Origin of the sequence: Caloramator sp. E03 (assembly GCF_006016075.1) — a bacterium.
Lineage (GTDB): Bacteria > Bacillota > Clostridia > Clostridiales > Caloramatoraceae > Caloramator_B.
Window position 1 is genome coordinate 1,657,843 of record NZ_CP040093.1, and the last position, 114,658, is coordinate 1,772,500.

A 114,658-nucleotide genomic window follows, 5' to 3' on the forward strand; every position below is an offset into this window, starting at 1 on the left:
TTAATGGAGCAGTAGGTGTTTCTACTTCTTCTAAAAATTTGTGGTAATTATTAATATGAAAATAAACATTTAGGGTATGTATTTAAATTAAATACATGCCTTTTATTTTATAAAAGAATTAATTGAATATATTTATCCAATGCAGACTGTTGAAAAAGTTTTTTGTTAAGCCCTGAGAAGGATTTTCACGGGCTCTTGTAAAGTTCCTAACAAAAAAGGTATAATAATTGTTGACTAGTCAATTAAAATAGAGGTGGTAGTAATAATGGAAAAAGAAAACTTCCATTTTATAATGTTAAATAGTAAGATTTTTAGAAATATACAGATTTATTTAGACAGGGTTTTAAAGAAATATGAATTAAGCAGTGGCTCTTGTCCATATTTATTTGTTTTAGAAAAAAATGAAGGTATTAGCCAAAATAATTTGAGCAAAGAAATAGGCAATGATAAGGCTATGTCAGCAAGAACTATTACAAAATTAATAGAACAAGGTTATGTATATAAAAAGCAACATGAAAGAAATAGTAGAGCTTATAAATTATATTTGACAGAAAAGGCTAAAGAAGTTATGCCTAAAATTCATGAAGAAATTCAGGAACTATTAAATTTGATAACAGAAGATTTATCAGAGGAAGAGAAGCTAATTACTATGAAAGCTTTAAAAAAGATTTTTGATGTTACTCAAAGATTAAAAGAATTAGGAGGAGTTTAAATGGAAAATTGGGGTGATAAAAGTAGATGGTTTGTTTTGATTATTGTTGTAATGTCTACATTTATGTCGGCATTAGATAGTAGCATTGTTAATGTAGCATTACCGAAAATGGCTAAGGCTTTAGAGGTAACAACAGCTAATATTCAATTAGTAGCAACAAGCTATTTAATTGTTATTGCTGGGACTGTATTGATTTTTGGAAGATTAGGAGATATGTTTGGAAAAACAAAAATATTTAAGTATGGAATAGGTTTATTTACTATTGGATCATTTCTTTGTGGTATAACAAGTTCCTTTCCTATATTGATTATTGCAAGAGTAGTACAAGCTATAGGTGCAGCTGGAACCATGGCAAATAATCAAGGTATTATAACAGAAGTATTTCCTTCAAATGAAAGGGGAAAGGCTCTTGGATTTTCAGGAACTGCTGTGGCTTTAGGTTCTTTGGTAGGGCCTGGATTAGGCGGTCTTATAGTAGGTGTAGCTAGCTGGGAATATATTTTTTTAATAAATGTTCCTATCGGTTTAGTTGCATTATTTTTTTCATATAAGTTGTTACCTAAGGGCAATGAAAAGGCAAAAGAAAAGATGGATATTATTGGATCTGTATTGTTTATGCTTACTATAGTTCCATTGTTTATAACTTTAAATCAAGGATTAAATCGAGGTTTTAAAAATCCTATTATTTTATTTGGCTTTATAACATCAGTTATTTCTCTTGTTTCTTTTGTTTTAGTAGAAAGAAAAAGGAAAAATCCTTTAATTGAGTTACAAATATTTCAAAACAAATTATTTTCATTAAGTATTTTTTGTGGATTTATTAGCTTTGTGGCTATATTTTGTAATAATATTATTCTGCCATTTTACCTTCAAGATGTAATGGTATATACACCCCAACATACAGGTTTAATACTTATGATTTATCCTGCAATTTTAACAGTTGTAGCGCCTGTAAGTGGACACCTATCAGATAAGATAGGTTCAGAGATATTAACTTTTATAGGACTAATGTTAATAAGTATAGGATTACTATTAATGTCCACTTTAAATGAAAATTCAAATTTGATAAATCTGATAATGTTTATTGTAATAATATCAATTGGAATGGGTTTATTTCAATCACCTAATAATTCTTTAGTAATGTCTACAGTACCAAAAAACAAGCTTGGAATTGCAGGAAGTATAAATGCACTTGTAAGAAATTTTGGGATGGTATGCGGAATAGCATTAGCCACAACACTTTTATATAGTGGAATGAGCTTTAAAATTGGATATCGTGTTACAGATTATATGGCTGGAAGAAGTGATGCATTCATATATGGGATGAAAATTGTGTATATAACTGCAGCAATAATTTGTTTTATTGGAACTATATTAACTTTTTTAAGGTTAAAAAGTAAAAAAATAATGGGAGTTAATAATGTATGAGGCTGAGCTATTAATAGCGAAGCCTTTTATAATTTAATTTGTGTCAAATAAGATACCAATTCTACAAATTTTTACAATATTCGATTTTTTTCTTTTAATTTTAATATTTTTATGATAATATTATTGTATACAAATCCTTTCTTGCATTATTAATTATATAACTTTATTTTAAAATTTACTATATTTGGAGGGGAAAGATTTGAACAACCTAATTAAAAAGTGGAATGATTTAAGCCTTGTAAAAAGAATAATCGTAGGACTCATTATTGGAATTATTTTAGCTTTAACTATTCCCGAAAAAGCAAAGCCGATTGTAATTTTAGGTTCTTTATTTGTTGGCGCATTAAAGGCAATTGCTCCAATGCTAGTATTCTTTTTAGTAATGTCTGCAATATCCCAGCATAAAAGTGGTCATAAAACTAACATGAAATCTATTTTGGTTCTTTATTTAATAGGAACATTTTTAGCAGGTCTTATAGCTGTTATAGCAAGTTTTATTTTCCCAATAAGAATAACTCTTCCAGGAGGTCCTGGTACAGAAAATTTAACACCTCCAGGTGGGGTTGTAGAGGTATTAAAATCATTGTTATTGAACATTGTTGAAAATCCAGTAAAAGCTTTATATAATGCTAATTACATTGGTATATTATCTTGGGCTGTAATTTTAGGTATTGCATTAAGGAATGCGGCAAGTTCAACAAAAACTATTATTTCTAATGTTTCAGATGCACTATCTGAAGTAGTAAGATTGATAATAAACTTTGCACCATTAGGAATAATGGGACTTGTCTTTGAATCCATAGCTACAAATGGAATTGAATCCCTTTTTAGCTATGGACAATTATTAATACTTTTGGTTGGCACTATGCTATTTGTGGCACTTGTTCTTAATCCAATTATTGTGTTTTTATACATTCATCAAAATCCATATCCTCTTGTATTTAAGTGTTTAAAGGATAGTGGTATAACAGCATTCTTCACACGTAGTTCGGCAGCAAATATTCCTGTTAATATGAATTTATGTGAAAGATTAGGATTAGATAAGGATACTTACTCAGTATCTATTCCATTAGGTGCAACAATTAATATGGCAGGAGCAGCAGTAACAATTTCTGTATTAACGCTTGCAGCTGTTAATACACTTGGTATTAAAGTAGATATACCTACAGCGTTTATCCTTAGTATATTATCTGCGATAAGTGCTTGCGGTGCTTCAGGAGTAGCCGGAGGTTCGTTATTACTTATTCCTCTTGCATGCAGTTTGTTTGGTATTCCTAATGATATTGCAATGAAAGTAGTTGGAGTGGGTTTTATAGTAGGCGTTATTCAGGATTCATGTGAAACAGCACTTAATTCATCCACAGATGTACTTTTTACAGCAACAGCTGAATTTGCTAAATGGCGTAAAAATGGAAAGAAAATCCCATTTTAAATCATTGATACTTGGGACAGTTACTTATTTTCTATATATCTACATCAATTAAATCTAGGTTTCTCCTTTTGCTTTCTTGGGGTTACTTGAGGTGTTTTGTGGTTTCCCGGTCTTTTCCTGTCTTTCCGGGACGGTTACTCATTTAAGGTACATTCACACCAATTCTATGAATAAACAAACCTCCAACTTGGAAAAATAATACTAAAAATACATTCCAAGTTGGAGGTGTTTTTTTATGCCAAGAATGGCAAGGCAAAAAAGCTATGATTCTATTTATCATGTTATGGTAAAAAGCATATCCGAAGTTCTCCTCTACAAAGACGATAAGGATAAAATAAAATACCTTGACTACATGAAAAAAGCCCAAGAACAGTTCGAATTTAGAGTTTATTCCTACTGCCTTATGGATAATCATGCTCATTTTATTATAGATGCAAACGGTGCAGATATCTCAAAAATAATGCACTTTATAAACTATAAATATGCCATGTATTTTAATAAAAGGTATGAAAGAAGTGGCCATCTCTTTCAAGACAGGTTCAAAAGCTTAATCGTAAAGGATGATAGATACCTCTTTGCCTTAACAGCTTATGTTCACTTTAACGCAACAGACCTAAAAGGCTACGATAAAAATCCACAGGATTACCGCTTTTCATCTTTAGGCATATTCTTAGGGCAAAAGACAGATGAATTTGAACTTATAGATGACAAATTTATATTATCCATGTTTAGCCTAAAGGAAGCTACAGCAAGGGCTATGTACAAAGACTTTGTATTTAAAGTAAAAAGTATTGTTGATGCGCAAAGGGAAGAGTTTAAGAAAGAAGGAACAGAGTATAGGAGCATGAGAACAATCCTTGTAAGGGATCTATCCCCTGATAAAATAATAGAATTAATATCACAAAAATTCAACGTAGATAAGCTAATGCTAAGGATAAAGCGGGCAAAGGAGGCAAAGGAAGCAAAGGCAATACTATGCTTTGTGTTAAGAAAGTTTTGTGATTTAAGATGTGCCGATATATGCAGGATACTTGGGAATATGGGGCAATCTAACGTTTCAAAGCTATGTTCCCTTGGGAGGGAGCTTGTAAAGGAAGAGAAATATAAAGATATAGTAAATGATATATTAGTGTCGCTGGTGTAGAATAATATTATTTTTATTAGAAGTCAATTGAATGAAAAGAAAAATAAATGGTATTGAAGTAAGAATATGTTATATAAGTGGACAAGCTATGATAAAAAGTCTTTAAAAATATGTAATTGAAATTAATTAGATCTAAATAAATATAAAGAATAAAAATAATAAGTAAACGTCCTATAACCACTGTAGCCAAAATCACATAACATTTAAGCTTAAAATAAATATAAGATAATACTAATAATAAGTAACTGTCCCAAATGACCGAATGACCACAATCTTGCCACATTTTTGAGGAGAATTGGCCATTTTTTTTATTATAAAATAAAAATGTAGAATTTAGAAAAGAAAAATTAATGATTAGAGAATAGATGCTTTATAAATAATGATATAAGACTATAAAAAGCTAATTTAATAGAAATAACTTTTTAAATGATTATTAAAATTAATTAAAATAGATCCCCCTTATAATTTTATATAGATTTTTTAATAATTATTGCTAAACATAATATTACTTTTTTCAAAACGTACCCTTTACATTGAGATAAAAAATTATTTAGTTATTTTTCCGGGCTTGTATATGGCCGATTAATTAAACTTGCCACCTATCCTCAATGCTAAGGGTATGTTTTTACAATATTATTTTGGGTTATTATAATCAATTGATTATGAAAATAATTAATATTTATTTTTTTAAGCCTATTTGCTTTTTTTATATTTTTTATTATGTTACTATTTTACATAAAGATGTTTATAATTTTATTTTGAATTTATAAGTTTAAGAGAGTAAATAGCATTAACAAGATAAAAGAAAGGAGAATACAAATGAAAAAGTTCAAACAATTATTTTTATTTGTTATCATTGCTATTTTGCTAGTTCTTATAGGTTGTGACAATTCTTCAAAGGCTCAACTATATTTTATAAATACAACTTTAGTTGGGCAGGTTACTGCTGTTAAAGATAATCAAATTACTTTAAAGATAATTTCAAATGGCGGAATGGGTATGGGTAATATGAATATGAAGATGGCGAACATCCCACCAAGTATGCCTAATAATGAAACAGCCAATAGCAGTAGCCAATCTTCGAATATGGCAAGTGATAATAATATGGCTTCTAATTCTCAGCCGCAAGATATGCCCAATAATATTTCAGATAATAATGTAGAAAATCAAGAAAATAATAAATCTAAATCTCAATCTCAAACTGAAACAAGTAGTAATGAAGTAACTCTTGTTATAAATAATCAAGATTTAATTTCAGTTGAGTCAAACGGACAGAGTATAAAAGGTAACATATCAAGTATAACAAAAAACAGTATTTTAGAGATTAAATTTGATGAAAATAATACAATTGTTTCTATTACAGTAAAATCTAATAATAATAATTTTGCATCAGGTATGCCTGGTGGTGGTTCATCTACAGAAAGTAGTGGTACTGGTGCAAATACTTTTAACAAAGATACAACCCTTAGCGATAAGAGTTATACTTCAAGCAATAAGGATGAAAATGTAATTCGAGTTGAAAATAGTGCAAAAGTTAACTTGAATAATGTTAGTATAACTAAAACAGGTGATTCTTCAAGTAGTGAAAATAGTGATTTTTATGGATTGAATGCAGGTATTCTTGCACGTGATAAATCTACTCTAACTATTAAAGGTAGTACAGTTTCTACTAATGCATCAGGAAGTAATGGCGTTTTTGCTTATGGCTCTGGTACGAGTGTAAATATTACTGATACTAAAATTAGAACTCAAAAAGGAAATTCTGGTGGAATTGAAGTTGCAGGAGGAGCTACTCTTCAAGCTTCAAACTTAGACATTGAAACCCAAGGTGCTTCAAGTGCGGCAATTCGTAGTGACCGTGGAGGAGGTACACTAACTGTTAAAGGTGGTAGCTATGTAACAAATGGTACAGGATCCCCAGCTATATATTGTACGGCTAATATTTCTGTTGACAGTGCAACTCTTACTGCTAATGGTTCTGAAGCAGTTGTAATAGAGGGTAAAAATTCTGTTAAATTAAATAATTGTATTGTTACAGGTAATATGAAGGGGACTTATGGGGAAAATAGCAGCGAAAATATACAGAATGTAATGATTTATCAAAGTATGTCTGGTGATGCAAGCATAGGTAAAGGATCTTTTACAATGACAAATGGCTCACTAATTGCAAAAAATGGAGATATGTTTTATGTTACAAACACATCAGCTGAAATAAATCTTACAAATGTTTCTTTAACTTATGCTAATGGCAACCTGCTTACAGTATCAGGGAATGATGGTTCACGTGGATGGGGAAAATCTGGAAGCAACGGTGGAACATGTGAGTTTATAGTAAACAATCAATTGTTAGAAGGATATATTAAAGTTGATAAAATTTCATCTTTAAATTTCTCAATGAAGAACGGAAGCAAATTTAAAGGTACTATAAACTCAAAGGGACAGGAAGGCTCTGCTTCAGTTACTTTAGATAATACAAGTACCTGGACATTAACTGGGAATGCATATATAACAGAATTTAATGGCAGTATAAATAATATTATAACGAATGGCTATCATGTTTATGTTAATGGCAAGATTTTAAAATAAATTTAAAATGAATAAAAAGTCTTGCATACTATAAATATTTATGTTAATATTTAATAGATAAGTGAGTTCTTTAAATCAGTCCTGTGAGGCTGGTAAGATGCATGGATAATATATCATGATGTGCTTATAACTTCTTACCAGTTGGTAAGAAGTTTTTTTATGTAAAAAACTTTTAAATCAGTCCTGTGAGGCTGAGAAAGAAGGAGGAGTTAAAAAATGACAGAAAAAGCGATAACAAATGAAATTATGGTTCAAGAAATTTCAACTTTTGATAAGTTAAAAAAAGTAATACTTGCCATTCAGCATCTTATTGCAATGTTTGGAGCAACAGTTTTAGTTCCTATTTTAACAGGTCTTGACCCATCAGTTGCAATATTCTCAGCAGGACTTGGAACGTATATTTTTCACCTCTGTACTAAAAAGAGGGTTCCTGTTTTCCTTGGTTCATCCTTTGCTTTTATTCCTGGTATTATAGCAGTAAAACAGGCTTATGGAGATTTAAGATATGCACAGGGCGGGATAGTAGTAGCTGGTTTAATATATGTTATTGTATCCTTTGCGGTTGAAAAAATAGGTGTTGAAAGGATAAGAAAGGTACTTCCAGCACAGGTTGTTGGGCCTATGATTATGGTAATAGGTTTAAATTTAGTTCCAGTTGCTTATGGAAGTGCAAAAACAAACTTCATAGTATCAATAGTAACCCTATTAACTGCTGTATGTGTTACTTTCTTTGGAAAGGGGCTTTTAAAGCAGCTATCAATAATAATAGGGGTTACTACCGGGTATATATTATCAGCAGTAATGGGGATAGTTGATACAACAGCTGTTAAAACAGCAGCCCTTATTGCAGTGCCAAACTTTACTTTGCCAAAGTTTGATATAGCAGCAATAGCAGTAATAGCACCTGTGGTTCTTGCGGTATTCATGGAACACATAGGTGATATAACTACTAACGGTCAAGTAGTAGGACAGGATTTTATAAAGGATCCAGGCCTTAATAGAACTCTTTTAGGTGATGGACTTGCAACTATGGTTGCGGGTTTAATAGGAGGGCCGGCAAACACAACTTACGGAGAAAATACAGGAGTTTTAGCGATAACTAAAAATTACGATCCATCAATACTTAGAATGACTGCAGTTTTTGCAATGATACTCGGGTTCGTAGGAAAGGTTGGGGGATTTCTAAAGACTATACCAGTCCCTGTAATGGGTGGAATAAGCTTTATGCTTTACTCAATGATAGCTCTTATTGGAGTTCAAACTATAAAAAATAGTAAGGTTGAGTTTAATATAAAGAATATAATAATAATGGCAACGGTATTAATCCTTGGGCTCCTACCAACTTATGCAAAGATAAATATAGGAATACCTGTAACAAAAACAGTAAGCATAAGCGGTCTTAGTTTTGCAGCAATAGTTGGAGTTATAGTAAACATGATTTTAAACAGAGAATAAACAACAGCAAGCAGCTATTAAGGTAGCTGCTTGCTTATATTTTATATAGGACTTTTTTAATACTAAAACTTCTATTATGTGTTAAAGATCCTATTTATGAATTTCTTTAAAGTGAAATCTAAAATAGAGGTATATGATATGAAATCATTTGATTAATAAATAGATAAAATAAGTAACTGTCCCTCATTTTAGCAATATATTTGAATATTTTTGTTTTAAATATTATAATTATTTTAAAAACTTGAGGATTTACGGAGGTAAAAAATGGATAGAGAAAGAGCAGTTGAACTTTTAGGGAAATATTTAACTTCACCACATTTAATAAAACACTCTTATGCTGTTGAAAGTGTTATGAGAGCCCTTGCAAAAAAGCTTGATCCTGAGAGAGTAGATTTTTGGGGTATAGTGGGCCTTTTACATGACTTAGATTGTGATGTTGTTGATTGGAAAAATGATCCTTCGCTCCATGGTCCTAAAACAATTGAAATATTAAAAGATGTTTCCTTTGGAAATGACGAGATGTATCATGCGATTTTAGCACACAATGAAGCTACTAACACACCAATAACTAATTCTTTAGACAGAGCCCTTTATGCTTCTGACCCGATAACAGGATTTATAACAGCCATTGCTCTTGTTTATCCTGATAAGAAGGTAAAAAGTGTAAAGGTAAAATCAATAGTAAAAAGGATGGATGAGGTAAGGTTTGCAGCGGGGGCAAATAGAGAAGCTATGAGGTCAATTGAAAATCTTGGGATAAGCTTTCAGGACTTTGCACAGATTTCATTAGATGCAATGTGTGAAATATCAGATGTGTTAGGGTTATAAAAAGTAACGGTTTTAAAAATATTAAGCAAAAGATAATTAAAATGGAACTTTTAGTGAATATGGATAATCAAAAAAAGTGCAGGTTTTCTGCACTTTTTTTGATTATTAATATATATTAATCACTTTGTGTTTTGAATTAATTTATTTTGCATTTTGAAAAATTATTCGCTAAAATTAAATTTAATAAATCATCTAATACCTGCGGTTTGGAGGTATAAAAGTGAAAAGATGGTATAAGATAAATTGTATCTTAATTATAATGATTATAATTTTTATGCTTGTTATTGAGTATAAAGTTGATATGAAAAATATAAATAAAAAGCCTTTGTCAAATGTTAACAAGCCTAAAAAGCTTATTATAGGTCGTGCAAATGATGCTTTAAGCCTTGACCCTGCTAACATAACTGATATTGACTCTTTAAGAGTTACAGTTAATATATTTGAAACCCTTGTGAAATATGAAAAAGATGGAAAAGATATAGTACCTGCTCTTGCAACAAGCTGGAAATCAAGTGAAGATGGACTTTCATGGACTTTTAGGCTAAGGCAGGGAGTAAAATTTCATGATGGTACGGTTTTTGATGCCAATGCAGTTGTTTTTAATTTTAAAAGATGGATGGATGATAAAAACCCATATCACAATGGTAAATTTGAATACTGGAATTATGTATTTAATGGATCTCCTGGTCTTATAAAAGATGTTAATGCTTTAAATAAATATAGTGTTGAAATAAAATTAAATAAACCTTATGCTCCTTTTTTAAGCTGCCTTGCTATGCCAGTTTTTGCAATTTCAAGCCCTGAGGCAATAAAAAAATATGGGGATGATGTGTACAAACATCCTGTTGGTACAGGCCCCTTTATATTTAAAAGATGGGATATAAATAAAAGCATAATACTTACAAAAAATGAGCAATACTGGGGGCAATCTTCAAAGGTTGATGAAGTTGAATTTAAAGTTATACCATCAGATAAAGAAAGAATTGATGAATTAAAAGAAGGTAAAATACATATCGCTGATGACATAAACCCCGATGAAGCTGTATTAATTGAAGATAATTCAAATTTTAGGCTTATTTTAAGGCCGTGTTTTAATGTGGCATATATTGCATTAAATAATAAAAAGGCTCCATTTAATAATAAAAACGTAAGATTAGCTATAAACTATGCAATTGATAAAAAAGATATGATAAAAAAAGTATACGCAGATTTTGCAAAGCCTGCAAAGACATTTATCCCCCCCTTGCTTATTGGGTATGATGAAGACATAGATAAAAGGGAATATGATATAAAAATGGCAAGGGAGCTATTAAAAAAAGCTGGCTATTATAAAGGATTTAGTGCAACTTTATGGGTAATGAACAGTCCTCGAAGCTATCTTCCTAAACCTATTGAAACAGCAAATTATATTAAAGATAATCTAAAAAAAATAAAAATTAATGTAACAATAAAAACGTTAAATTGGAATGAGTATTTGAATAGAATTAAAAATGGAGAGCATGAGATGGCTTTGATAGGATGGATGGGAGATAATATTGATCCGGATAATTTTTTAAATACACTTTTTTCATCTGATAATGCAAAACGTGGCTGTGCAAGTAATTATTCTTTTTATTGCAATAGTACAGTGGACATGCTTTTGGTCCAAGCAAGGCAAACTGATGATTTAAATTTTAGAAAATTGCTGTATAAAAATTTGCTTCAGATTATAAATGATGATATGCCTTCAATACCTCTTACACATAATATGCCAATAATGGTTTTAAATGTATCGGTTAAAGGATATGTACCTTCTATTACAGGAAATGAATCTTTAGAATGTGTAGATATAGAATAAAATGATGGGTGAATACATGATGAAAAGAAAATATATTTTTATAATAGCTTTTTTACTATTTTTAATTATTGCTTTAAATGAATATAACTCAAATAAAAGTCAAAAGGATATAAATGTATTGCTACTTCCAAGTATTCCCCAGCCCATTGCAAAAGAATATGTGCTTATCACATCAGCAGGACAGAGTCCAGATATTTATATAATATATGATGTAGCAAATAAACTTACTATACACAATTATTTTATGCCAAAGGCAACATTACAGGATTTAGATGGTGTAAATACGGTTGTATTTGTTGTAGGGTATAGTTTAATAGGAGAAAAATTTCATGATATCACATATAATGAAGAAAAAAACAGGGTAAAAAATCTTTTAAAAAGAGCAAAGGAAGACAATAAAGTAGTCATAACTATTTTTTTGGGTGGATTTGAGAGGAGAAACAAAAGAACAGATGAACTTTTAAAAATACTAAGTCAAAATACAGATTATTTAATAGCTACAAAAGATTCTGATAAGGATAAGTATATATCAGAGCTTGCAAAAGAAAATAAAATACCATTAACACTTATAAATAAAGTTAACGATGTACTTGAGCCTTTTTCATCAGCCTTTAGATAAAAAAGAGAGGTTTTTTATGGGAACACATAAAAATAATTTAAGAGGTTTATATTTATATTCTGGTATTATCCTTTTGATATTTAGTATTTATTATCCTTTAACTATGAGAAATATCTGGTTTAGTATAATATATAAAATAAAAGATGCGATATTGTTGGGAGATAGTGGATATCTCATATTAGGTTCAGCTCTGATGAGCTTTTTATATGCAGTAAAAAACAGCATGATGTTTTTAGGTATTATAATTATTATATACTATTTAAAGACAGAAAAGTCTTTCAAAAATAAGAAGTTAATTAGTGCTTTTATAGTTCTTATATACTATATAATAAGTATGATATTAGTAGACTTTCCACAGGAGATTATAACTACATCAGCATCATTAATTATTTGCCTTTTTATGTATGATAAGCTATTCAATGAAACAAGCAGTTTTTTTATTATTTTTATAATGTCTTTTCAGGTTTTTTTTGCTTTTGAATGGCTTAATATAATGCCAGCTTTATCAATATATAATTTAGGTCAAAGTGATATACCATATAGCATAAAAACTGCTTCAATATATTTAAATTCTCAAGCTGTATTAAATTTTAGTGGTTTTGCATTTTTCTTATCACTTTTTCTATTAGCTTTTTCAACAGCTATGCTATATAATAGCTATTCAAAAAACATGAAAATAATGAAAGATAACTATGAAAAGCAAAAAGAATTACAGGAGATGAAGTCTAAGGTACTACAAAATAGGATCAACAATGAAATGAAGACACTGGTACATGATTTAAAAACTCCACTTGTAACTATAAGAGGGTTAAGCTCATTACTTTCCATATCAAAGGATGAAAGAAAGATAAAGGAATACTGTGAGCGTATAGAAGGCTCTGTTGATAAGATGAATGAGATGATATCGTGCTTTTTATATGAGAACTCAAGGCAAAGTATAAAAGTCGAAGAACTTATAGACTATGTTAGGGCACAGATACCTCTTGAGGATAATTCAATAAAAATAGATATAATAGTTTCTGATTCATTACCTAATCTGTATGTAAACAAAATAAGAATGGCAAGAGCAATAATGAACATACTTGAAAATGCAATTATTGTTCCTTGTAAACAAGATCATAAACATATAATCCTTGAGGTAAAAAACTGTGATTTTGGAATAAGTATAATGGTTAAGGATAATGGTGTAGGAATTAATAATGAAGAAATTTCAAAGATATTTGAAATTGGATATTCAACAAATAAAACCTCTGGCCTTGGTCTTTGGTTCGTAAAAAAGGTAATTGAAGAAAATGAAGGTAAAATAGATATTATAAGCAAAAAGGATGAAGGCACGACTGTTATTATATATTTACCTTCTGCATAAGATTTAAAAAGTTTAATACAAGAGGTGGGTATTTTGAATAAATCTATAAATAAAAAAAAGATAGTTATAATAGATGATGAGCCAGATATTCAATATACAATTAAAGAGATATGTGAATATGGAGGGTGGGAAGGTATTATAGCCAAAAATAGTAAGGATGGTTATGAGCTATGTAAGAAAACAAATCCAAACCTTGTAATTGTAGATTATCACATGCCGGATTGGGATGGACTTACTACAGTAAAAAAGATTCGTGAGTTTAATAAAGTCGTATCAATACTTGTTCTAACTGTTGATGAGAGGCAGGAAATTGCTGAAAAATTTATAGCAGCAGGGGCAAGCGATTTTGCTTTAAAACCAATAAGAACCCCTGATCTTATATCACGTATAAAAATAAATATTATGATAAATGAGATGCAGGAGAATTATGAAAGAGAAAGAAAGCAAATATTCATTGAAAAAGGAATAAGTAAAGCCACCCTCGATGTTATTTGTAACTATTTAAGTCAGCATGAGGCATTAACAATAGATGAGATAACAAAGGGAGTAAACCTTGCTTACCAGACTGTGCATAGATATATTCAATATTTAATTGAAGAGGGAGTAGTAGAGATAATACCTGTTTATGGACAAGTTGGAAGACCAAAAAATAAATACAAAATATCTACAATGTAATAAAAAATGAATGATAATATATTTTTTGTGCGATTTAAAAAATTTTCAGAGAAAAATGTTAAAAAAATAGGAATATTTAAATGCATAAAGAAATATATATTTACATATTTATAATTTTTAAATATAAAATTATAGGAGGGATATTATTGAAAAGAGTAATAGCATTTTTACTTGCAGCTGTTATGACTTTAAGTTTTGCTGCTTGTGGTCAAAAGGAGAATAATCAAAGTTCTCAGAATTCTGGGCAGCAAAACCAAACAAAGGAGCAAAAGTTCCACATTGGAATTGTAACAGGAACTGTTGCACAATCAGAAGATGAACTTAGAGGCGCTGAAGCTTTTATAAAGGAATATGGTGACGTTGATAACGGAGGAATAGTAAAGCACGTTACATATCCTGACAACTTCATGCAGGAGCAGGAGACAACCATTGCTCAAATTGTAGGCCTTGCAGATGACCCGCTTATGAAGGTTATCGTTGTAAACCAGTCAGTTCCTGGAACTGTTGCAGCATTTAAAAAGATAAAGGAAACAAGACCAGATATATTACTTCTTGCAGGATCACCCCAGGAAGATCCTAACATGATAGAGGAAGCATCAGATCTTGTTGTTGATGTTGATAACGTAAAACGTGGATACCTTATGATTCTTGCTGCAAAGAAGATGGGAGCAAAGACATTTGTTCACATTTCTTTCCCAAGACACATGAGTATTGAACTTCTTTCAAGAAGAAGAAAGATAATGGAAGAAGCTTGTAAAGATTTAGGATTAAAGTTTGCTTTTGAAACTGCTCCAGACCCAATGAGTGACGTTGGAATTCCAGGTGCTCAGCAGTTCATACTTGAAAAAATGCCAGAATGGGTAAAGAAATATGGTAAAGATACAGCTTTCTTCTGTACTAACGATGCTCAGACAGAGCCTCTTTTAAAGAAGGTTGCTGAACTTGGTGCAATATTCGTTGAGCCAGATCTTCCATCACCAATTATGGGATATCCAGGAGCTTTTGGAATAGATCTTAAGGCAGAAGCAGGAAATTGGCCAGCAATACTTAAGAAGGTTGAAGATACTGTAGTTGCTAAAGGCGGCGGAAAGAGAATGGGAACTTGGGCATATTCCTTTAACTATACAACAACAGAAGCTCTTGCAGAATTTGGTAAGAGAGTAGTTGAAGGAACTGCAAAGAAGGATTCCTTTGATGACTTAATGAAGTGCTTTGAAAAGTATACTCCAGGAGCACAGTGGAATGGATCATATTATGTTGATGTTGCAACTGGACAGGAAAAGAAAAACCACGTTTTAGTTTACCAGGATACTTATGTTTTAGGTCAAGGATACCTTGGACAGACTAAGGAAACAATTCCAGAAAAATACAATAACATTAAGTAAAAAATATTAAGTAGACAAGTAACCACTCGCTTTGCGAGTGGGTACTTGTTTGTTTTAAAGCTATTCTGACTTCATAATTAAGAGGTGAAAAAATGTCGGAGGGAAACATTTTATTAAAAGTAGAAAATGTTGGAAAACAATTTGAAGGTAATAGAGTACTGAAGGATGTAAATTTTACCCTCAAAAAAGGGGAAATATTAGGACTTGTTGGAGAAAATGGTGCAGGTAAATCAACTCTTATGAAAATACTTTTTGGAATGAATGTAATTCATGAAACAGGAGGATATGAAGGAAATATATACCTTGATGGACAGAAGGTTAACTTCAAAAACCCTCTTGATGCATTAAATGCAGGAATAGGAATGGTACATCAAGAGTTTTCGTTAATACCTGGATTTACAGCTGCAGAAAATATACTTCTTAATGTTGAGAAAACAAAACCTAATGTTATATCAAAAATATTCGGTAAGAAACTTGAAACTATTGATGAAAAGGAAATGCAAAAATCAGCACAAAAAGCAATCGAAACTTTAGGGGTTGACATAGATCCAGATACATTAGTATCTGAAATGCCAGTAGGGCATAAGCAATTTATAGAAATTGCTAGAGAAATTGATAGGGAGAAAGTTAAGCTTCTTGTTCTTGATGAGCCAACTGCAGTTTTGACTGAAACAGAAGCTGATATACTATTAAAGGCTATGAGAAGACTTGCTGATTTAGGAGTCTCAATTATTTTTATTTCTCATAGGCTAAATGAAATAATATCATCCTGCGATAAACTTGTTGTTTTAAGAGATGGTGTAGTTATAGTTGAAAGGCCGGTTGAAGGTGTTAACATAAGGCAAATAGCAGAGTGGATGGTTGGTCGCTCTGTTGAGAGTGAAAGAAATATAAAACCACGTGAAAGTAGCGATAAAGACATAATTCTTGAAGTTAAAAACCTCTGGGTAGATATGCCTGGAGAAACTGTAAAAGATGTTACTTTTAGTGTAAGAAGAGGAGAGATATTTGGAATTGGAGGACTTGCGGGGCAAGGGAAGCTTGGTATTCCAAATGGTATAATGGGACTTTTTGCATCAGGAGGAGAAGTTAAATTAAATGGTAAAAATCTTCCGCTGAACAATACCTATAATGCACTAAAAAGTGGACTTGCCTTTGTTTCGGAGGACAGAAGAGGGGTAGGACTTTTGCTTGATGAACCAATTGATATGAATATAGCTTTTAATGCTATGCAGGTTCAAGATAAGTTTATAAAAAAATACCTTGGTGGACTTATTAAGTGGTGTGATGATAAAGCAATTAAAGAATGTGCCAATAAATATATAAAAGAGCTTGATATTAAATGTACAAGTGAAAAACAAAAGGTAAGGCAGCTCTCAGGTGGAAATCAGCAGAAGGTTTGCCTTGCAAAGGCCTTTGCTCTTGAGCCAACGCTTTTATTTGTTTCTGAACCTACAAGAGGTATAGATGTTGGGGCTAAGAAATTAGTTCTTGATGCTCTAAGACGCTACAATGAGGAGAATAATACCACAATAGTTATGATATCTTCAGAGCTTGAGGAATTACGTTCAATCTGTGATAGGATTGCGATTGTAAGTGAAGGTAAAATAGCTGGAATACTTCCAGCAAAGGTTTCCGTTACTGATTTTGGCCTTTTAATGTCTGGGATAGATAAACTTGAGGAAGAAGGTGAAAGCAATGAACAGAATTAATCAATTTATAAAGAGCTTTGGCTGGCCACGTATAATTATAGCATTATTCTTAATATCATTGTTCATTGCGGGGCCATTTTTCGGTGTATCAACTGATATGTCTTTAAATGATGTTTTTGTCAGATTCGGAATGAATGCTATTCTTGTTTTGTCAATGGTACCTATGATACAATCTGGCTGCGGCCTTAACTTTGGTATACCAGTAGGACTTGTTGCAGGGCTTATAGGAGCAGTTATGAGCCTTGAATTAAGGCTAACAGGTATTGTGGGTATATTAGCAGCCTTTGCAATTGCTATCATTGCAGCAACTATATTTGGATATTTTTATGGAAAACTTCTTAACAGAGTAAAGGGCGATGAAATGATTATCGCAACTTATGTTGGTTACTCCTTTATATTCTTTATGAATATGATGTGGATAGTACTTCCTTTTAAAAATCCTTCAAGTGTTCAAGGATTTAAGGGCACAGGACTTCGTGTAACAATAAGTGTTCAGGAATATTGGTATCATGTTATAAGTGATTTCTTAAAAATAAACATTACTGATCACTTTACTTTCCCAACAGGCATGTTTCTATTTTTTGCTTTAATGAGTTTTATTGTATGGGCATTTTTTAGAACCAAAATCGGTGTTGCCATAACAGCAGTTGGATCTAATCCTGAATATGCAAGGGCTGCCGGGATTGATGTTGATAAGATGAGAGTTATATCAGTTATCTTTTCAACGATATTGGCTGCCATTGGAATTATCGTTTACCAGCAAAGCTTTGGTTTCATCCAGATGTTCAACGCCCCTCTATCCTTTGTTTTTCCATCGGTTGCTGCAATACTTTTAGGTGGGGCATCGGTGAACAAAGCATCAATTGGTAATGTAATAATAGGTACTATACTATTCCAGGGCATACTTACTATGACGCCATCTGTTATAAACAGCGCTATAAGCATAGATGTCTCAGAAGTTATAAGAATTATAGTATCAAATGGTATGATAGTATATGCCTTAACAAGGAAAGCGAGGTAGAAACATGGAGCTTAATATGAAATCAGTTAGAAGATTTTTTATAGATAGTGCAGTACCGATACTATTTATAATAATAAGTGCAATTGCAATACCCCTTTCAAAATTTACAGGGATATATCTTGTAAGAGAGATTGTAACAAGATTAACAAGGGATACGTTCCTTGTGCTATCGCTTTTGCTTCCTGTTATGGCTGGTATGGGTATAAACTTTGGTATGGTATTAGGAGCAATGGCAGGACAAATAGGATTAATTTTTGTTACAGATTGGGGTATTAAAGGGGCTTTAGGATTAGTTGTGGCAATGATTATATCAACACCAATATCCATAATTCTTGGGTACTTTGGTGGAGCTGTTTTAAATAGAGCAAAGGGACGCGAAATGATAACATCAATGATGCTGGGACTTTTTATATCTGGTATATATCAATTTTTCCTTCTTTATCTTTGCGGAAGCATAATACCAATTAAAAATCCAAAGCTTTTGCTATCAAGGGGATATGGAATAAGAAATGCAATAAATCTTGATACTGCAGGAGCCTTTGATAAATTATTAAGGGTTAAAATAGGAGGAGTTCCTGTTTCCTTTGGAACAATTCTTATTATTGTTGCGATTTGCATATTTACAGCTTGGTTTAGAAAGACAAAACTTGGACAGGACATGAGAGCTGTAGGGCAGGATATGGCTGTTGCTGATGCAGCAGGAATTAAAGTAGAAAAGACTCGTATACAATCAATTATTATATCAACTGTTCTTGCATGCTATGGACAGATTATATATCTTCAAAACATAGGGACTATAAACACATACAATGGAGCTGATCAGGCAGCACTGTTTGCAGCAGCAGCACTACTGGTTGGAGGTGCTACTGTTAGTAAAGCAACAATTTTAAATGCAATAGTAGGTACGGGGCTTTTCCATCTTATGTTTGTAGTTATGCCTATGGCAGGCAAAAACCTTACAGGTTCTGCTATGCTTGGTGAATACTTTAGAATGTTCGTATCCTATGGAGTTGTAACAATAGCACTAGTTCTTCATGCGTGGAAGAGACAAAAGGATAAGGAGATGGACAGGGCTCAGTTTAGAGTCGATGTAAAACCTTCAAAATAATATAAAACAGAACCGATATAGCCTAAATCAGGTTATATCGGTTCTGTTTTGCTTAAAATATCTTTTTAAATATATCTCTTAACCATTCAAGGAATCCTTTGCTTTCCTTTGTTTTGGTTTGAACACATGTTTTAGAAACTACGGGAGCTTTGATCTCCTCAGTTCTCATTATAAATTTGACGCTTCCTTCCATGTCTTCTCCTATTCCACAGAAGGCTTTATAATCCTTAGATAATTTTACTATTTCATCCTTTGATTTTATTATATCATCAATATTTCCTAATTTACCATTAACCTTTGAGTCTATTTTATCTATTCCCTCATTTTTAAATTTCTTCATATTCTTGTCAAGTTCCTTTGTACCATTAGAAAGCTTCTCACTTCCCTCATTAAGTTTAACAGAGCCTTCATAAGCACTTTCCATTCCTTTTGAGAATTCATCTGTTCCCTGTGATAGAGCCATAGAGCCTTGATGGAGAGAATTTAATCCTTCATAGAGATTTTTATTTCCCTGTGCAATGTTTGAAATTGAAGGTCCAACCTGTTTTAATCCTTCGCTTAAAACTTTGCTCGACTCTGTAAGCTTATTTGCACCTTCAGATAGTGAATTTCCTGCATTTTGAAGTTCCTGTGCATGGGATTTTAAAGTTTCTCCTCCCTTTGAAATCAAATATGCGCCATCAGCAGCTTTTTTTTGACCATCCTGAAGGGATGAGAGAGCTGAATTTAGATTATCTGTACCGTTTTTAATGCTTACAATCCCTGCTTCAAGCTGAGATAGAGCCTCAACATATTGATTTCCTGAATCAAGAAGCTGTTTTAGGTAAGCTTTTTGAGTTTCAAGGCCTGATGTAAGCTTCTCTTGAATTTCCTTTGCCTGTGGGATTGGAGATAAAAGTGAAACTATTGTTTCAAGACCGTCAACACCCTTAATCAAAAGTTCTATTGCACTGTTTTCTTTTGTTTTTGCTTCTTTTAATTTTGATATAACTTCAAGGCTTTTTGAAGCACCATCGGATATCTGCTTTTCACCGTTTTTAATCTGCTCAGTGGCTGAAAGGAGCTTATTTAGTCCATCATAAAGTTCACCAGTTTTTTGAGATAACTCCATTGTACCATCTGCAATTTTAACTGCTCCATCTGCAAACTTTTTTGAGCCTGTAGCAAAGTTTTCAGCTCCATTTGCATAATCTACTGTTCCCTTTGAAAGCTTTTCTGTGCCTGAAGATAATGCAGCTGCCCCCTCGTAAAGCTTTTTTGCCCCATTTAATGCATCTTCAGTGCCTTTTGTAAGCTTTTTTGCACCATCGTTTATCTTCTTTGAAAATGAATTAAGAGTATCAAGACCTAATGTTAGTTTATTCATGTTGTCAGAAAGTTCCTTAGCACCCTGTGCTATTTTTCCTGTACCATCGGATAGTTTGTAGGTTGCATCCTTAATTTTTGAAATACCATCGATTAAGTCTTTTATGTTGTTAGCTCCTTCAATCTTACCTATATCAATTATTTTTGGAGTTGCGGTTATAATAATTGGTTTTAATTCAAAGTTTGTGCACTCTGCTTCAATTGTTAAGTTTTCAGGTATATCGATTAAACTCTCATCAATTCCAAGGCTGTCTTTAAGTCCCAATACTGTTGCAAAGGTTATAACCTGATTGTTTCCATCGGATAGCATTTCTCCAGAGTTTATCTTTACGTTTTTAAAATTATCAAGGGGCAGATTAACAGCTGCAACAACTGTAAAAGGAGTATATATAACTTTATTTTTACCATTTATCTTTGCTGTGTGGGCATCTTTATTCTTTAATTCTATATTTATTTTAATTTTACCACTTTTTCCCGCAATTTCTTCAGGGCTTACTTTGCTTCCATCTAAATAGTAACTAATATTAATATTTATTGGAAGAGATTTATCGGTTTTCCCCTGATAGAATATATCGTTTTTGTTTGTTTTCCAAATTAAAGTATCCCCAGATATAATTGGCTTTTCATCGCCTTTTACATTAGTAATAGAGCTTAATGTGGATTTGTCCTTTATTTCTATATCAGCCTTGTCGCTATGAAGATAGTCGCTTACAATGACTTCCTTTTTTTGCCCCTCTGCAGATAATATTGCATATACAGATTCATCCTTTTTAACTAAATCCTTTGCAAAGGCTATATTTGTCAGCATAAAGCATGCTATTGAAAATATGGCTACTGTTTTTACAAAATAATTTTTAATTGTCATTTTTATTCCTCCTCCTTGGCCAGTCTAAGTTTTAATGCAGGCTTTTTATTCCAGTTCCTGCTTGTTGCAGCTATTATTTTTTCGCTAACAAGAAGAATAGAGGGCAGAATTAAAATTATAACTATCATACTTATAAGTGCTCCTCTTCCTAGCATCTTACAAAGAGTTTGAATCATATCCATCTTTGCAATAAGTCCAACCCCAATAGTTGCGGCAAAAAAACACATAGCACTGGTTACGATAGATACGGCACTTCCTTGAACAGCTATTTTCATAGCTTCAAATTTATCAGCACCATTTCTTATTTCTTCCCTGAATCTTGATGTTAAAAGTATTGCATAGTCAACGGTAGCACCAAGCTGTATGCAGCCGATAACTATTGAAGCTATAAAGGGAAGAGTTTGATTCATATAAAATGGTATTGCCATGTTTATAAATATTGCAAGTTCTATGCAAAGAACAAGTATTATTGGTATAGATAAAGAAGTAAAAACAATCAGTATTATTGCAAATATCGATGCTATTGAAACAAGGCTTGATTTATTAAAATCTTTATTTGCAAGGTCGATTAAATCCTTTGTCAAAGGCCCTTCTCCAGCTACAATTCCGTGTATATCATAGGATTTTACTATAAAGTTTAAATCCTTAACCTGGTTATTTTCTTCTTTAGTTGCTGCTTTATATTTTGAAGTAGCGATTATTAATTTATAACCTCCCTTTGTAGAGATTTCTCGAATATCTTCAGGGATAAAGCTTTCTGGTATTCTTGTTCCTACGAATTTGTCATAGGCTATAACATGTTCAATCCCATCAACCTTTTCTATTTTTTTGACCATTTCATTTACCTTATAGGCAGGTATTTTGCTGTTTATTAGTATCATATGAATAGTTGTCATTTCATACTCATTTTTAAGCTTGTTTGTAGCAACAACTGATTTTAAATCCTTTGGAAGGGATTCATCGAGGTTATAGTATACTTTAACATTTGACTGTCCAAAAATTGCTGGTATGAATAATATCAAAAAGGCTATTGCAAATACTTTATAATATTTAGTTACTATATTAGCTATTTTTTCAAAGGACGGAAGATACACCCTGTGATGATATTTGTCTATCTGGCTGTCAAAGGTTAATATAAGGGATGGAAGTATTGTAACAGCAGTTAAAACTCCAATTAAAACTCCCTTTGCCATAACGATTCCCATATCTTTCCCTATTCCAAGGCTCATTACGCAAAGGGCTAAAAATCCTGCAACTGTTGTAAGAGAGCTCCCAGTTATTGCAACAAAGGTCGCTTCAATGGCATTTGCCATCGCCAGAGCCTTATCCTCAATATTTTGCTTTTCTTCTTCATATCTATGAAGAAGAAATATTGAGTAGTCCATCGTAACTCCAAGCTGAAGAACAGCAGCAAGAGCCTTTGTGATATAGGATATCTGTCCTAAAAATTTATTCGTTCCAAGGTTGTAAATAACCGCAAAACCTATTGAGATTATAAATAAAAAGGGTATAAAATAGGATTCCATTGAGAAACTTAAAACTAAAAGGCAGAGCACAACTGCAAGAAGTACATATATAGGAGTTTCTTTGTCTGCAAGGTCTTTTGTATCCTTTACAATTGCAGCAAGCCCTCCAAGGAAACACTGCTCATTTGTAACTTTTCTGATACTGCTTATTGCATCCATAGTTACCTTTGATGAAGCGGATTCGTTAAATTTTATAAAAAGCAGCGTTGAATTTTTTCTGTAAAAAAAATCTTTGATTTCATCAGGAAGTATTTCCTTAGGTATGCTCGTATCTAAGGCATCGCTTATCCATATAACCTTTTCAACACCATTTACTTTTTCGATTTTCTCTTTAAGTTTTAATACATCCTTTGACTCCATGTTTTCAATAATTAGCATAGATGTTGCTGCATTATGAAAGGACTTATCAAGTATTTCCTGACCTTTCATGGTGTCAAGATTCTTAGGAAGATAGGTTAGAATGTCGTAATTGATTTTAGTTGATACCATGCCAAATATGGCAGGAATTAAAAGTACAGCAGCTATTATTAATGTTGTTGTTTTGTGTTTAGTTACTAATAGACCAAACTTTTTCAAGACTGTCATCTCCTTTAAAGATTTTATATAGTTAACATTTTTTTAATCATCATAAATAGAACAGGCTTCATATTGTCGATTGTATCAGGCTCCTCAAGAATAATTGAACTGTATATTACTGAGCCTGTAAGTTCTATTACCATAAACAAAATCTTTTCAATATTGTCATCGCTAAAGCCTTCCTTTTTAAGGCTGCTTAAAAGAAGATCAGCAACTTCCTTCATTTCCTTGTATTCTTCAGGTTTTTGAAGGGCTTTTCTAAAAAGCCCAAAGGAAAGATTTTTGTGAATTATTTTTAAAAGCATTTTATTGTTTTTAAAATATTCAACTATGTAGTCTATAAAACTGATTACTCTGTCGATGTAGTTGTCGTAATTCTCATCCTTTATTTTTTGGAGTGCTTCCTTTATTACAAGGGAGCTCTTTGATAGTATTAGATGATCCATTATGTCATATTTATCTTTGAAGTAAAGATAAAAGGTACCCTTTGCAACTCCAGCTTTTTTAACGATATCGTCTATGGCTGTGCTGCTAAAGCCTTTTGTCAAAAACAAATCATAGGCAGCATCAAAGAGTTTGTTTCTCTTTATTATTTTGTTTTTATGTATTTTATTGATTTTTTCTTTAACCATTCAGCACCCACCTTTAAAATTGACTAATAGTCATTAATCATAATATTATTATATGCATAAATGACTATTAGTCAATTATTTATATATTAAATATTTGTTAATACAAAAAATGTCAGGAAAAAAACTTCCTGACATTTATTTTTTTATATCATTTCTTTTTTTATACCTCTTAAAAGAGCTTTGTCATAATCGATGTATTCATAAACCGAAAAGTCAAAATAATCACCGAATTGGTTAAGTTCCTCAAGGGATAGTTCTTCTATAGATTTGTCCTTATCTTCACAGTATAAAACTATTCTTCCAACTATTCCATGGGCATCCCTAAAGGGAATCCCCTTTAAAACAAGATAATCCGCAAGCTCTGTTGCATTAAGAAATCCCTTTTTAACTGCATTTTTCATGTTTTCCTTTTTAACTTTTATAGTAGGAAGCATTTCAGCCATAACTTTTATGCATGAAAGAGTAGTATCGACGGAGTCAAAAAAGGCTTCTTTATCCTCCTGCATATCCTTGTTATAGGCAAGGGGAAGAGCTTTCATTGTAGTTAATAGTGAAATTAAATTTCCATAAACTCTTCCTGTTTTTCCACGTATAAGCTCGGCTGCATCAGGGTTTTTCTTTTGAGGCATTATGCTGCTTCCCGTTGAAAATTCATCTCCTATTTCAATGAAGCTGAATTCTTTACTGCTCCATAAAATAATCTCTTCACAAAGCCTGCTTAAGTGCATCATTATTATTGAAAAATCAGACATAAGCTCTAAGAGATAATCCCTGTCGCTTACACCATCTAAAAAGTTGTCAACAGGCTTTTTAAATCCCAGCTCCTTTGCAGTAAACTCTCTGTCAATATAATAAGTTGTTCCTGCTAAGGCGCAGCAGCCAAGAGGGCTCTCGTTAAGTATATCTTTGGCATTCTCAATTCTTTTCATGTCTCGCTTAAACATATTAATATAACTTGAAAGATGATATTTAAAAGTTATAACCTGTGCTCTTTGAAGGTGAGTATAACCTGGCATTATAACATCTTTATGTTTTTCACCTAAGTCTTTAAGGGAAATGTTTAGTTTATTTAAACTTGATATTACTTCTTCAGCCTTTTCCCTTGCATAAAGTTTCATATCAAGAGCAACTTGGTCATTTCTACTTCTTGCTGTATGAAGTTTCTTGCCAACATCACCTATTTTTTTAATGAGATTTGTTTCAATAAAGCTATGAATATCTTCATAATCTCCATCTATTTTTAAAATGCCTGTTTCTATATCGTGTAATATATTTTCTAATCCTTTTACTATGAGCTCTCCTTCTTTATTATTTAAAATGCCACATTTTGTAAGCATTTTAGCATGGACTATGCTGCCTAATATGTCTTGTTTGTATAAATTTTTATCAAAGGATAGAGAGCTGTTAAAGCTCTCCATTAGTTTACTTTCAGCTTCTTTAAATCTTCCTCCCCAAAGTTTCATAAATAAAACCTTCCTTATTCTTTAGCATTCATCATTGCTTTAATTTTTGATGGAAGTGAATAAAGATTAATAAAACCTTCCGCATCATAATGATTATATAATGAACCAGTAGAAAAAGACGAGATTTCCTCATTATAGAGTGCATAAGGTGTATCTATTGAAGCAGTTTTTATGTTACCTTTGTATAATTTTAATTTTACTGTTCCTGTAACATTTTGCTGTGTAGTTTCAACAAAGGAATCAAGGGCATCTTTAAGTTGGGTAAACCAAAGCCCATCATAAACAAGCTCACCATATTTTTGTGATACAATTTGCTTGAAATGATATGTTGTTTTATCTAAAGTCAAGCGTTCAAGTTCATCATGGGCATAATATAACAAAGTTCCACCAGGAGTCTCATAAACTCCCCTTGATTTCATCCCAACAAGCCTGTTTTCAATAAGGTCTATAACGCCTATTCCATTTTCACCTGCTACTTTATTCAATAGGCTTAACATATCTACTGGATTTAATTCATTTCCGTTTATTTTTTTAGGTACGCCTTTTTCAAAATATATTTCAACATAGGTTGGATTATCAGGTGCTTTTTCTGGTGGTGTTACTAATAAATACATGTCATCTTTATGTTCATTTGTAGGGTTTTCAAGTTCTCCTCCTTCATGGCTTACATGCCAAAGGTTCATGTCTCTTGAATATATTTTTTCTTTTGTAACAGGAATTTCTATTCCTTTTGATGCTGCATAATCAATTGCATCTTCCCTTGATTTTATATTCCATATCCTCCAAGGAGCTATAATTTTAATGTTTGGATCAAAGGAGGCTATACCAACTTCAAAACGAACTTGATCGTTTCCTTTTCCTGTACATCCATGGCATATATACTTTGCACCTTCGATGTGAGCAATTTCAACAAGTCTTTTTGCCATTAAAGGACGAGCAAAGGCAGTACCGAGTAAGTATTTGCCTTCATATATAGCACCGCTTTTTATACCTTTAAATAAGTAATCAGTTATAAATTCTTCTTTTAAATCTTCTATATATACTTTTGAGGCTCCTGTTTTAATAGCCTTTTCTCTAACGTGGTTCATGTCATCATTTTGACCTACATCTATACAAACTGCAATAACTTCAAAATCATAATTTTCTTTAAGCCAAGGTATAATTATTGAAGTATCAAGACCTCCAGAATAAGCAAGTACAACTTTTTCTTTCATTTTATCACTCCCAATTTATGTTTATTATCAAAACTATTACAAGCATAATTATACATTATTATTTATACATATTCAATAACTTTTTGAATTTTTATACCTAAATATTTTAATATTATGCATACAAATTCTTCTGATTCTAAATAAAATTTTTTTATGGTATTATATTAATATAAGGGGGTAGTATTTTATGAATAACTATCTTACTGAAGAAGCAATAAACAAATTAAAAGAAGAAATTGAATATAGAAAAGTTGTAGTAAGGCATAAGATAATTGAGGATATTAAGGAGGCAAGGGCCTTTGGAGATTTAAGTGAAAACTTTGAGTATAAGGCTGCAAAGAGGGAGAGGGCAAGGAATGAGAGCAGGATAAGGTACCTTGAAAGAATGATAAAAACAGCTAAAATTATAAAAGATGATACTGAAGATAATCAGGTTGGTATAGGCAAAACAGTTACTTTAAGGTTTCTAAAAGAAAATGAGGTTGAAGAATTTAAGATAGTAACAACGGTAGAAGCAGATCCTATGAACAATCTAATAAGTATTGAATCGCCAATAGGTAAGGCAATATTTAAACATAGGGTTGGAGAAATTGTAAAGGTGTATTCTCCTAATGGAGAATATGAAGTAAAAATTGATAAGGTTGTAAAAGAATAATGTAAGAGATAAGAAGGTGAATATATGATTTTAGTTAGTTCTTGCCTTTTAGGGCTTGATACAAGGTACAATGGAAAGAATAATTCAAATGATCTTTTAATTGAATACAGTTGCTACGGTAAGTTTATACCTATATGCCCTGAACAGCTTGGAGGGCTTTCAACTCCAAGGGAACCTTCAGAAATAATAGGTGGAACTGGTAAGGATGTTATGATGGGTTATTGTAAAATTTTAAATTGTAAAGGAGAAGATGTTACAGAGCAGTATGTAAAAGGAGCTAAAGAAGTTATAAAGATAATTAAAATGTTTCCTGTTAAAGCTGCAATTTTAAAACAAAAAAGCCCATCATGTGGTAGTAAGAGGATTTATGATGGATGTTTTAAAGGGAAAATTAGAGATGGAGAGGGAGTTGCTGCTTATATTTTAAGGGAAAATAATATACCTATATATTCAGAAGAAGATATAAATAGAGAATTATTAGAAGAGCTAATATTTAACAAAATATGAGTATAAAAGCACATACTTATCAATATTTCATAGAATGTATTAAAGCATTATTGAGGTATTTAATATGGGTACTTTAGGCATACCTCTATATATGGATAGAAACATAATACTTGATTTGTACTCAACAATTATAAATGGATATATAGAATCAAAGGAAGAATTGTTTTTAAATACTAAAGATAACTATATTAAAACTCAGCTTGGGAATAAAATTTCAAATGGAAATGATAGTAAAAAAACTGATCCAAATGATAAGAACCTTGTAATAAGTAATAGCTTAAGTAATGTAAAAGATAGTTCTTTAAGTTTAGAAAATAGGAGAGGTAAAAGAGTTCAAACAAGAGTTAAAAAAAGTTTTACAACTTTTAGTATATTTAATTCTTTAATAAAGATTATGTATTCCAAGAATATGATTAAATCTGATTTAGGATATGTTGAGGATTTTAATTCTATAAATATAGGCGATTTCTTGGAATTATATACAAAACTTTCTAATAAATCTTTACAAGCCCAAATATCGACTGTTATTTCAATAATAGATTCTTATGATCCAAAGGTGCTTAACAAACTATTGCCTTATGATGATCCTAAATTTAATATAACTAACTTTGAATTTATATGTAAAATGCTAAAGAATCTATTGGATATTCTTAACAAAAACAACACAAATAAAATTATTTTAAAGAGCAAAACCTTTTTTATGGTTCTTGATGTTAATCTTAATTATTTTATGGATAAGAACTCTTATATATATGACAATGTAAATAATAATTTTAAGGTTATGTGTAAAGTAACAAGAAAAATAAGAGAAAATGAACATATAAACCTTCTTGATAAAACTTGTATGTCAAGCTATTATATTGATTTACTAAACCTAACAAAATGCTATCTTGATGTATTAAGAAAATACGATATTATACTTCCGGAGGAATTTTCATATTTAATAAATTATCCTGCGATTGAGGCTAAAGCAATTGCCATGTTTATATAATGTTTCTATTGACAAATTTCGAATTTTATTTTAAGATTTTTATAAATCCTACAGACTATGAAAAGGAATAGTAGAAGCATAGTTCTTTCTTAGAGAGGGGATGGCTGGTGAAAATCCCTAAAGGCGTGCTTTGAACCCACCTTGGAGTTCTGCACTGAAATTTTTTAGTAAGTTGCAGCGGGTTGTCCCGTTATAGATCAAAGAGAGTATACCTATATTGGTATACTAATTAGGGTGGTACCGCCGAATATTAGCCTCGGTCCCTTTGTGGGATGCGAGGCTTTTTTATATTTAAAAATTTTTAGGAGGATTAGGTATGGCAAGTGAAAAAGAAAAGAAATTTGTTGAAGAGATAACTCCAATGGACGAGGATTTTGCCCAGTGGTATACTGATATTGTTAAAAAAGCAGAGCTTGCAGATTATTCAAGTGTAAAAGGCTTTATGATTATCCGCCCTTATGGTTACGCTATATGGGAAAACATTCAAAAGGATCTTGATAGAAGGTTTAAAGAAACAGGTCATGAAAATGTTTATATGCCTCTTTTAATTCCTGAAAGTCTTCTGCAAAAGGAGCAAGAACACGTTGAAGGTTTTGCTCCAGAGGTTGCGTGGGTTACTCATGGAGGAAGTGAAAAGTTAACAGAAAGGCTTTGTGTAAGACCTACTTCTGAAACCATATTCTGTGAACACTTTTCAAAGATAGTTCAATCTTACAAGGATCTTCCAAAGCTTTATAACCAGTGGTGTTCGGTTGTAAGATGGGAAAAGACTACAAGACCTTTCTTGAGAACGGCAGAATTTTTATGGCAAGAAGGACATACTATACATGCAACAGCAGAAGAAGCTGAAGAAGAAACTATAAGAATGCTTAATATATATGCTGCTCATTGTGAAGAAGTACTTGCAATACCTGTTATAAAAGGACGCAAAACTGATAAAGAAAAATTTGCAGGTGCTCAGGCTACCTATACTATAGAAAGTTTGATGCATGATGGTAAAGCACTTCAGTCTGGAACGTCTCATAATTTTGGAGATAATTTTGCAAGGGCTTTTGATATTAAATATCTTGATAAAGAAGGAAAGCTTCAGTACGTTCATGAAACCTCCTGGGGATTTACAACAAGAATGATAGGTGCACTTATAATGGTTCATGGTGATGATAGTGGACTTGTACTACCACCGAGGGTTGCACCTATACAAGTTGTTGTAATTCCAATTGCACCTCATAAAGAAGGAGTTCTTGAAAAAGCTTATGAAGTTAAGGACAGAATATCAAAAGTTGCAAGGGTCAAGATAGATGATAGTGATAAAATGCCAGGATGGAAGTTTAACGAATATGAAATGAAAGGAATACCTGTTAGAGTTGAGATTGGACCAAAGGATATAGAAAACAATCAGGTTGTATTTGTTAGAAGAGATAATAGGGAAAAGATTGTTGTTAAAATGGATGAGATTGAAGGAAGAATAGTTGAGCTTCTTGAAGATATTCAGATATCACTTTATAATAAAGCAAAGGCTCATAGAGATGCAAGAACTTCCATAGCTACAAATATGGAGGAATTTAAAGATATTGTTGAAAATAGACCAGGATTTATAAAGGCTATGTGGTGTGGAGATAGGGAATGCGAAGATAAAGTAAAAGAATTAACTGGGGCAACTGCAAGATGTATGCCTTTTGAACAGGAACATGTATCAGATAGATGCGTATGCTGTGGAAAAGAAGCTAAAAAACTTGTATATTGGGGAAAAGCATATTAATAAAAAGCGGCCATTTGGCCGTTTTTTATTTTTATACTTTACTAATATATTCAAATATTATAATATAGTATTAGTACCACATAATAAATAAGGAGGAGTACTATGAAAACGAAGGAATTGATTCTTGTAGCATTATTTGCAGCCCTTACGGCAATTGGTGCTTTTTTAAAGATTAATATAGGATATATACCTTTTACGCTTCAGTTTTTCTTTTGTGCGTTGTCTGGTGTTTTGCTTGGAGCAAAACTTGGGGCATTGTCACAGATTATATATGTTACTATAGGGCTTTTTGGACTCCCTGTATTTTCAAATGGAGGAGGGATAGGGTATGTTTTTAAACCTTCATTTGGATTTATTATTGGTTTTATATTTTCTGCATATATTATTGGTATTTTATCTAACAAAAATAACAAATTTTTCACACTATTTATAGCCCAGCTTTTAGGCCTTATAGTTTTATATATTTTTGGTAGCATTTATATGTATGCCATTATGAATTTTTATATTGGTAAAGCTTTTTCAATCATAAATATTATAAAAGTAGCAGTTATGCCTTTTATAGGAGTGGATATAATAAAAATATTTTTAGTGTCTTTAATAGGAACTAAAATAAGACCTATAATACAAAAGACTGTATAAGTATTTTTAAGATATTGAATAATAATAAAAAGGAGGGGTACCTCCTTTTTATTTTGTATCTAAACTGTTTAGATAGTTTACAATTATGGTAGCAGCATCTCCTCTTGTTATAGTATTTAATGGATTGAAAAAGTCATTGTCTAAAGGCATTATCTTAAGTTCAGAAATTATTGCAATATATCCCTTATAATCTTGTGATATCATGTTTGCATCTTTTATTTTTGATATATCATACATATCGGGTTTATTTGCAACAAGACCAAGACCTAAGGAGTTTACAATAATTTTTGCTGCCTGCTGCCTTGTAACTTCACTATCAGGGCTTTTTTCATTTTCAGATATTATATTTTTGCTTATCGCCTGCTTATAATATACGTCGTAGGAATTGTCATCACTTATATATGGATCAGTAGATAAAACAAGAAGTTTTATAAAATCTTTTTGAAGTATTTTATCATCTGGTCTAAATTTATCTGAACTATCTTTTAATATGCCCAATTCAGCTAAAAGTTTTATACTGTTTTCATTTGGATTTCCTTTAATATCTGTATATTCAGCAGTAGCAGAATTCTTTTCATTAATTGGATCCCCATTGTAATCTAATACATAACCACTCTTTGCATCAAGCATTCCACTGAAGGAATCGAGTACATAAGCAAGCTTTATTTGAGGCTTACTATTTGGGTTAATATAATTATAACATTTTACATATTTAAGAGAAAAATTTAGTTTTTCAAATAATATATTATAAGCATCTTCAATATTTATTGTATCGTTTTTAGACGGAAGATTTAATTTGGTTGACCAACTTATATTAAATCCACAAACCTTTCCAGTATAGCAATTTACATTTATATTTATTGTATCAAAGTTATATACAATATCATCTGTTTTTCTTATATATCTAAAGTAATAGATTGGAGATATATAGTTTAAGTCGTTAGAAATATAATATTCATTATCTCTGGATTCAATTTGATTAAACTTATCAGGATATACGCTTTTTATAAATTCTTCTGCTATTTTTTTTGATTGCTCTTTATCATATAAAGGCTTTTTATCCTTTGATGGCTGGTCAAAGTCAGAACCACCAAAATAGAAGGATTTTATCTCAGAAGTTAATGCATCAACCTTTGCGCTCATATAGTTATAGGTGTTTGTTGAAGGATTGCTGTTCTCCCAATACAAATACCATGCTGCATCATCATCAAGGCTATATGAATAAAGATTTGCATTAGTTAGATTATATTTATCATCCAGTGGTAGATATTGCTTTGCAATTTCTATAGCCTTTTCCTTTGTGATGTATTTACTTGTTAAGTCAATTTCCTTTTGTTCTTCATTTGTCAGCTGAGGTGCTTGAGTGCTATCCTTTGAATTTGTATCTCCATTTTTAATAAAAGGAATGTAATAACCGTTTTTAATTATATTTCCTGTAACTGCATCTATTGGCATATTCCCGTTTTTTAGAGAATAAACGAGTATAGGCACATTTTTGCTAAGTTTTGAATTATAAACCATTGAATAAGCAAGTTCTAATCCAAGCTTATCCTTGAAAATGTTTTTTGCAGTATCAATGCTTATTGCATTTGAAGAGTCTGGAAGAGTTATATTATCCCAATTCAAATTGTAACTTCGTATTTTTAGATTATTTTTATCTACTGAAACTGTGATGCCATTATCGCTAAACTCAATACCATTTGCTACTCTTATAAAATTAAACGTGTAAACATCTGAATAAGAGTCATATCCATAAATGCTACGTTGCTTATCATCTAATTTTAATTCTTTATACTTTTGGGGTTGAAGTTTAATAATCAAATCAGAGGCTACCTTTTGAGCAGACGATTTTGAATATTTTGGTATCCTATTATTTGAATATACAGAGCCATCTGACATACTCATGCTTATGATTTCTCCTGTTTCAGCATCAACTGAAACGTAGATATTTTCACCTGTTTGCTTTTTAGAATACCAATTAAGTTCATATATTTTTCTACCGTTCATATTTTCTATATAATTTTGTTTAAAGCTAAGGCCTTCTGTATTTATATCAAATGCCGATTTTGCTATTTCTATTGCTTTGTTAGGAGGTATTTTATCTTGTGCATTAGCTCGAATTGGAGTTGTATATATAAAAAGCATACACAGTATAATTAAAGAGCATATTATCTTTCTCATAAAAATCTCCTTTCTTTTGATTTTATCAATATATATGACGGAACAATTTATTAAAAGTTCCACATATTAGACAAATAAATAATTTAAATTTTTGTATCATTATACTTTTAAGTCAAATGGATAAAATACTCATTGTGGATTATATTTTAATATGATTATTTTTGTATATTTGGTAAAATATAATAAAGGTTAATCTGGAATATGAAAGGAAGAATAAGATGAAGAAAAAGATACTTATTGTTTATGAAAGAATGGGAATGGGACATCTTAGGATGGCAAATATATTAGAAGATATGTTAAAGACAGAAGAAGTAGAAATTATAAAATATTCGGGAAGTGATATAGCAGGTTCTTCTGATGTTGATTTTATTATACATCTTTGGAACTTTTTAATAAGAAAAAACTTAATAAAGACAGCAGATGTACTTTTAAATTTTATAATAAGGATATTAGGAGTTCCTATCTTAGAGGTTTTAAACACTAAAGATTTTATGAATAAACTTGAAGATATAAATCCAGATATAATTATATGCACAGCAGATGGATACAATAAAGTGTTAGGTACATATTCTAAAGAGAAGAAAATACCTTTTTTTATATTTTTAACGGAGGTTTCTGTATTTATTGATATTGTGAATCCTTATGCTATCCATATATGCTACTTTAATGAAACGGGAGAAGCTATAAGAAACTACGACTTTGGTAGTACGTATTTTTCTTATAACCTTGATAGAAAAAGTACTATGTTTGAAAAAATACGATATGTTTTAAAATTTTATAAAGAATATGTGCTTTTAGCGTATAAAAATTCTATATATAGAAATCCCGAAGGCTTTTTTGAAGAGAATAACTATGCAAAGTATGAAGTTATAGGACCTCTTGCAGAGAAAAAACATTTTGATAAAAAGGACGTTAAAGCAATAAGAAATGAACTTGGTATACCTGAAGATGTAGATACAATACTTATTGCAAGTGGGAGCATAGGAGGTAAACTTATTATAAAGATTATAAAGTATATATGCGAAAATTATAATAAGCCATTAAATATCCTTGCAATGTGTGGTAATGATGATATAACATATAACAAACTAAAAATGTATAAAAATGTTAATACAATGATAAACATATTTTTATTTCAATATACTGATAGATTTGATAAGTTTATTGCTGCATCAGACTGTATAATAGCAAGAGCATCTGCTGGTATTTTTATTGAAAGCCTATTAAACAGGACACCAGAAATTACATTTAAAAGAGTTACCTCAAATGATAAGGGAGCTATAACTATGATAGAAAAATATGGCCTTGGGGAAGTTTGTGACGATGAGAATGAGATGGTATTAAAGCTTGCTAAGGTACTTGAAAACAAAAAACTATATAAAAACAACATAGACAGACTGCTTTTAAAGTATTCAAAAACTTATGAAGATAAGAAAAAATTAATAAGAAGTATTATCCTTGAAGGGAATCATTCTAACTATAATGATAATGCTGAAGTAGCAGCTGATGTAATCTCAGATACTTTAATCTAAAAGTTTGGAGGATTTTATGCTAAAGATAATAGAGATAAAGAATAAGAAGGGATTTAAAAAATTTATTGATCTTCCTTATGATATATATAAATATGATAAAAACTGGATACCACCATTGAGATATGATTTAATGAATAAGCTTGTTGGAAAAAACAATCCTCTTTTTTCAAGTGGTGACCATAGCTTTTTTATGGTATATAATGACAATAAGCCATTAGGGAGAATTTGTGTAGGAATAAATGATGATTTAAATAAAAAGAAAGGGATTAATGAAGGATATATTTCTCTATTTGAATGTATTAATGATAAGGATGTTGCATTTTTACTTTTTGATACAGCAGTGAAATGGTTAAAGGATAGGGGAATGAATAGTATGCGAGGTCCAGTGTCACCTACTAACGGAGATGATTATAAAGGACTTTTAGTTAAGGGATTTGATGGTCCTCCTGTACTTATGAATTCTTATAATCCTGAATATTATGTTAAATTATTTGAATATTATGGTTTTCAAAAGTTTTATGATTTATATGCATATTATTATGACTTATCCAATGCTGACTTTAAAAAATATGGAAAAGTAGTTGAATTTGCAATGAAAAGATATAATTATCATATAGATAAAATAGATTTAAAAAGATTTGATAGAGAAATAACAGATATTAAAAAGATACTAGATATATCAATGCCTATGGAGTGGGAAGATTTAACCGTTCCATCATTAGAGGATATTAAAGCTGAAGTTAAAAATTTAAAACGAATGGTTGATCCTGATATAATTGTTATTGCAAGATCTATGGACACGCCTATTGGCTTTGCTGTTGCTCTGCCAGATTATAACCAAGTTTTAAAACACTTAGGGGGAAGACTTTTTCCATTTGGGCTATTTAAACTATTATGGTATAAAAGGAAAATAAATTCAGGAAGGTTATTTATAATGTTTGTTATACCTGAATATAGAAAAAAAGGTGTTAGTAGTGCAATGCTTTATAAAATATTTGAAGAAGGGCTTAAAAAAGGATATATTTATGGTGAAGGATCTACCATTGGAGAGACAAATTTAGCTATGAGAAGAGATGTTGAAGGCTTTGGTGGAAAACATTATAGAACATATAGGATTTATAAAAAGCAGATTTAAAACTTTTACGGGGTGGGACTAATGAGCTACGATAATTTTATATTTGCTCTTGACATTGGGACAAGAACTGTTGTTGGAGTTGTTGGATATGAGAAGGATTTTAAATTTGAGATAGTTGCTTATGAGTCTTTAGAACACAAAAGCAGGGCTATGTATGATGGACAAGTTCATGACATAGACAAAGTTGCTTCAGTTGTAATACAAGTAAAAGAAAAACTTGAAAAAAAGCTTGGTTTTCCATTGAAAAAAGTTGCAATAGCTGCTGCAGGAAGAGCATTAAAGACTAAAATGGTAAAATTCCAAAAAGAATTTGAGTCGTTATGTGAAATAGATAATGAACTAATAAGCAGCCTTGAGATGGAAGGAATAGACCTTGCAAGGAAAAATCTTAATAATGAGCTTGGGGAAGATGAAAAAACTATATATTATTGTGTTGGATATAGCATAATAAATTACTATTTAAATGACTATTCTATATCGTCACTTTTAGGACATAAAGCAAAATCAATTGGGGCAGATATACTTGCTACTTTTCTTCCTCAAACAGTAGTTGAAAGTCTCTATGCAGTGGTAAAAAAAGCAAATCTTGAAGTATGCAACTTAACTCTTGAGCCCATTGCAGCTATAAATGTTGCAATCCCTAAAGATTTAAGAATGCTAAACCTATGTCTTGTTGATATTGGTGCAGGAACCTCTGATATTGCAATAACTAAAAGTGGTTCTGTAGTTGCTTATGCTATGGTGCCTATTGCAGGTGATGAAATTACTGAAGCTATATGTGAAAGTTGCCTTGTGGATTTTAATACGGCAGAGAAGATAAAACTTTCTTTATCAGGTAGTAAAAAAGAAATATCCTTTATAGATGTAATGGGCATAAAACAAGTAAAAAAGGTTGAAGAGATTGTAAAGATTATTGAACCTGTAATTGAAAATTTAGCTGAGGCTATATGTGAAAAGGTTAAAGAATATAATGGTAAATCGCCGGCGGCAGTGTTTTTAATAGGCGGAGGAAGTAAGATTAAAAATCTTGATAAAATAGTTGCACAAAAGCTTAATTTGCCCTTAGAGAGAGTAGCTGTAAGGGGCACTGAAGTTTTAAAGGATATTAAATTTAAAGGTAAAAAATGTTCAGGACCAGAAGCTATAACCCCTTTGGGTATTGCATTTACTGCTTTAATGCAAAAAGGTGCCGACTTTATTTATGTTAGAGTAAATGGAAAAAGTGTGAGGTTATTTAATTCAAGAAGTATGACTGTATCAGATGCACTTAGCCTTTGCGGATTTTCAGGAGATAAGATTATAGGAAGAAGTGGTAAAGCATTAAATTTTAAATTAAATGGAAATAACAGAACTATATTGGGGGAGGCAGGTAAACCCTGTGAAATATATGTAAATGGAAAAGTTGCAAATTTAAGAACAGAGATTAATAATGGAGATGATATAGCTATTAATATAGCACAGAAAGGCAAAGATGCTGTTTTAACAGTTCAAGATTTAATGATGGAGTATGGATGCAATAATGCTTTAATAACTGTGAATGGGGTTGAGGTATTTAAGGATTATGTTATCAAAAATGATGATAATATAGAGATTAAGGTAGTGAATGATGAAATTGCAGCTGAAAAGGATATTGAAAAAGGAATAACTGTTACAGTAAATGGCAAAAGCGTCTTTTTAAATGAAAAAGATTCATATATATTTGTAGATATATTTAACTATATAGATTTTGATGTTTCAAATGCAAAGGGGAATATTGTACTAAAGTTAAATGGTAAGGATGCTTCTTATACTGATGTTTTAAATGATGGTGATGTAATTGATATATATTGGGGAAAGGAGGGGTGATATGTCAAAGTGTAACGTAAGTTTTCAAATAATACCTAATGTTGAGGAAGAGAGGCTCTATGATGTTGTTGACAAAGTAATAGAATACATTAAATCCTGCAACGTTAGGTATGAAGTAGGACCAATGGAGACAACTATGGAGGGAGAATTGACTGAACTTTTAAGGATAGTTGAAAAATCACAAGAAATTTGTGTAAAGGAGGGTGCAAATAGAATTATTTCTGTTGTTAAGATTGATTATAAAAAAGACGGAGTCACTATTGATGAAAAGATAAAAAAATATAGATAAAAATTTATTATATTTTAATAAAGTGAGGGGTTTAAAATGGATAGTTTAAAAAATACAGTAATAAATTTCTTGAAAAAATATGATATGTATTATGAGGATATTCATTTTAATGAAAACCGCGATGTTTTTTTAAAAGAGATGGAGGATGGTCTATGTGGAAATGAAAGTTCTCTTAAAATGATCCCTACATATATTTCTGTTGAGGGTGAAATACCTGTAAATGAGCCTGTTATAGTAATGGATGCAGGTGGAACGAATTTCAGAGTTGCAGTTGTTAGCTTTAATGAAAAATTAGAACCAACAATATCAGATTATAATGTATATCCTATGCCAGGATCTGATAAGGAAATTTCTAAAGAGGAATTTTATGATACTGTTGTAGATTATATTGAGCCTGTTATAAATAAAAGTAAGAAGATAGGATTTTGCTTTTCTTATCCAACTGAGGTACTACCAAATAAAGATGGTAAAGTTCTTCAGCTTAGTAAGCAAGTAAAAATAAACGGAATTGTAGGAGATATAATAGGAGAAAATCTTATAAAAAGAATTAAAGAAAGAGGGCTTGATGGAGACAAGAAAATAGTTATTTTAAATGATACAGTTGCAACTCTTCTTGGAGGAAAAATCTCATCTCCCAAAAAGGTATTTGATAGCTACATAGGTTTTATACTTGGTACAGGAACTAATACATGTTATATTGAAGATATATGCAATATTAAAAAGATATCAAATATCACAGATAGTAAAAATATGATTATAAATATTGAATCAGGAGGGTTTGCAAATATAAAAAGAGGCTTGATTGATAAAGAAATGGACATGGAAACTGTTGATAAAAACCAATATATATTTGAAAAGATGATATCAGGTAGGTACTTAGGGCCAGTAATTTTTAATGTTATTAAAAAAGCTTGTGATGAAGGAATTCTATCTAAGGAATTTTCATCAAATATAGCTAAAGTAGATATGCTCCCTTTACCTGAAGTGAGTGAATTTTTAGAATATCCATATTTCCAAAATATATTATCAAGTTGCTGTGCTAATGATAATGACCGTTTAATTTTATTTTATCTGATTGATTTTATCATAGAAAGGGCAGCAAAACTTGTTGCTATTAATCTTGCTGCAGTTATTGTTAAATCTCAAAAGGGTAATAATCCTTTAAAGCCAATTTGTATTACAGCAGATGGTTCAACATTCTATAAACTTAAAGACTTTAGAAAGAAGCTTGATTTTTATGTGAAAAAATATATAAATGATGAAATGGGTTATTATATAGAATTTACAAAAATAGATAATGCACCTATAGTTGGAGCAGCTGTTGCGGGACTTATTAATTAGTATAATCAGTATGCTTTTGTTTAATGAGCTTATAGGATGTTAAAGCTTATTAATAGAAGTTGCATTTTAAAATGCAACTTCTTAATGAACAAAATCAAGCTAAGCATTATATAGGCTCTTTTGTTTTTATATGATTATAACTATATACAGTATAAATACAGGATTTAACTTTTACTAAATGAAACAAAATAATATTAAATTATTTATTTTATACGGAAAATTATAAAAGGGGTGATATTATGTTTAGCAATATTGATATAAGTGAGGCTATGACAATAAAGCTTGATGATGAGCTTCCAAAGATGCCCGAGTTTATACCTGGCATTAGAAGAGCACCAGATAGAGGTTTTACTTTAACTAAAGAGCAAACTGAAATAGCTTTAAAAAATGCATTAAGATATATACCAGAAAAGTATCATGAAATACTTGCCCCAGAGTTTTTAAATGAACTTATGACAAGAGGAAGAATATATGGCTATAGATTTAGGCCGGAGGGAAGAATATACGGTAAGCCTATTGATGAATATAAGGGAAACTGCATAGAGGGAAAGGCTTTTCAGGTTATGATAGACAATAACCTTGACTTTGAAGTGGCCCTTTATCCTTATGAACTTGTAACTTATGGTGAAACAGGTCAGGTATGTCAGAACTGGATGCAATATAGGCTAATAAAGAAGTACCTTGAAGTTATGACAGATCAACAAACTCTTGTAATAGAATCAGGACATCCTTTAGGGCTTTTCAAATCAAAGCCTGATGCACCAAGGGTAATTATAACAAATGCAATGATGGTTGGTATGTTTGACAATCAAAAGGATTGGCATTATGCTATGCAAATGGGAGTTGCAAATTATGGACAGATGACAGCAGGAGGATGGATGTATATAGGTCCTCAGGGAATAGTTCATGGTACTTTTAATACCATACTAAATGCTGGACGTAAAAAGCTTGGTATAGGGCCAACAGAGGATTTAAGAGGACACCTTTTCATATCCTCAGGTCTTGGGGGAATGAGTGGAGCTCAGCCAAAGGCTGCAGAGATTGCTAATGCGGTTGGAATTATAGCTGAAGTTGATTATTCAAGAATAAAAACAAGATATGATCAGGGCTGGGTAAAGACGATTTCTGATGATCTTGATGAGGTTTTCAGAATTGCTGATGAATATTTAAAGAAAAAGGAACCAATGTCTATAGCATATTATGGTAACATAGTAGATTTACTTGAATATGTTGTTAAGCATAATATAAAAGTTGAGCTTTTATCTGATCAGACTTCCTGCCATGCTGTATACGATGGAGGATACTGCCCTCAGGGACTAACCTTTGAAGAAAGAACAAAGCTTTTAAAAACAGATAGGAATAAATTCAAAGAATATGTAGATAGAAGTTTAAGGAGGCATTTTGAACTTATAAAAACTCTTGTTGACAGAGGAGCTTACTTCTTTGATTATGGGAACTCCTTTATGAAGGCAGTATTTGATGCAGGAGTTAAAGAGATATCAAAAAATGGTGTTGATGAAAGGGATGGATTTATATTCCCATCCTATGTTGAAGATATAATGGGTCCAGAGCTTTTTGATTATGGATATGGACCATTTAGGTGGGTATGTCTTAGTGGAAAAAAGGATGATCTTATTAAAACTGACCATGCTGCAATGGAGTGTATAGATCCAAATAGAAGAGGACAAGATAGGGATAATTATATATGGATAAGAGATGCAGAAAAGAATAATCTTGTTGTTGGAACACAGGCAAGAATTTTATATCAGGATGCTTATGGAAGAATGAAAATAGCATTAAAATTTAATGAAATGGTAAGAAAAGGTGAAGTAGGGCCTATTATGCTTGGCCGTGATCATCATGATGTTAGTGGAACTGATTCACCTTTTAGAGAAACGGCTAATATAAAGGATGGAAGCAATATAATGGCTGATATGGCAGTTCAATGCTTTGCAGGCAATGCAGCCCGTGGAATGAGCCTTGTAGCACTCCATAACGGCGGAGGTGTTGGAATAGGAAAGGCTATAAATGGAGGCTTTGGACTTGTACTTGATGGAAGTGAAAGAGTTGATGAAATTATAAAATCTGCAATGCTTTGGGATGTTATGGGTGGCGTTGCAAGACGTGCCTGGGCAAGGAATGAACATTCAATTGAAACAAGTATTGAATACAATAAGCTTAATGAAGGAACAGATCACATAACACTTCCATATATAGCTTCTGATGATTTAGTTAAGAGAGTCGTTGAAGAAGGATTTAAAAGCAGAAAATAATATAAAGGATTGGTGATACTTATGAAAAAAATTATAGAGTGCGTACCCAATTTTAGTGAAGGAAGAGATCTTGAAAAAATCGAAAAGATAGTAAATCCCTTTAGAGGAAGGGATAATGTTAAGCTTCTTGATTATAAAAGGGATGAGGATCATAACAGGCTTGTTGTAACAGTTGTTGGAGAGCCCGATGCTGTTGCAGAAGCTGTAATAGATGCAATAGGTGTTGCAATTGAAGTTATTGATATGAGATTACATAAAGGTCAGCATCCAAGAATGGGAGCTGTTGATGTTGTTCCATTTATTCCCATTAAAAATATAAGCATGACTGAGGCAGTTGAGCTTTCAAAAGAAGTGGCTGCGAAAGTTGCAGAAAAATATAACCTGCCTGTATACCTTTATGAAAAATCAGCTACCTCAGCTGAGAGGGAAAACCTTGCTAATATTAGAAAAGGTGAATTTGAAGGTATGTTTGAAAAGATAAAACAGCCTCAGTGGAAGCCAGACTTTGGTCCTCAAGAAGTTCATCCGACAGCAGGAGTTGTTGCAATAGGAGCAAGAATGCCCCTTGTTGCCTTTAATGTAAACCTTGGAACAAACAACTTAGAGATAGCAAATAAAATTGCTAAAAATGTAAGGTTTATAGGTGGAGGGTTAAGATACTGTAAAGCTATAGGAGTTGAGCTTAAGGATAGGGGAATAGTTCAGGTTTCAATGAATATGACTGATTATACCAAAACAGCCCTTTATAGGGCGTTTGAGCTTATTAAGATAGAGGCAAAGCGCTTTGGAGTTAGTGTTGTAGGGAGTGAAATAATAGGGCTTGTTCCAATGGAGGCATTAATTGATACAGCAGTTTATTATCTTGGAGTTGAGGATTTTTCAATGGAACAGATTTTAGAAACAAGAATAATGGAATAGGAGGAATTTTATGTTAGCACAAAAAAGTATTGCAGAATTTTTAAATGAAACTGCTTCAAGTTCTCCAGTACCAGGTGGTGGAAGTATTGCAGCACTATCTGGTGCCATTGCTGCAGCATTAACGGAGATGGTTGCAAATCTTACCGTTGGTAAAAAAGGATATGAAAATGTACAAGAGGATATGCCAAGCATTATTAAGATAACAGAAGAATATAGGCATAGTTTTATTAGAGATATAGATGAGGATGCAGAGTCTTTTAATAAATTTATGATAGCTCTAAAAATGCCAAAGAGTAGTGAAGAAGAAATAAAGATTAGAAAGGAAGCTATTGAGAAGGCTTCAAAAGAAGCGGCACTTGTTCCTTTAAAGGTTGCAAAGGATGCATTAAAGCTTATGGATACAGTTGAAGAAATAGTTATAAAGGGAAATAAAAATGCAATAACCGATGGGGCAGTAGCTGCAATGATGGCAAGAACTGCAGTTTTATCAGCTCTTTATAATGTAAAGATTAATCTTCTTTCAATAAAAGATGAAATGTTTGTACATAAAATCTCTAAAGAAGTTGAAGAAATTGAAGGTAAGGCATTAGAAAGAGAAAAGGAGATACTCTCAAAGGTAGTATTATAAAATACAAGGTAAGGGTTCATATATTATGAGCCCTTTAATATTATGCCGACAAAGGGAAATTATGGCGTAGAAGCACTTTAATTATTTAAAAATCTATAAATTTAAAGTTTACCAGAGCGAAGAATGGATATTAAAAGCCAAAATCCTAAAAAGGCAGCAGCAATATAGCCGGTTATACCAATTAAGGATATACCGAATATTTTAGGACCAATATTTGTGTTTAATATTAATGATGATCCAATTATAAAGGATGAAGTTATAATTGCAAAAATAAGCCTATTAACCATTTTATTAAGTTCTAATACTTGTTTTGTTAAATTTCTGTGTTCAAGCTGCACTTTTGCTCTGCCATTTAATATAAAATTACAGAGCTTAATTAATTTTGAAGGGAGCTCCATACTACTTTTTGAAAAGGAATAAGTATTTGTAAAAATTTCATTAAAGGAAGGTATATTATGAAGCTGTATGTTTGATTTTACATAAGGTATAGCTATATCTAAAATGTTTATATCAGGCGATATTTTTGCAACAACTCCTTCGATTATAACAAGGCCTCGAATAAGCAGTGTTAGATCCTTTGGGAGTTGAATATTGTTTTGTTTTGCGGCATTAAATATATCTTGAAGCATAGAAGATATTTTAATGTTTTTAAGGGATGTGGACAGATAGTTTAAAAAAAGGGAATCTATATCTTCGTATAATTTATTCTTATTTACCATGCCTTTTTTAATACCAATTGTCATGATTACTTGTATTAGCTTATCTATATCATTTAATGCTATTGCTATTATAGCTTCATTTAAGGCGTTCCTTAGGGGAGGGGACAATGTACCCATAATTCCAAAGTCAATGTAGTAGATTTTATTATTCTTTATTATTATATTCCCTGGGTGGGGATCCCCATGGAAAAAGCCATCTTTGAAAATTTGCTTAAAATATGATAGTGCAAGCTTTTTACCTATATCGTTTAAATCATATCCTTCTTCTTTTAAAGAGTTTAAATCAGATATTTTAATACCATCTATATATTCCATAGCTATTATTTTCTTTGTAGTAAGAGACCAGATTATTTCAGGACAGGATACAAATTTTACATCTTCATTTAACTCTTTGAACTTTTCTATACATCTTGCTTCATTTTTAAAATTAAGTTCCCTTCTTGTTGATAAAAGTATCTCATCAAGAGCTTCTAATGGATCAATAAGCGTATCCTTAAATCTAGCCTTGGTTAGGTTTACAATTCTTTTTAATATAGCAATATCAAGCTCCATATCTTCTTCTATATTAGGACGTTGTATTTTTATTATAACTTTTCTTCCATCTTTTAAAATTGCTTTATGTGCCTGAGCGATAGAGGCCGAGGCTATGGGTACCTTGCCAAATTCATCAAATACATCATATATATCTTTTTTTAATTCTTTATAGAAAATTTTTTTTATTTCTTCAAATGAACAGTAGGATGTATTGTCTTGAAGCTTTTGAAGTTCTATTATGTATTCTTCAGGCAGAATATCTGGCCTTGTACTTAGTATTTGACCAATTTTTATAAATGTTGGGCCCAGTTCTTCAAAGGCCTTTTTTAAGTTGAAAGGGGAGTTTTTACCACTATTTATCTTGTTGTCTACAATATATCCGAAACCGTACTTAGCCATAACTTTTATTATTTGTTTAAATCTAAGTAATGCTCTATTGCTCATATTTCACCAACCCTGTATGAAAAATTAGCCATACGGATGTATGGCCTATTTGTTTATTTTCTTTTCAAGTTCTGATAGCCTATTTTTAATTTCTTCTATTTCATTTTTTGTAGCAAAATTCATATCTCTTAGAAGCTCTACCATTTCTTCTTTTGTTATTGGTTTTGATTTTTCTTCTTTGTTAGTTTCCGGTATATTTTCTTTAACTACTTTTTTAAGCTCTTCTCTTAATTCCTTTCCTTGATCGATAGTAAGCTGCCCTTTTTTAATAAATTCATCTATTAGCTCAGAGGCTTTTTCGTAGCTATAAGCTACAGATCCAACTCCTGCAAGTAATAATTTTTTCAATTCTTCTTTCATAATAATCCCTCCTTTTAATTATAATTATACTACTTAGTACAAAATATATGTAAATATTTTTTATAAATAATAAATAATATATTTAAAACAATAATTTACCATGGGGTTTATTAAAATAAATTTTTGCTATATTTTATACTATTTTTATTTTAATAGAATATGAAAAACAAAATAAGGCAATATAATAGATGAAATGATAGCATGAGTACTTTTGCAATTTTGAATTTTTTGGTATACTATTACCAACATTTTAGAATTACAAAAGAGGTGTTGATATGAGTAGAGTGGGAGAAAAAATACAAGATGCAAGGCAAAAAGCAGGTATTCCCATAAAGGCTCTTGCAAAAAAGCTTGGGGTTTCAGAAGGATTTATAGCCGATGTAGAATCAGGAAGAAGAATAATAAATGAGGAATTAATTAAGAAAATAGAAAAGCTTCTTGAGGTTAATCTAAACGAAGAACTATTTGATGAAGTTCAAGAGCCTATTGAAAACATAAAAGAAGTTGATGAAAATAAATTTATAAATAAGCAATGGGAAGATGCTTTTGCACATATTTTAAAAAAAATACCTGTATGTAGTGTTAATTTAAAAGAAATTTATGGTTATGTCTATTTGCCTGTGATAGAAAAAAAAATAGAAGGATATCCATCAGATAAGCTTTTTTATATAAAGGTACCTGATGATAGTATGAGAGGCTTTAGAATAGCTAAGGATGATAAGGTTTTAGTATATGAGACTTCAGAAATTTTAAGCAACTCAATCTGTTTAATAGACATAGATGGCAAAAAATGTATAAGACAGATTAAAAGAGTAGATGCAAACAAAGCATTAATAATATCTCATTCAAATGATTTGAAAACTGAAACAAAAGATGTTAAATCTTTCACAGTAATAGGAAGATGTATCAAATTGGAATCAGAATTGTAAAAGTTAAAATATAAACAATAATTTTAATATTATGTAATAAATAAGAGTTTAATTTAGAATAATATAGCAAAATTACTATTGATATTAGTATATATAAGAATTAAAAAAAGAAATGACATAGTATAAACCTCATTTTCCATAAATATAATATTGACAATAATTTGCCAAGCATTAATATGTTAAAAAATTTTAATAAAATATTATTGTAATTTTCTAATAAATGCAGTATCATTATAAGAAAATTCATTTTTGGAGGGAGGTTTATCATGTCAGAAAAAAGAGAAAACTGGGGTAGTAAAATTGGAATGATTTTGGCTATGGCTGGAAACGCGATTGGTTTGGGTAACTTCTGGAGATATCCTTACCAAGCAGCAAAAAATGGTGGAGGAGCCTTCATGATTCCGTACTTTGCGGCACTTATACTTCTTGGTATTCCGCTTATGCTAGTTGAATGGAATCTGGGTCGTGAAGGTGGAAAGTATGGACATGGTACTTTAGGGCCTATGGTTTACCTTCAGGCAAGAGAAGGAGTTAAACCAAAAACAGCAGCAGTACTTGGGGCTATTGCAGGGGCACTTGCCTTTGGAGTTACTGTACTTGTTAACTCTTACTACAACCATATAATAGGTTGGACTCTTGGCTATGCATGGATGTCAGCAACAGGTGGATATATGGATAAGTCAGTAGGTACAGGAGATATATTTGTTAATTATATCCAGAGTCCTGGTAAATTTATAATATTTTGGGTTATAGCTCTTGCATTCTTAGGTTATGCAGTTATGAGAGGTATTCAGGCTGGTATCGAAGCTTGGGCAAAGTTTATGATGCCAACAATTTATATTTTTGGAATCTTACTTATTATAAGAACATTAACTCTTGGAGCACCAGTAAAGCCTGACTGGACTCCAATTGCAGGACTTAATTTTATTTGGACTCCTCACTGGGAACAACTAAATTGGACAGCAGCTCTTGCAGCAGCAGGACAGATATTCTTCACACTATCACTTGGTATGGGAATTATTCCGAACTATGCATCATATCTTAAACCAGAGGATGATATAGTTTTATCAGGTATAGCAACGGTATCATTAAATGAGCTTGCAGAAGTTATTCTTGGAGGAACAATAGCTATTCCTATAGCCTATACATTCCTTGGTCAGGAAGGCTTAAAGAGTGGTGTAGGACTTTCCTTTATAGCTCTTCCAAACATCTTTAGGCAGATGGCAGGAGGACAAATATTTGGAACATTCTGGTTCTTGCTCCTCTTCTTTGCTGGGTTTACAAGTGCAATAGCAATGTACAACTATTTAGTTGCACTTATAGAAGAAGAACTTGGAATTAAAAAGACAACAGCATCTATTATGGTATTTGCACTTTATATAATACTTGGTCTTCCAGTTGGGCTTGAAGCTGGTATTACAAAGACAGCTGACCTTGCAGTATTAAGTGAGCTTGATAACTGGGTAGGATCATATCTTCTTGTTGTTCTTGGATTATTAGAAGTTATAGCTTGTGGATGGCTTATGAAAGATAGAGCTCTTGAAACAATGAACAAAGGAAGCTACTGGAAGGTTCCAGATTTGTTCTTTAAGCTCTTTATACAGTTCTTAACACCAGCGGCAACAATAATACTTCTTGTATTCTCAACAATAGATTATGCAAAACAAGGTTACTTTAATCTTATACCTGAAATGTATGTAAAATCAGGACTTGGAAGCTGGGCTCTTTTTGCAAGAATTTTAATAGTATTTGTTCTTGTTATTGGATTCTATCAATCATATAGTTCAATTAAGAAGAGATATAAAGTTGAACTTGAAACTTCAAGAGTTTCTATAAGAAAGTAAGGAGGGGTTTTATATGTCAGGTAGTGCATTAGCTTTTATGGTAATAGCCTGGGGCGTAATTATTGCGGCCGTAGTTGTAACCCTCTCATCATTATTAAAACACAGTAAATAAGCATAACCCCCGCGAATGCGGGGGTTAATATAATTAGGAGGTAGAATTATGGACAGTAGTTTAGTTGTTTTGCTTGAAGATATCAAAAGGAAAATTGACAAAAGTGCTATAAATGAAAACAAAAAAGAAAAGTATAAAAAAGAATTAGAAAATTTAATTTTTAAGTATAGGCAACTTGGAGTTCCTAATAATCATAAGGAAACTTATGAAAGCCTTCTTAAAAAGGGTAGAGAGCTTATGAAGGATGCAAATATAAATGATAAAGGTAAAATAGAATATTATTTAAGATATTGTAATGCAGCATTATACGATTTTAATGAAAACCTAAAGCCTTTAAATAGAATTGTTCTATCCTATATGTTGACATGCATATTGTTTTTTGCATTATCTCCTCAATACTTTTCTTATATACTTCCTCTTATAATGATAATACCTATTTATCTTGGATTAAAGGGAGTAAGAAATAGATCTTTCAATGGACTTTTATATGCATTATCATGCATACCAATGGCACTTTTGACATCTGTTGCATGGCTTTGGAATGCGTTTTTAGCTTCAAAAAATTTTGGTGCATATATTGAGGCACTTTCTAAACAATTTAATAAAAGTCCAGAAACAGCAAGAAATTTAATTATTATATTTGTTGCTATGAGCTTTATTTTGCTTGCTTCGTCATTATATACTTTAATTATGGGTATAAAATATAGAAAGATGTTTGTATAATTTAATTAAAAATCAGGGAAAAATACAGGTGCTGACTTGCTACATTGTCTGTGTTTTTTAGAAGTAGATATATTTTTTAAGATTTTTGATAAAGAGGATGCATCTAGTATCTGATTTAATAAGAAAAGCTATAGAAAGTATAGTTGTTAATAAAGTTAAATGGAAATATGTTGCATAGCATCCTATCCGAAAATGGCTTGTTGCATGAAAGTAGCCGATAATGTAGGTAAAATGCTTTGTTTAAAATATAGGCTTAAAGGTAAAATTATATGGGAAGATACAACATTATACATTATTAAAAAGTTTACAATGGGTGCATACTTTATTAATATATTATTTGTAGAATATGTATAAGATTTAAATAAAGTAGGTGATAACATGGGTAGGATGGTCAGGATACTTATAAAAGATTATAAAAAAGTAGCTGGAAGGCTATCTTTCCTTATATCTATCATATTTACTTCAGCAATTTATAGGTATTTAAACGTTTATAGGGGAAAGGCATATCATATACCAACTTTTATTGATGGACTTATACCTTTTAATAAATATTTTGCTATTCCGTATTTGGGATGGTATATATATCTTGGATTTTGGATATTTTATTATTCTGTAGTTGATGAAAAGAGGTATTTTAAACTTATCTGGGGGTTGAACTTAGGTATGTTGATATGCTTTTTTGTATATTATTTTTTCCCGACTTACGTTCCACGCCCAGAAATCCATGGAAATGATATATTTGATAATATGATGAGATTTATATATAATAAGGATAATCCATATAATTGTTTTCCAAGCATACATGTATTTGATGCAGTGCTTGTTGGTATATATATAAATCGTGATGAGGTTTTATCTTTATACGATAAACTCATATCAAGCATGATTGTGGTAATTATAATTTTTTCTACATTTTTTGTAAAACAGCATTATATATATGATGCCATATCTGGAATGTTTGTTGCATATTCTGTATATTTTATATTTAATTATAAAGAAGTATTGTTTAAACTACAAAGTAAGTATGCTGCACTAAAATTAGATGATAAATAAAGGAATGATGCTTTTGAATAAGACAAGCTGTAATGTATGTCCAAGATGTTGTGATGTAGATAGAAATAATACTTTGGGATATTGTAGAGTAGGAAATAATGTTAAAGTTGCCAAGGTTTTTTTACATTTTTGGGAAGAACCTTGTATATCAGGTGATAGGGGTTCTGGCACTGTATTTTTTACTGGATGTAACTTAAGCTGTGTGTTTTGTCAAAATTATGAAATAAGTCAGGAAGGAAAGGGTAAGGAAATTACAATTGACAGGCTTTGTGAAATTTTTTTAGAGCTTCAGGAAAAAAAGGCTCACAATATAAACCTTGTAACTCCAACTCACTATACGATGCAGATTCGTGAAGCTATAATTAAAGCAAAGTCCTTAGGACTTAATATACCAATTATCTATAATTCCAATGGCTATGAAAAGATTGAAACTTTAAAACTTCTTGAAGGGATTATAGATGTCTATCTTCCTGATATTAAATACTATGATGAAAAGTATAGTATGAGATATTCTAAAGCTCCAAGGTATTTTTATTATGCTTCAAATGCACTTCTTGAAATGTATAGGCAGGTAGGTTCTCCAAAGTTTGATGATAATGGAATTATAAGAAAAGGTGTTATGATAAGGCATCTTATGATTCCGGGTTTACTTTTTGATTCAAAAAAAATAGTAGATTGGGTTTTAAAAAATTTACCTAATGATATATATTTCAATATAATGAGCCAATATACTCCTATGCATAAAGCGCAGTACTATCCGGAAATTAATAAAAAAATTAATAAGAAACACTATGAAGCAATTATAGAGTATGCAATGTCAATTGGGCTTAAAAATGGATATTTTCAAGATTATGACAGTTCAACAAAAGAATATGTACCCAATTTTGATTTTGAAGGTGTATAGATTAATAGAGCCTGAAACAGCTTCTAAAAAAGAAAAGGAGCTGTTTTTTATTTTAGTTCATTTTATAAAAATCAATACATTAAATCCATTAATAAGAATAAGGCTACTTTTAATTATAATTATTATGTATTCAAAGTCTTGGTCAAATTTCAAAAATTAAAATTTATGATGGGGATGTATATCTTTTGCTATGTATTAATAAACTATTTTATGACTAAATGTAGGGTTAAAAAAATGCAACGCAATTTATGAATGAAAGTGATAAAATTCAATTAACAGTTTAACTTTTCTGAAAATCATGATTCTGAAAACTTTTTTCATAGTCAGAATGTGCTTTATTTGAAACAGTATTACAATAAGGACATACAGCTTCAGAATTTTTAGATTTAATATATATAGTATCTTCTATTATTTCATACTTCTCTAAAGTTAACCTTTTATCCAATAGCGCTATTAATTCTTCCATATTATAATTTTCTCCTTTAGTTTAATTACTATATTAGTGTATGAAAAATAATATAGCAATTCAACTAACTTTGGAAAGAGCCGATTTTATTTTACCAGAAACATTTAATATTGAAAAGAAAAAATAATTATATTATAATTTAATTATATAATAAATAATCAAATATTCATTTAAGATAAGGATGTGATGAAATGTGGACATATAGCTTATATGGAATTACCATTGTCCTACTACTAATTTCGTATAAAAATGACAAGAAAAAAACAAAGTTGGCATTGAAAAAGGCTTGGAAGTCATTCGAAAATATTTTACCTGAATTTTTAGGAGTAATAATGTTAGTTGGAATATTGCTATCTGTATTAAATCCTGAGGTTATATCAAGGATAATTGGAAAAGAATCAGGCTTATTTGGTGTAATAGTTTCTGCAATAGTGGGTTCAATTACCTTAATACCTGGGTTTGTTGCATTTCCAACAGCAGCACTTTTATTAAAATCAGGTGCAGGCTATACACAAATAGCAGCCTTTATTTCAACACTTATGATGGTGGGTATTGTTACTATGCCGGTTGAAACAAAATACTTTGGTAAAAAAATAACAATATCAAGAAATGTTTTAGCTTTTTTATTTTCATTTTTAGTAGCCTTCATTATAGGAAAGGTTGTGATGTGATATGAGTAAGTTTATAAAAAGATATAGATTTTTTATTATTACTGTTGTTGCACTTTTAATACTTATGGGAGTTAATTTTAAAGTAGGTGTAAAGGCTTTAAATATTGTAGGATATAGCTTTAAAGAAATGTTGTTAGTCATACCACCAATATTTGTTTTATTAGGACTTCTTGATATATGGGTCCCAAGGGACACAATGATAGGACTAATGGGAGAAGGTTCAGGAATAAAAGGAATCCTTCTTGCGATATTTTTAGGTTCAGCAGCAGCGGGTCCACTTTATGGTGCTTTCCCAATAGCAGCTGTGTTCATGAAAAAGGGAGTTAAATTTACAAATATATTAATTTTTATTGGAGCTTGGTCAACAACAAAAATACCTATGTTCTTATTTGAATTATCATCACTTGGAACAAAGTTTGCTCTAACAAGATTACTTGTTGATATACCTGGAATAATAATTATAGCATTTATTTTATCTAAAATGATAAGTAAAGGTGAAATTGAGGAAATATATAAAAATGCGGAGAAACTTTAATGGGGAGGGCTTTTAAATGGAAACAATTTACAGGGATTATGTAATTTTAGGAGGAGGACCAACGGGTTATTATGCAGCTATTCATGGAGCTAAATTAGGTGCAAATATAACTCTTATAGAAGATAAAGAAATTGGTGGAGTATGCCTAAATAAAGGTTGTATACCTACCAAAGCCCTTTTAAAATCTTCAGGAATAATTAAAGAAGTAAAAAGAGCAAAAGAATTTGGTATAGATGCAGATATTAAAAAAATAAACTTAGAAATAGCAGTAGATAGAAAAAATAGAGTAGTAAAAGCACTAAATATGGGTTTATCAAGTCTGATCAATTCAAATAAAATAGAACTTATTAAAGGAAGAGGAATATTAAAGAGTAAAAATCAAATATTAATCGAGTCAAAAGAGGAAACAAAAGTAATTCAGTTTAAAAAATTAATCATCTCAACAGGAGCATCACCAATTATTCCAAACATTGAAGGAGTAACAAACGAAGGTGTATTAACTAGTGATGAACTATTAGATTTAAAAACAATGCCACAGGAGATAGTAATTATTGGGGCAGGTGTTATTGGACTTGAATTTGCAGAGATGTACTCATCATTTTCAAAGGTAACTGTAATTGAAGTTAGAGATAAATTATATTTATCAGATGAAGAAATAGATAACGAACTTCTAAAAATAATGAAAAGAAAGGGAATAAACTTTAAATTTAATTCTAAAGTTATACGCATAAACAAAATAAATGACAAACTTGAAGTGGTTTTTGAAGAAAATGGCAAAGAAAACAGTATAAAAACTGATAATGTTCTTTTATCCTGTGGAAGAAGGCCCAACATATCAAAAGATATGATAGATATAGGATTAGATATTAAAAATGGAGCTTTAGTTGTTAATAAGGAATTTAAAACAAATATAGAAAATATATATGCAGCAGGAGATGTTATTGGTGGAAAGCAACTTGCTCATTTGAGCTTTGCTGAAGGAAGATGTGCAATAGAGAATGCATTAGGTATTAAATCAAAATTAAACTATAATGCTGTTCCAAATTGTATATATACAGAACCAGAGGTTGCAACGGTTGGTATGACAGAGTCTGAAGCAAGCAGTAAAGGCTATGAAGTTAAAATAGGAAAATATTATTTTAGGAATAATGGCAGAGCACTTACTTTAGGAAATAGAGATGGATTTGTTAAGGTGGTTGTTGATAAAAATAGTAACATAGTTTTAGGGGCTCAAATATTAGGGGAAAGTGCTTCAGAGATGATTTCGGAACTGACATTAGCTATAACATTAAAGGCTGATGTAAATATATTATCTACAATGATTCATCCACATCCAACTTTATCAGAGGCTATATTTGAGGCCTGTGGAGATGCTTGTGGGATGTCAGTTCATAAATAAAAATAGGGAGGTTTTAAAATGAGTGAAAGACAGTTGCCAGGATTTATTATGTGTGTTTGTACAGGGAAGTGTCCAGGCTTTCAAGCTATGGACATATGGGATTTTATTAACCAAGTTAGGGTAGAGTTACCTGTTGAGTATGGATTTATCCATCCACAGCTTTGCGAAGAAGATGGGGACAGATTTCTAGCTGACTTTTTAAAGGCACATAGGAAGCTAATTATAGGTGCTTGTGCTCCAAATATGCAAAGAAAAATGTTTAAACAAGCATTTATAGATGCAGGACTTGATATAGAAAAGGATGCTGTAATGTTAGATATTAGAGACATGACAAATGAGAAGGCAATTGAGGTTGTTAAAAAAGCATTGAGTGATTTAGGGTTTGAGGAGGCTTAAACATGAGTGAATCAACTTTTATGGGGGTTCCAAGGGAGAAAATAGATTGGAGCCCAAGAATAGACTATGAAAAGTGCAATTATTGTATGGAGTGTGTAAAGTTTTGTCCACATGATGTGTATGAAGTAAGGGAAAATGAAGATAAAAAATTAATAGTAAAAAACCCGAACAATTGCGTTGTATTTTGCCGTGCATGTGGAAAAACTTGTGGTGTTGATGCAATAAGCTTTCCTAATAAAGCGGAGGTAACAAATAAGATAAAGCAATTGAGAATGGAGATGGAGCAAAATGGATAAAAAAACAGCTATTCTTCCATGCAATGGCTTAGACAAATGTGCTGGATGTGTTTCAAGAGAAATAGCAATAAAACTTCAAGAAGAGAAAAATGCAGAAATCATATGTCCTGTACTTTTTAGGGTAGCTGATGCAAGATACAACAAAGTAGCAAGTGAAAATGAGCTTATTGTAATTGATGGATGCAATACAAGATGTGCCACTAAATTAGCATCAGAGAAAAATTTAAAGGTTAGCAGAAAGATAAATGTAACAGAGGCTTCAAAACAATATGGAATAGAGATTCAAAGTAAGCTTCAAATAGGTGAGAATGAAAAAAAGTTAATTGATATGATTTTAGAAGACATATTGAAAAAAGATGATTCTAATGGAGAAAATTCTTCTATATTATTTCCAAAGGTATTAGATTATGAAATATATAAGAAGGATAAATTTATATTTAGGCTTCCTAAAGAAGGGTTTTATTTTAATGAAAATGACGTTTGGGTTTATGTTCAAGGTAATTTAGCTAGAATTGGAGTTACAGATTATGTTCAACAAAGCTTATCAGACATAATGTTTTTTACACCACCTATTGTAGGAAGCGAAGTTGAACAATTTGATGAGGTAGGAGCTATTGAATCAGGTAAAGCTGTTTTTGAAGTTATATCACCTGTTAGTGGTAAGGTCATAAGGGTAAATGAAGCATTGCTTTCAAATCCAGAATATATAAATGAAAATCCATTTGAAAAGGGGTGGATTGCAGAGATTGAACTTAAAGATTTTGAATCAGATAAAATGCTTTTATTAGAGTTTGATGAGTATTTTGAAAAAATGAAAAGAAAGGTGGATGAGTTTCATGTCTAAAGTGGTTGTAATCCCATGTAGTGGTATGGGTAAAGTTTATGGTCTTTTAGCAAGAGAAGCAGCAAATAAAGTTGTTAATGAGTTAAAGAAGGATGAAGCAGAAACAAAATGTCTAGCATATATTGTAACTGGTGATGATGAGATAAGAGATTATATGAATGGGAAAAAATGTATAACAATCGATGGGTGCCCTAAGATGTGTGCTGCTAAAAATGCTAGAGAAGCTGGGGCAGAGGTTGTTGAAGAATTAAAATCAACTGATTTTGCAAAACAAATGAGAGCAATGAAGCCAGGAACAGCTACTTATTTAAATGAAGAAGGATGGCAAGTAGTTGATGCTATAGCAGAAAAAATAACAACTATTATCGATGAAATGGAGGGAAAATAAATGAGTGATATAAAAATAGGGGTTGTATCTTGCAGTGGAGAAGAATGTTTTGGAGGAACAATATCAAGGCTTGCTACAAGAAAGGTATTAGAGGATTTAAGGCTAGGTGAGGCTGTTACAATTTGTCTTCCTCTTTTTATAGCAGGTGGTGAGGAAGAGAGAAATTTTGCTAAAGTATACCCTACAGTTGCTGTTGATGGATGCTCAAAGCTTTGTGCAATGAGAGCAACAGAGAAATATAGTGGAAAGGTTAATGCTGTTGTTAAAGTTGATGAAATTATAGGAAAAGAAAAAGCATTAGAAAAGGTAGTTTCATTAAGGGAATTACCAAGCGATTATATGGAATTAGTAGATAAAGTGGCGCAAGAAATATGTAAAGAGATGGATAAAATATCAAGTGATATACTAAAAAAACAAGCTGAAGAGGAACTTAAAAATAGCGGTGAATGTTCAGGTGGATGTTGCTGTTGTGGTTGTAAATAATGGAGGTATAAACTAGTGTATTATTTATACAATAGAAGTTTAGATCCATATTTTAATTTGGCATTAGAAGAATATTTTTTAACAAATTTTAAAGATGAATTTTTCATAGTCTGGAGAAATGACAATTGTATAGTAGTTGGTAAAAATCAAAATACTTATTCAGAAATAAATTCAAATTATGTTTCTGAAAATGGAATAAAGGTTGTAAGGAGACTAACGGGTGGCGGTGCGGTTTACCATGATAAAGGGAACATCAATTTTACTTTTATAAAAAATTCAGATTTACATCATTTTAGCTTTAATGATTTTTTAGAGCCCATAGTTAGTTTCTTAAAAATATTTGATATAGATGCTAAAATATCAGGAAGAAATGATATAGTAATTGATGATAAAAAAATATCTGGGAATGCACAGACTATTTTAAAGGGAAGAGTATTACATCATGGAACTTTACTGTATTCCTCTGATATTAAAAATATATCTGGTGCACTAAATGTTGCAAAGGAAAAATATGAAACAAAGGCAGTAAAATCTGTAGAAAAAAGGGTAACTAATATATGTGATAATTTAAAAGAAAGATTAACTGTAGAAGAATTTATAGAACAATTTAGCAGATATATATCAAGTAATATGGATATAAAAGAATATAATTTAACAGAAAAAGATATTTTAGAAATAAAAAAGTTAGCAGATAATAAGTATTCCAAATTTGAATGGAATTTTGGTATGTCTCCAAAGTTTAATTATAGGAATACAAAAAAATTTCCCCAGGGATTGATTGAGGTATATTTACAGGTAGAGAATTCAATAATAAATAGTGTTAAAATATATGGGGATTTTTTTAGTATGGGAGATATAAAAGAAATAGAAGATATGTTGAAGGGATGTATATACAAAAAGTCAGAAATAAAAGATAGGCTTAGTTCTTTGGACTTTAACAAATACTTTATAGGAATTAGTTTGGATGATTTTATAACTATTTTTGATATTAATTAGGGGATTACTCCCAAATGTAATTAAGTTAATATTTATCTAGCCAAACAATAAAGCCAATTGAAAGAATGTATCCTTTCGATTCACTTTATTGTATTATGTTAAAATAATTATTTAGCTCCTACTCGATTTAAACTATTAAAATAGAGCCTTTTTAGGCTCTTTTAAAATGCATATTTTATTATATCTTCATAGTTTGATATTTCAACGTTTTTATAGAAAATCTTTAATATTTCATCATATTTATTACCACTGCGAACAAGACCTATTACTCCATATTGGCTCATTCCGGCACCATCACCAAATCCACCACCGTATAATGTTATGCTCTTAAGTTTTTTGTTTATATATTGTTTATCAATGATAAAGAAGCCAGAGGGAATCCTTGAAGGATTTTTAATTTTATCGCCATATAAAGGAGTGATTTCAAAACCATCCTTTTTAGGAGTTATAACGTTTCTAATATTAGATTCCTTTATTATCTTATATTCTCCTGTGTCGGCTACTATAATAGCTTCCATTATTATTCCTGATTTTCCACGTTTACTTATATAAATGTCTTTGATATTGCCAATCCCCTCTTTAGGTATATTTGCCTTCTTGTATATGTTAAAAAACCATTTCTTTTGAAAAAATTCCGGATTTTTTGATGCCCAAGAATAAATATTTTCATTTATAGCTTTTTCAAGAGTAGCGATATCTATATCAATCTTCCATCTAAAATAAGGGGAGTTAGAATCATAAGCTTTTACTGTCCAATCTTTAAAAAATTCTGAAGCAATTTCTTCGTTTGATAAATCTTTTATTCCACTATCAGTATAATCGTTAAAATCAAGATAAGGTTCTGGATTGTTTTTTAAGTCTTTACTAGAAGTAAACCATATTTCATTAAATGGTGCCCCAACACCACAAGAAGTAGAGCAGTATTTTGCATCAATTATTTTCTTGTTGTAAGTAAGAATTTTACCACGTGTTTCTTCAATAGCTCTATTGCAAAGAATGTTAGAAGGTTGACTGTTATATGATTGACTTAAAACTGTATCATCAAGATTAAACCCATACTTTGCAAAACGCCCAGATAAGGTATCAGAAAGGGCATAAGTTCTTGCAGCTATTGCCTGTACTTTATAACCTTCAATACCTGCATTGCTTGGCATTTCGGATGGAACTACAAACCTAAGATAATCTTCAATACTTACTTCATTTATAATTCTTAAATTGTTGCTATATATATATATTTCAAAATTTCCATAATATGTTGGTATATAATTATTTGATCTTTTTAAAGTTGGTACTGATATTGGGTCATTTGAAGATGAGGAAATATATACCCTCTTATTAAATAAACCAATATCAGAAACTTTTTCTAAAGCAGTTTTATTTGTTTTATATATAGATAATAAAATAGAATTATTTTTAACATCAGCCTTTATACTTTCATCTTTTTTTGTTTTATATTCTCCTTTTTCTGTTTTTATTATAAGTCCCTTTTTTGAAGAAAAGATTACACTTGAGTGATTAAGTGAAGAAAAATCAGCATTGGATATACCTATTCTTAATTTGTTTATTTCTGGTATACCTACTAATACAGCTCCTACATGGCCTTTTTCATCTGTGATAAATTTGTAGGAAGAACAGCCTACAATAACGCTGTTTGAAAAAAGTTTTTTAATATTATTATCAGAAATTTGATAATATAATACTTGTGGATTTAAGTTAAGGCTAGCATTATCAAGTTCAATTGTATTCTTGTTTTTCATAAGTACTTTACCAGTATAAATTTTTGAAGGAGATATAGATATTACTTTTATTCCTTTAATGTGAATATTATATGCTAAAGAATCTGAAGTATACATGCTTTTGGGAATATTAATCCATTTTGTTGTATTATTATAATATATTTTTAAGGATATTCTATTTTTAGATTCCTTTTTATCAAGCAATATTCCGCAGGATATATTTAAAGGCCTTACAAATAATAAATAATAAAGTCCTATGCTTATTATAAAAAAATAGATAATATTAGAATAAATCTTGTATAGTTTTTTCTTTTCTTTCTATTTCTTCTCAAGATATCACCTCTTATCCTGCTAATTATTATATAAAATATTTTAGATAATTTTAAAGGGATATTATTATATTTTGAAAAATATTTTAAAATTCATATTGATAATTTTATTTTATATCAAAGTATTTCAAAATGCATCCAAAAACAAATATAAAACTTATTGCACCAAAGGGTGGATATAGATATCTAATAAGATTAGTAAAGCCAACCAAAGTAAATGGAATTGATGATATAATTATAAATAAAACTGAAATTTTATATGGAATTTTGAAAGAATAGGTTATTCGCTTACATAGACTGTAGACGTTGCTTATTTCTGTTGAAAACATTTCAAGCCAAATTACTATAGTAAGCAGGGAAGGTAAAATTATACCAAATTTTTTTGCAATATAAAGGTTTGGTATTTCAAAGTTAAAACTTTCTGGATAATATAAAAGTATCGAACAATTAATAATTAATGAAATGATTGTTAGTATTATGCTTCCTAAGATACAACCTATTATAAATGATCTTTTCCTTTTAATCTCAATAGTCATTGGGCATAAAACTCCAATAGCACTCATTATATTAAATGAGGAATAGAGTATTGTAGAAAGTATCCAAGAATTTCTAATAGGTAAAGTGTTCCTTAGAAAAGAATGTATTTGAAAGATTGGAGTAGAGGATTTTAAAACATGATATCCCATTAATAGTATTGACAGAGTTGAAAGAGGAACTATTAATGTGTTTGTAGCAATCAGACCCTGTGTTGAAAAAAAACTTACTGTAAGGACAAAGATAGCCATTATAAGTGTTCCTGTTATTTTGTTTATACCTATATATTCATTTAGCATTGCACCTCCGCCGGAGAGCATTATTATGTTACTTCCAAATATAAAAAAACTTAGAAACATATCAACAATTATTCCTAATTTTTTTCCAAGAACATTATAAATTATTTCTTTATAGGATTTTAAATTTAGTTTAAAACATAAATTTATTATTATTAAACAAATTAAGATATAAAGTATGCAGCATAAAATCAATCCATAAAATCCTTTAAAGCCATAAAGACTAAAAAATTGAAGTATTTCCTGACCAGAAGCAAGGCCTGCACCTATTATGGTACCAGTAAAAACAAAAGCTATTTTAATATTTTCTTTCATTTATTACTCCTAAAATTACTACATAAAATATTATTCTTATAAATAAATAAAAATTCCAAAATATCATAATACTTATATAATCATAAAAATAGCCCTTTTAAGGAATAATAAAATTAACAAAAACCGAGAAAGGTGAGTATTATGAAGAAATGGTTTTGCATAGTATTAATATTTATTTTGATATTCATGACTGGTTGTCCGGATAATGAAAAGGAAAAATCTAATGATTCAAATAAGGTAGAAGTAGAAAAAAGCGAAAATATAGACAAAAAGGCAGCCAATGTTTTTGTTAATAATTACTTAACTTATGTATTAAAAGGTGATTTGAATGGAATGAAATCTTTTTATGCAGATGATTTAAAAGGACAGATTAAAGATGTCCCAGTTATTGCAAACTCCAGACCAGTAAGCTATAAAATGGAATCAGGCGACAGTGAAGAGGGAAGTTCTAATGAAGGTAAAACTGTAAATTTTAAAGTACATATATATAATAGTGGTCAGGATATGCCTTATTTTTCTGATGATTTATATAATTATACAGTTGGTTTGCAAGAAGGGAAAATGGTAATAACAAAGATAGAAAAGGAAAAAAGCACGGAAATTTACGAAAAGGATAAAGCTCTATATAAAAGAGAAGGGGACAAGATAAAAGGTGAAAAAGTATTATCCCTTGCGGATATGCAAGAATATATAAGTTTAAGTAATACATTATATCCAGGTCAAAAGATTCCATTGCCAAAGGATAGCTTTGGTCCATGTGGAATATCCCCCGATGGTAAAAGCATATTAATTACTACTAAAGGAATTCCTAAAGCGCAAAACATTTCGGGATTGGCTGTTGAAAAAGGAGCTACTTGCTATTTTGTTGGATTAATTACTATGAAAGAAAATGAAGAAGAGCAAGAGAGCATAAAGAAAGATACTAGTACAAAAGATAGTAAACAAGTTGTAAAACTTGAAGAAGATAAGACAGAATCAAAAGGGGCTTCTAAATCTGAAGAAGGAAGTAAACAGCAGCCTCAAGAAGAGGAAAAAACAACCAAAGAACAACTAACAGTTAAAACTTTAGACTTTTATGTTGGATGGAAAATAAAAACAGCTGCTTTTTCTCCAGATGGTAAAACTATTATGATTGAGTATATACAACCTTCTGGACTTAATAGAATAAAGCTATATAAAACTAAGGAAGGAGAGCCTATAGAGCTTATAATTGATAAACAGTTTTTACCGGATAGATTTGGGATAGCATCTCCGTACTTTATATCTCCTCAAGAACTTGTTTTTACAATAGTGCCTGCCAAGGATGCTACGTCGGAAGAAGAAAAATTCAAAGGTCAATGGGAATTTGATTTGAAAGAACAAAAGTTAAAACAATATTGAACATATATTTTCCTAAACATTATTTTACATTATTGAAAGATAAGGATGTATATTCTATAATTTAGAAAGAATAAGTAGTTTAGGGTAGGGGGGTATTTAATGAAGTATAATGATAAAGTTATAAGTTTGAGGCGTAAAAGGTTTGAAAAAAAGCTTCATAAATTATTATTTTTTGTTAGAAATTTAAAATTCTTAGTAAAGAAAGATAAGAAAAGGAATTGGAGCGATAATTTAAAAAAATTAGCCCATTAGTTTTGTTTATTATGTATAAATTATTCATACAATTTAGACATATCATTAAAATTTATTTAGTGTTAATATTTACTAAATGGTATTTATGGGGGGTTGCTTATGGCAAAAGTTGTTTTAAAGAATATATGTAAGGTATATCCGGGTAATGTGTCCGCTGTAAAAAACGTTAACCTTGAAATTGAAGATAAGGAGTTTGTGGTTCTTGTTGGGCCATCAGGATGTGGAAAATCTACAACTTTAAGAATGATTGCAGGGCTTGAAGAAATCACTTCTGGAGAACTCTATATAGGGGATAAATTATGTAATGATGTAGCACCAAAGGATAGAGATATAGCTATGGTTTTCCAAAACTATGCTCTTTATCCACACATGACTGTTTATGAAAATATGGCCTTTGGGTTAAAGTTAAGAAAGGTTCCAAAGGATATTATTGACAAAAAGGTTAGGGAAGCAGCAAAGAGCCTTGATATTGAGCATCTTTTAGACAGAAAGCCAAAGGCACTATCAGGAGGGCAAAGACAAAGAGTTGCATTGGGAAGAGCAATAGTTCGTGAACCTAAGGTATTTTTAATGGACGAGCCCCTGTCAAATCTTGATGCAAAGCTGAGAGTGCAAATGAGAGCAGAGATTTCAAAACTTCATAAAAAGCTAAATACTACATTTATTTATGTTACCCATGATCAGACTGAAGCTATGACGATGGGTACAAAGATAGTTGTAATGAAAGATGGGGTGATTCAGCAGGTAGATACTCCACAGAGAATATATGAGCATCCAGCAAATATTTTCGTAGCAGGATTTATGGGAAGTCCTCAGATGAACTTTATAAATGCAAAACTTATAAAAGAAGGAAATAAGGTGCTTGTAAGTTTTGGGAAGGTAAAACTTGCTCTTCCAGAGGATAAGGCTAATATTGTAATTGAAAAGGGATGTGTTAATAAAGAGGTTATATTCGGCATAAGACCTCAACATATAGATGATAGTTTGGAAGCTATTAACCAAAATCCAGAAACAGTTGTCGAGGCTAAGGTGGAGTTGATAGAGCACATGGGTTCAGAGACTTATTTATATCTTATTTGTGAAGACAATAATATAATAGCACGAGTTGCACCTACAAGTAAAACCAAAACAGATGAAACGGTTAGAGTAGCATTTGAAATGAGCAATGTTCATATATTCGATAAAGAAACAGAACTATCTGTTTTTTAATGGAGGATTTTATGGATTTTTGTGAAGGCATTGGAAAGACATTGAATTGTAAAATAGGAGTATATGATTTAAAAGGCAACCTTATTTGTGGGGAAGATGTTGGTTATTTAAATACTGATGATATGCTTATTAAGGATGGTTTAACATACATAAAGTGTGATAAAGTAATCGTTAGTGTAAGCTCTTTGCTTTCACAGGATGCCGTTAATTTATTAAAGCTTATAATTTATAATGTGTATGAAAAGGAGGCTGCAAATTTGATGCAGCCTATTGAATATATTTTAAAACATGATGTGCCTTATGAAAGTTTAAAAGGAAGATATGAAGGATATAAAGCTTTATATATTAAATGCAATGAAGATATAGAGGATGTTCTTTTAAACGTTTATAGTGGATATAATGTAGAGTTTGTTAAAGACGAAAATGGTATATATTTAATCAAAAAATTTGAAGATGATGAAAACGAGGCTAATTCAATTATAAATGGAATTTGGGATGAAAAGGGTATTAATGTAATAATAGGTTCTGGAAAAACTGTTAAGGGTGAATATACTATTAAACATTCTGCAGAAAATGCAAAGATATCAGCATATCTTGCTGAAAGGTTAGGATTTAAAAATGGTTATTTTATTTATGAAAAAATGGTAATATATGATTTGATTAATGGATTGAGAAGGGATTTTTTAGAGAAGTTGTTTAGTAGTATTGATAATGATTTTTTAAATATTTTAAGGGATAGGGAACTTATAAATACAGCTGAAGAATTTTTAAGATGTGATTTAAACATAAGTGAAGCAGCAAGAAGGCTTTACATACATAGAAATACTCTTTTATACAGAATTGAAAAGATAAAATTAATGACAGGGCTTGATATAAAAGCTTTTGAAGAGGCTATGGTTTTTAAATTGCTTATTACAGTTTATAGACTAAAATTTAGTTGATGGAATTATTTGTTTGTGATAGCCTCTATTTTAGGTTAAAATATAATAGGGGTTGATTTTATGAAGATAAATTTAATACCATCTGTTGAATATATAAATGAAAAAGAGATAGAAGGGAAAATTGCGGTAGTTATAGATGTTTTAAGGGCAACATCGGTAATTACAACAGCTCTTTATAATGGGGCCAGTGAAGTAGTAACTACAGTAGAAATTGAAGAAGCTCTAAATTATAGAGATAAAAATAGCATACTTGGAGGAGAGAGAAAAGCACTTAAAATTGATGGATTTGATCTTAGTAATTCTCCTTGTGAGTACAGAAAAGAAATAGTTGCAGGAAAGAGGGTAATATTAACAACAACAAATGGGACAAGAACAATAAATAAATCTATAAAGGCTGAAAGCATACTTATTGGTTGTATGCTTAATGGAAAAGCTATTGCAAAAAAAATCGTTGAATGTAATAGGGATACTTGCATAGTTTGTGCAGGAACCAAAGGAAGGTTTTCATTGGATGATTTTATTTGTGCAGGAAAGATACTAAACGATATTGTTGAATGTATTAATGTAGAGCTTGATGATTTTGCAACTGCTGCATTTTTAGCCTATAAAGATAATAGGAAGGATGTTTTGTCATATATTAAAAATGCTTCTCACTATAGGTATCTTGTTTCTATAGGACTTGAGGATGATATAAAATATTGCTTTAAAGAAGATGTTTTTGATATTGTTCCTGAGTATAAGGATGGTAGTATAAGAATATGAATAATTAAAGGGTTTAATATAATGTTTAAACTTTATAATAAGTTAAGCATCATATTGAACCCTTTTTTATTAGATTATTTGAAGTATAAGGAATTTAAGGTATAAAGTTTCTCCAGAATTCCAGAGCACGGGGTGGTCCTTTGCCTGAGTTCTAAATTCTATTTGCCTAATTGTTTTTTTAGCATCCTTTGCAGCATCCATTATAACATCCATAAAAAGTTCAGGATACATATAGTGGGAACAGGAACAGGTTACTAAAAAGCCTCCGGGCTTTAAAAGTTTCATGCCTCTAAGGTTAATTTCTTTATATCCTCTAATAGCTCCTTCAATGGCAGATCGGCTTTTGGTAAAAGCAGGGGGATCTAATATTACAACGTCATACCTTCTTCCTTCCTTAACCCATTTATGAAGTACGTCAAAGGCGTTATGAACTTCAAATTTACATACGTCAGATAGATTGTTTAGTTGTGCGTTTTTCCTTGCAAATTCTACAGCATGTTCTGATACATCAAGTCCAAGTACACTTTTTGCACCAAAATAGCCAGCATGAAGAGAAAAAGAACCTGTGTGGCAAAAACAATCAAGAACATCAGAGCCTTTTACTATGTCTTTAATTGAGGCCCTGTTTTCCTTTTGATCAAGGAAATAACCAGTTTTTTGACCTTCGGCAATGTCAACATAAAATTTAACACCATTTTCAGAAGTTTGTATAGTTGTATCAAAGGGCTCAGATAAAAAACCTTTATATTGATTTAATCCTTCAAGTTCTCTAACGGGTACATCATTTCTTTCATATATTCCCTTTGGATTAAATATTTCATTTAATACTTTTACAATCGTATTTTTCCATTTATCAATACCGTAAGCAAGGGTTTGGATTACAAGATAATCACTGTATTTGTCTACAATAAGTGCAGGTAGGAAATCTGCCTCACCAAAAACTACTCTGCAGCATGTAGTTTCAATAACTTTTTTTCTATATTCCCAAGCTGCTTTTATTCTCCTTCTAAAAAACTCTTCATCTATTTCTTCGTTTTTATCTCTTGTCATAATTCTAACTGTAATTTGGGATTTAGGATTAATATATCCTTTTCCTATAAATTTTTCTTTAAAATTATATACCTCAACAATATCTCCAATGTTATAATCACCAATTATTTTTTCTATTTCATTTGAATAAACCCATGGATGACCATCTTCTACTCTAAGGCCCTTTTTATAACCAAGATATACCTTTGCCATTTGAATTCCTCCATATTATAAATTACATTAGTAGTATAGCATAATATAGAAAAAAATAAACAGGCATAGGCCTGTTTTATTTATGTTTATTTACATAATCTCTTAATATATGTATATCATTAAGATTTAGTGATATAAATTCTCCTCCTGATGTATATATTCCGTTATCAACCTTGCTCCAATTTATTTTGACCATAGCTTTAAAAGGGATATTATCTTCAACTCTAAAATAAAATGATAGAAAACTTTGAACAGGAATATAAAAATTTGACTGTAGACATATCCCGGTTTCTGAAACGTTTAATACAAAAAGATGTCCCTCTTCTTTGAAGGTTCTTTGTTCACCATTATACATTAAAGTAGGATAAAGTATCTCACAGTCCATATCAGCTCTTTCATATCTGCGCCTTTCTACCCCAATCCAATCCCTCCTAGACCATTTTATAATATTATATCAAAATTAATAACTGTTTGTAATATTAAATATTTCAAATATAATACATTAAATGTAATTAACGGTGCAAAATAATATTAGAATGGAGGGATAGTATTGAAGGTTTTTTGGAAGGTAGCTTTAGCTGATGTTATTATAATATTTGTATCATTTATGCTTTTTTCAGCGCTGATACCCGGTGATAAAAGACATAAAATATGGGAAAAGTATATAAGTTCCTTTTCAAAGTTTGTAATATACATTTTTGCAGTTACTATTGCAGTTAATGTTATTACTGCACTTATTGTATATGCCTTAAGATATCAAAGGTATCTTAATATTATTGCACCATCAGTACAATCAATTGTAATAGGATTCATTGCATCATGTGTACCAAGGCGCGGGGTTGAGCATGATAAAGATAAAAATAGATAAAATATATATGGCGAATTTATTCGCCATATATATTTTAAAAAAAGATATAAATTATTGTTGCAAAAATTTTAAAGTTGGTATATAATAAATGTTGTTAGGCAACGGGGTGTGGCGCAGATGGGAGCGCGCGTGGTTTGGGACCATGAGGTCGCAGGTTCAATCCCTGTCACCCCGACCAATTGGTTTAGCTTATGCTAAACCAATTTTTTTAAGTTTTTATACCTTTGCGGGGCGTAGCGCAGATGGTAGCGTGCGTGGTTCGGGACCATGAGGCCGCAGGTTCAAGTCCTGTCGCCCCGACCAGAGGAGAAAGAGAACCCTGTAACTTTTAAAAAGTTACAGGGTTTATTTACTTTTATAGTATTATTTCAAAAAACTTTCTCCTACTTTATATACATCACCAGCTCCCATTGTAATTAATATGTCTCCTCCATGAAGTTCTTTTTTCAAATAGTCAACAATATCATCAAAGGATTTGATAAATTCAACATTGACTCCATTTTGATAAATTGCATCACAGAGCATTTCGGAGCTAACAACTCCTGTATCCTTCTCCCTTGCAGCATATATATCGGTTAAAATTAGTTTGTCTACGTCATTAAATGCAGAGGCAAATTCATTAAATAGAGATATAGTTCTACTATAAGTGTGAGGTTGAAAAACGCAATAAATTCTATTATGGGGATAATTTTTAGCAGCTTTAAGTGTTGCTTTTATCTCAGCAGGATGATGAGCATAATCATCTATTACTACAACGCCATTATTTTCTCCTTTTTTCTCAAATCTTCTATGAGTGCCTTTAAAGTCTAAAAGGCTTTGGGCCATTATTTTTTTATCAATCTGAAGGAAATTACAACAAGCTATTGAAGCTAAAGCATTTAATATATTATGTTCACCAGGTATTGAAAGCTTAAAATTGTAGTAGGGGGATCCTTTGTAAAGTGCAGTAAAGGAGGGGCAACCCTTTTCATCATATACTATATTAGTAGCAGTAAAATCGCCTTTATTTATTCCATAAGATATTTTGTTACAGTTTACTTTTTCTATTATATCTACTACCCTCTTATCTTCTGCATAAGCTATTAAACAGCCGTTTTTAGGTATAAGTTGTGCAAATTTAAAAAAGGATTCATGTATTTCATCTATATCCTTATAACAATCAAGATGGTCTGCGTCTATATTAAGTATTAGCCCTATATAAGGATAGAATTTTAGAAAACTCTTTTTATATTCACAGGCTTCTGTTACAAAATATGGACTTTTCCCTGGCCTTACATTACCTTTTATAGCATCTACTTCTCCTCCAACCATAATTGTAGGGTCAAGGTTGGCATTAAGAAGTATAAGGGAAACCATTGAGGTAGTAGTAGTTTTACCATGAGTTCCAGAAATAGCTATTCCTTTGCTGTATTTTCTCATTATTTGACCTAAAAACTCTGCTCTATCCATAATCTCAAGATTTAATCTTTTTGCCTCTATAAGTTCAGGATTATCTTCTTTTATTGCAGCTGTATAAACAACAATATCGGCTCCATGAACGTTTGAAGCATCATGGCCAATATATATTTTTGCCCCAAGATTTTGAAGTTTTTCTGTAAGGTTTGATGATACTCTATCAGAACCAGATACGGTATAGCCATAATCTATAAGTATTTCGGCAAGACCGCTCATACTAATCCCGCCGATACCAATAAAATGGACTCTTTTTTTACTATCTTCAAACAAGTCAAACATTATATCACTCCTAAAATATCTTATATGTTATAATTATAGACAAAATAATTATAACATAATACATTTTTATAGAATAACAAAATATAAGTTTTCGTTATTGAAAATCTATTATTTTCTTGAAATATTTTTAGCAATGATTTAGAATGAAATTTAAGATAAAAAGTACAAAAATCATTCGTATTTTTCTTTTCTTATAAGTTTTATGAATAAAATTTAACTTTTATGACAAAAATATATAGAAATGATAGGATGTGGTACTATGAAGCGTTTACATAGAAAAGAACGGGTTGCTGCGATACTTAAAATACTTACAGATAATCCTAATAAAGTAATCAGCCTTGGATATTTTTCTGATATATTTCAATCTGCAAGGTCGACTTTAAGCGAAGATATTGCAATAATAAAGGGTGTTGTTGAAAATCTTGAATGTGGTATTGTAGAAACTATACCTGGTGCTGCTGGAGGGGTAAAATTTGTTCCAGGTCTTTCAAAAAAAGAAGAACAACAGTTTATTGAAGAACTATGCAGTCAAATAAAAAATCCTTCAAGAATAATTCCAGGGGGATTTTTATATATGAATGATATAATAAATTCTCCTGATATAGCAACAAAGATAGGAATTATATTTAGCCAAAATTTTAGGAGTAAAGATCCCGATTATGTTATTACAGTTGAAACAAAAGGAATACCAATTGCATTAATGACAGCAAAGGCATTAAATGTTCCTCTTATTATTGTAAGGCGAAATAGTAAGGTTACAGAAGGTTCAACGGTTAGTATTAATTATGTATCTGGTTCTTCAAAGAGAATACAGACAATGAGTCTTTCAAAGCGTTCTGTTCAAAAAGGAAGCAAGTGTATATTCATTGATGACTTTATGAAAGCAGGAGGTACTGCGAATGGTATAATTGAACTTATGAGAGAGTTTGAATCTTCTGTTGTAGGTATAGGCATACTTATTGAAGCTTTTACTGAAGGTAAGAAACTTGTAGAAGATTATATGTCACTAATAAAGCTTGAGTCAGTTAATGAAGAAACTGGAGAGATAGTATTAACTCCATCAGGCAATTTTAAGGCTTTTAAATAATTTATATAAATTCAAAAAATTTTTTATAAATTTATATTTTTATAGCAGGAAAATTAAAAAAAATGAAGAATTATAAAGTAATAAGCAACTGGGAAGGTGGTGAAACCATGCAAATTACAGATGTAAGGGTAAGAAAGATAACAAATGAAGGTAAGATGAAAGCAATTGTTTCAGTAACATTTGATAATGCATTTGTAGTACATGATATCAAAGTAATAGATGGACAAAACGGTCTTTTTATTGCTATGCCAAGTAGAAAGACTCCTGATGGAGAATTTAAAGACATTGCTCATCCAATCAATACTGAAACAAGAGAAGCTATTCAGTCAGCAATACTTGCTGAGTATGAGAAGGTAAAAAACAACTCAGAAGCAGAATCCAATCAGTAATAAAGAGGAAGTCAAGTGACTTCCTTTTTATATGTATATTAAAAAAATGTTAATTATAATTGAATAAAATAGATTATTGAAATATAATAAAATAAGTTGATTTATATAAAAATTAGTTGAGGTGCTGTTATGGAAAATTGTTATGGTATAATTTTGGCTGCTGGGCAGGGTAAGCGGATGAAATCTAAACTACCAAAGGTCCTTCATAAAATATGTGGGAAACCAATGATAGATTATGTAACTGATGCTGTATTGTCAGCTGGTGTTAAGGATTTTGCTGTGGTTGTAGGTCATGGTGCAGATGCTGTTAGAGATTATCTTGGAAGCGAAATAAAAACTATATATCAAGATAAACAGCTTGGCACAGGTCATGCAGTAATGTGTTGTGAGAGCTTTCTAAATGATAAAGACGGTGTTGTTATTATTCTTGCAGGGGATGCTCCTCTTATTAATTCAAATACCATTTCAAATGTACTTCAATATCATACTTTAAATGATTTTTCCGCTACTATATTAACAGCAAATACAGAAAATCCATCTGGTTTTGGTAGAATTATAAGGGATGGATTTGGAAATGTAGAAAAAATAGTTGAGGATAAAGATGCCTCAGAAGATGAAAAAAAAGTTAAAGAAATTAATTCAGGCACCTATTGTTTTAATATACCAGAACTACTATTTGCATTAAAAAAAATAAATAACAATAATGTTCAAGGGGAATATTATTTAACTGATGTTATTGAAATTCTAAAAAAAGAGGGCAAAAAGGTAGGTGCCTATGTATCTGATTTTACGGAGTTTATGGGAGTAAATTCAAGGATCCAACTTTATGAAGCAAGCGTTGTTATGAGAGATAGGATAAATATAAGGCTTATGAATGAAGGAGTTACAATAATAGATCCCAAAAGCACATATATAGATGCTAATGTTAAAATAGGAATGGATACAATAATTTATCCTAATGTAATTATTGAGGGTAATACTTTAATAGGAGAAGAATGTATAATAGGTCCCAATAGTAGAATAGTGGACAGTATAATAGAAAATGGTGTTGAATGTCAATCATCAATTATTTTAAATAGCCTTGTAAAAAGCAATGCTAAAATAGGACCCTTTGCATATATAAGGCCTGAATCTGAAATAGGCAAAGAAGCTAAGATTGGAGATTTTGTTGAGGTTAAAAAATCTAAGATAGGAGATGGTACTAAAATACCTCATTTGACCTATGTTGGAGATGCAGAAATTGGCCAAGGATGTAACCTTGGCTGCGGTACAATAACTGTAAATTATGATGGTACAAATAAGCATAAGACTATAATAGGTAATAAAGCTTTTATAGGATGTAATGCAAGCATTGTAGCACCTGTTAAGATTGGAAATAATGCTTATATTGCTGCAGGTTCAACTATAACTAAAGATGTTCCTGATGGAGCGCTGGCAGTTGCAAGAGAAAGACAGGTAAATATGGAAGGATGGGTTGAAAGAAGAGGACTTTGGAAAAAATAAAATATAGGAGGAAAATATATGATAACACACGGAAAAAATATTAAGATTTTTACTGGTAATTCTAATCCTGATCTTGCATCAGAGATAGCAGATATCCTTGGTGTTGAACTTGGAAATTCTGAGGTTGGAAGATTCAGTGACGGTGAGATATCTGTAAATATAAACGAAACAGTTAGAGGAGCAGATGTCTTTGTTGTACAGTCAACTTGTGCTCCTGTAAATGATAACCTTATGGAACTTTTAATACTTATGGATGCCTTTAAAAGAGCTTCAGCAGGTAGAATAACAGCTGTTATTCCATATTATGGATATGCAAGGCAGGATAGGAAGGCAAAGGCAAGGGATCCTATTACAGCAAAACTTGTTGCTGATTTAATACATGCCGCAGGTGCTGATAGAGTACTTTCAATGGATCTTCATGCTCCACAAATACAGGGATATTTTAATATTCCTGTTGACCACCTTTTAGGTGTACCAATACTTAGCAAATATTTTGTTGATATGGGACTTTGTGATGAAGAAGTAGTGGTGGTTTCACCAGACCTTGGAAGTGTAACAAGAGCAAGAAAGTTTGCTGACAGGCTTCATGCACCTATTGCAATAATAGATAAGAGAAGACCTAAAGCAAATGTTGCAGAGGTTATGAATGTAATAGGAGACATCAAAAATAAAACAGTAATACTTGTTGATGATATGATAGATACAGCAGGAACAATTGTAAATGGAGCAAATGCTTTAATGGAGCTTGGAGCAAAAGAAGTATATGCATGTTGTACACATGCTGTTTTATCTGGGCCTGCAATTGAAAGGATAAAAAGTTCTGCAATAAAAGAACTTGTTATGTTAAATACTATTCCACTTACAAAGGAAAAGCAAATTGACAAAATGAAGGTTATTTCAGTAGCTCCAGTATTTGCTGAAGCAATAAAGAGAATATATGAAGATCTTTCAGTAAGTAAATTATTTGACTAAAAGGGATGCGGATGCATCCCTTGTTTTGTAAAAATATATTTAACTTTTTTGCTATGAATGGGTTATGAGTTGAATTTAAATTTGTAAAATGAGAAAATAAATATTAATGAAAGATTAGGAGGGTTATAATGGTTGAAACAAAGGTATTAATAGTAGATGATGACACTAATATTTGTGATTTAATAGAACTTTATCTCCAAAAGGAAGGATATAAGGTATATAAAGCCTATAATGGTTCTGAAGCAATAAAAATATTTAAGGATAAGATGGTAGATGTTATTGTACTTGATATAATGATGCCTCAAATGGATGGATATGAAACTTTAAAGGAGATAAGAAAAACTTCTTCAATTCCAGTTTTAATGCTTACAGCAAAAGGAGAAACATTTGATAGAGTTTTAGGACTTGAGCTTGGTGCAGACGATTACATTGTTAAGCCTTTTGAGCCTAAGGAGCTTGTTGCACGAATTAAGGCTGTATTAAGAAGATACAAACCACAGACTCAAAAAAGAGCTCTTGAGTTTTCAGATCTTATAATAGATGCAGATTCTTATATTGTAAAATATAAAGGTGAGGATATGGAGATGCCCCCTAAGGAGTTTGAGCTTTTGTATTTTCTTGCATCGAATCCTAATAAAGTTTTTACAAGGGATCAGCTTCTTTATGAGGTTTGGGGCTATGATTACCCTGGAGATTCAAGAACAGTTGATGTTCATGTAAAGCGTCTTAGGGAAAAGCTTCCAGATAATAGAGAATGGCAGATTAAAACCGTTTGGGGAGTAGGATATAAATTTGAGGTGAAATAAATGAAAAAAAGCCTTTATACAAAGTTAATTACTACGTATTTTATAATACTTGTAATATCCTATAGCCTTATTGCAGTTTTTTTATCTTTTTGGTTTTATAACTACTACAAAGATCAAAAAACTAATGAACTTATAAGAGAAGGAATAAACCTTAATACTATAGTTTCTAATTATATACATGGAAAGACAGATGCTTCAAGGTTAAAATATGAATTGTCTGTTATTGATAGGCTTTTAAATGCCAGAATATGGGTAATCGATAATTATGGATATATTTATGGATATTCTGGCGATGAAACGGATAAAATAACAGGTAAACAAATAACTAATGCTGAAATAGATGAAGTTAGAAAAAGAAATATAATAGTTAAAACAGGAAGTTTTAGAGGCATGTTTACAACCCCTATGCTTACAGTAGGGATGCCAATTATAATAGATGATCAGGTTCGAAGTGTTGTATTTTTACACTCGCCTTTAAATGAAATAAAAAGTGCCTTAAAAAGAGTATTCTTTGTTATATGGATGTCTGCTTTTTTTGCAATATTGATTTCTGCATTTATAATATACTATTTTTCGGAAAGGATACTTATAAAACCTCTTGATAAAATAAATGAAACAGCAAAGCTAATATCAAAGGGGGAATTTGAAAGAAGAGTTAATTTGACATCTGATGATGAGATAGGGGATTTGGCAAAATCCTTTAACTACATGGCAGATTCCTTAGAAAATCTTGAAAAGATGAGAAGGAGCTTTATTGCAAATATATCTCATGAATTAAGATCTCCTATGACATCAATAAACGGTTTTTTGTCTGGAATTCTTGATGGAACAATACCAAAGGAGAAGACAGCTTATTATTTAAATATAGTTCATGATGAGATAAAAAGGCTAATTAGACTTATAAATGACTTATTGGATCTTGCAAGGCTTGAGTCAGGAGAATTTTCACTTACTATTGGCGTTTTTGATATAAATGAACTTATAAGGCAGAGGATAATTAAGTTTGAAGACAAGATTAACAAGAAAAAGATAAATGTCGATGTAGTTTTAACAGGAAATAAAATAAAAGTAAAAGGTGATAGAGATAGGATTGATCAGGTTATAACAAACCTTGTAGATAATGCTATTAAATTTACTCCAGAAGGAGGAGTAATTGAAATACGTACAGCAATAAAAGAAGACAGGCTTCTTGTTAGTGTATATAATAATGGTCCTGCTATTCCAAAGGATGAAATAGCATATATTTGGGATAGATTCCATAAAGTTGACAAGGCACGATCTAAGGGTGGTGGTACAGGACTTGGGCTTTCTATTGTAAGGCAAATAATAAACCAGCATAAGCAAACTGTATGGGTAGAGTCAGGTGAATGGGGGACTAAATTTACTTTTACATTAAGTTTAGCTTAATTATTAATATTTTCAATAATAGTTCATACTTTTTTAAAAAAGCACTTTTATAATTAAATTAAAGATGCAAGGAGGTGCTATTATGGATTATAATCATAACTCATGGGAAAGTGGAGTAAGATTTGTTGAAGAAAGAAAGCCTAAAAAGTTTATGAGGTTTTTAGGAATTATACTAATCGTGTTTTTTTCTGCTTCAATAGGAGGTATTCTTGGTGGATACTATGTGAAGAAAAATTATGAAAATGAATATGTTTATGAAGGAAATATAAAGAATAGTGTAAAAAGTTTATCTCAAAATACTCAGACGTCTGATATACCAAAGAATTCAATAAACAATGTTGCAGACCAAGTTGGACCTACAATTGTGGGAGTTAATAATAATGTTAGGACATGGGGTGGAGGAACAGCTCTTCAAGGTAGTGGCTCTGGTATTATATTTGACAAATCAGGGTATATAGTAACTAATGAACATGTAATAGACGGAGCAACTAATGTAACAGTTACTCTTCCAGGAGGTAAAAAACTTCCCGCACAGATTATAGGAAGTGATGTTAGAAGTGATCTTGCAGTGCTTAAAGTTAATGCGCAAAACCTACCAGTTGCAAAATTTGGAGATTCATCTAAAGTTAGGGTTGGAGATACAGCGATTGCAATTGGCAATCCTTTAGGGGAAGAATTTGCAGGTTCAGTAACTGTAGGAGTTGTAAGTGCTGTTAATAGAAAGCTTTATCTTGATGGAAAGATGTATAAGCTTATTCAGACTGACGCTTCGATAAACCCAGGTAACAGTGGAGGAGCTTTATGTAATGTTGCTGGAGAGATTATAGGTATAAATACATTAAAAAACGTTGACGCAGAGGGTATGGGCTTTGCAATTCCAATAAATGAAGCAATTCCTATAATTCAAGCTCTTATGAAAAATGGTTATGTTTCAAGGCCATATATAGGGATTGAATATCAGTTTATTGATGAAGATACAGCAAATGAAAATGGAATTCCGGTTGGAGTCTATGTAGCCAGGACTGTAAAAGGAGGGGCAGCAGAAAAAGCAGGTATATTGCCTGGAGATATAATTGTTGCCTTCGATAAAGTTAGTATCGACAGTTCTGAAACATTAATAGAAGTTCTTTCAAAGCACAAAGTAGGAGATGTAGTAACATTAAAGATATATCGTAATGGAAGTTATCAAAATATACAGATAAAGCTTCAAGATTCAAATGGAAGATAAGACTTTTGGGCTTTTAAGTATTAAAACTTTTGTAAAGAAGAGGCCCTCATGAATCTAATAGCCAATTAGACATTTTATTAAAAAGCTCTAAATTGGTTATTAGATTCATGAGGGTTATATTAAATTTTAAAACACTAATTATTGATTTAGTACATGTTTATTAACAATCCGAGGCCACAGGGCTTTTTCTTTTTTAAATAAACCCTTTATGATATACTAATATATGTTATTTAAATAGAAGGAGTGTTTTTATGTATATTGTTGCTGGACTTGGAAATCCTGGTAAGGAATATGAAAATACAAGGCATAACATTGGATTTATGGTTTTAGATTTTTTAGCTAAAAAGCTTGATTTTAATATATCAAAAATAAAATTTAAAGGATTAACTGGAGAATGCGTGATAGAAAATGAAAAGATAATATTTTTAAAACCTTCAACCTATATGAATTTAAGTGGGGATAGCATAAGAGAGGCTGTAGATTTTTACAAAATTCCCCTTTCAAATCTTATTGTAGTTTACGATGATGTGGATATTATGTTTGGGAAAATAAGGATAAGACCTTCAGGAAGCGATGCGGGACATAATGGTATGAAAAGTATAATATATCAGCTTAATAGTAATGAGTTTCCACGCATTAGAGTAGGTATAGGGGCTGCAAATAAGAATATGATATCTCATGTTCTTGGAAGTTTTTCCGAAAATGAAAGGGAAATACTTCAAGATATTATACAAGTAGCTGGAGATGCTATAATTGATATAATAAAAAATGGAATACAATATTCCATGAATAAGTATAATTCTCTTATTGTAGGTAAAGAATAGAAATTAGGAATGTAATGTTGATAAAGGGGGTGGATTTTTGAGATTTAAAGGCTTAAATGACGTTTTTAAAAAACATGAAGAATATGAAATTATATTGTCTTCATTAAATACAGGAAAAACTCCATGTCAAATTCATGGCCTTTCTGAGTCACAAAAGGCCTATATTTCATGCTGCCTTTTTGATGATACTCAAAGACAAACATTAATACTTACACATAATGATATAGAAGCAAGGAAAATATACGATGATATAAAGATATTTACAGATAAATGTTATTATCTGCCAATTAGAGAAATGGTTTTTAATGTTGATGTTACTTCTGGTGAAGTAAAGATAGAAAGGCTAAAGACCATATATAAAATATTATCTGGGGAACCTATTATAGTTGTTGCCTCTGTTGATGCAATATTTTATAATATGCCACCTAAAAACATATTCATAAAAAATACATTTACTTTAAAACCTAACGATTCAATTGAAATATTATCCCTGGCAACTAAGCTTATAGATCTTGGATATGAAAGAGTTGAAATAGTAGAGGGTAGTGGTCAGTTTGCTCAAAGGGGAGGAATAATTGATATATTTTCACCTTTAAATGATGAACCTTATAGAATAGAGTTTTTCGGGGATGAGATTGATACTATAAGAACCTTTGATGTAGTAAGCCAAAGAAGTAAAAATAAGGTTGATAGTGCTTTAATATATCCAGCAAGAGAAACAATAATAGACTCAGATAGAATACAAGCCATTGTAAGTAATATAGAAAAGGATTTTGAATTAAAATACAAATCTTATTCAAAGAAAAACAAAGAGGCAGCAGAGAGATTAAGAGTAAGAGTAAAAGAAAATATAGAAAAACTTAAGAATTTTAGATACTTTGAAGGTATAGATAGCTATATGCTATATCTATATAATTCTTCAAATTTTTTTATAGATTATTTTGATAACCCTATCGTTATACTTGATGAATCAGGGAGAATAGTGCAAAGGATAAACACAGGATATGAAGAGTTCGAGGATACGTTTAAGTCAATGCTTGATAAAGGAGATGTAATGCCACTGCAGGGAGAGTACTTCTTTCCACCAGAATATATAATTAATTCCATTAATAAGAATAAAATTATAGCTCTAAATATGTTGCCACGAGTTGTTGATGATATAAAACCTTTATCGGTTGTTAACTTCAATGCTATTTCAATGAATCCTTTATCTGGTAATATAGAATTTTTAATAAATGAAATAAAGAGTAAAATCAAGAATAGATACAGCATACTTATTATGGCTGGGACTTCGAGTAGGGCAGAAAGGCTTGCAAAAAGCTTAAAAGAAGAAGAAATAGATGCATTGTATGTTGAAGAAGTAGATGAATTAAGAGAGGGAAAGGTTGTTGTAACATCAGGTAGCCTAAGCCGAGGAATGGAATTCCCTGATAAAAAATTGATTGTTATATCAGACAAAGAGTTTTTTAAGGAAAAGACTAAAAGAAAGGGAACTTTTGCAAAAAAAGCAGGGAAAATACAAAGCTTTACAGACTTAAAAGTTGGAGATTATGTTGTTCATGTAAACCATGGTATTGGAATATATAAGGGAATCACACAGCTTGTAATAGACGGCATAAAAAAAGATTATCTTCTTCTTCAATATCAGGGAGGAGATACTCTGTATGTACCAGTTGAGCAGCTTGATATGGTTCAAAAATATATTGGTGCAGATGATGAGCCTCCAAAGGTTTATAAGCTTGGAGGAAGCGAATGGGCAAAAACTAAGAAAAAGGTTAAAGAATCACTAAGAGAGATGGCAGAAAACCTTATAGAACTTTATGCGGTAAGAAAAACTATAAAAGGATATGCTTTCTCAAAGGATACACCATGGCAAAAGCAGTTTGAAGATGAGTTCCCATACCAAGAGACTCCTGATCAGATAGCAGCCATAGAAGAAATAAAAAAGGATATGGAAAAGCCACAGCCTATGGATAGACTTCTTTGTGGTGATGTGGGATATGGAAAGACAGAAGTTGCAATGAGAGCGGCATTTAAAGCTGTTATGGATGGGAAGCAAGTTGCAGTGCTTGTTCCAACTACAATTCTTGCAGAGCAGCACTATAATAACTTTAAACAAAGGTTTATGGATTTTCCTGTAAGTATTGATATGATAAGCAGGTTCAGAAATAGAGAGCAGCAGAAGAAAACTCTTTCGGATCTTCATGTAGGGAATATAGATATAATAATAGGTACCCATAGACTTTTACAAAAGGATGTTAAATTTAAAGACCTTGGGCTTTTAATAATCGATGAAGAACAAAGATTTGGTGTTTCTCATAAGGAGAAGATAAAACTTTTAAAAAAGAATATTGATGTTCTTACTTTAACTGCAACTCCTATACCCAGAACTCTTCATATGTCTATGATTGGAGTTAGGGACATGAGTATAATAGAAACACCTCCTGAAGAGAGGTATCCTGTTCAAACTTATGTGATGGAGTACAATGAGAATATAGTTAAAGATGCAATTTTAAGGGAAATTTCAAGAGGTGGACAGGTATTTTTTGTATATAATAGAGTTGAAACTATAAAGGACATGCAGGCAGCATTAACGAAAATTATTCCTGAGGCTAAAATAATCATTGCTCACGGTAAAATGGATGAAAAGGAGTTGGAAGAAGCTATATTGAGTTTTATATCTGGAGAAGGAGATATACTCCTTTGTACTACTATAATTGAAACTGGTATAGATATGCCTAATGTAAATACTCTTATAGTATATGATGCTGATAAAATGGGTTTGTCACAACTATACCAGCTAAGAGGAAGGGTTGGCCGCTCTAATAGGCTTGCTTTTGCATATTTTACCTATAGAAAAGATAAAATACTTACTGAAGTTGCTGAAAAAAGGCTTAAGGCAATAAAGGAATTTACGGAGTTTGGTTCCGGGTTTAAAATTGCAATGAGAGATCTTGAAATAAGAGGAGCTGGTAACCTTTTAGGAACGCAACAACATGGCCACATGGTAGCGGTGGGCTATGATTTATACTGTAGACTTCTTGAGGAAGCTGTAAGGGAAATAAAAGGAGATATTAAGGATGAGTATACTGAAACTTCTATAGAGCTTACAGTGGATGCTTATATACCAGATAAGTTCATTGGCGATGAAATGGTTAAAATAGAAATATATAAAAAGATAGCTTCGATTGAAAGTATTGAGGATAAAGTTGAAGTTGAAGAGGAGATAGTAGATAGATTTGGAGATATACCACAACCTGTAGAAAATCTTATAAATATAGCCTATATTAAATCTATAGGTAAAAAACTTAGGATAATAAATATAAAGCAGGTGAACAAGGAGGTTTATGTGCATTTTAAAGATGCAGACATCATACAAATAGATGTATTAAGAGATGTAAATGAAAAGCTTGATAAAATTTTAAGCTATGGAAGTACTACTGAGCCAATTATTAAATTTAAAGTTCAAAATAACACACTAATTATAAATACATTAAAGAAATTTTTGGAACTGATCTGTGATTTGCATAATATAGATAAATAGTTTATAATAATTTATATGCTAAGAGAGAGAGAGGGATGAAAGTGGGGAAAATAAAAAGGTCAATAGCTATTGTTCTATTTCTAACGTTTTTAGTAGGTCTTACGGGATGTGATTTAATTGCAAAAACTCCAGAGGGTATAAAAAATACTGTTGTAGCTAAAGTAGGTAACGAAAAAATTACGAGAGGTGATTTTGATAAAAGGTTGTCTCTTGAAAAAACAAGATATGAATCATATTATGGTGAGGGATTCTTTGATAAGAAGGAGAATGCAGAATATTTAAAGGAAATAAAAGAAAAGCTTCTGGATCAGATGGTTGAAGAAAAAGTTTATCTTCAAAAAGCAAAGGAATTAAACGTAGTTCCTGATGAAAAATCTTTAAATGATGAAGTTCAAAAGCAAATAGATGAGGCTATTAAAGCCTATGGAGATGAGAAAAAATTTAATGATCAGTTATCAAAGTTAAAGATTACAATAGATGATTATAAGGAACTTGTAAAGAATAGTATAATCTTTGAAAAACTTTATGACAATCAAACAAAAGATATAAAAGCTACAGATGAAGAAATTAATAACTATTATCATGAAAATGCTTATGATTATACAGAAAAGCCAAATGTTATGAATGTTTCACATATACTTGTAAATACTGAGGAAGAGGCAAAAAAAGTTAAAGAAGAGATAGATAAAGGATTAAAGTTTGAAGATGCTGCAAAAAAATATAGTACTGATCCTGGTTCAAAGGATAAAGGCGGAGAGCTAGGAGATATTTATTACAATGATAAAAATTATGATAATAATTTCATGCTTGCAGCAATAGCACTCCCCGTAGGAAAGATTAGCTCCCCAGTAAAAAGCCAGTTTGGATATCACATTATTAAGGTAAATAAAAAGACTGAATATCCAATGGTTCCACTTGAGAAAGTTAAAAGTGAGATAAGCAATATACTTATTGAACAGAAAAAATCTGACAAATTCCAAAAACTTGTACAAGAATGGGAAAAGAAAATTAGCATTAAAAAATATACAGATAGATTATAAGACTGCCGTGAGCAGTCTTTTTTTATGTAAAATATAATAATCAAAAATAAATTTTAACATAATCAGCAACATAAGTTGCCCACTTTGTAAAGTTGGGGTAGTTCACAGTTTATGCAATCAATGTATAATAAAGATAGAGATATATTAAATATATAATTTATTTCATTCTGCAAAAAATAAAGATAATATTAAGTTTATTTATAGCATTTTAAATAAATTTTAGGAGGGTTTTTAGTGAAAAAAGAAAAAAAATTAGGCTTATTTCTACTTACAGGACTTGCTATAGGTTCTATGATAGGTGCTGGAATATTTGATAGTCCTACAGGTTTGATTAAAAGTGCAAACCCTCAGACAACAGTTATTGCATGGCTTTTAGGAGGTTTTGGCGTTTTAATGCTTGCTTTAGTTTTTCAGATGCTTGCTAATAAGAAGCCAGAGCTTAAAGGTGGTATTTATTCTTACGCAAGAGAAGGATTTGGAGATCTTGTTGGTTTTAGCTCTGCTTGGGGATATTGGTTTAGTGCAGTAATAGGTAATGTTGCATTCATATTCTTACTATTTAAAACAATTAACAGTTTCTTTCCTGAAGGGCAGGGGCTTAAGCCTGTTGTTTCATTTATACTTGGTTCTGTGTTACTATTTTTATATCATTATGTCATTAGCCGTGGAATAAAAGATGCCAGTGTTATAAATGCATTCTTTACAATTGCAAAAATTATTCCCCTTATACTTGTTATTTTGTTTGGGATATTTGTTTGGAAGTGGGATATATTTAATGTTCCATATTGGGAAAATATCCTTGCTGCAACTAAAGAAAGTACGAATCTTTACAATCAAATAAATGGTGCTATGAGTACAATACTTTGGTGTTTTATAGGTATTGAGGCTGCTGTTGTTATGTCAACAAGGGCGACGGATCAAAAAACTGTTGGGAAAGCTACTATACTTGGATTTTTTATAACACTTATAATATATATGCTTATATCAATTGTTGCAATGGGAGTTGTTACACCAGATAGGCTTGCAAATGCAGGTACACCTCTTGCTGATGTTTTAGCAGCTACAGCTCTTGGAAATGTTGGGGGGATAATTGTAAGGCTTGGAGTTATTGTTTCTGTATTAGGAGCACTTATCAGTTGGATACTTTTAACTGCGGAACTTCCTTTTGTTGCAGCAAAGGATAACGTAATGCCTAAATGGTTTGAGAAAGAAAATGCAGCTGGCGTACCAATTAATTCGTTGAGGCTTACAAATTTAGTTACTTTTATTTTTATATTTGGACTTTTATCTGAAAGGCTTCAAAGTGCCTATGATATAGCTTATACCTTAGCAACTACAGTTTACCTTTTACCATATTTACTATCATCACTATATGCTATTAAAATATGTTTAAATGAAAAAGCTAAAGCCTGGGAAACCATTGTTTCAATATTAGCAATAATATATTCTATTTATGTGATATATACAGTTGGATTAATGTATTTTGGCTTAGCGATTATAATCTATACTATAGGATTGTTTGTTTATTTTATTGCTAAAAGAGAAAAAGATGAAAAATTCAATACATCTGAGAAAATTGCAATATTACTGTTAATTTTAGTGTCTATTATAATGATTGTTTTAATTATATTAGGCAAGGTAAGCTTATAAAAGCAATTTTATATAAAACATTTGGATAAATAATCATAAAACATGAATAAATACTTGATTAAAATAATATATTAAGTTATAATAATATTATAAAATGAATAAAAATACACAGGAGATGCATGGTATGAATAGTGAAATGAAAGGAGCAGATACTGTGGAAGAAAAGGATGCTACGAACGTTAATATAGATATGAGAAGCATAGAAAGAAGCCCCTATAGATATAGTACACAAAAATGTATGGGCTGTGGATATATGTTAAGGCCCTCTTCTTGTGGAGTTTGTTTAACATGTCATTTTAGCTATCTTAAAAAACAAGATAAATAATGGAACATGAAAAATACTTAGGATGTATTTCCCTAAGTATTTTTTTATACTAAAATTTGAGAAATTTTGTTGTAATTTGGGTATAATTTTCTGTAATTTGAAGAAATTAATAGTAAGGTAAATTATAATGAAAATATTAAGGAGGTAAAGTAATGAAAGCAACTGGTATAGTAAGAAGAATCGATGACTTAGGAAGAGTCGTTATACCTAAAGAGATAAGAAGAACTTTAAGAATTAGAGAAGGAGATCCTCTTGAAATTTTCACTGATCGTGAAGGAGGAATAATTTTAAAGAAATATTCGCCTATAGGTGAATTAAGCGATTTTGCAAAGGAATATGCTGAAGCACTTCAACAATCTGTTGGTCATTCTATACTTATTTGTGATAGAGATTCAATTATAGCAGTTGCAGGTGCTGCCAAAAAGGAATATATGGAAAAAAGGATTAGTGACGATGTTGAAAAAATACTTAATGAAAGAAAAACAGTGATGCATAATGCAAAAGATGGAGGGAAAGGATTTGCAATAACTGCTGATGAAGAAGATGGTACGGCTTATTCAGCCCAGGTTATATCACCAATAATAGCTGAGGGCGATGCAATTGGAGCAGTAATTATAATGTCAAAGGATGAAAATATTGTAATGGGAGATCAGGAGAAAAAGCTTTCAGAAACAGCAGCTGTATTTTTAGGTAAACAAATGGAGTAATTTTATTAATAGCAGCCATAGGCTGCTTTTGTTTTGCATATAATCCTCCTAATTCTAATATTTTATTATAAGAATATAAATAGCTAGTAGGAGGATAAAGATGCAGAAAAAAAACATAGTAAGAGGTACATTGATACTTGGAATTGCAGGAATAGTTGCTAAATTCTTAGGATTTTTTTTTAGAATACCACTTATATATATGATAGGTGAAGAAGGTATAGGATTATATCAGCTTACATATCCTTTATATACCTTTTTGCTTGGATTATCTTCAGGAATACCTATTGCAATTTCAAAGATGATATCAGAGAGAATGGCATTAAATAAAACAAAAGAAGCATTTAATGTGTTTAAAGTAGCTCTACTTATAATGGGGCTATTTGGAGGATTATCAAGCATATTTTTAATATTATTTTCTAATACTATTATATATTCTTTAAGATGGAGCAGAGATGTTTATTATTCTCTACTTGGAATATCTTTAGCTCCTTTTTTTACCTGTATATTATCTGCTTATAGAGGTTATTTTCAAGGTATTCAAAACATGGTTCCTCCAGCAATATCTCAAATAATAGAACAAATTATAAGGGTATTAGTAGGTGTTGGTCTTGCATATTTATTGCTACCCTTTGGAATACCAACTGCTGCTGGAGGGGCTTCTTTTGGAGCAGTTGCAGGCTCTATAGCAGGGCTTTTATGGGTTATGTTTTGCTATTGCAAAAGTAAATTAAGATTTTCGGAAAGACAAATGTCTTCATCAAAGATAATATTAGCTATGCAGATATTTAGAATTGCAATACCTATATCTATAGGCCAGGCAATAGGTGCTGTAATGTCATTGATTGATTCTATGATGGTTATAGGGCTTTTAAAAATAGCAGGCTTTAATGAACAGTATGCAACTATACTTTATGGACAGCTTACTGGTAAAGCGTTTGTCCTTATAAATGTTCCACTGACCCTTTCAATTGCCTTATCTCAAAGTACAGTACCTGCAATATCTGAGAGCTTTGCAATAGGAGATAGGATAAAGATAAAAAGAGATGTTAAAATGGCATATAAACTTGCTATGATATTAGCATTACCTTGTTGTGCAGGACTTTATACTCTTGCTGAACCCATACTTTTTTTAGTCTTTCAGGGCTATAGTGATGGATGGAATCTTATGCAAATACTTTCAATTGCAGCGTTTTTTATAATAATAGCTCAAACATCTACAAGTATACTTAATGGTATAGGTAAAACATTAATGCCTGTATGTGTTATGATAATAGGGAGTGTTATTAAAATTGCAATTAATTTAATATTTATTCCGATTCCGTTTTTAAATATAAAAGCTGCAGCTTATGGAACCCTTATAACATATTTTATTGTGGCTTTAATAGATTTTATACTTGTGGTAAAATATACAAAGGTAAATTTTGATTTTAAAGAAATATTTATTAAACCATTAACATGTACAATTGTTATGATCTTTATGGTTATGTTAAGCTATATTATAATCTATAATTTTACCTTAAAAAGAAATTTAACAACTGTAATTTCAATATTATGTGGAATAGCTATCTATTTTGTAATGCTATTTATAACAAGAACTTTAACTTTAACTGAAATAAAGAGAATTATATAACAAAGGAGATGTACAAATGATAAAAATAGTAGGATTAGGGCCGGGTTCATGGGAAGATTTAACTTTAAGATGTATAAATGTCTTAAAATATGCTAATAATCTATACTTGAGAACAGATAAACATCCTTGTGTTGATTATATTAAAAAGCTTGGGATAAAATTTAAAACATTTGATAGTTTATATGAACAAAGTGAAAGTTTTGATGAAGTGTATGAAGAAATAGCAAGACAGATAGTTGCTTTAAATGATGTAACTTATGCTGTACCAGGACATCCTCTTGTTGCTGAGAAATCCGTACAATTAATTCTTGATTATGCAAAACTAAAAGGAATAGAAGTTGAGGTTATACCTGCACTGAGCTTTGTTGATGTAATAATAAATGCTCTTAAGGTTGATCCAGTAGAAGGATTAAAAATAATAGATGGACTCCAGCTTGATAAACAAAAGCCAGATATAAATGTAGGAAATATAATTACGCAGGTTTATTCAAAAATGGTTGCATCAGATGTAAAATTAAAGCTTATGGAATACTATGATGATGAGCAGCCGATATATGTTATAAAAGCTGCTGGAGTTAAGGAACTTGAAAAAATACAAAGGATACCTTTATATGAGGTTGATAGAGTTGATTGGATTGATTATCTTACAAGCCTTTATATTCCTCCAGTAAATAAACCTAAAAAATATAATTTGGATGCTCTTGTTGAAGTGATGAAAAAGTTAAGAAGTGAAAATGGATGCCCATGGGATAGGGAGCAAACTCATGAAAGTCTTAAAAGATATCTTATTGAAGAGGCTTATGAGGTAATCGATGCAATAGATAAAAATGATATGGAGTCACTTTGCGAAGAACTTGGAGATATAATGTTGCAAGTTGTATTCCATAGCCAAATAGCAGAAGAATATGGAGAATTTGATATAAAGGATGTGATACATGGGATAACCGATAAAATGATAAAAAGACATACTCATGTTTTTGGAGAAGATATTTGTGAGACATCTGAAGACGTTCTTTTTAATTGGGAGAAGATAAAGCAAAAGGAAAAAAACATAGAATCTTATACTGACAGTTTAAGAGCAATACCTAAAGTACTACCTGCACTTTTAAGAAGCTATAAGGTACAGGAAAAGGCTTCAAAAGTAGGTTTTGACTGGGACAAAGTAGATGAAGCAATGGATAAAGTAAAAGAGGAGCTTGAAGAATTATTAAAAGTATATAAATCACAAAATAATGAAAATATAATAGAAGAAATTGGTGATTTGTTGTTTGCAGTTGTAAATGTTGCAAGATTTTTAGATATAAATCCTGAATTTGCCTTGACAAAAACGATAGAAAAGTTTATAACAAGATTTGAGCATATTGAAAAATCAGCTGAAGAAAATGGTAAGAAATTGGAACAAATGACATTAAATGAAATGGATAAGCTGTGGAATGATGCTAAAATTAAAAAAAAGTAATGCAAAAAGAAGGATTTTTTAAACTTATGAAGAATTAAGTACTGTAATCTATTTAATAGATTAACTAAGGAGGGTATTAAAGTGAACAAAGCAGATCTTATTACTTCAATAGCAGAAAAAAGTGGATTAACAAAAAAGGATGCTGAAAAAGCGCTTAAAGCATTTATGGAAAGCGTTGAAGAAGCATTAGAGAAAAACGACAAGGTTCAACTTGTTGGTTTTGGGACATTTGAAGTTAGAGAGAGAGGAGAAAGAAAGGGAAGAAACCCAAAGACTTTAGAAGAAATAACAATTCCTGCATCAAAAGTTCCAGTATTTAAAGCAGGTAAAGAATTAAAGGATAAAGTAAACAAGTAAAAAATCAGGTCTTGTACCTGGTTTTTTCAATTTAGAGGGAGATAATATGAGATTAGATAAGTTTTTAAAAACTTCAAGGATAATAAAAAGAAGAACTGTTGCAAAAGAAGTTTGTGATACAGGTAAAGTTTTTGTAAACGGTAAGGTTGCAAAGCCAGGAACTGATGTTAAAATTGGGGATATAATTGAAATTCAATATGCCTTTGGAACAGTAAAGGCAAGAGTAAAAGATATTTCAGAGCATGTTTTAAAGCATGATGCTTCACAGTTATATGAAATAATAAGTGGAAAAGAAATTGAATAGTCAAGCAAAGCTTGACTATTTTTTATGCACAACCTGTGGATAAGTCTGTGGATATTTTGTGAGGAGTGTGTGAGTTTGTGTTAGTAATTAAAAATAAAAGTAATAAATTTTTAAGCTTTGGCATATTATTATACGGGATTGGAGGGATTATATGGAAAATAAAGCTATTAAATCTCAACAAAATCATATAGTTCATATAGAAAATAGGCAAAAGGTTGATATTACTGGAGTTATTAATGTAGCTACATTTAATGAGGAAAATATAGTGTTATTTACTCAAATGGGAGGTCTTAATATAAAGGGTAAAAACCTTAAAGTGAATAAACTAAATGTGGATACAGGGGATATGTGTATAGAAGGGGAATTCCTATCAATGACTTATACAGCAAAGGAGGTAGGAAATAAAGAAAGTATCTTTAAAAAGTTATTTAAGTGATTTTATTAAAAATTGTGGAGGAGTATTCATGATACTTCCAATTAATACTCAAATATATTATTTTTTATCTACTACAGTTGCTGGTGTAATTATAGGAATAATGTTTGATATATATAGGATAATAAGAGGATTTAACAATCCCAATAGATTAATTACTGCATTTTCAGATCTTTTGTTTTGGATTTTTGCTGCTATAGTATTATTTATATTTTTTTTTATTACAAATAATGGAGAGCTTAGATATTACACATTTGTAGGAATTATTATAGGATTATTCTTGTATTTTGAACTAATTAGTAAGTTTATATTAAAAACTTTAAGAGTTATATTATATTATACAATGAAATTTTTTAGAACAATAATTATTTTAATATTTTATCCGATAAGATTATTTAGTTATGGATTTAAAGTTATGATATATGAAATTAATATAGGCATAACTAAGTTTTTCAACAACAAAAGAAAAATTAGGAAGGAAAATTAATTACAATAGAGAATATTATATAAAAAATGATTGTGTTAAGTAAATATGAAAAAATAGCGTAGCTACACGTATAATTACACAAAATTACACAGTTTTTTTATGTAATCTAAATTAATAAAATTTGATAATACTGGATTTATCAAAAAAAGGCATGCCGAAGGCACCTACTTAAAACTTAAAATGTAGGTGTGTTAAGAATATATGGTTTATTTGAGAATTAAGCAGACAGAAGCCAGTTATTAATATTTTTTTCATCAACTAAAATACCAGCAACTTGTGCAGGAGTTAGATTGTTTAAAGAATAGTGAGGTCTTAAAAAATTATAATGGAAAATAAACATTGCTATTAGAGTGTTTGCACTTTCAAATGATTTAAAACCTCTTTTACGTTTATACCAGTCTTTAAATGTATCATTAAAAGCTTCTAGCAAGTTGTTGGATATATCATCTTTAAATGATTGAACTTTTATGTGTTTTGAAGAATTAAAAATAGTTTTAGTAGCAAGATTATATGAGCCTAATCTATCTGTCACAATAGCTGATGGACATCCAAACTTACTTGCAGATTTAAACAAGGAAAAAGCTTGAGAAGCATCTCTTGAAGGAGATAAATTAAAACCAAGAACCATTCTGGTTTCTGAATCTATAATTAACTAAAGATAATGTTTTTTACCATTAATAAAAACGACAGTTTCGTCGGCATGCCATTCATCAGATGCACTTAAATCAAGATTTTCAGTAAGTCTATTAGCTATACTTAGAAAAATTGGAGCAAATTTTTTGCACCAAGATGCAATAGTTACATGAGAAACTTTGACATTGTAGGTTAGTTTAAAAAATTGAGATATTCTTCTTGTTGAAGAACCATTTAGATAATAGAGGTTAAGTGCAGTAAGAATTAAAAATAATGGAAATCTCATTCTTTTAAAATCTGTCTTTCCTTTAATTAATTCACAAGATGCAGAGGGTATATTAATAGGTTTTGCAACATAAATAGAATGACCACATTTTTTAGAGTTGCAAGTATAATGGGAATAGTACTCATAATCATGGTGCAAATAAGTACCACTACCACAAACAGGACAACGAGGATACCCTCTCAATACACGATTTTTCTTACCCTTATAATCTTCAAGAGTAAACTGACGTCTACAGTCTTTACATTGATATTTTTGATTACCTGCTTTGTCTTTCCCAAAGCGATAAAGATTAGAACTATGGCATCTTGGACATGAAATTTTATTCAATGACTTGCACATAATTTCATCTCTCCTTCGGAGGTATTTTGTTTTTGGCTATATATAAGATAACTCAAAGGAGAGATGAAATTCAAATATCATATAACTTAACAAAACTTAAAAAATGCAAAGGAGAATTGATATGAAAAGAAGAGAGCTGGTTATAATAATATGTATTTTAGTTTTCTTTGGAGCCATATTTATAAAACAGCAAATTATTATAAATAGACTTAATAGGGAATATAAACAATTTGATGACCAGCTTTCAAAGATTAAAATGCAGAATGAACAATTAAGCGAACAGTTTAATATAATGAAAAGAGAAGATTATATTGAGAAACTGGCAAGGGATAAACTTGGACTTGTTAAACCTGGAGAAATTTTATTTATAGATAGAAATAAGAAAAAGTAAGAATTTAATAATATTAATATTAATATACTTTATATTTGCATAGCTTTAAGGCATAGAAGCTGTAGATGAATCCAATCTTTGATATTACATAGTAAATAAGAAATATGATCTTTAACTGTTTTATTTGATGAAATGTATTAATTTAAATAAAGTATAATAGAGTTAATTAACTATAAAAACTTTTTATTGAGATTTGAGGCAAAATCTCTGTAATTTAATAATAGAAATTGACTGATGTTATAAATTTATGTATAATGTTAATATTAAAAAACTATTAAGGAGGAATTTTTTTAATATGACCCTGCAAATAGGAAGCGTTTTAGAGGGCACGGTAATTAATATTACAAATTTTGGTGCCTTTATAGATTTGTCTGGAAAAACAGGATTGGTTCATATCTCGGAAATATCTGATACCTATGTGAAAGACATACGACAACATCTTAAAGAGAAGGACAAGGTTAAGGTAAAAGTAATTGGAATTGATGATGATGGTAAAATAAGCCTTTCAATAAGGCAGGTAAATCTGCAGAAGAAGTCTAATAGGCCAATTGAGATAGATTGGGAGTATGAAAAGAAAAAGACATCTGCGCTGTCCTTTGAAGAAAGGTTAGCTAAGTTTTTAAAGGATAGCGAAGAGAAGTTTCAAGACATAAAGAAGAATCAGGAATCAAAACGTAGTGGTGGATATTCAAGAAGATAAAAAGACGCTTAGATTAAGATATATATAAGCAGGGGGAGGGGAGAAAAGTATATACTCTAAAATTTAAAATAAAGCCTCCTCCTGATTTTTATAAATAATGCATGTAAAAAATTAACTAAAAAAATATGATTCATTGTATAATTAAATGCAACAGGTAAAAAATATTTAAACCATAGTGAAAATCATGTATGATATAGGTGACAAATCCAAACATACAGGAGGTTTTCACTATGGTTCATAAAAATAATTATAACACACCTATACGTTCTTTTAAACATCTGAAATCTTATGAACGTGGAGAAATTTTTGCCTTGCTTAAAGAAGGTAAAAGTATTCGTTATATTGCTAAAAAATTAGGACGAAGTCCAAGTACTATAAGCCGTGAAATTAAACGTGGTACTGTATCACAATTAAAAAGTGATTTATCTTATTATTCAAGTTATTTCCCTGAAACTGGGCAAGCTGTCTATAAAAATCACCGCTCAAATTGCGGAGCAAAAATTAAATTGGCTAAAGTAGAAACCTTTATAAAATTTGCAGAAGAAAAAATCCGTAAAAATAATTGGTCTGTTGATACTGTCGTTGGTTATTGCAAAACTGATCCTTCTTGGAAAGATGAGTTCATTGTTTCAACTAAGACCTTATATAACTATATTGATAGAGGATTTTTATCTATACGTAATATAGATTTACCTTTAAAAACACATTTAAAACCTAAAAAGAAAAGAATTAGGGAGAACAAACGCCTTTTAGGTAAAAGTATTGATTTAAGGCCTGAACAAATTAATTCTCGTCAAGAATTTGGACATTGGGAAATAGATACTGTTATAGGTAAAAAATCAGGCGATAAAGCTCTTTTAACTTTAACAGAACGTAAATCCCGTTATGAAATAATAATGCTTTTAGATAATAAAGATGCTAAGTCTGTTGATGATTCTATAAAGAGACTTATGGAAGTATATAAGGATAATTTTAAAAAGATTTTCAAGAGTATTACGGCAGATAATGGAGTTGAATTTAGTAATTTACAATTCATTCTTAAAAAATATGATGTTGAGGTATATTATACCCATCCCTTTTCTTCTTTTGAAAGAGGAACTAACGAACGACATAATGGTCTTATACGTCGTTTTATCCCTAAGGGAAAGAGTATAAAGGATATATCTATTGATACCATTAAAAGAATTCAAAATTGGATGAATACACTCCCACGAAAATTACTAAATTACAAAACTCCTGAAAAATTTTTTTACGAGGAATTATTAAAAATAGCCTAAATCATATTATGAATATTGTAGATGCCACTTGTGGTATGTCAAGGGTAAAGCTACGCCTGCTACGCAGCCCTTGACATACCCCTGCGTGACATATAGATTGATAATTAAGATGGATTTAAGGCTATTTTGACTATTTTTAGTCCTTATACTACATGATTTTTCACAGAGTGTTGCATTTATTATTGCAATTTAAGAACTAAAAAAATATTTAAAATTATGTTGACTTATAACTAAAATAGTTATATAATTTATATTGTCGCAAGGCGATAAGCCGGAGTGGCGGAACAGGCAGACGCACAGGACTTAAAATCCTGCGATCCCTAAAGGATCGTACCGGTTCGACCCCGGTCTCCGGCACCAATTCAATATCGCGGGGTGGAGCAGTTGGTAGCTCGTCGGGCTCATAACCCGAAGGTCGAAGGTTCAAGTCCTTCCCCCGCAACCAAATGGCGGCGTAGCTCAGTTGGCCAGAGCATTCGGTTCATACCCGAAGTGTCAGCGGTTCGAATCCGTTCGCCGCCACCATATACATACAGCACCTTGAGGTGTTTTTTTATGCTTATAACTATGAAGTTATTTATCATATAAAATAGCTTCATAGTTTTTTTAATACCTTTTTCTTCTTTTTTTACTCCTGTACTATGTGCTTTTTAATAGTATATAAAAAGATTTAAGTCGAAGAACATTTTTTGTAATAAAATTATATTAATAAATGTCATAACTTTTTTAAAGATAATGTATTCATAATGACAAACAATTTAGAATATATTTGATATAATAACCTCACATCTAAAATGTGAGGTGGTTATATGATGTACAAAGGAGCTGCTTTATCATATAAAAGATTTGATAGGGAATATAATGTTAATCAGAAGGAGAAACTGAATCTATATGCATATCAATACTTATTACTATATGTAGCTATGTTTTTTATATCAAGGGTTTTTCTGCTTAAGACGTTAATGCCCTTTGGTATAGCTTTTTTTTCAGCTATTTTTACGGTTCTTGATAAAAAAAGTACTCTTCTTTTAGGGATTATATCCATCTTGGGCTATCTTAGCACTTCCCAGGAGTATTTATCTTATAGCCATGTAATAACTCTTTTATGTTTAATGGTTTTAATGTTTTTTATAAAGGATAGCAAAAATAAAATATTAAAAATTTCTATTTTGGCTTCTTTGTTTAATATGATAAGCAGCATGTTCTTTCATATAAAGTATATAACAAAAGGATTTTTGGCTTATGATCTTTTTTTAGCATTACTTGAATCATTAATGATTTTGACATCATGCTATATATTTGCTTATGGTATGCCTGCATTCTTAAACAGTAAAAAAAGGAAGGTATTTTCAAAAGAAGAATTGATATGCTTTGCACTTTTATTTTCTGGTATAGTTTCAGGTATATGGGATATTAAATATTTTAATATGTCTTTAAAAAATATTATAGGATTTTTTCTAGTACTTTTTGCGGGTTATGTTAAAGGGGCAGAAACAGGTGCTACTATTGGTGCTGCCATTGGATTTATGATAAGTATATCTGACGCAAAAATGCCTATATTTGTTGGCATATATGCTATTTGTGGTTTGATTTCTGGAGTATTTAGGGAAGTTGGAAAAATAGTTACATGTATAGCTTTTGTTGCTTCTTCCATACTTTTTTATTTATATACAATAAACTTTATAGATATAGATATTGTATTCCTTGATACATTAATACCTTGTGCAGTTTTTATGCTAATTCCTAAAAGGGTTTATGATAGGGTCTCAGATATGTTTGATAGGGAAAAAAGAATGATAGAATTACAAAAGTCTTATATAGAAAGGATAAAGGATGTTACAGGATTAAAACTTAAGGATATATTTAATACTGTATCAGCACTTTCTAAGATACTTGAAGAAAATGTAAATAATGAGCTTTCAAAGAAATCAGAGATAAATGAATTAGTTGAAAAGCTTGCCTATAAGGTTTGTACAAATTGTGTTAGAAAAAACCTATGCTGGGATAAAGAACTTTATTATACATATAATTCTTATAATGAATTGCTGAGATATATTGAGAAAAAAGGCACAGTGGGGCCTGATGATTTACCCGTTGAGCTTAAGAAAAAATGCCAAAAACCTACTGAACTTTCAAGAGAAGCAAATCATTTACTTGAGATATTAAGAATAAATAATAGATGGAGAAATAAAATTATAAATTCAAGGAAAATTGTTGCAGAACAAACAAAGGGTGTTTCTGAGCTTGTAAGGACGATGATGGAAGAAGTAGCAACATCAGTAGAATTTAAGAATGATATAGAAGAGGAAATTGCAGTTGCACTTGACAGGAAAGGGCTGGAATTTGATGATGTGCTTGCAATAAAAAATAGTAGGGGAAAGTTTGAAGTTACAATCTATAGGAAACCCTGTTCAGGCAAACAACTATGCAGTAAGGAGTATGGGAAAATAATATCTAAAACCCTTGGAGTTAACATGGAAAAAGAATCAACTAATTGTTCTATAAATAAAAAAGGCTCAATGTGTCAGTTTAGGTTTGTAGAAGCTGTAAACTACAGTGTTGTAACAGCAGTATCTAAACTTTCTAAGGAAAAAATATCAGGGGATAGCTATACCTTTGGGAATATAGGCAAAGGTAGATATATGGTTGCATTAAGTGATGGTATGGGAAGTGGAGCTATTGCATCAAATGAGAGTAAAACTACAATTACACTACTGGAAGAATTTATAGAAGCAGGTTTTGAAAGAAATACAGCAATTAAAGCAATAAATTCGGTACTTGTTTTAAGATCTTGTGATGAATGCTTTGCTACCATTGATATGAGTTTAATAGATCTTTATAGTGGAATTGGAGAATTTATAAAAATAGGTTCTGCACCAACATTTATAAAATCTGGATTGAATATTGATATAGTAAAAAGCATGAGTATTCCAATAGGTATACTTGATGATATAGATATTGAAAGTCAAATTATCCAGCTAAAAAATGGAGATATGATTATAACAGTTTCAGACGGGGTTATTGACAGCAGCTCCAAAAAAGAAAAATGGCTAATGGATATTATTATAAAATGCGATAGTGGCAATCCAAAGGATGTTGCAGATTACATATTACATAAGGCAAAGGAAAACTATGGAAATGAAATAGGTGATGATATGACAGTTATAGTAACAAAGATATGGAAAAATATTTAAAGCTGGATTTTCCAGCTTTTTTTTTGCAGTTTAATTTGTTATATTGGTATATATATATGAGTAAAGGATAAAATTAAAAGTGGTGTTAAAATGAGAGAAAAAGTAATAAGTACAATAGAAAAATATGGAATGATATCAAAGGGAGACAGAATAATTATAGGGCTTTCAGGAGGACCGGATTCTACTGCTCTTATACATGTTTTAAATAGTTTAAAAGAATTATATGATATAAAGTTGTATTCGGCACATATAAATCACATGATAAGAGGTGAAGAGGCTAAAAGAGATGAGGAATACGCAAGGATTTTATCACAATCTCTATCGGTACCTTTTTATTTAAAACGTTTTGATGTATTGAATTATGCTAAAGATATGAAAATGTCATTGGAGGAAGCAGGAAGATTCATAAGATACAGCTTTTTTAATGAGATAGCCCAAAGAGTAGGTGCTAATAAAATTGCTCTTGCTCATAATATGAATGATCAAGCAGAAACTGTAATAATGAGGTTCTTAAGAGGTTCTGGTATAAGTGGATTAGGGGGAATAAAGCCTGTAAGGGATGGAAAATATATAAGACCTCTTATTGAATGCAATCGTGATGAGATAGAGGAATATTGTAAAACTAATAATTTAAATCCTGTGATTGATAGTACAAACAAAAAAAATATATACGTTAGAAATAGAATAAGACTTGAGGTTATTCCTTATCTGAAAAACCACTTTAATTCAAATATAATTGAGAACTTATATAGAATGGCTGAAATTATAAGGGATGAGGATGATTTCATACAAAAAGAAGTTTTGAAGCATATTGAAGAAATAAAGTTAAGAGATGGTTTTAATATTAAAAAGTTTAATGAGCTACATACGGCACTAAAAAGAAGAATAATAAGAAGCATTTTACAACAGGTTAAGGGAAACCTCAATGGAATAGAAGGTAAGCATATAGAAGAGTGCATTGAAATAATAAAAAATGATGATACCGGCAAGAGTATATCACTTCCTGATAATATTGAGTGCCTTTTAGAGTATGATATATTTAAAATAAGAAAAAGAAATGAGATAAAATCTTATGAATACGAGCTTAAAATTCCAGGTAAAATTATATTATATGAAGAAGGATTAGAGATATCTACAAATGTTATCGAAAGAGAGAATGAAATTTATAAAGATACTATGTTCATAAAATATTTTGACTATGATAAAATAAAAAGTGGGTTAAAGGTAAGGACACGAAAAGATGGAGATTTTATGTATCCTAAAGGTATGAATGGTAGAAAAAAGATAAAGGACATATTTATAGATAAAAAGATTCCAAGGGATATGAGAAATAGATTTCCCCTAATAGCCTTAGGAAATGAGATACTATGGATACCTAAAATAAGGGATACGCGGAATTATAAAATAGATAAGAACACATTGCGTATTCTTGAAATAAAGATTATAAGGAGTGATTTTAATGAATAATGCAATAAAAGAAATAATATTAACAGAAGAAAAAATTAAAAAAAGGGTAAAGGAATTAGCTGATGATATTATTAAGGACTTTCCTGATGGGGATTTAATATTAATTGGAGTTTTAAAGGGATCCGTAATATTTATATCCGATTTAATGAGGAGCATGAATGTAAATGTAACTATGGATTTTATGGCTGTATCAAGTTATGGTATGTCCTCTAAAACATCTGGTATTGTTAGAATACTTAAAGATCTCGATTTTGATATTGAAAATAAAGATGTTATAATTGTTGAGGATATAATAGATACTGGTACGACATTAAAATATCTTTATGAATATTTAAAATCAAGAAATCCAAGGGCTCTTAAGATATGTTGTTTACTTGATAAGCCAGAAAAAAGGAATGTCGATATTAAGGCTGATTATATAGGATTTGAAATACCTGATGCTTTTGTTGTTGGATATGGACTTGATTATGCAGAAATGTTTAGAAATCTCCCGTATATAGGGATACTTAAAGAGGAAGTTTACAAAAAGTATTAAATAAGTTAATTGTTTATACATAGATTATATGATAAAATCTATAAGTGATGACCTAAATCTGAAAGGGGGGCTATAATGAAAAAATCATTTTTTAAAAGTGCCAGTGCATGGATATTGATTATATTTGCCTTTTTTGTAGCCCTAGCGTTATATGGGAATGGTCCAACAAAAAAGGCTAAAATAAATTATACAAAACTAATAACAGAAATTGAAAACAACAACATAAAAAATATAGTTGTAGATTCTGAGAGCAGTGATGCAAGTGGCGAATTTAAAGATGGTACGTCATTTACTGCTAATTTAGGTTCTATTGATGCTTTTCAAAGTTATATAAATGACTTTAATAGAACTCATTCAGAAAAAGTTCAAGTGGAATTCATACCTCCAACGAGATTTCCAGTGTGGGTATCTGCAATACCAAATATTTTAATGCTAATAATGCTTGGAGTTATTTGGTTTATATTCCTCCAGCAATCTCAAGGAGCTGGTGGAGGTAAAGGGGTTATGAATTTTGGAAAGAGCCGTGCAAGACTGGTTACTAACGATAAAAAAAGGGTTACATTTAATGATGTAGCTGGTGCTGATGAAGAAAAGGCAGAGCTTCAAGAAGTTGTTGACTTTTTAAAACAACCAAGAAAATATATAGAGCTTGGTGCAAGGATTCCTAAAGGTATACTTCTTGTTGGACCGCCAGGTACAGGAAAAACTCTCCTTGCAAAAGCTGTAGCAGGGGAAGCTGGAGTACCTTTCTTTAGTATAAGTGGTTCAGACTTTGTTGAGATGTTTGTTGGAGTAGGAGCTTCAAGAGTTAGGGATCTTTTCGATAACGCTAAGAAAAATTCACCATGTATAGTATTTATTGATGAAATAGATGCTGTAGGAAGACATAGAGGTGCAGGACTTGGTGGTGGGCATGATGAAAGAGAGCAGACGCTTAATCAGCTCCTTGTTGAAATGGACGGATTTGGTACTAATGAAGGTATTATAGTAATAGCAGCTACAAACAGACCTGATATACTTGATCCTGCTCTTTTAAGACCAGGAAGATTTGATAGGCAAATAGTTGTAAATACTCCGGATGTTAAAGGAAGAGAAGAGATATTAAAAGTCCATTCTAAGAATAAGCCATTAGATGAAAATGTAAAATTAGATGTTCTTGCTAAGAGAACTCCAGGATTTACAGGGGCAGATCTTGAAAACCTTATGAATGAGGCAGCTCTTCTAACAGTAAGAAGAGGTAAGAAATTAATAGGAATGGATGAGCTTGAAGAAGCTATAACAAGAGTTATTGCAGGTACAGAAAAGAGAAGCAGAGTTATGAGTGAAAGAGAAAAAAGGCTTACAGCATATCATGAAGCAGGTCATGCAGTTGTAATGAAGCTTCTTCCAAATGCTGATCCTGTTCATCAAATAAGCATAATACCGAGGGGAAGAGCAGGAGGATATACTCTATCGCTTCCGCAGGAGGATAAGTATTATGCATCAAGAACTGAACTTGAAGAACAAATCGTTGGACTCTTAGGTGGAAGAGTAGCTGAAAAGCTTGTTTTAAACGATATTAGTACTGGTGCTAAGAATGATATAGAAAGAGCTACAACTATAGCAAGAAAGATGGTTACAGAATATGGAATGAGCGAGACATTAGGGCCTATAGAATTTGGAACAGGACATGATGAAGTATTCCTTGGAAGAGATTTTAGTAAGACAAGAAATTATAGTGAAGAAATAGCAGCATTAATAGATAAAGAAATAAAGAGGATAATAGAAAATGCATATAATAGAGCCGAAAATCTATTAAAGGGAAATATTAATAGACTTCACAAAGTTGCAGAAGCTCTTCTTGAAAAGGAAAAGCTTGAAGCAGAGGAATTTGAAGCTATATTTAATCAAGCATAAGTAGAGAGCGGAGAAAATCCGCTCTTAAAAAATATAATAGGGGGAACTAAATTGAACGAATTTGAAGTAATGGAAAAAATAAAAGTTGGGCTTAATTCATCTATTGAAACAGATGTAAAAAGCGAACATTCTGCAAGTAAATATGGTAGTGGCATGGTTGATGTTTTAGCTACTCCTGCTATGATTGCCTTAATGGAGTGTACTGCAAAGAATGCAGTTGATTTACATCTTCCAGTTGGCTATACAACTGTTGGTACAAAGGTAGATGTTGTACATATTGCTGCGACTCCAATAGGAATGAAAATAACTGTTAATGCAAAGCTTATTGAAATTAAAGGTAAAAAGCTTATATTTAGGGTTGAAGCCTTTGATGAAGTTGAAAAGATAGGGGAAGGAATTCATGAGAGGTATGTAATTAATAGTGATAAATTCATGGAAAAGGTAAATAGTAAGAAAAAATAATATAATTTAAATGGGTGTTTAAAACACCCTATTTTAATGCCTAAATGTGGAGGGATATTGCTATGAAAAAAAATGATAAGATCCATGAAGAAATAATAAAAAAGTCCCATGAACGTTCAAATAAATATGGTATTGAAGTTAGCAGAATATATCCTAAAAAGATTCTAAGTAAACAGGAGATACCAATTGTATTAAAAAGGAATAAAGAGCTTATTAGAATAGCATCTCCATTTATGAAGATACTTTATGATTTTCTGGAGGGTTCAGGTTTTTTTATAGTTTTAACTGATAGGGAAGGATGTATATTAAGTACCATAGGAGATCGGGATATATTGCAGGCAGCGAAAGAATTGAATATGGTTGTAGGAGCATATATGAATGAAAATAGTATTGGTACAAATGCTATGGGTACAGCTATAAATGAAGATATGCCAATACAAATATCTGCAAAGGAACATTTTATAACAGCATATCATAGATGGACATGTTCTGCAGCACCTATTCATAATGTAAAAGGAGACATTATTGGTACATTAAATCTTACTGGTAACAGTAATCTTGTACATCCCCATACATTAGGATTAGTTGTTGCTGCTGTACGGTCTATAGAAAATCAGATAAAAAGTGAAGAAGCGAGCAATAAACTATTGGAAACATATCAGTATTTAAATGCAATTATTGAGTCTGTAGACATAGGAATTTTATCCGTCGATGGAAAAGGGATAATTAAGAATATAAATGCAACTGCATGTAGTATGTTTGATTGCACTAAAGAGTATTTGATAAATCAACCTATTCAAAAAATATTTTCATTGTGGGATGAAGTTATAAATCGAGTTGCTCTTGGCAAAAAGGTAGTTGATGAAGAAGTAAGCTTTAAAATAAATGGTAAATTTCAGAGGTACATTGTAAATATTCATTCAATAAGAGATGAAGTAGATACTATTATTGGTGCAGTTATAAGCTTTAAAAATATCCAAAATGTATATAACCTTATAAATAAATACACTGGCAAGAAGGCAAGATATACTTTTGACGATATCAAATATAAAAGCTATAGCATGAATAAAATAATTGAATACTCAAAGAGCATTGCTGATAGTCCTTCAACAATTTTAATAACTGGTGAAAGTGGAACAGGTAAAGAAATATTGGCCCAGGCAATTCACAATTTTAGTAACAGGAGAGAATATGGATTTGTTGCTATAAACTGTGGAGCGATACCACAAAATCTAATAGAAAGTGAACTATTTGGATATGATGAAGGTGCTTTTACCGGAGCAAAGAGAGGTGGTAATCCTGGTAAATTTGAGCTTGCAAATGGTGGTACCTTGTTTCTTGATGAGATAGGAGAAATGCCTCTTGATATGCAGGTAAAGTTTTTGAGAGTTCTCCAAGAGGGCTGTATTACAAGGATTGGAGGTAATAAATATATTGATGTTGATGTAAGGATAATTGCAGCTACAAATAGAAATTTACTTCAGGAAGTTCAATGCGGAAGATTTAGAGAGGATTTGTATTATAGAATATCAGTAATACCAATAGTACTTCCACCTTTGCGAGAAAGAAGGGAAGATATACCTCTTTTAATTGAACATTTCCTTGAAATTAAGTCACAAAAACTAAAAAAGCCTATTCCGAAAATTAATCGCGCTATCTATGAAAAAATGCTTTCTTATGATTGGTGGGGAAACATTAGGGAGCTTGAAAATTTTATTGAAAGTGCAGTTAATTTTGATGGTAATACTGAGTTTTTAATGAACAAATTTAAAGATATAGAAGAAAAAGGTAAAAACAATGAAATTAAAAGTTGTGATATTATGGATGAGCTAATATGTCCTCTTGATGAGCTTGAAAAAAGAGCGATCATAAGTTGTTTAAAGAAATATAATAATGTTACTAAATGTGCAAAGGTTTTAAATATTAGTAGAAATACTCTGTATCTTAAATTAAAAAAATATAATATAGAAATATAGTTGTTAAAATATAGGACAGTGTATTAAAATAGTACAAAAAATCAGTGCATAATTGTCATAAAACAGGACGGTTATGATTGCTTTTTTTTATACCTATTGAAAATACTATATTGTTTGTTAAATAACTAACTGGCATGATATTTGCATTATATGTTTGTAGAATAAAATTGAGGAGGTAGAGTTATGGCAAGATTTACACTACCAAGAGATATTTATTTTGGAAAAAATTCATTAGAGGAATTAAAAAATTTAAAGGGTAAAAAGGCTGTAATAGTAGTTGGCGGTGGCTCAATGAAAAGGTTTGGATTCCTTGACAAAATAGAAAAGTACCTTCATGAAGCAGGATTAGAAACAAGGCTTATTGAAGGGGTGGAACCTGATCCATCTGTTGAAACAGTAATGAGAGGCGCTGAAATTATGAGGGAGTTTGAGCCTGATTGGATAGTTGCAGTAGGTGGTGGTTCTCCAATAGATGCAGCAAAGGCCATGTGGATTTTCTATGAATATCCAGATTTTACTTTTGAACAGGCAGTAGTTCCTTTTGGCCTACCAGAACTTAGGAAGAAGGCTAAGTTTGTTGCTATACCATCTACAAGTGGTACTGCAACTGAAGTTACAGCATTTTCAGTTATAACTGATTACAAAGCAAAAATAAAGTACCCATTAGCTGATTTTAATATTACTCCTGATATAGCAATAGTGGACCCAGAGCTTGCACAGACAATGCCAAAAACATTAACTGCACATACAGGTATGGATGCTTTAACTCATGCTGTTGAAGCTTATGTTGCTTCTTTAAGGTCGCAATTTTCAGATCCACTTGCAATGCAGGCAATAGTTATGATAAAAGAGTATCTTGTTAAATCCTTTAATGGGGATACAAAGGCAAGAGAAGAAATGCATTATGCCCAATGCCTTGCAGGTATGGCATTTTCTAATGCATTATTAGGTATAACACATTCAATTGCTCATAAGACTGGAGCTGTATTCCATATACCACATGGATGTGCTAATGCAATATACCTTCCTTATGTTATACAATATAATGCAAAGGAATGTAAAGAAAGATATGCAGCTATAGCTAAGAACCTTGGACTTGAAGGTAAAAATGATGATGAACTTGTAGTTTCTCTTGTTGAAATGATAAGAGAACTTAACAGAAGTATGGAAATACCACTTACATTAAAGGATTATGGAGTAAGTGAAGAAGAATTTAAGGCAAATGTTAAAACAATAGCACATAATGCTGTACTTGATGCATGTACAGGGTCTAATCCAAGATCAATTGATGATGCTACTATGGAAAGACTGCTTGAATATATTTACTATGGTAAGGATATAGATTTTTAATTTAAATTAAATGCTATATTAGGCTCTCTTAATAAGAGGGCTTAATATTTTTAATAATTAAAACTTGCGTAAAATTTGTTTAAATATTTGACATATTAAATTTTATATGAAAAAATAAAATACTAAGAGGAATTATTATAAAGCATTTTGCTTAAATATAAAAAAGTAAATGTAAGAATGGAGGGATACTGTTGTACAAAATAGTGAAAAAAAGAGAATTGGCAAACAACATATATCTTATGGATATAGAAGCACCAAGAGTCGCAAAATCAGCTAATCCTGGCCAATTTGTTATAATTAGAATGGATGAAAAAGGAGAGAGAATACCTCTTACAATCTGTGATTATGATAAGGAAAAAGGAACGGTAACTGTAGTATTCCAAGCAATAGGAGCTTCCACAATGGAAATGGCAAAATACGAAGCTGGAGATTGTTTTGCTGACTTTGTAGGTCCTCTTGGACAACCTTCTGAAATGGTTCATGAGGATTTAGAGAATTTAAAAAGCAAGAAGATTATTTTTATTGCTGGTGGAGTAGGAACAGCACCTGTTTATCCTCAAGTAAAATGGCTAAATAATAATGGAATTGCGGCAGATGTAATAATAGGTGCTAAATCAAAGGATTATGTGATATTAGAAGATGAAATGAAAAAAGTAGCAGGAAATGTTTATATAGCAACAGATGACGGTTCTTATGGATTTAAAGGACTTGTTACTGATTTGCTAAAAAATTTAGTTGTAAATCAAGGTAAAAAATATGATTTGGTTATAGCTATTGGACCAATGATAATGATGAAATTTGTATCAATGCTTACAAAAGAGTTGGGCATTAAGACGATTGTAAGTTTAAATCCAATCATGGTGGATGGAACTGGGATGTGTGGAGCTTGTAGAGTTTCAGTTGGAGGGAAGATTAAATTTGCCTGTGTAGATGGACCGGAATTTGATGGACATTTAATTGATTTTGATGAGGCAATGAGAAGACAAGCTATGTATAAGACTGAAGAAGGAAGAAAACTCCTAAAAAAGATTGAGGGAGATACCCATCATGGAAAAGGCTGCGGATGTGGAGGTGATAAATAATGGATAGAATGAAAAGAGTTCCTATAAAAGAACAGGATTCTAAAGTTAGAATTACAAATTTTGATGAAGTATGCTTAGGATATACAAAAGAAGAGGCTATGCAGGAGGCTTCAAGATGTTTAAACTGTAAAAGTCCTAAATGCGTGGCTAATTGTCCAGTATCAATAGATATACCTGGATTTATAGCACAAGTTAAAGAAGGAAATTTTGAAGAAGCTGCTAAGATTATTGCAAAGTCCAGTGCACTTCCAGCAATATGCGGAAGAGTATGTCCTCAAGAAACCCAATGTGAAGGAAAATGTGTACTTGGAATAAAAGGGGAAGCTGTAGCGATAGGTAAGCTTGAAAGATTTGTTGCTGATTGGGCAAGAGAAAATAATATTGATTTATCAGAAACAAAACCTAAAAATGGTAAAAAAGTTGCAGTTATTGGAAGTGGGCCAGCAGGTCTTACTTGTGCTGGAGATTTAGCTAAATTAGGATATGATGTAACCATATTTGAAGCTTTACATGAACCAGGAGGAGTTTTAGTCTATGGAATTCCTGAATTTAGGCTTCCTAAGGATACAGTAGTTAAGTATGAAATAGATAACGTTAGAAAATTAGGTGTTAAAATAGAGACTGATGTTATAGTTGGTAAGACTGTTACAGTAGATCAGTTATTTGAAGAAGAAGGATTTAGTGCAGTATTTATAGGTTCAGGTGCTGGATTACCTAAATTTATGGGAATACCCGGTGAAAATTTAAATGGAGTATTTTCAGCAAATGAGTTTTTAACAAGAAATAATTTGATGAAAGCATTTAAAGAGGATTATGAAACTCCTATAAAAGTAGGTAAGAAGGTAGCTGTTGTAGGTGGTGGAAATGTTGCAATGGATGCAGCAAGAACAGCATTAAGATACGGAGCAGAGGTTCATATAGTTTATAGAAGATCAGAGGCAGAACTTCCAGCCAGAGTAGAAGAAGTTCATCATGCAAAAGAAGAAGGGGTAATATTCGACTTGTTGACAAACCCAGTAGAAATAATTGGCGATGAAAAAGGATGGGTTAAAGGGATGAAATGCATAAGAATGGAGCTTGGTGAACCAGATGAATCTGGCAGAAGAAAACCTGTAGAGGTTAAAGGCTCAGAGTTTATTATAGAGGTTGATACAGTAATCATGTCCCTTGGAACATCACCAAATCCATTGATATCTTCTACAACTAAAGGATTAGAGATTAATAAACATAAATGTATAGTTGCAGATGAGGGAACAGGCCGTACATCAAGAGAAGGGGTATTTGCTGGTGGTGATGCTGTAACAGGAGCTGCTACAGTAATACTTGCTATGGGAGCCGGAAAGAAAGCTGCAAAGGCTATCGATGAGTATTTAAGTAATAAATAAAAAAATATCTTAAAAGGCTGCATTAAGGTATAACTTGATGCAGCCTTTTTGGATATAATTATATATAAAGATATTTGGAGGAATCAACATGGAAATATTATCTTATGAAAATATAAAGACATTTATCAATACAAAATATATGGGAAGAAATATTGTATATTTACAATCAACTACATCAACTAATGATATTATTAAGAAGATGGCAGAAGATGGGGCAAAGGAAGGGCTTGTTGTAATAGCTGAAGAACAAATTAGCGGCAGAGGAAGAATGGGAAGAAAATGGATAACCCCAAAGGGGGAAGCTATTGCCGCTTCTATACTTTTAAAGCCAGATATTCCTCCTAAAATAGCTCCAACTATAACTCCACTACTTTCATTATCGGCAGTTAAAGCTTTAAGGAGAATTACAGGTTTTGATATAATGATAAAATGGCCTAATGATTTGGTGCTGAATAAAAAAAAGTTATGTGGGATATTAACTGAGACAACTATGGAGGGAATGAAAATTAAATATATAATCGTAGGTATTGGGATTAATATTAATCAAGAAAAATTTGACGATGACATATCAAATATTGCAATATCATTAAAAAGTTATTCAGGAAAATCTTTTGATAGAAGGGTGATACTTGGTGAAATACTAAATTCCTTTGAGAAAGATTATGAAGATTTCAAAAGATATGGGCTTAAGCATTTTATCAATGATATAAAATATTATTCTATAGTTCTTGGGGAAAAGGTCACAGTATTAAATATAGATAGCGTTGTTGAGGGTAAGGCTGTTGATATAGATGATGAAGGTTGCCTTATAATTAAAACATTAAACGGAGACTTAAAAAGAATTTTAAGTGGAGATATTGTTATGGAAGGGATATATAATATTTATAAATAAATTAAAAAACATTTTATTTTGGGTTGAAAGTTTTTGGCAAAATGCTAAAATAAGAATATCGCCTGCATATTAGCGGGACGTTTTTAAAAAATATAAAAATAGTCCGGCATCCTAATGGAGCTGGAACGGAGGTGTTATTGTGGAAAATTTAAAAATTTACCCCAAAAAAGTGATGACGGTAAGGAAAATGACAAGAGTAGCAATGCTTGCAGCTATAGCAATTTTTATGAGCCTAACACCTTTTGGTTATATAAGGCTTACTCCATCACTTAAAGTTACTTTTATGCATATTCCCGTAATAATTGCTGCAATAACTGACGGTATAGCAGGTGGAATAATAGTTGGGCTTATTTTTGGGCTATCAAGTCTTGTCAATAACTTATCTACTATTTTTGCACCTATATTCATCAATCCTATGATATCTATTTTTCCAAGGATTATGATAGGTGTATTTTCGGCTTTGACTTATAAAAAAACAAAAAACGTTGCAATAACTGCTATTGTTGGCACTGCTACCAATACGATACTTGTACTTTCAATGATTTATGTATTTGCAGCAAAAACCTTTGCAAGCATAAGTAAAGTTGCAATAGGATCTCTTGGGAAAATACTAATAGGTATTGCACTTACAAATGGGACTTTAGAAGTAATTGTTGCAGCTATAATTGTAACTGCAATTACTAAAGCTTTAGATAAGATAATAAGGCAGGCATAGCCTGCTTTCTCATTATACATTAAGGAGTTGAGTATATGCTTCTTGTATTTGATGTTGGAAATACTAATATTGTTTTAGGAGTATATGAAGGTAAAAAACGCCTTGCTGATTGGAGAATGTCAACTACTCCACCAAAAACATCTGATGAATATGGAATAGTTGCTATAAATCTATTTGAAAAGGCTGATTTAAATTATAAAGATGTAAAAGCTGTCGTTATATCTTCTGTTGTACCTAATATCATGTACTCTCTTGAGCACATGATAAGAAAATATTTTAAAGTAGAACCACTTATAGTAGGACCAGGAATTAAAACAGGAATAAATATAAAATATGATAATCCAAAGGAAGTTGGAGCGGATAGAATTGTAAATGCTGTTGCAGGTCATGAAATATATAAAAAGCCACTCATAATAATAGATTTTGGTACAGCCACAACATTTTGTGCAGTAGGTGCAAGAGGTGATTATTATGGAGGTGCAATAGCCCCAGGTATTAAGATTTCAAGTGATGCATTATTTGAGAGGGCTGCAAAACTTCCAAGGATTGAACTTGTAAGGCCTGCTAATGTTATTTGTAAAAATACTGTACAGAGTATGCAGGCAGGTATAATATATGGTTATGTAGGCCTTGTTGATTTTATAGTAAATAAAATGAAAGATGAAATGAAAAAGATAGGTGAAGATGATCCATTGGTTGTTGCAACAGGGGGGCTTTCAAAACTTATTGCAACAGAAAGTAGTTCTATACAGGAGATAAATCCATATCTTACATTGGAAGGCTTAAGAATAATATATGAAAAAAATCAATAGGTGATAATATGAATATAGGAGGATTTATTCCTAAAAACAATGTATTTTTGGCTCCTATGGCAGGAGTTACGGATACGGCTTTTAGGATTATATGCAGACAATTTGATTGTGGTCTTGTTTACACTGAGATGATTAGTTCAAAGGGACTTACATTTAATAGTGTAAAAACTCGTGCTATGCTTGATATAGATGATAGAGAAGCTCCAGCTGCTGTTCAGATATTTGGAAGTGAGCCTGAGATTATGGCAAGTACTGCTGAGTTAATAAGTCAAAATCCTAAGGTTGCATTTATCGATATTAATATGGGATGTCCTGCCCCAAAAATAGTAAAAAATAATGAAGGTTCTGCACTTATGAAGGATATGCATCTTGCAGAGAAAATAATTAAGAACGTTGTAAAAAGATCTAAAAAGCCTGTTACAGTTAAGTTTAGAAAAGGATGGGATGAAACTTTAATTAATGCTGTTGAGTTTGCAAAGATGGCAGAAAGTGCAGGAGCTTCAGCTGTTGCAGTTCATGGCAGAACAAGAGCACAAATGTATGAAGGTAATGCAGATTGGGATATAATAAGAAAGGTAAAAGAATCAGTTAAAATTCCGGTTATAGGTAATGGGGATGTCATATCTCCTGAAAGTGCAAAAAGATTGCTTAATGAAACAAAATGCGATGCAATAATGATTGGCCGTGGATCCCTTGGTAATCCATGGATTTTTAAAAGGACGGTTCATTATTTAAATACAGGAGAGTTATTAAGTGAACCAAGTTTTGAAGACAAAATTGATATGGCCCTTTTACATCTTTCCATGGCTTTTGAATTTAAAGGTCATAGAGGAATTGTTGAGATGAGAAAACATATTGGGTGGTATCTAAAGGGGCTTAAAAATGCAACTTCTGTAAGAGATATTATAAATAAAATTAATGATAAAGATGAAATAGAGAAAGTGCTTAAAGATTATAAAAATCAACTTAAGGGGTGCTGAATATAGCACCTTTTTATTATATATTTATATTGAATTTATAACAAAAAAGGTATAATATGTAATTGAGCACAGAATGTGCACGGGAGGGATAATGTGGATTACGCAAGAATAGGAGAAAAAGTAATAAGCATAGAAAGAATACATAACAAAATAAACGAGATACTTGAACTCAGATGTAAGGGGTATTCCCAGCAGGAGGTAGCTAAAATACTTGATATTGATAGAACATTTATATCAAGGCTTGAAAGCATAGGAGAGATACGAAAAGGAGGAGGAATTGCAGTTGTAGGGTTCCCAATTCAAAATAAAGAGGAACTTGAAGAAAAACTTAAAAAAGCTGGAGTAGATTATATACTTTTTATGACTGAAGAAGAAAGAAATAATTTTGTCAAAAATCAGAGTGGGCAAAATTTATTTAACAGCGTTCTAGAGCTTATTGCTGAAGTTAGGAAATATAAACATTGTATAATAATAGGTTCTAATAAAAGAACAAAGATAATGGCAACTTTACTTGATTGCCATGTATATACTATAGATATTGGGGAATCTCCAATAAAGCAAGATGTATATATTGATCCTGAAAGAATACTTGAAATAATAAGTATGATAAGGTGATAGGAGGAGAATATATGAAAAGGATTGTATCTGTAAGTCTTGGTTCCTCAAAAAGAAATCATAGGGCTGAAGTGGAAATTTTAGGAGAAAAAGTTGTCATTGAGAGAATAGGTACTGATGGAGATTATAATAAAGTTATAAATATAATAAAGGAACTTGATGGAAAAGTCGATGCCTTTGGGATGGGAGGAATAGATTTAAATTTAAGATGGGCAGATAAATCTTATACAATAAAAGATGCTATTCCAATAAAAGAAGCTGCAAAAGTATCTCCAATTGTTGATGGTTCATGGCTTAAAAATACGCTTGAGAGAAGAACTGTAAAATATATAAATGATTACATAATGCCATTAAAGGACAAAAAAGTTCTTATGACTAGTGCTACTGATAGATATGGAATGGCAGAGGCTTTTTATAGTATAGGTGCTGATATAACCTTTGGTGATTTTATATTTGCACTAAATATACCTGTTCCAATAAAGTCTTATAGATTGTTTAGTATGCTTGCTGAAATAATACTCCCTATAGCTGTTAGGATGCCCTTTGAAAAACTTTATCCAACTGGTAGTAAACAGGATACTATTACAACAAAATATGAAAAATATTATAATGACGCAGAAATAATAGGAGGAGATTATCTTTTCATAAAAAAATATATGCCTAAAAATATGACAGATAAAGTTATTGTTACTAATACAGTAACTCAAAGTGATATAGAAGATTTAAAGGAAAGAGGAATTGCAATACTTATTACTACAACTCCGGAGTTTAATGGGAGATCCTTTGGTACTAATGTAATTGAAGCATTAATTGTATCACTTTTAAATAAAAATCTTGAAGATATAACAATAAAAGATTATGAAGATATACTGGATAGATTGAATTTTGTCCCAAGAGTTGAATGCTTTAATAAAAATATATTTTATAATGGTAAGGTACAAGGGTATATATAAAATCTGTATAAAAATTATATTTTGTTAATATATATTTTATATAAAGTTTTTATTGGAATGATTTAAATGAATAGTTTTGCTGTAATTAGAAAAGCTAAAGAAGATGACATAAGAGAAAAATATCCTACTGTTAGCCATATATCATTTATAAATAAATTATTACAGCCATATAAAAGTAAAGAGATAATGCTTAACGATATAACAGCTGCTGAAATAAAAATACCCGATGGTTTTGAAAGGATAAAGCTAAAAAGATCATGTAAATTTGGAAATGAACAATATGGATATGTTTTATCAAAGGATTATGACATAAATTTTAATTTGTTTTTTTATCATTCTTGTTTAATTAGAGCTTTAGATTATTACACAGTAAGTCTAGGATGCGATCTTAGACTTGGGGAAGTGGCTATAGCTGATGCATCTACATTGGAGGGCAGAAATTGTTTTTTTCTTCTGCTGCCCTTTGCAAGAAGAATAATATTAATATCTAAAAAAAGCAGGAGCTTATTCCAGATGTAGAATATGCAATATTAAAATATGGTACATCTGTAGCAATAGTTGAGGATCCTATAAAAGCAAGTGAGAATGCAGACGTGATTATATTATCATCAAAGGATGAAAACTACAAATATTTAGCAGAAGTTAAAAAGCCAATGCTTTATTTTAACTTCATATACCATCCTAAATCTCCTTGGTGTTTTAATGATGTGGATATTGCATTTAAGGGTGATAAAATGGATATTACCTTTGCACAAGGTTATTTGCAAATAAAGCAAAGGAAAATTATTTGGAGTATGGCTGAAAAAGAAGGTTTTTCAATTAAAAGCATAAGATGTGATAATGAAATATTAATGGAAAGGTAAATTTACAGATTATTGTAAATGTAAAGTTATTGACATCATTCATTGTCTGTTTTATAATTACATCTAATGGAGATAAATAACAAGCACTATAAAGAGTACTTTATGGTGCTTGTTATTAATTATGTAGATTAAAAAAATAATTAGTGTTATGTTTTATTTATTAGCATATAATATTTTATGACTAATTATTTGCCCTGTAAATTGCAGGGTAAAAATTGTAAAAGGGGAGAATAAAATGGGTGAAACCAACAAACAAGTAATATTAACTTATGAAGGAGTAAAGAAAATAGAACAAGAGCTTGAATATCTTAAAACAGTTAAAAGAAAAGAAGTTACGCAAAAGATAAAAACTGCATTATCCTTTGGGGATTTAAGTGAAAACTCTGAATATGATGAGGCTAAAAATGAACAGGCTTTTGTTGAAGGAAGAATAGCAACTCTTGAAAATATGTTAAAGAATGCAAAGGTGATAGATGAAGAAGATATCAAAACAGATACTGTATCAATTGGAACAACTGTTAGAGTAAAGGATCTTGAATATGGAGATGAGCTTGAATTTACTATAGTAGGTTCTGCTGAAGCAGATCCAGCAACTATGAAAATATCTAACGAAGCGCCTATAGGTAAAGGACTACTTGGTAAAAAAGTGGGGGATAAGGTTGTAATTCAAGTGCCAGACGGAACTACAATATTTGAAATATTAGAAATAAAGAAAAGATAACAAAAGAATTTTTGGAGGTTATGTTATGGCAAAGGATGAGTTAACTCAGATAGAGTTTGAAAAACTTGAGGAAGAGTATAATGAGCTTATAAGACAAAGGATCCAAAAGTTAGAAGAGCTTAAGAAAAATGGTCAAGATCCATTTGAAATAGTAAAATATGATAGATCCCATACGTCTAAAGATGTAAAAGAAAATTTTAGTGAACTTGAAGGGAAAACAGTAAGAGTAGCAGGAAGATTGATGTCAAAAAGAGTACATGGAAAGGCTGGTTTTTCTGATATACATGATAGGTATGGCAAGCTTCAGCTCTATGTAAAAATAGATGATGTTGGAGAAGAAAAATTAAAATTTTTCAAAACCCTTGATATTGGAGATATAATAGGAGTAGAAGGATTTGTATTTAAAACAAAAACTGATGAGATTTCAGTACATGTCAAAGATTTTGTATTATTAACTAAATCCTTAAGGCCACTTCCAGAGAAATGGCATGGACTTAAGGATCCAGATTTAAGGTATAGGCAAAGATATGTTGATTTGATTGTAAATCCAGATGTTAAAGACACTTTCATGAAAAGAACCCAGATTATTAAAGCGATAAGAAAATTCCTTGATGATAGAGAATTTGTAGAGGTAGATACTCCGATACTTTCAACAATAGCAAGTGGTGCGGCTGCAAGACCTTTTGTTACTCATAGCAATGCTCTTGATATTGATCTTTATCTTAGAATTGCAACAGAACTTTATTTGAAGAGGCTTATAGTTGGTGGATTTGAAAAAGTTTATGAAATGGGTAAAAACTTTAGAAATGAAGGAATTGATATAAGGCATAATCCAGAATTTACTGCAATAGAGCTTTACCAAGCTTATGCAGATTACAATGACATGATGGAACTTACTGAAAACCTTGTTGCATACTGCGCAAAGGAAGTCTTAGGAACTACTAAAGTTACATATCAAGGAACCGAGATAGATTTTACTCCTCCATGGAACAGAATTACTATGATAGATGCAGTGAAAAAATATGCAGGAGTAGACTTTAAAGAAATAAAAACTGACGAAGAAGCAAGAGAAATAGCAAAGAAATTGAATGTAGTTGATGAACTTAAAAAGAAGCTTTCAGATTGTACAAAGGGAGATATATTAAATGCTGTATTTGAAGCTTATGCTGAAAAGCATTTGATACAGCCAACTTTTGTAATAGATTATCCTGTTGAGATATCACCTCTTACAAAAAAGAAAAAAGATGATCCAACTCTTACAGAAAGATTTGAAGCATTTGTTTTTGCAAGAGAGATTGCTAATGCTTATTCAGAGCTTAACGATCCTATTGATCAAAAAAATAGGTTTATCCAACAGCTTAAGGAAAGAGAACTTGGCGATGATGAGGCTTATATGATGGATGATGATTTTGTAAATGCTCTTGAAATAGGTATGCCTCCTACAGGAGGGCTTGGAATTGGCATAGATAGATTGATAATGTTTCTTACAGATTCCTATTCTATAAGAGATGTTATACTATTCCCAACGATGAAACCAACAAAATAAAAGGGCGTATATTTACGCCCTAATAATTTTTATAAAAAAGGGTTGCAATTTCAACAATGTATGATATAATATCTTATGTGGTTGTTCCATGGTAGCTCAA

The 114,658-nt window shown here is 31.1% G+C and carries 104 protein-coding genes, 6 tRNA genes, 2 pseudogenes and 1 other annotated feature (2 of these 113 running past the window's edge); of the genes and pseudogenes, 97 read left to right on the top strand and 15 right to left on the bottom strand.

Translation table 11 applies throughout. The features are described from left to right. The 16 genes from FDN13_RS08195 to FDN13_RS08270 form a co-directional block, all read left to right on the top strand. On the top strand, positions 1 to 47 hold the 3' end of the coding sequence (locus tag FDN13_RS08195; RefSeq protein ID WP_138979750.1) for a glycerol-3-phosphate responsive antiterminator. The gene continues 508 nt to the left of window position 1, outside the view; 47 of the gene's 555 nt are visible here — the last part of the coding sequence; its start codon lies off the left edge, out of view; it ends in the stop codon at positions 45 to 47. Positions 48 to 265: 218 nt separating this feature from the next. Continuing rightward, positions 266 to 712, top strand: coding sequence for a MarR family winged helix-turn-helix transcriptional regulator (locus FDN13_RS08200; protein WP_138979751.1), 447 nt, complete (start codon positions 266 to 268; stop codon positions 710 to 712). Further along, complete coding sequence (locus FDN13_RS08205) at positions 713 to 2,140, top strand: MFS transporter (protein WP_138979752.1); 1,428 nt, start codon at positions 713 to 715, stop codon at positions 2,138 to 2,140. It abuts the gene before it with no gap. Positions 2,141 to 2,339: 199 nt separating this feature from the next. Next, positions 2,340 to 3,572, top strand: coding sequence for a serine/threonine transporter SstT (gene sstT, locus FDN13_RS08210; protein ID WP_138979753.1), 1,233 nt, complete (start codon positions 2,340 to 2,342; stop codon positions 3,570 to 3,572). Between the two features lie 235 nt (positions 3,573 to 3,807). After that, a complete protein-coding gene (locus FDN13_RS08215; protein ID WP_138979754.1) occupies positions 3,808 to 4,716 on the top strand; it encodes a transposase in 909 nt (302 codons plus the stop codon). An 819-nt stretch (positions 4,717 to 5,535) separates the two neighbouring features. Further along, positions 5,536 to 7,302 (top strand): hypothetical protein, encoded by a 1,767-nt coding sequence (locus tag FDN13_RS14375; protein WP_138979755.1) that lies wholly within the window; start codon positions 5,536 to 5,538, stop codon positions 7,300 to 7,302. 216 nt (positions 7,303 to 7,518) lie between these two features. Then, entirely contained in the window at positions 7,519 to 8,757 is a 1,239-nt protein-coding gene (locus tag FDN13_RS08225) for a uracil-xanthine permease family protein (protein WP_138979756.1), read from the top strand. A gap of 264 nt (positions 8,758 to 9,021) precedes the next feature. After that, entirely contained in the window at positions 9,022 to 9,585 is a 564-nt protein-coding gene (locus FDN13_RS08230) for an HD domain-containing protein (protein WP_138979757.1), read from the top strand. A 220-nt stretch (positions 9,586 to 9,805) separates the two neighbouring features. Further along, a complete protein-coding gene (locus tag FDN13_RS08235; protein WP_138979758.1) occupies positions 9,806 to 11,422 on the top strand; it encodes an ABC transporter substrate-binding protein in 1,617 nt (538 codons plus the stop codon). Between the two features lie 19 nt (positions 11,423 to 11,441). After that, on the top strand, positions 11,442 to 12,041 hold the full coding sequence (locus FDN13_RS08240; protein ID WP_138979759.1) for a DUF6305 family protein: 600 nt from the start codon (positions 11,442 to 11,444) through the stop codon (positions 12,039 to 12,041). A gap of 16 nt (positions 12,042 to 12,057) precedes the next feature. After that, the gene (locus FDN13_RS08245) at positions 12,058 to 13,407 is read left to right on the top strand and encodes an ATP-binding protein (RefSeq protein WP_168190114.1); all 1,350 of its coding nucleotides are present in this window, start codon (positions 12,058 to 12,060) and stop codon (positions 13,405 to 13,407) included. 33 nt (positions 13,408 to 13,440) lie between these two features. After that, a complete protein-coding gene (locus FDN13_RS08250; RefSeq protein ID WP_243120198.1) occupies positions 13,441 to 14,082 on the top strand; it encodes a response regulator in 642 nt (213 codons plus the stop codon). Positions 14,083 to 14,228: 146 nt separating this feature from the next. Next, entirely contained in the window at positions 14,229 to 15,467 is a 1,239-nt protein-coding gene (locus FDN13_RS08255; RefSeq protein ID WP_371414812.1) for a DUF3798 domain-containing protein, read from the top strand. A gap of 92 nt (positions 15,468 to 15,559) precedes the next feature. Then, a complete protein-coding gene (locus FDN13_RS08260; RefSeq protein ID WP_138979761.1) occupies positions 15,560 to 17,179 on the top strand; it encodes a sugar ABC transporter ATP-binding protein in 1,620 nt (539 codons plus the stop codon). Next, positions 17,166 to 18,200 carry an ABC transporter permease subunit gene (locus tag FDN13_RS08265; protein ID WP_138979762.1) on the top strand — a complete coding sequence of 345 codons (1,035 nt, stop codon included), beginning with the start codon at positions 17,166 to 17,168 and terminating at the stop codon, positions 18,198 to 18,200. The genes FDN13_RS08260 and FDN13_RS08265 overlap by 14 nt, the downstream gene beginning before the upstream one ends. A 4-nt stretch (positions 18,201 to 18,204) precedes the next feature. Beyond that, positions 18,205 to 19,308 carry an ABC transporter permease subunit gene (locus FDN13_RS08270; protein WP_138979763.1) on the top strand — a complete coding sequence of 368 codons (1,104 nt, stop codon included), beginning with the start codon at positions 18,205 to 18,207 and terminating at the stop codon, positions 19,306 to 19,308. A 52-nt stretch (positions 19,309 to 19,360) separates the two neighbouring features. Here FDN13_RS08270 and FDN13_RS08275 read toward each other — a convergent pair whose 3' ends face one another. The 5 genes from FDN13_RS08275 to FDN13_RS08295 all read right to left on the bottom strand — a co-directional run bounded on the left by FDN13_RS08275 (position 19,361) and on the right by FDN13_RS08295 (position 26,949). Continuing rightward, on the bottom strand, positions 19,361 to 21,538 hold the full coding sequence (locus FDN13_RS08275) for a hypothetical protein (protein ID WP_138979764.1): 2,178 nt from the start codon (positions 21,536 to 21,538) through the stop codon (positions 19,361 to 19,363). 2 nt (positions 21,539 to 21,540) lie between these two features. Then, positions 21,541 to 23,649, bottom strand: coding sequence for an efflux RND transporter permease subunit (locus FDN13_RS08280; protein ID WP_138979765.1), 2,109 nt, complete (start codon positions 23,647 to 23,649; stop codon positions 21,541 to 21,543). A 14-nt stretch (positions 23,650 to 23,663) separates the two neighbouring features. Beyond that, positions 23,664 to 24,272, bottom strand: a complete 609-nt coding sequence (locus FDN13_RS08285) for a TetR/AcrR family transcriptional regulator (RefSeq protein ID WP_138979766.1) — start codon at positions 24,270 to 24,272, stop codon at positions 23,664 to 23,666. 143 nt (positions 24,273 to 24,415) lie between these two features. Beyond that, positions 24,416 to 25,735, bottom strand: a complete 1,320-nt coding sequence (gene argH / locus FDN13_RS08290) for an argininosuccinate lyase (RefSeq protein ID WP_138979767.1) — start codon at positions 25,733 to 25,735, stop codon at positions 24,416 to 24,418. A 14-nt stretch (positions 25,736 to 25,749) separates the two neighbouring features. Further along, positions 25,750 to 26,949 (bottom strand): argininosuccinate synthase, encoded by a 1,200-nt coding sequence (locus FDN13_RS08295; protein ID WP_138979768.1) that lies wholly within the window; start codon positions 26,947 to 26,949, stop codon positions 25,750 to 25,752. 187 nt (positions 26,950 to 27,136) lie between these two features. On the opposite strand from FDN13_RS08295, the gene greA (FDN13_RS08300) reads away from it, so the two are divergent. The 5 genes from greA (FDN13_RS08300) (at position 27,137) to FDN13_RS08320 (ending at position 31,500) form a co-directional block, all read left to right on the top strand. Continuing rightward, the gene (greA, locus tag FDN13_RS08300) at positions 27,137 to 27,604 is read left to right on the top strand and encodes a transcription elongation factor GreA (protein WP_138979769.1); all 468 of its coding nucleotides are present in this window, start codon (positions 27,137 to 27,139) and stop codon (positions 27,602 to 27,604) included. A 24-nt stretch (positions 27,605 to 27,628) separates the two neighbouring features. Then, complete coding sequence (locus FDN13_RS08305) at positions 27,629 to 28,111, top strand: DUF523 domain-containing protein (protein WP_138979770.1); 483 nt, start codon at positions 27,629 to 27,631, stop codon at positions 28,109 to 28,111. 64 nt (positions 28,112 to 28,175) lie between these two features. Then, positions 28,176 to 29,102, top strand: a complete 927-nt coding sequence (locus tag FDN13_RS08310) for a DUF6414 family protein (protein ID WP_138979771.1) — start codon at positions 28,176 to 28,178, stop codon at positions 29,100 to 29,102. A gap of 48 nt (positions 29,103 to 29,150) precedes the next feature. Continuing rightward, positions 29,151 to 29,370 (top strand) — a binding site (T-box leader). Positions 29,371 to 29,418: 48 nt separating this feature from the next. Next, positions 29,419 to 30,861, top strand: a complete 1,443-nt coding sequence (gene proS, locus FDN13_RS08315; RefSeq protein WP_138979772.1) for a proline--tRNA ligase — start codon at positions 29,419 to 29,421, stop codon at positions 30,859 to 30,861. 102 nt (positions 30,862 to 30,963) lie between these two features. After that, positions 30,964 to 31,500 (top strand): biotin transporter BioY, encoded by a 537-nt coding sequence (locus tag FDN13_RS08320; protein WP_138979773.1) that lies wholly within the window; start codon positions 30,964 to 30,966, stop codon positions 31,498 to 31,500. 48 nt (positions 31,501 to 31,548) lie between these two features. Here the strand turns inward: FDN13_RS08320 and FDN13_RS08325 are convergent, their stop codons facing one another. Further along, complete coding sequence (locus FDN13_RS08325; protein ID WP_138979774.1) at positions 31,549 to 33,681, bottom strand: YcdB/YcdC domain-containing protein; 2,133 nt, start codon at positions 33,679 to 33,681, stop codon at positions 31,549 to 31,551. 218 nt (positions 33,682 to 33,899) lie between these two features. On the opposite strand from FDN13_RS08325, the gene FDN13_RS08330 reads away from it, so the two are divergent. From FDN13_RS08330 to FDN13_RS08365, 8 genes are all read left to right on the top strand, one after another. Continuing rightward, the gene (locus FDN13_RS08330) at positions 33,900 to 35,213 is read left to right on the top strand and encodes a glycosyltransferase (RefSeq protein ID WP_138979775.1); all 1,314 of its coding nucleotides are present in this window, start codon (positions 33,900 to 33,902) and stop codon (positions 35,211 to 35,213) included. A gap of 16 nt (positions 35,214 to 35,229) precedes the next feature. Further along, positions 35,230 to 36,348 (top strand): GNAT family N-acetyltransferase, encoded by a 1,119-nt coding sequence (locus tag FDN13_RS08335; protein WP_138979776.1) that lies wholly within the window; start codon positions 35,230 to 35,232, stop codon positions 36,346 to 36,348. Between the two features lie 21 nt (positions 36,349 to 36,369). After that, the gene (locus FDN13_RS08340) at positions 36,370 to 38,193 is read left to right on the top strand and encodes a cell division protein FtsA (RefSeq protein WP_138979777.1); all 1,824 of its coding nucleotides are present in this window, start codon (positions 36,370 to 36,372) and stop codon (positions 38,191 to 38,193) included. Between the two features lies 1 nt (position 38,194). Then, positions 38,195 to 38,482 carry a thiamine-binding protein gene (locus FDN13_RS08345; RefSeq protein ID WP_138979778.1) on the top strand — a complete coding sequence of 96 codons (288 nt, stop codon included), beginning with the start codon at positions 38,195 to 38,197 and terminating at the stop codon, positions 38,480 to 38,482. Between the two features lie 36 nt (positions 38,483 to 38,518). Next, positions 38,519 to 39,823, top strand: a complete 1,305-nt coding sequence (locus FDN13_RS08350) for a hexokinase family protein (protein ID WP_138979779.1) — start codon at positions 38,519 to 38,521, stop codon at positions 39,821 to 39,823. 239 nt (positions 39,824 to 40,062) lie between these two features. Next, a complete protein-coding gene (locus FDN13_RS08355; protein WP_138979780.1) occupies positions 40,063 to 42,096 on the top strand; it encodes a urocanate hydratase in 2,034 nt (677 codons plus the stop codon). A 21-nt stretch (positions 42,097 to 42,117) separates the two neighbouring features. Then, entirely contained in the window at positions 42,118 to 43,014 is an 897-nt protein-coding gene (ftcD, locus tag FDN13_RS08360) for a glutamate formimidoyltransferase (protein ID WP_168190115.1), read from the top strand. Between the two features lie 10 nt (positions 43,015 to 43,024). Continuing rightward, entirely contained in the window at positions 43,025 to 43,642 is a 618-nt protein-coding gene (locus tag FDN13_RS08365; protein WP_138979781.1) for a cyclodeaminase/cyclohydrolase family protein, read from the top strand. Positions 43,643 to 43,743: 101 nt separating this feature from the next. Here the strand turns inward: FDN13_RS08365 and FDN13_RS08370 are convergent, their stop codons facing one another. Both FDN13_RS08370 and FDN13_RS08375 read right to left on the bottom strand, forming a co-directional pair. Beyond that, positions 43,744 to 45,339 carry an ABC1 kinase family protein gene (locus tag FDN13_RS08370; RefSeq protein ID WP_138979782.1) on the bottom strand — a complete coding sequence of 532 codons (1,596 nt, stop codon included), beginning with the start codon at positions 45,337 to 45,339 and terminating at the stop codon, positions 43,744 to 43,746. Positions 45,340 to 45,384: 45 nt separating this feature from the next. After that, the gene (locus tag FDN13_RS08375) at positions 45,385 to 45,699 is read right to left on the bottom strand and encodes a phasin family protein (protein WP_138979783.1); all 315 of its coding nucleotides are present in this window, start codon (positions 45,697 to 45,699) and stop codon (positions 45,385 to 45,387) included. Positions 45,700 to 45,974: 275 nt separating this feature from the next. Here FDN13_RS08375 and FDN13_RS08380 point away from each other — a divergent pair, with 275 nt between their 5' ends. The 6 genes from FDN13_RS08380 to FDN13_RS08400 all read left to right on the top strand — a co-directional run bounded on the left by FDN13_RS08380 (position 45,975) and on the right by FDN13_RS08400 (position 51,264). After that, positions 45,975 to 46,628: a helix-turn-helix domain-containing protein gene (locus FDN13_RS08380; protein ID WP_138979784.1), complete on the top strand. Its 654-nt coding sequence runs from the start codon at positions 45,975 to 45,977 to the stop codon at positions 46,626 to 46,628. Between the two features lie 266 nt (positions 46,629 to 46,894). Then, a complete protein-coding gene (locus tag FDN13_RS08385) occupies positions 46,895 to 48,472 on the top strand; it encodes a sodium-dependent transporter (protein WP_138979785.1) in 1,578 nt (525 codons plus the stop codon). A 160-nt stretch (positions 48,473 to 48,632) separates the two neighbouring features. Then, positions 48,633 to 49,307, top strand: a complete 675-nt coding sequence (locus tag FDN13_RS08390) for a hypothetical protein (protein ID WP_138979786.1) — start codon at positions 48,633 to 48,635, stop codon at positions 49,305 to 49,307. Positions 49,308 to 49,511: 204 nt separating this feature from the next. Next, positions 49,512 to 49,661 (top strand): hypothetical protein, encoded by a 150-nt coding sequence (locus FDN13_RS14220; protein ID WP_168190116.1) that lies wholly within the window; start codon positions 49,512 to 49,514, stop codon positions 49,659 to 49,661. 24 nt (positions 49,662 to 49,685) lie between these two features. Next, positions 49,686 to 50,360, top strand: a complete 675-nt coding sequence (locus tag FDN13_RS08395; RefSeq protein WP_138979787.1) for a phosphatase PAP2 family protein — start codon at positions 49,686 to 49,688, stop codon at positions 50,358 to 50,360. Next, positions 50,350 to 51,264, top strand: coding sequence for a radical SAM protein (locus FDN13_RS08400; RefSeq protein WP_243120199.1), 915 nt, complete (start codon positions 50,350 to 50,352; stop codon positions 51,262 to 51,264). The genes FDN13_RS08395 and FDN13_RS08400 overlap by 11 nt, the downstream gene beginning before the upstream one ends. 280 nt (positions 51,265 to 51,544) lie before the next feature. Here the strand turns inward: FDN13_RS08400 and FDN13_RS14225 are convergent, their stop codons facing one another. Then, on the bottom strand, positions 51,545 to 51,709 hold the full coding sequence (locus tag FDN13_RS14225; protein WP_168190117.1) for a hypothetical protein: 165 nt from the start codon (positions 51,707 to 51,709) through the stop codon (positions 51,545 to 51,547). 212 nt (positions 51,710 to 51,921) lie between these two features. On the opposite strand from FDN13_RS14225, the gene FDN13_RS08405 reads away from it, so the two are divergent. From FDN13_RS08405 to FDN13_RS08445, 9 genes are all read left to right on the top strand, one after another. Beyond that, positions 51,922 to 52,401, top strand: a complete 480-nt coding sequence (locus tag FDN13_RS08405; RefSeq protein ID WP_138979788.1) for a permease — start codon at positions 51,922 to 51,924, stop codon at positions 52,399 to 52,401. A 64-nt stretch (positions 52,402 to 52,465) separates the two neighbouring features. Continuing rightward, positions 52,466 to 52,936, top strand: coding sequence for a permease (locus tag FDN13_RS08410; protein ID WP_371414844.1), 471 nt, complete (start codon positions 52,466 to 52,468; stop codon positions 52,934 to 52,936). A 16-nt stretch (positions 52,937 to 52,952) separates the two neighbouring features. After that, entirely contained in the window at positions 52,953 to 54,335 is a 1,383-nt protein-coding gene (gene lpdA, locus FDN13_RS08415) for a dihydrolipoyl dehydrogenase (RefSeq protein ID WP_138979790.1), read from the top strand. An 18-nt stretch (positions 54,336 to 54,353) separates the two neighbouring features. Then, positions 54,354 to 54,731 (top strand): hypothetical protein, encoded by a 378-nt coding sequence (locus FDN13_RS08420; RefSeq protein ID WP_138979791.1) that lies wholly within the window; start codon positions 54,354 to 54,356, stop codon positions 54,729 to 54,731. Positions 54,732 to 54,733: 2 nt separating this feature from the next. Then, the gene (locus tag FDN13_RS08425) at positions 54,734 to 55,027 is read left to right on the top strand and encodes a 4Fe-4S dicluster domain-containing protein (RefSeq protein ID WP_138979792.1); all 294 of its coding nucleotides are present in this window, start codon (positions 54,734 to 54,736) and stop codon (positions 55,025 to 55,027) included. Beyond that, positions 55,020 to 55,871 carry a putative zinc-binding protein gene (locus FDN13_RS08430; RefSeq protein WP_138979793.1) on the top strand — a complete coding sequence of 284 codons (852 nt, stop codon included), beginning with the start codon at positions 55,020 to 55,022 and terminating at the stop codon, positions 55,869 to 55,871. The genes FDN13_RS08425 and FDN13_RS08430 overlap by 8 nt, the downstream gene beginning before the upstream one ends. Then, positions 55,864 to 56,259, top strand: coding sequence for a putative zinc-binding protein (locus FDN13_RS08435; protein WP_207670874.1), 396 nt, complete (start codon positions 55,864 to 55,866; stop codon positions 56,257 to 56,259). Before FDN13_RS08430 ends, FDN13_RS08435 begins: the two co-directional genes overlap by 8 nt. Further along, positions 56,260 to 56,742, top strand: a complete 483-nt coding sequence (locus FDN13_RS08440) for a putative zinc-binding protein (RefSeq protein ID WP_138979795.1) — start codon at positions 56,260 to 56,262, stop codon at positions 56,740 to 56,742. It begins immediately after the preceding gene. Positions 56,743 to 56,757: 15 nt separating this feature from the next. Further along, positions 56,758 to 57,738 carry a lipoate--protein ligase gene (locus tag FDN13_RS08445; RefSeq protein WP_138979796.1) on the top strand — a complete coding sequence of 327 codons (981 nt, stop codon included), beginning with the start codon at positions 56,758 to 56,760 and terminating at the stop codon, positions 57,736 to 57,738. A gap of 161 nt (positions 57,739 to 57,899) precedes the next feature. On the opposite strand, the gene FDN13_RS08450 is transcribed toward FDN13_RS08445, so the two are convergent. Continuing rightward, a complete protein-coding gene (locus FDN13_RS08450; RefSeq protein ID WP_138979797.1) occupies positions 57,900 to 59,678 on the bottom strand; it encodes a SpoIID/LytB domain-containing protein in 1,779 nt (592 codons plus the stop codon). Between the two features lie 232 nt (positions 59,679 to 59,910). Continuing rightward, complete coding sequence (locus FDN13_RS08455) at positions 59,911 to 60,948, bottom strand: YkvI family membrane protein (RefSeq protein ID WP_138979798.1); 1,038 nt, start codon at positions 60,946 to 60,948, stop codon at positions 59,911 to 59,913. Positions 60,949 to 61,089: 141 nt separating this feature from the next. On the opposite strand from FDN13_RS08455, the gene FDN13_RS08460 reads away from it, so the two are divergent. From FDN13_RS08460 to comB, 5 genes are all read left to right on the top strand, one after another. After that, positions 61,090 to 62,328 (top strand): PD40 domain-containing protein, encoded by a 1,239-nt coding sequence (locus FDN13_RS08460; protein ID WP_138979799.1) that lies wholly within the window; start codon positions 61,090 to 61,092, stop codon positions 62,326 to 62,328. 99 nt (positions 62,329 to 62,427) lie between these two features. After that, positions 62,428 to 62,580, top strand: coding sequence for a hypothetical protein (locus tag FDN13_RS14230; RefSeq protein WP_168190118.1), 153 nt, complete (start codon positions 62,428 to 62,430; stop codon positions 62,578 to 62,580). Between the two features lie 99 nt (positions 62,581 to 62,679). Further along, the gene (locus tag FDN13_RS08465) at positions 62,680 to 63,789 is read left to right on the top strand and encodes an ABC transporter ATP-binding protein (RefSeq protein WP_138979800.1); all 1,110 of its coding nucleotides are present in this window, start codon (positions 62,680 to 62,682) and stop codon (positions 63,787 to 63,789) included. 11 nt (positions 63,790 to 63,800) lie between these two features. Continuing rightward, complete coding sequence (locus FDN13_RS08470) at positions 63,801 to 64,730, top strand: PucR family transcriptional regulator (RefSeq protein WP_168190119.1); 930 nt, start codon at positions 63,801 to 63,803, stop codon at positions 64,728 to 64,730. 60 nt (positions 64,731 to 64,790) lie between these two features. Continuing rightward, on the top strand, positions 64,791 to 65,492 hold the full coding sequence (comB, locus tag FDN13_RS08475; protein ID WP_138979802.1) for a 2-phosphosulfolactate phosphatase: 702 nt from the start codon (positions 64,791 to 64,793) through the stop codon (positions 65,490 to 65,492). Positions 65,493 to 65,561: 69 nt separating this feature from the next. Here comB and FDN13_RS08480 read toward each other — a convergent pair whose 3' ends face one another. Together FDN13_RS08480 and FDN13_RS08485 are read right to left on the bottom strand one after the other, a co-directional pair. Continuing rightward, on the bottom strand, positions 65,562 to 66,734 hold the full coding sequence (locus FDN13_RS08480; protein ID WP_138979803.1) for a class I SAM-dependent rRNA methyltransferase: 1,173 nt from the start codon (positions 66,732 to 66,734) through the stop codon (positions 65,562 to 65,564). Between the two features lie 76 nt (positions 66,735 to 66,810). Then, complete coding sequence (locus FDN13_RS08485; protein ID WP_371414845.1) at positions 66,811 to 67,182, bottom strand: PilZ domain-containing protein; 372 nt, start codon at positions 67,180 to 67,182, stop codon at positions 66,811 to 66,813. 102 nt (positions 67,183 to 67,284) lie between these two features. On the opposite strand from FDN13_RS08485, the gene FDN13_RS08490 reads away from it, so the two are divergent. From FDN13_RS08490 to FDN13_RS08500, 3 genes are all read left to right on the top strand, one after another. Then, complete coding sequence (locus tag FDN13_RS08490; RefSeq protein ID WP_371414813.1) at positions 67,285 to 67,602, top strand: hypothetical protein; 318 nt, start codon at positions 67,285 to 67,287, stop codon at positions 67,600 to 67,602. A 102-nt stretch (positions 67,603 to 67,704) separates the two neighbouring features. After that, positions 67,705 to 67,780, top strand: a tRNA-Pro gene (locus FDN13_RS08495). 49 nt (positions 67,781 to 67,829) lie between these two features. Beyond that, positions 67,830 to 67,905, top strand: a tRNA-Pro gene (locus FDN13_RS08500). Between the two features lie 60 nt (positions 67,906 to 67,965). On the opposite strand, the gene murC is transcribed toward FDN13_RS08500, so the two are convergent. After that, positions 67,966 to 69,339: a UDP-N-acetylmuramate--L-alanine ligase gene (gene murC / locus FDN13_RS08505; RefSeq protein ID WP_138979806.1), complete on the bottom strand. Its 1,374-nt coding sequence runs from the start codon at positions 69,337 to 69,339 to the stop codon at positions 67,966 to 67,968. Positions 69,340 to 69,595: 256 nt separating this feature from the next. Between murC and purR the strand changes: the two genes are divergently transcribed. The 19 genes and pseudogenes from purR (at position 69,596) to yabQ (ending at position 89,488) form a co-directional block, all read left to right on the top strand. Then, entirely contained in the window at positions 69,596 to 70,423 is an 828-nt protein-coding gene (purR, locus tag FDN13_RS08510; protein WP_138979807.1) for a pur operon repressor, read from the top strand. A gap of 107 nt (positions 70,424 to 70,530) precedes the next feature. After that, complete coding sequence (spoVG, locus tag FDN13_RS08515; RefSeq protein WP_138981061.1) at positions 70,531 to 70,812, top strand: septation regulator SpoVG; 282 nt, start codon at positions 70,531 to 70,533, stop codon at positions 70,810 to 70,812. A 129-nt stretch (positions 70,813 to 70,941) separates the two neighbouring features. Beyond that, entirely contained in the window at positions 70,942 to 72,315 is a 1,374-nt protein-coding gene (glmU, locus tag FDN13_RS08520) for a bifunctional UDP-N-acetylglucosamine diphosphorylase/glucosamine-1-phosphate N-acetyltransferase GlmU (protein WP_138979808.1), read from the top strand. A gap of 18 nt (positions 72,316 to 72,333) precedes the next feature. Beyond that, positions 72,334 to 73,287 (top strand): ribose-phosphate diphosphokinase, encoded by a 954-nt coding sequence (locus FDN13_RS08525; RefSeq protein WP_138979809.1) that lies wholly within the window; start codon positions 72,334 to 72,336, stop codon positions 73,285 to 73,287. A 128-nt stretch (positions 73,288 to 73,415) separates the two neighbouring features. After that, complete coding sequence (locus FDN13_RS08530; RefSeq protein ID WP_138979810.1) at positions 73,416 to 74,093, top strand: response regulator transcription factor; 678 nt, start codon at positions 73,416 to 73,418, stop codon at positions 74,091 to 74,093. Then, complete coding sequence (locus tag FDN13_RS08535; protein WP_138979811.1) at positions 74,094 to 75,500, top strand: sensor histidine kinase; 1,407 nt, start codon at positions 74,094 to 74,096, stop codon at positions 75,498 to 75,500. 82 nt (positions 75,501 to 75,582) lie between these two features. Beyond that, a complete protein-coding gene (locus FDN13_RS08540) occupies positions 75,583 to 76,728 on the top strand; it encodes a S1C family serine protease (RefSeq protein ID WP_138979812.1) in 1,146 nt (381 codons plus the stop codon). Positions 76,729 to 76,979: 251 nt separating this feature from the next. Next, positions 76,980 to 77,552: an aminoacyl-tRNA hydrolase gene (gene pth, locus FDN13_RS08545; protein WP_138979813.1), complete on the top strand. Its 573-nt coding sequence runs from the start codon at positions 76,980 to 76,982 to the stop codon at positions 77,550 to 77,552. Positions 77,553 to 77,589: 37 nt separating this feature from the next. Then, a complete protein-coding gene (gene mfd, locus FDN13_RS08550; protein ID WP_138979814.1) occupies positions 77,590 to 81,096 on the top strand; it encodes a transcription-repair coupling factor in 3,507 nt (1,168 codons plus the stop codon). Between the two features lie 41 nt (positions 81,097 to 81,137). Further along, positions 81,138 to 82,136, top strand: coding sequence for a peptidylprolyl isomerase (locus FDN13_RS08555; protein WP_168190120.1), 999 nt, complete (start codon positions 81,138 to 81,140; stop codon positions 82,134 to 82,136). A 234-nt stretch (positions 82,137 to 82,370) separates the two neighbouring features. Continuing rightward, positions 82,371 to 83,786, top strand: a complete 1,416-nt coding sequence (locus FDN13_RS08560) for a basic amino acid/polyamine antiporter (protein WP_138979816.1) — start codon at positions 82,371 to 82,373, stop codon at positions 83,784 to 83,786. Between the two features lie 124 nt (positions 83,787 to 83,910). Further along, entirely contained in the window at positions 83,911 to 84,111 is a 201-nt protein-coding gene (locus tag FDN13_RS08565) for a hypothetical protein (protein WP_138979817.1), read from the top strand. A 152-nt stretch (positions 84,112 to 84,263) separates the two neighbouring features. Then, on the top strand, positions 84,264 to 84,818 hold the full coding sequence (gene spoVT / locus FDN13_RS08570; protein ID WP_138979818.1) for a stage V sporulation protein T: 555 nt from the start codon (positions 84,264 to 84,266) through the stop codon (positions 84,816 to 84,818). Positions 84,819 to 84,918: 100 nt separating this feature from the next. After that, a complete protein-coding gene (locus tag FDN13_RS08575) occupies positions 84,919 to 86,448 on the top strand; it encodes a putative polysaccharide biosynthesis protein (protein WP_138979819.1) in 1,530 nt (509 codons plus the stop codon). Between the two features lie 16 nt (positions 86,449 to 86,464). After that, a complete protein-coding gene (gene mazG / locus FDN13_RS08580) occupies positions 86,465 to 87,907 on the top strand; it encodes a nucleoside triphosphate pyrophosphohydrolase (protein WP_138979820.1) in 1,443 nt (480 codons plus the stop codon). 81 nt (positions 87,908 to 87,988) lie between these two features. Further along, positions 87,989 to 88,264 carry an HU family DNA-binding protein gene (locus FDN13_RS08585; protein ID WP_138979821.1) on the top strand — a complete coding sequence of 92 codons (276 nt, stop codon included), beginning with the start codon at positions 87,989 to 87,991 and terminating at the stop codon, positions 88,262 to 88,264. A 34-nt stretch (positions 88,265 to 88,298) separates the two neighbouring features. Beyond that, a pseudogene (locus tag FDN13_RS08590) lies at positions 88,299 to 88,568 on the top strand (RNA-binding S4 domain-containing protein); the annotation flags it as partial. Between the two features lie 151 nt (positions 88,569 to 88,719). Next, positions 88,720 to 89,004: a sporulation protein YabP gene (gene yabP / locus FDN13_RS08595; protein ID WP_138979823.1), complete on the top strand. Its 285-nt coding sequence runs from the start codon at positions 88,720 to 88,722 to the stop codon at positions 89,002 to 89,004. Positions 89,005 to 89,032: 28 nt separating this feature from the next. After that, positions 89,033 to 89,488, top strand: a complete 456-nt coding sequence (gene yabQ, locus FDN13_RS08600) for a spore cortex biosynthesis protein YabQ (protein WP_138979824.1) — start codon at positions 89,033 to 89,035, stop codon at positions 89,486 to 89,488. A gap of 217 nt (positions 89,489 to 89,705) precedes the next feature. On the opposite strand, the pseudogene FDN13_RS08605 reads toward yabQ, so the two are convergent. Next, positions 89,706 to 90,746: pseudogene (locus FDN13_RS08605) on the bottom strand (IS6 family transposase). A 121-nt stretch (positions 90,747 to 90,867) separates the two neighbouring features. Between FDN13_RS08605 and FDN13_RS08610 the strand changes: the two are divergent. The 26 genes from FDN13_RS08610 to FDN13_RS08735 form a co-directional block, all read left to right on the top strand. Beyond that, complete coding sequence (locus FDN13_RS08610) at positions 90,868 to 91,137, top strand: FtsB family cell division protein (RefSeq protein WP_168190121.1); 270 nt, start codon at positions 90,868 to 90,870, stop codon at positions 91,135 to 91,137. 295 nt (positions 91,138 to 91,432) lie between these two features. Then, positions 91,433 to 91,837, top strand: coding sequence for a S1 domain-containing RNA-binding protein (locus FDN13_RS08615; RefSeq protein WP_138979826.1), 405 nt, complete (start codon positions 91,433 to 91,435; stop codon positions 91,835 to 91,837). A gap of 230 nt (positions 91,838 to 92,067) precedes the next feature. Beyond that, positions 92,068 to 93,114: an IS30 family transposase gene (locus FDN13_RS08620; protein ID WP_138978399.1), complete on the top strand. Its 1,047-nt coding sequence runs from the start codon at positions 92,068 to 92,070 to the stop codon at positions 93,112 to 93,114. 270 nt (positions 93,115 to 93,384) lie between these two features. Next, a tRNA-Leu gene (locus FDN13_RS08625) sits at positions 93,385 to 93,474 on the top strand. 9 nt (positions 93,475 to 93,483) lie between these two features. Beyond that, a tRNA-Met gene (locus FDN13_RS08630) sits at positions 93,484 to 93,559 on the top strand. Positions 93,560 to 93,562: 3 nt separating this feature from the next. Then, positions 93,563 to 93,639 (top strand) — tRNA-Met (locus tag FDN13_RS08635). Positions 93,640 to 93,923: 284 nt separating this feature from the next. Continuing rightward, the gene (gene spoIIE, locus FDN13_RS08640; protein ID WP_138979827.1) at positions 93,924 to 96,308 is read left to right on the top strand and encodes a stage II sporulation protein E; all 2,385 of its coding nucleotides are present in this window, start codon (positions 93,924 to 93,926) and stop codon (positions 96,306 to 96,308) included. 90 nt (positions 96,309 to 96,398) lie between these two features. Beyond that, positions 96,399 to 97,775, top strand: a complete 1,377-nt coding sequence (gene tilS, locus FDN13_RS08645; RefSeq protein WP_138979828.1) for a tRNA lysidine(34) synthetase TilS — start codon at positions 96,399 to 96,401, stop codon at positions 97,773 to 97,775. After that, the gene (hpt, locus tag FDN13_RS08650; RefSeq protein WP_256372261.1) at positions 97,759 to 98,310 is read left to right on the top strand and encodes a hypoxanthine phosphoribosyltransferase; all 552 of its coding nucleotides are present in this window, start codon (positions 97,759 to 97,761) and stop codon (positions 98,308 to 98,310) included. The genes tilS and hpt overlap by 17 nt, the downstream gene beginning before the upstream one ends. Positions 98,311 to 98,385: 75 nt before the next feature. After that, positions 98,386 to 100,206 (top strand): ATP-dependent zinc metalloprotease FtsH, encoded by a 1,821-nt coding sequence (ftsH, locus tag FDN13_RS08655; protein WP_138979830.1) that lies wholly within the window; start codon positions 98,386 to 98,388, stop codon positions 100,204 to 100,206. A gap of 69 nt (positions 100,207 to 100,275) precedes the next feature. Continuing rightward, positions 100,276 to 100,668 carry a thioesterase family protein gene (locus tag FDN13_RS08660; protein WP_138981062.1) on the top strand — a complete coding sequence of 131 codons (393 nt, stop codon included), beginning with the start codon at positions 100,276 to 100,278 and terminating at the stop codon, positions 100,666 to 100,668. 62 nt (positions 100,669 to 100,730) lie between these two features. Beyond that, complete coding sequence (locus FDN13_RS08665) at positions 100,731 to 102,644, top strand: sigma-54-dependent Fis family transcriptional regulator (RefSeq protein WP_138979831.1); 1,914 nt, start codon at positions 100,731 to 100,733, stop codon at positions 102,642 to 102,644. Positions 102,645 to 102,827: 183 nt separating this feature from the next. After that, positions 102,828 to 103,994 (top strand): iron-containing alcohol dehydrogenase, encoded by a 1,167-nt coding sequence (locus FDN13_RS08670; protein WP_138979832.1) that lies wholly within the window; start codon positions 102,828 to 102,830, stop codon positions 103,992 to 103,994. Positions 103,995 to 104,185: 191 nt separating this feature from the next. Continuing rightward, the gene (locus FDN13_RS08675; protein WP_138979833.1) at positions 104,186 to 105,076 is read left to right on the top strand and encodes a sulfide/dihydroorotate dehydrogenase-like FAD/NAD-binding protein; all 891 of its coding nucleotides are present in this window, start codon (positions 104,186 to 104,188) and stop codon (positions 105,074 to 105,076) included. Further along, positions 105,076 to 106,461 carry an NADPH-dependent glutamate synthase gene (gltA, locus tag FDN13_RS08680; RefSeq protein WP_138979834.1) on the top strand — a complete coding sequence of 462 codons (1,386 nt, stop codon included), beginning with the start codon at positions 105,076 to 105,078 and terminating at the stop codon, positions 106,459 to 106,461. The genes FDN13_RS08675 and gltA overlap by 1 nt, the downstream gene beginning before the upstream one ends. Positions 106,462 to 106,549: 88 nt before the next feature. Then, positions 106,550 to 107,353: a biotin--[acetyl-CoA-carboxylase] ligase gene (locus FDN13_RS08685; protein ID WP_138979835.1), complete on the top strand. Its 804-nt coding sequence runs from the start codon at positions 106,550 to 106,552 to the stop codon at positions 107,351 to 107,353. A gap of 139 nt (positions 107,354 to 107,492) precedes the next feature. After that, a complete protein-coding gene (locus FDN13_RS08690) occupies positions 107,493 to 108,068 on the top strand; it encodes an ECF transporter S component (RefSeq protein ID WP_138979836.1) in 576 nt (191 codons plus the stop codon). Between the two features lie 35 nt (positions 108,069 to 108,103). After that, on the top strand, positions 108,104 to 108,880 hold the full coding sequence (locus FDN13_RS08695; RefSeq protein WP_138979837.1) for a type III pantothenate kinase: 777 nt from the start codon (positions 108,104 to 108,106) through the stop codon (positions 108,878 to 108,880). 8 nt (positions 108,881 to 108,888) lie between these two features. Then, positions 108,889 to 109,860: a tRNA dihydrouridine synthase DusB gene (dusB, locus tag FDN13_RS08700; protein ID WP_138979838.1), complete on the top strand. Its 972-nt coding sequence runs from the start codon at positions 108,889 to 108,891 to the stop codon at positions 109,858 to 109,860. A gap of 93 nt (positions 109,861 to 109,953) precedes the next feature. Beyond that, entirely contained in the window at positions 109,954 to 110,475 is a 522-nt protein-coding gene (locus tag FDN13_RS08705; protein ID WP_138979839.1) for a transcriptional regulator, read from the top strand. Positions 110,476 to 110,489: 14 nt separating this feature from the next. Next, positions 110,490 to 111,428 (top strand): quinate 5-dehydrogenase, encoded by a 939-nt coding sequence (locus tag FDN13_RS08710; protein ID WP_138979840.1) that lies wholly within the window; start codon positions 110,490 to 110,492, stop codon positions 111,426 to 111,428. 66 nt (positions 111,429 to 111,494) lie between these two features. Continuing rightward, on the top strand, positions 111,495 to 111,947 hold the full coding sequence (locus FDN13_RS08715) for a hypothetical protein (RefSeq protein ID WP_138979841.1): 453 nt from the start codon (positions 111,495 to 111,497) through the stop codon (positions 111,945 to 111,947). A gap of 74 nt (positions 111,948 to 112,021) precedes the next feature. Beyond that, positions 112,022 to 112,291, top strand: a complete 270-nt coding sequence (locus FDN13_RS08720) for a hypothetical protein (RefSeq protein WP_138979842.1) — start codon at positions 112,022 to 112,024, stop codon at positions 112,289 to 112,291. Between the two features lie 235 nt (positions 112,292 to 112,526). After that, positions 112,527 to 113,012: a transcription elongation factor GreA gene (greA, locus tag FDN13_RS08725; protein ID WP_138979843.1), complete on the top strand. Its 486-nt coding sequence runs from the start codon at positions 112,527 to 112,529 to the stop codon at positions 113,010 to 113,012. Positions 113,013 to 113,037: 25 nt separating this feature from the next. Then, positions 113,038 to 114,558: a lysine--tRNA ligase gene (gene lysS / locus FDN13_RS08730; RefSeq protein WP_138979844.1), complete on the top strand. Its 1,521-nt coding sequence runs from the start codon at positions 113,038 to 113,040 to the stop codon at positions 114,556 to 114,558. Positions 114,559 to 114,643: 85 nt separating this feature from the next. Beyond that, positions 114,644 to 114,658: transfer RNA gene (locus FDN13_RS08735), tRNA-Asn, on the top strand; it runs 60 nt beyond the window's last position.

Coding starts and splice junctions, on each gene's coding strand:
- FDN13_RS08200 (WP_138979751.1), top strand. CDS start 266: ATGGAAAAAGAAAACTTCCATTTTATAATGTTAAATAGTAAGATTTTT.
- FDN13_RS08205 (WP_138979752.1), top strand. CDS start 713: ATGGAAAATTGGGGTGATAAAAGTAGATGGTTTGTTTTGATTATTGTT.
- FDN13_RS08215 (WP_138979754.1), top strand. CDS start 3,808: ATGCCAAGAATGGCAAGGCAAAAAAGCTATGATTCTATTTATCATGTT.
- FDN13_RS14375 (WP_138979755.1), top strand. CDS start 5,536: ATGAAAAAGTTCAAACAATTATTTTTATTTGTTATCATTGCTATTTTG.
- FDN13_RS08225 (WP_138979756.1), top strand. CDS start 7,519: ATGACAGAAAAAGCGATAACAAATGAAATTATGGTTCAAGAAATTTCA.
- FDN13_RS08230 (WP_138979757.1), top strand. CDS start 9,022: ATGGATAGAGAAAGAGCAGTTGAACTTTTAGGGAAATATTTAACTTCA.
- FDN13_RS08240 (WP_138979759.1), top strand. CDS start 11,442: ATGAAAAGAAAATATATTTTTATAATAGCTTTTTTACTATTTTTAATT.
- FDN13_RS08245 (WP_168190114.1), top strand. CDS start 12,058: ATGGGAACACATAAAAATAATTTAAGAGGTTTATATTTATATTCTGGT.
- FDN13_RS08260 (WP_138979761.1), top strand. CDS start 15,560: ATGTCGGAGGGAAACATTTTATTAAAAGTAGAAAATGTTGGAAAACAA.
- FDN13_RS08265 (WP_138979762.1), top strand. CDS start 17,166: ATGAACAGAATTAATCAATTTATAAAGAGCTTTGGCTGGCCACGTATA.
- FDN13_RS08270 (WP_138979763.1), top strand. CDS start 18,205: ATGGAGCTTAATATGAAATCAGTTAGAAGATTTTTTATAGATAGTGCA.
- FDN13_RS08275 (WP_138979764.1), bottom strand. CDS start 21,538: ATGACAATTAAAAATTATTTTGTAAAAACAGTAGCCATATTTTCAATA.
- FDN13_RS08280 (WP_138979765.1), bottom strand. CDS start 23,649: ATGACAGTCTTGAAAAAGTTTGGTCTATTAGTAACTAAACACAAAACA.
- FDN13_RS08285 (WP_138979766.1), bottom strand. CDS start 24,272: ATGGTTAAAGAAAAAATCAATAAAATACATAAAAACAAAATAATAAAG.
- argH (WP_138979767.1), bottom strand. CDS start 25,735: ATGAAACTTTGGGGAGGAAGATTTAAAGAAGCTGAAAGTAAACTAATG.
- FDN13_RS08295 (WP_138979768.1), bottom strand. CDS start 26,949: ATGAAAGAAAAAGTTGTACTTGCTTATTCTGGAGGTCTTGATACTTCA.
- greA (WP_138979769.1), top strand. CDS start 27,137: ATGAATAACTATCTTACTGAAGAAGCAATAAACAAATTAAAAGAAGAA.
- FDN13_RS08305 (WP_138979770.1), top strand. CDS start 27,629: ATGATTTTAGTTAGTTCTTGCCTTTTAGGGCTTGATACAAGGTACAAT.
- FDN13_RS08310 (WP_138979771.1), top strand. CDS start 28,176: ATGGGTACTTTAGGCATACCTCTATATATGGATAGAAACATAATACTT.
- proS (WP_138979772.1), top strand. CDS start 29,419: ATGGCAAGTGAAAAAGAAAAGAAATTTGTTGAAGAGATAACTCCAATG.
- FDN13_RS08320 (WP_138979773.1), top strand. CDS start 30,964: ATGAAAACGAAGGAATTGATTCTTGTAGCATTATTTGCAGCCCTTACG.
- FDN13_RS08325 (WP_138979774.1), bottom strand. CDS start 33,681: ATGAGAAAGATAATATGCTCTTTAATTATACTGTGTATGCTTTTTATA.
- FDN13_RS08330 (WP_138979775.1), top strand. CDS start 33,900: ATGAAGAAAAAGATACTTATTGTTTATGAAAGAATGGGAATGGGACAT.
- FDN13_RS08335 (WP_138979776.1), top strand. CDS start 35,230: ATGCTAAAGATAATAGAGATAAAGAATAAGAAGGGATTTAAAAAATTT.
- FDN13_RS08340 (WP_138979777.1), top strand. CDS start 36,370: ATGAGCTACGATAATTTTATATTTGCTCTTGACATTGGGACAAGAACT.
- FDN13_RS08345 (WP_138979778.1), top strand. CDS start 38,195: ATGTCAAAGTGTAACGTAAGTTTTCAAATAATACCTAATGTTGAGGAA.
- FDN13_RS08350 (WP_138979779.1), top strand. CDS start 38,519: ATGGATAGTTTAAAAAATACAGTAATAAATTTCTTGAAAAAATATGAT.
- FDN13_RS08355 (WP_138979780.1), top strand. CDS start 40,063: ATGTTTAGCAATATTGATATAAGTGAGGCTATGACAATAAAGCTTGAT.
- ftcD (WP_168190115.1), top strand. CDS start 42,118: ATGAAAAAAATTATAGAGTGCGTACCCAATTTTAGTGAAGGAAGAGAT.
- FDN13_RS08365 (WP_138979781.1), top strand. CDS start 43,025: ATGTTAGCACAAAAAAGTATTGCAGAATTTTTAAATGAAACTGCTTCA.
- FDN13_RS08370 (WP_138979782.1), bottom strand. CDS start 45,339: ATGAGCAATAGAGCATTACTTAGATTTAAACAAATAATAAAAGTTATG.
- FDN13_RS08375 (WP_138979783.1), bottom strand. CDS start 45,699: ATGAAAGAAGAATTGAAAAAATTATTACTTGCAGGAGTTGGATCTGTA.
- FDN13_RS08380 (WP_138979784.1), top strand. CDS start 45,975: ATGAGTAGAGTGGGAGAAAAAATACAAGATGCAAGGCAAAAAGCAGGT.
- FDN13_RS08385 (WP_138979785.1), top strand. CDS start 46,895: ATGTCAGAAAAAAGAGAAAACTGGGGTAGTAAAATTGGAATGATTTTG.
- FDN13_RS08390 (WP_138979786.1), top strand. CDS start 48,633: ATGGACAGTAGTTTAGTTGTTTTGCTTGAAGATATCAAAAGGAAAATT.
- FDN13_RS14220 (WP_168190116.1), top strand. CDS start 49,512: ATGAAAGTAGCCGATAATGTAGGTAAAATGCTTTGTTTAAAATATAGG.
- FDN13_RS08395 (WP_138979787.1), top strand. CDS start 49,686: ATGGGTAGGATGGTCAGGATACTTATAAAAGATTATAAAAAAGTAGCT.
- FDN13_RS08400 (WP_243120199.1), top strand. CDS start 50,350: ATGATAAATAAAGGAATGATGCTTTTGAATAAGACAAGCTGTAATGTA.
- FDN13_RS08405 (WP_138979788.1), top strand. CDS start 51,922: ATGTGGACATATAGCTTATATGGAATTACCATTGTCCTACTACTAATT.
- FDN13_RS08410 (WP_371414844.1), top strand. CDS start 52,466: ATGGGAGTTAATTTTAAAGTAGGTGTAAAGGCTTTAAATATTGTAGGA.
- lpdA (WP_138979790.1), top strand. CDS start 52,953: ATGGAAACAATTTACAGGGATTATGTAATTTTAGGAGGAGGACCAACG.
- FDN13_RS08420 (WP_138979791.1), top strand. CDS start 54,354: ATGAGTGAAAGACAGTTGCCAGGATTTATTATGTGTGTTTGTACAGGG.
- FDN13_RS08425 (WP_138979792.1), top strand. CDS start 54,734: ATGAGTGAATCAACTTTTATGGGGGTTCCAAGGGAGAAAATAGATTGG.
- FDN13_RS08430 (WP_138979793.1), top strand. CDS start 55,020: ATGGATAAAAAAACAGCTATTCTTCCATGCAATGGCTTAGACAAATGT.
- FDN13_RS08435 (WP_207670874.1), top strand. CDS start 55,864: ATGTCTAAAGTGGTTGTAATCCCATGTAGTGGTATGGGTAAAGTTTAT.
- FDN13_RS08440 (WP_138979795.1), top strand. CDS start 56,260: ATGAGTGATATAAAAATAGGGGTTGTATCTTGCAGTGGAGAAGAATGT.
- FDN13_RS08455 (WP_138979798.1), bottom strand. CDS start 60,948: ATGAAAGAAAATATTAAAATAGCTTTTGTTTTTACTGGTACCATAATA.
- FDN13_RS08460 (WP_138979799.1), top strand. CDS start 61,090: ATGAAGAAATGGTTTTGCATAGTATTAATATTTATTTTGATATTCATG.
- FDN13_RS14230 (WP_168190118.1), top strand. CDS start 62,428: ATGAAGTATAATGATAAAGTTATAAGTTTGAGGCGTAAAAGGTTTGAA.
- FDN13_RS08465 (WP_138979800.1), top strand. CDS start 62,680: ATGGCAAAAGTTGTTTTAAAGAATATATGTAAGGTATATCCGGGTAAT.
- FDN13_RS08470 (WP_168190119.1), top strand. CDS start 63,801: ATGGATTTTTGTGAAGGCATTGGAAAGACATTGAATTGTAAAATAGGA.
- comB (WP_138979802.1), top strand. CDS start 64,791: ATGAAGATAAATTTAATACCATCTGTTGAATATATAAATGAAAAAGAG.
- FDN13_RS08480 (WP_138979803.1), bottom strand. CDS start 66,734: ATGGCAAAGGTATATCTTGGTTATAAAAAGGGCCTTAGAGTAGAAGAT.
- purR (WP_138979807.1), top strand. CDS start 69,596: ATGAAGCGTTTACATAGAAAAGAACGGGTTGCTGCGATACTTAAAATA.
- spoVG (WP_138981061.1), top strand. CDS start 70,531: ATGCAAATTACAGATGTAAGGGTAAGAAAGATAACAAATGAAGGTAAG.
- glmU (WP_138979808.1), top strand. CDS start 70,942: ATGGAAAATTGTTATGGTATAATTTTGGCTGCTGGGCAGGGTAAGCGG.
- FDN13_RS08525 (WP_138979809.1), top strand. CDS start 72,334: ATGATAACACACGGAAAAAATATTAAGATTTTTACTGGTAATTCTAAT.
- FDN13_RS08530 (WP_138979810.1), top strand. CDS start 73,416: ATGGTTGAAACAAAGGTATTAATAGTAGATGATGACACTAATATTTGT.
- FDN13_RS08535 (WP_138979811.1), top strand. CDS start 74,094: ATGAAAAAAAGCCTTTATACAAAGTTAATTACTACGTATTTTATAATA.
- FDN13_RS08540 (WP_138979812.1), top strand. CDS start 75,583: ATGGATTATAATCATAACTCATGGGAAAGTGGAGTAAGATTTGTTGAA.
- pth (WP_138979813.1), top strand. CDS start 76,980: ATGTATATTGTTGCTGGACTTGGAAATCCTGGTAAGGAATATGAAAAT.
- FDN13_RS08565 (WP_138979817.1), top strand. CDS start 83,911: ATGAATAGTGAAATGAAAGGAGCAGATACTGTGGAAGAAAAGGATGCT.
- spoVT (WP_138979818.1), top strand. CDS start 84,264: ATGAAAGCAACTGGTATAGTAAGAAGAATCGATGACTTAGGAAGAGTC.
- FDN13_RS08575 (WP_138979819.1), top strand. CDS start 84,919: ATGCAGAAAAAAAACATAGTAAGAGGTACATTGATACTTGGAATTGCA.
- mazG (WP_138979820.1), top strand. CDS start 86,465: ATGATAAAAATAGTAGGATTAGGGCCGGGTTCATGGGAAGATTTAACT.
- yabP (WP_138979823.1), top strand. CDS start 88,720: ATGGAAAATAAAGCTATTAAATCTCAACAAAATCATATAGTTCATATA.
- yabQ (WP_138979824.1), top strand. CDS start 89,033: ATGATACTTCCAATTAATACTCAAATATATTATTTTTTATCTACTACA.
- FDN13_RS08610 (WP_168190121.1), top strand. CDS start 90,868: ATGAAAAGAAGAGAGCTGGTTATAATAATATGTATTTTAGTTTTCTTT.
- FDN13_RS08615 (WP_138979826.1), top strand. CDS start 91,433: ATGACCCTGCAAATAGGAAGCGTTTTAGAGGGCACGGTAATTAATATT.
- FDN13_RS08620 (WP_138978399.1), top strand. CDS start 92,068: ATGGTTCATAAAAATAATTATAACACACCTATACGTTCTTTTAAACAT.
- spoIIE (WP_138979827.1), top strand. CDS start 93,924: ATGATGTACAAAGGAGCTGCTTTATCATATAAAAGATTTGATAGGGAA.
- tilS (WP_138979828.1), top strand. CDS start 96,399: ATGAGAGAAAAAGTAATAAGTACAATAGAAAAATATGGAATGATATCA.
- ftsH (WP_138979830.1), top strand. CDS start 98,386: ATGAAAAAATCATTTTTTAAAAGTGCCAGTGCATGGATATTGATTATA.
- FDN13_RS08660 (WP_138981062.1), top strand. CDS start 100,276: ATGGAAAAAATAAAAGTTGGGCTTAATTCATCTATTGAAACAGATGTA.
- FDN13_RS08665 (WP_138979831.1), top strand. CDS start 100,731: ATGAAAAAAAATGATAAGATCCATGAAGAAATAATAAAAAAGTCCCAT.
- FDN13_RS08670 (WP_138979832.1), top strand. CDS start 102,828: ATGGCAAGATTTACACTACCAAGAGATATTTATTTTGGAAAAAATTCA.
- gltA (WP_138979834.1), top strand. CDS start 105,076: ATGGATAGAATGAAAAGAGTTCCTATAAAAGAACAGGATTCTAAAGTT.
- FDN13_RS08685 (WP_138979835.1), top strand. CDS start 106,550: ATGGAAATATTATCTTATGAAAATATAAAGACATTTATCAATACAAAA.
- FDN13_RS08695 (WP_138979837.1), top strand. CDS start 108,104: ATGCTTCTTGTATTTGATGTTGGAAATACTAATATTGTTTTAGGAGTA.
- dusB (WP_138979838.1), top strand. CDS start 108,889: ATGAATATAGGAGGATTTATTCCTAAAAACAATGTATTTTTGGCTCCT.
- FDN13_RS08710 (WP_138979840.1), top strand. CDS start 110,490: ATGAAAAGGATTGTATCTGTAAGTCTTGGTTCCTCAAAAAGAAATCAT.
- FDN13_RS08715 (WP_138979841.1), top strand. CDS start 111,495: ATGAATAGTTTTGCTGTAATTAGAAAAGCTAAAGAAGATGACATAAGA.
- greA (WP_138979843.1), top strand. CDS start 112,527: ATGGGTGAAACCAACAAACAAGTAATATTAACTTATGAAGGAGTAAAG.
- lysS (WP_138979844.1), top strand. CDS start 113,038: ATGGCAAAGGATGAGTTAACTCAGATAGAGTTTGAAAAACTTGAGGAA.